Here is a 92660-nt window from a genome sequence, read left to right as displayed (position 1 = left end):
GGCTTCGGTGCCATCGTCGCTGTCATCGCGCTCATCGCGGCTGCACTGCTGGCAGTCCGACGCAACAACTAACGACTAACCGCCGCAAGCGGTCTCACCGCGAATTCTTTTATCAACACGCTACCGCCCCAGAGCCGCCGCTCTATCTAGCTTGACGACGATGTTGCCACGCGAGTTAGCGACGCGACTCGTCGTGATGCTCGGGGGCCGAACGCTGTGAGAAAGAGTGGTGAGTCGCTGGCGACGGTTCGGGCGTGGACCGCCGTTAGGCTTCTTCAGGCGGGAGCCCCTCGTCGTTCAACACCGCGCCGTCCTCGTCGACGGTGACGACGCCGCGGTTGTTCACCGCGTACGGGTCGAGGTTGATTTCCTCCATGAACCCCTTGTAGAGGCGCTCGACCGTCTCGCCGTCTTTCTGCCGGTCGGAGGCCCGGTCACAGAGTTCGATGAGGTCTTCGGGCACATCGTTCTCGTGGACAATCCAGTGGTTAATCAGGTCGGAGAGCCGCCGGATTGGCGAGGTGAAGTGGCCGTAGATGTCGAAGTTGAGCGCGTGGTGGCCGCCGAACGGGTCGTTCATGTACTTCGCGCGGGGCATCACCTTCAGCACGGCTCGCTGAATCTTGGACAGCATCCGGTCGGGGGCGGTTTCGAGTGCGCCGTTGACCGCCTTCCGTGGGTCGTCCCACTTGTCGGAGGGGATGGAGACGCCGTTGAGTTCCTGAATCTCGCGGAGCGCGTCGTTCCACTGGTCCGGCGTGGGCTGGGGGTGGACCCGGTACATCGCCTCGACGCCCCGGTTCCACATCAGTTCGTGTGTCACGGCCTTGTTCGCCTTGAGCATGCACTCCTCGATGATGGTGTGGGCGCGGTCACGGCTCGGGTTCAGGACGAGCGAGCCGTCCTCCTTGCGCTGTTCGTGCATCCGGTCGGCGAGTTCGAACGCGAGCGTGTTCTCCTCGTGCAGCGGCGTGTCGGGATTTTCGAGGCGAGTCTCACACTGGCTGTACGTGAGCCGCTCGTCGCTCCGGATGACGGATTTGTAGATGTCGATGTTCTCGAACGAGAGCGTCTCGGCGTCGAGTTCCATCTCCACCGTGTGCGCGAGGCGGTCCTCGTTGGGGACGAGCGAACACACCGTCTCCGCGAGCGTCGGCGGCAGCATGTGGATGGTGTAGGAAGGGAGATACACCGTGTTCCCTCGCTTGACGGCCTCCTCCCACATCGCGGAGTCGGGGTGGACGTAGTGGGTCACGTCGGCGATGTGGACCCAGAGCCGGTAGGCGTCGTCTTCGGCGCGGACGCTGATGGCGTCGTCGAAGTCCTGTGCGTCGATGGGGTCGGTCGTCCACGCGGTCAGGTCCCGGAGGTCCTCGCGGTGGTCGAGTTCGTCCTCGATTTCCTGTTGGACGCCCTCGGTGCGTGCCTCGGCTTCGCGAAGCACTTCGCGCGGGAACTCGTCGCGGATTTCGAACTCCTCGAACAGTTCCTCGCGTTTCTCCTGCAACTGGCGCGCCTCGGCGGGCGAAATCTCGACTGGACCTTGCCCTTCGGCGGTCCCCGCTTCCGCTTGGGCGTCAGAATCGTTCGTCATGCCCCGGACTAAACGTGAAGGGTAGTTAGACGTGTCGGGCGCGGTATCTGCGAATCAGGATTCGGGCTCTTCGGCGGAGCCGTAGCGCTCCTCGACGGCGCCGTAGTAGCGTTCGAGAAACGCCTGCTGTGAGAGGGCTTCGTCCCCAATGTCGACGAGCAGTGATTCGAGTTCGTCGCGTGGCTGGTGACAGAGATTCCGATAGCACTCCTTACAGAGGTGTTCGAACTCCTTGCCGTGTCGGCTCCAGCGGTCGCCTTCCTTGTCGTACTCGCGGGCTTCGGACCGGAGCAGCGACGCCCCGCACGCGATACAGACGACCGTTTTTCTGTCGCCACCACTGTCCGACCCGGAGCGCCACATAGCCGATGTCAGGCACCACGACCACTTAGCGTTTGTTACGCGTCCGACGCCCGGCGGACGCGGGCGATAATCAGTATTATCCCGAGCGGGGTCCTCGGCTCTCGCATGGAGGTCAAATCCCGCCATCACCTGCGGAGCGACGAGATACGGGACCTGGAGACGAGCCTCGAGTCGAAACTCGGCGTCGACGTCGACGGCGACTCCTACGAGCGCGTCGACCTCGTCGGCACCGACTTCGACCTCGTACTCGTCGACGGCGAGCCACACGTCTTTTTCGTCGACGGCGACCCCTTCCTCACCGTTCGCGGTGCGAACGCCTTCCCGCCGGAGCGCCGCGTCGTCACCGTCGACGCCGGCGCCGTGCAGTTCGTCAGCGACGGGGCCGACGTGATGCGCCCCGGCATCGTCGAGGCCGACGACGTCATCGACCCCGACGACCTCGTCATCATCGTCGAGGAGACTCACGGCAAGGCGCTCGCGGTCGGCCGCGCGCTCGAACCCGGTGCCGACATGGTCGGCGACTCGGGCAAGGTCGTCGAATCCGTCCACCACGTCGGCGACGACCTCTACGAGTTCTCGGTCTGACCGTACGTCTCTAGCGCGGCTTCGTAGCCCTGCTTGGCCTGTCGATACGTCTCGCGCAGGTCGGCAATCGGTCGCTCGCTCGCGTCGACGCGCAGGTCGTGATACAGCGGGTCGTGCTCGCCACGGACGACGACGGCCGCGCTCCCGACCGGCAGGTCACGGCCGTCGCCACCCGCCCGCTCGCCCGCCGCGAGCGCCGTGAGGAGGCGTCGCACGAGCGGCGTGTCGCGTTCGTTCGTCGTGTACCCCCGTTCGAGCGCGTCGAGAACCTCGTCGTCGGCCATCGCCGTCCCGCCGACGGTGTAGTCGTCGCCAACGCGGGCCGCCGCGTGCGCTTGACAGTCCGGCCCCGTATGTGTCGCCGCCGCGTCGACACCGACGCCGTGAATCTGCCGGCGAGCCGACCCGTCCTCCGTCGCGAGCGAGTCGAGCACCGAGTCCAGCCGCCGGCCCTCGGCGAGAGCGCCGAGACACTCTTGACCGAGTGCGGCGTCGGCGACGCCCGCGACGGCGACGGCGCCGTGGTCGTCGACGTGGGGGGTGACGCCGCCGACGGCGGGCACGCGGGCCGCGGTGGCGGCGCCGAATCGCCAGCCGTCGTCGGCTCGCTCCCGGACGCAGATGCTGTAGGTCACGGTCCTGCGAGGGGTGGCGGCGGTGAAAAGCCTCCCGCCACGGTGGCCCGTGTCTGACGCAAGAACTAATGAGCCGGTGGTTCCTGTACGTACTATGGGCATCATGAGCAAAATCCTCGGCGGTGGGGGCACCCACAGCACCGAGGACTACGTCGAACTGAATCTCGACGACTTCGACACGGCCCGCGGCGAAGCGGGGATTCAGGTCCGACTCGCAGAGATTAGTGAACAGCGCGACGCAATTCCGATTAAAGACGCCATCTACGACGGCGACGTCGTCATCGCGGACATCACGCGCATGAGTCCGAGCGACAGCGTGGTCGACCGCATCCTCGAAGACCTGCGGCAGGTGGCGCGCGAAGTCGACGGCGACGTCGTGGTGAAAGGCGAAGACGAGATTATCATCGCGCCGACGGGCGTGACCATCGACCGCGAAAAGCTCTCCTGACGACCCCCGGAACCGACAGGGTTTCGGCGGTCCGGCCCCCAACTCGCGGTAGATGAGCAAGGACTACATCGAGGTTCGCGGGGCCGAGGAACACAACCTCAAGGACCTCGACGTCCGCATCCCCCGCGAAGCGTTTAGCGTCGTTACCGGACTCTCTGGCTCCGGCAAGTCGTCGCTCGCCTTCGACACGGTGTATGCCGAAGGCCAGCGCCGCTACATCGAATCCCTCTCGGCCTACGCCCGCAATTTCCTCGGGCAGATGGACAAGCCGAAAGTCGAGAGCGTCGAGGGCCTCTCGCCCGCCATCTCCATCGACCAGAAAAACGCCGCCAACAACCCTCGGTCGACGGTCGGGACCGTCACCGAACTCCACGACTATCTCCGCCTGCTGTACGCCCGCGTCGGCACGCCCCACTGTCCCGAGTGCGGGCGCGAGGTGGGCGAGCAGAGCGCGAGTCAGATGGTCACTCGCCTCCTCGAACTCCCCGAGGGGACGCGAGCGAAGCTCTGTGCGCCGGTCGTCCGCGACCAGAAAGGCGCCTTCGAGGACCGCTTCGACGACTTGGTGAGCGAGGGGTACAGCCGCGTCGAAGTTGACGGCGAACCCTACGACCTCACCGTCGACCGCCCCGAACTGGACGAAAACTACGACCACACTGTCGACGTGGTGGTCGACCGGGTGAAAATCACCACAGACGCTCGGTCCCGCATCACCGACTCCGTGGAGACGGCGCTCACCGAGGCCGGCGGCGTGTTGAAAGTCGTCCTCCCCGATCCGCCCGAGGGCGTCGAACTCGGCGGCTCGACCGCTCGCTCGACGGGCGATTTGGCCGTCCCCGACGACGCCGACGAAACGGAGACGACCGACCGCTTCGTCGTCGAGTTCTCGGAAGACCTCGCCTGCACGCACTGCGGCATCGACATCCCCGAACTCGAGACGCGGAGTTTCTCCTTCAACAGCCCGCACGGCGCCTGCCCCGAGTGTGAGGGCATCGGCAACGCGAAGGAGGTCGACCCCGAACTCGTCGTCCAAGACGAGAGCAAGCCGCTGAAAAACGTCTTCGAGCCGTGGAGTTACGACCGCTCCTACTATCGCCGGCAACTCGACTCGCTGGCGCGGCACTTCGACGTCTCGGTCGACACGCCGTTCGAGGAGTTGGACGACGAAGTGCAGGACGCCTTCCTCTTTGGCACCGACGAGGAGGTGCTTTTCAAGTGGACGACCAAGAACGGCGTTCGACGGAAAGAACAGCCCTTCGAGGGCGTGGTCGGCAACCTCGAACGCCGGCACGTGGAGACGGATTCGGAGAACACCCGCGAGCACATCGAGGAGTTCATGGCCGTCACTACCTGCCCCGCCTGCGACGGGACGCGCCTCAAGCCCGCCTCGCGGGCGGTCCTCGTCGACGGCACGCCAATCACGGCGGTCAACCAGTTGAGCATCGCCGACGCTCTCGACCACTTCGAGGCGATGGAGGCGACGCTCACCGACCGCGAGCGAACCATCGCCGAGGAGATTCTGAAAGAGATTCGCGCCCGTCTCGGCTTCATGCAAGAGGTCGGACTGGAGTATCTCACCCTCGACCGGGAGGCGGCGACGCTTTCCGGCGGTGAGTCCCAGCGCATCCGCCTCGCGACCCAAGTCGGGTCGGGACTGGTCGGCGTCCTCTACGTCCTCGACGAACCCTCTATCGGCCTGCATCAGCGCGACAACGACCGCCTCCTCGACACGCTCGAAGGGCTTCGTGACCTCGGCAACACCCTCCTCGTCGTCGAACACGACGAGGAGACGATGCGCCGCGCGGACAACATCATCGACATGGGTCCCGGTCCGGGCAAGCGCGGCGGCGAAGTCGTCGCACAGGGCGATTTCGACGAGGTGGTCGAAGCCGAGGACTCGGTCACCGCCGACTACCTCGCCGGCCGGCGCGAGATTCCGGTGCCCGAGGAGCGCCGTGACCCGGACGACGGTGCGCTGACGATTCGCGGCGCTCGCCAGCACAACCTCGACGACGTGGACGTCTCGATTCCCTTCGGCGAGTTCGTCGCCATCACCGGCGTCTCCGGCTCCGGCAAGTCGACGCTCATGCACGACGTCCTCTACAAGGGACTGGCGCGGGAGATGAACGACAACACGTCGGTCGACCCCGGCGACCACGACGCCATCGAGGGCCACGAGGAGATAGAGACGGTCCGTCTGATAGACCAGTCACCCATCGGGCGGACGCCCCGGTCGAATCCCGCCACCTACACCGGCGTTTTCGACTACATTCGCGAACTCTTCGCGGAGACGAAACTCGCGAACCAGCGCGGCTACGACAAGGGCCGGTTCTCGTTCAACGTCAAGGGCGGCCGCTGTGAGGAGTGTGGCGGGCAGGGGACGGTCAAAATCGAGATGAACTTCCTCTCGGACGTCCACGTGCCCTGCGAGGAGTGTCAGGGCGCCCGCTACAACGACGAAACCCTCGACGTGACCTACAAGGGCGCGACCATCGCCGACGTGTTGAACATGGAAGTCGACGAGGCGGCGGACTTTTTCTCGGCCAACTCCGGCATCCGCCGACGACTCGAACTCCTGCAGGACGTCGGCCTCGGCTACATGCAACTCGGCCAGCCGTCGACGACGCTCTCGGGCGGCGAAGCCCAGCGCGTCAAACTCGCGGAGGAACTCGGGAAGAAAGACTCCGGCGAGACGCTCTACCTGCTCGACGAGCCGACGACCGGACTCCACTCCGAGGACGAGCGAAAGCTGATAGAGGTCCTGCACCGCCTCGCCGACGCCGGCAACACCGTCGTCGTCATCGAACACGAACTCGACTTGGTGAAAAACGCCGACCACGTCATCGACCTCGGCCCCGAGGGTGGCGAGGGCGGCGGCGAAGTGGTGGCGACGGGCACCCCCGAGTCGGTCGCCCGGACCGACGACTCTCACACCGGCCGTTACCTGCGCGACCTGCTTCCGGCGGTCGACCTCGCTGGCCCCCGGTCGGACCGCCGCAAGCCTGCGAAGGCGTCGAGCGACGACTGACCGTCGCTCCGTCTCCGTCGCAGTCAAAACCCCCGCGGACAAACGGGCATGTGATGGACGACGAACCACTCTCGCCGCCGGTCTCGTCCGGTCGGCGCGGCCGAGTCGCATGAACGTTCGCCTCCGCGGCATCTACACCACGGCCCTCACCCAGCGGGTGCTCGACGCGGGCCACGACGTGGTCGCCGCCTCGGACCCGATTCGCGAGCGCTTCGACGCCGACTTCGGGCACGACCCCCACGACGTCGCCGTCGACACGACGTCCGACCGGCAGGGCGTGGGCGTGACCGGCGACCCCGACGCTGTTTCCCGACTCGTCGACCACCTCGACGTCTCCCGTGACACCTTCGTCTGGTCGTCGCCCGCCCCCCGCGACGCCGTCTTCGACGCCCGCGTCACCGAGACGCTCGGGAGCGGCGCAGTCTGCGATTTGGGCGACTCAGAGGGCTTTCTCCCCTTCGGCAGTGTCGACGCCCACGTCGAGGTGGGCGATACCCTCCGCGTCCAAGTGACCGAGCCAGCGCCCCCGTGGATAGACCGCCGGCCCGTCCTCGACGGCGATATCCGGGTCCGGGCCGGCCCGGCGACGCTCGTCCGCGGCGAGTCGGGCGTCACCGTCGACACCTACGACGACGAAGCGGGGCGCGAACTCGCGGGCATGACCGACCTCCTCGGCATCGAGCCACCGGACGGCTGGGGACTGCGGTGGGAAGATGCCGCCACCGACGCCGACATGGGCGCGTTGCAGACGGCGCTCGAACGCGCCGTCGACCGGGCCGACGCCGTCTCGCTGGACGACGCCGTCGACGCCCCGCGCTCGCTCGCCACTCCCCTCGCGACCACGTGGCTCTGGTTCGGGCGCGAAGGCCGGTTCGAACTCGACGCCGACCGCCGCGCAGTGACGACGACGATGACCGGCCACCATCGCATCAAGGCCGCCTCGTCGGACGCGAGCCGAGCCGTCGACTTCGTCGAGGCACTCGATTCGGGCGACGGCGATGACTTCCCGTTCGAGGCCGTCACCGACACCTTCGGTCCCGTGGCCGGCGACCACGTCCGCCTCGCACACGGCAAGCCCGACGGCCGACTGATTATCCTCGGGCGCGCCGAAGTGACCGAGCGCGACCCCGAGGGCTCGCTCACGCTCCGGCGGGAGATGACGCCCGGCGGCTCCTACGACGCCCTCGACGCCCGCCGCGAACGGGGCGACGTCGCGATAACCACCGTCCGCGAGGGCCGGTGGTGGTACCCCACTGTCTACCGCGATGACGAGGGAAATCGAAAGGGCACCTACGTCAACGTCTGTACGCCCGTCGAGTGTTTCCCCGACGCTGTCCGCTACGTCGACCTTCACGTCGACGTGGTGAAAGAGCGGGACGGGACGGTCCGCCGCGTCGACGACGACGAACTCGACGCCGCCGTCGACGCCGGGCACGTCTCCGAGGCGCTCGCGGAGCGGGCACGCGCCGTCGCGTCGAGTCTCGAAGACGCGCTGTGACTACTCATCGGTGATTGCACTCGCGAGCGCCCCTCTGACGACTGCGTCGCCGTCGGCGTCGACGGCACGAATCTCCGGCACCCCCGTCGCGACGTGGTCGGGCAGACGCTCGCGGATGGGGTCGAGTACCTGCGCCGGGTTGTTGCGCGCGACGCCGCCCCCGACGGCTATCGTCCGCGGGGCGAAGGCGTGGACAAGCGTCGCCACGCCGAGGGCGTTCCACCGCCCCACGCGCTCGATTACGCGCGTCGCGAAGTCGTCGCCGGCCGCCGCCGCCTCGAACACCGCTTCTGCGTCGGCATTGGCGAGCGCCAGCGACGTGTCTTCGCCGTCGTACAGGTCGCGGGCGTAGTCGGGGATGGCCGACCCCGCGCAGTAGGCTTCCCAGTGACCCGCACACCCACAGCCACAGGCCCGCCCGCCGGGGTCGACGGTCACGTGTCCCATCTCGGCGGCGTTGCCCTTCCACCCCTCGCAGACGTGGCCGTCGACGATGGCGCCCGCGCCGATTCCGGTCGAGAGCGTGAGATAGACTAAGTCGTCGCCCCCGTCGCCGAACAGTCGCTCGCCGATGGCGCCGGCGACGGCGTCGTTGTGGAGGGTGACGCGCCCGGTCGACAGGAGGGTGCGAAGCGGGTCGACGAGGGGGATGCGCTTGACGCCCGGCACGTTCGGCGGGTCGACCACCGCGCCCTCGTCGGCGTCCAGCGGCCCCATGCTGCCTACGCCGGCGGCGACGACGGCGTCCGGTGCGACCCCCGCGTCCGTACACGCCGCTCGCACCGCATCGAGGACGGCCTCGGTGATGGCGACCCCCGTCGCATCCGGCGTGGCACGCTGGGCGCGCCCGGCCACCTCGCCGGCCCGATTCCCGACCACCGCGCGGATGTCCGTCGCCCCGATGTCGACGCCGAGATAGGCCGTCATCTACGCCACCTCCCGCGCGACACAGCGCGGTGTGCCGGCTCCGTCCATGGCCCGGGGGTTCGGCCGCCCCGCCCAAATCGCTACCGACCACTCTTTGCGCTCGCCCGTCCATACCCCGATATGCTCACGACCGACCTCTCTGACTACGTGGCGCTGGTGACTGGCAGTTCGAAAGGCGTCGGGCGCGAGTTCGCGCTTTCGATGGCCGAAGCCGGCGCGTCCGTCGCGGTCCACTACTACTCCAGCGACGAGGAGGCACGGGCGACGGCCGCCGTCGCGCGCGAGGAGAGCGGGGAAGCGATGGCCGTCCAAGCCGACGTGACCGACCCCGACGACGTGGACGAGATGTTCGACGCCGTCGAGTCGACGCTGGGAAGTGTCGACCTCCTCGTCAACAACGTCGGCGACTTCGCCCCCAGACACTGGGAGGATATCTCCTTCGAGACGTGGAACCGTGTGATGGATACGAACCTGACGGGCACGTATCTCTGCTCGAAGCGGGCGTTGCCGGCGATGCGCGCGGCCGGGTTCGGCCGCATCGTCAACGTCGGCTACGCGGGCGCGGAGAAGGCGCTCGTCTACCCGAAGAACTTCCCGTATCTCGTCGCGAAGACGGGCGTCATCATGTTCACGCGGATGCTCGCGAACGACACGCGCGACAATGGCATCACCGTCAACTGCATCTCGCCGTACGTCGTCGAGACGTCAGACGAGTTCCCCGCCGAGGCGCCGCGGGGCCGGTGGGCCTCCCTCGAAGACCTGCGGCAGGTGCTCTTTTTCTTCCTCGACTCCGACAGCGGCTACGTGAGCGGCGAGAACGTAGAGGTCGACGGCGGGTGGATTCCGGAGGCGCTCTAGGCGTTGGGCACGTCGTCCGGGTCGTCCTCGACGGAGCGTTTCATCGAGTCACGGCGGGATTTGGCGTCGCGACCCGTCACTTCGAGCAGGAAGTCGTTTTTCGCGTTGACCGCGTCCTCGGCGGCGTCGGCGTGGCCCTCCTTGATGACCTCCGCGGCCGGTCGCTCCTCGAAGTGGACGGCGAGTTTGTCCTTCTTGCCGCTGTACTCCGACGCACCCGCGACGATACGCTCGAAGACCGGGTTGTCCGGGTCGCCGACGACGTAGAGGTCGTTCCCCTTGAACTCCTCCGTGCCCGTCACCGGGCCGAAGTAGCCCTCGATGGTCGCCTTGAGGTCCGGCGCGTTCTCCTCCAAGGTTTCCCCGCGACGCATCTTGTACTCCTTCATGGACCCTGATTCGGAAGGCGATGGTTTACCAGTTTCGTCCTCGGTGGGGCCGGGTCAGCGCTCGCGCTCGCCGATGTACCCCTTGTGGCAGTCGGGGCAGATGTCGCCCGCGCGCATCGACGACCCGCCGGCGACGCGAGAGTAGCCACAGTTCGGGCAGAAAAACTCCGTCTCGCCGCCGTCGTCGTCGTCGACGCGCTCGACGCCCTCCGCGGTGACGAACTGCTTGCTTCCGGTGCCGTTTGCCGTCTCGGCGGTCATGGCCGTCCCGCTCGCGTCCGCCTCGTCGCTCGTCGATTTCTCCTCGGGTGTCAGCCCGCCCCCGAACTCGACGTCCATCGAGGCGCCGTCGCTCGCTTCGGCGTCGAACCCCTCGTCCTCGCCTTCGGGGTCCGGCCACCCCTCGCCGGTGACGACGGTGGCGCCGTCGTCGACGTCCGGTTCGGGCTCCGGTTCGGGCTCTGACTCGGGCGCCTCGCCTTGCTCGTCGGCCCCTTCCGTGTCGGCGTCGGGCCACTCGCCGCGGCCCCGTTCGCCCGCGTCCTCCTCCTCGTCGTCATCGTCGAGGATGATGCCCGTGTCGACGTCTTCCGAGGGCGTCTCGTCGGCGGGCGTGTCGTCCGTTGTCGGGGCGTCCGCGGGCTCCGTCGTCGCCGACGGCTCGGCCTCCGTGCTCTCTCCTGTCGACTCCGTGGTCGGCGTCGACGCCGTATCCTCCTCCCCGAGGTCCGGCGTCACACTCCCGTCGCCGCCAAGTCCCGTCGTCACCGTCTCGTCCGACGGGTTTCGGACCGGGCGCACTTCCTTGTTCTCGCTGACGACGCGGCGCTCCCCACACCGGTCACACGTCTCGACGGTCCGGTACGTCACGACTACCTCGTTGCCGCGTTCCTCCCGTTCGCGCTCCACCTCTCGGTTCGCGTATTCGTGTCCCAGCAGGCACCTGAGTCCCATTGCGTAGAGGTAGCGGGAGCCTCCACCAAAAGCGTCCGTCAGACGTACGTCTGACCCCGGCGGGCGGTACTGGTAAACCGCCCGCGGCCGTTACCCCCATCCATGAAGGCCAAACGGGAGTTCCGCGACCGCGAGGACGTGGAAGTCGCCGTTCTCGACGCACTTGTCGACCGGGGGAGCGACGGCATGACGGTGTTCGAACTCCGCGCGGCCGTCGACGGCGATATCGACGACCTCGAAGACGCGCTCGCCGAACTCAAAGACGACTCGCTCATCTCCGTCGAAACGGAGGACGAGAAAACCGTCGTCCTCCCCGACGACCGCGTGGTCCCCGACCCCGCCGAGGCGCCCGACGACACATCCCTCCTCGACGCGCTTCGAGACCGATTCGGGTTCTGACCGCTCCGCCAACCGCGCCACTTTTTCGGCCGGCCCGTCTATCTCTCGCCGATGCAACAGGGTCGTCACGCCGACTACGGTGCCGAGTTCGAGACGCGGGGCGACCGGACGGTCGTCGCCCACTACGGCCGCCCCGACCGGACCCACCTCGCGGTCCGCAACGGCGTCGGCGTCATCGAGATGGGCTACGGCGTCGTCGTCGTCGAGGGGTCTGACGCTGTCGACTTCGTCGACAACACCGTCTCCAACGCGGTCCCCCCGTCCGACGGCGCGGGCTGTTACGCCCTCCTTCTCGACCCACAGGGTGGCATCGAGACGGACCTGTACGTCTACAACGCGGGCGAGCGTCTCCTCTGTTTCACGCCGCCGGACCGCGCCGCCTCCCTCGCCGACGACTGGGCCGAGAACGTGTTCATTCAGGACGTGACCGTCCGCGACGCCACCGACGACTTCTCCGTCTTCGGCGTCCACGGCCCATCGGCGACGGAGACGGTGGCGACGCTTCTCGCGTCCGCGTCGGTGCCCGAGACGCCGCTCCAGTTCGTCCGCGGCTCCATGGCCGACGCCGGCGTCACCGTCGCCGCGACGGACGACCCGACCGGCGAGACGGGCTACGAGGTCATCTGTCACGCCGCCGACGCCGACGACGTGTGGGACTCGCTTCTCACTCGTGGCACTCCGACGACGCCCCTCGGCTACCGGGCGTGGAACACCCTGACGCTCGAAGCCGGGACGCCGCTGTTCGAGACGGAACTCGACGGCCGGATTCCGAACGTCGCGGGCGTCCGCAACGCCCTCGATTTCGACAAGGGGTGTTACGTCGGGCAGGAAGTCGTCTCCCGCGTCGAGAATCAGGGCCGTCCCAGCAAGCGCCTCGTCGGCCTCGAACTCGACACGGTTCCCGAATCGGGCGCGGACGTGCTTGCCGACGACGACGCCGTCGGCGAAGTGACACGCGCCGCCCACAGCCCCTCGCTCGACCGGCCCATCGCGCTCGCGTACGTCGACAGCGCGACGCTCGACGACGACCCAGCGCTTCGGGTCGACGGCGATGCCACGATTGCCGCGCTCCCCTTCGTCGAAGGGAGCGGCGACTCGGCGCGCCGCCCGCGCTACTGACGGCGCTCGTCGGCGTCGGCGCCGCCGCCCACCAGCGCTCGCAGGTGGTCAAGTGAGAAGAAAGAGGACGGCCGGTCCATGTGAACGCCGATTTCGCCGTCGAGCGCCCACAGTCCAAGTCGCTGTATCGGCTCGGGCAAGGAGTACGCCTTCCGAATCAGGTGGCCCAGTCGAATCTCTCGCGAGAGGTCCGACCGCCACGCGCGTTCGTACGCCGCGAGCGTCGACGGGTCGTGTGGGTCGATGGCGTCGATGGCGTGGTCGGCGGCGGTCATCCCGTAGAGAATCCCGCCGCCGGTGAAGGGTTTGGTCTGGCCGGCGGCGTCGCCGACGAGAAAGACTCGGTCGCTGGTGACGCTTTCGGGCGGGCCGATGGGGATGGCGCCCGAACAGCGGTGGGTCGTCTCGGCGCCGTAGGCTTCGGTCAACCGCTCGAATCGCTCGGTGACGTCGGTGCCCGGCGGCGCCGCGAGGCCGTACTCGACGCCCGCGTCGCCGCGGGGGATGCGCCACGCGAAAAACCGCGGCACCGTCAGGTGGACGTCGACGAAGTCGCCGTGGTCGGGGGCCTCGTCGAACGCGAGGACGCCGTGCAGTTGTTCGCCCGGGTCGGGGAGAGAGACGGACCGCCGCACCCGCGAGACGGGGCCGTCACAGCCAGCGACCAGTCGCGATTCGAACTCGACCGTCTCGCCCTCGGTTCGCGCCGTCACCGTCACGCCGTCGGCGTGTTCCTCGATTTCGGTGACGGTGTGGCCCTCGCGAACGTCGGCGCCCGCCGCTCGCGCCGCGTCCGCGAGCGTCCGGTCGAGCGCCACGCGGTCGATGACGTTCGACACCTCCTGTGACTTGTAGAAGGGGTAGGCCCGGGAGTCCGGCCCGCCGAGTCGGAAGTTCGCGCCGTACACCCGGTTCTGGAGGAGGTCGGCTTTCGCGTCGTCGGGGACGTAGTCCCAGACGTCGGTGCTGACGTGGCCAGAGCAGGCGAGCGGCGTGCCGACGGTGCCTTTCTCCAGCGCGAGGACGTCGTACCCGGCGTCGGCGGCGCGGCGCGCGAGGCGGGCGCCCGCCGGACCGACCCCGACCACGACGAAGTCGTACATACCTCCCGTTGGGCCGCGCCGAGACAAATACTCGGCGGTCCGGGGTGGGGCGCTGTTGGGATGGCCTAACCCCGGGCGGCATCGCCGGCCAAGAACTTAACCGCTCGCGGGTGGGTGTTCTCCTCATGTCGCGTAGACGGGACCCGGTCGAGGAACGCGCCGACGAGGGTGTCGACCTCTACGACGTCGCCACGTGGGAACGCCGCGGCGTCCTCGACACCGTGGCCGCGGGCATCTACCGCGTGCTGGTGGCGTCGACGCGGCTCTTCGTCATCGGGCTCGCCCTCCTCATTCTCGTCGCTATCGGCGGGTTGAGTGCGATTACCGACCCGCAAATCGGCGCGCTGACCCTGCTCTCTGCGCTCCCGGCGCTCGCGCTCACGATTTACGTCCGCCAGAGCGACGTCACTCACGCCGAACCCCTCTCGCTTCTCGTCGCCACCTTCCTCCTCGGCGTCCTGACCGCGAACTTCGCCGCGGTGCTCAACTCCTACACCAAGCCGCTGTTCTCCGGCCTCGGGTTTCTCGGCACTGTCCTCTTTTTCTTCCTCATCGTCGGCCCCGTCGAGGAGACGGTGAAACTCCTCGCCGTCCGGCTGTACGCCTACGGCACCGACAGTTTCGAGGCCGTCGTCGACGGCGCGGTGTACGGCGCCGTCGCCGGCCTCGGCTTCGCCACCATCGAGAACGCCCTCTACATCACGCAGGGCCTCGACGCACCGACGGCGGGGGCGCTCGGCCTCATCGGCGCCGGCGGCGGCATCACCGCCGTTCGCGCGCTCGCCGGCCCCGGTCACGTCATCTACTCCGCGTTCGCCGGTTACTATCTCGGCCTCGCGAAGTTCAACCCGAACAGCCGCGGCCCAATCATCATCAAGGGCCTCTTGATTGCCGCGTTCATCCACGCCACCTACAACGCCACCGTCGGCATCGGGACGGGCCTCATCGGCCTCGCGACCGGCCTTCCGCAACTTCCCTCTTTCCTCGTCTACGTCCTCATCTACGACGGCTTCTTCGGGGCCATCCTCTTCCGGAAGATTCGGCGATACAGTCACACCTACCGCTCGGTCCATGAGAGCGAGACGGCAGAGGAATCCGCGTTCGACGTCGAAACCGACGAGTTCGAGTCCTGATTCACACCAGCCGTTCCACGTACTTCGCCACCACGTCCACCTCGACGTGCAGCGGGTCGCCCGGCGACTTCTCCGACAGCGTCGTCAGGTCGTACGTGGTCGGGATGATGGCGACCGAAATCTCGCCGTCCGAGCGGTCGGCGACGGTGAGGCTGATGCCGTCGAGCGCGATGGAGCCTTTCGAGACGACGTAGCGCGCTACGTCGTCGGGGAGCGAGACGGTGACCGTCCACTCGTCGCCGACGCGCTCGACCGACTCGACGGTCGCGACGCCGTCGACGTGGCCCTGCACGATGTGGCCGTCGAAGCGCCCGTCGGCCGGCATGGCGCGTTCGAGATTGACGGCATCGCCCACCGACACCTCGCCGAGATACGTCTTCGCCACCGTCTCGCTCGCGAGAAACACCTCGAACCAGTCGTCGCCGAACGCCTCGACCGTGAGACAGACGCCGCTGACGCTGATGGACTGTCCGTGTTCGACCGTCTCGAAGTCGTGACCGAGGCGGAGCCGTCGCCCCTCGTCGCCGTCGTCGACTGCGAGCACCTCGCTCGTCGTCTCGACGATACCCGTGAACATACGTCTCGTTCGCCGACGGGAGAGTAAGGGGTTGCGGTCCGACCCGCCGCCGAGCGACGGGCCTTTCCTCTCTCGTCGTCTACGGCCACCGATGCGACTCGGCATCTTCGAGACGATTGGGCTCGCGGCGTCGCTCGTGTTCGCCATCCCGCTCGCGCTGTTCAGCATCGAGACGGCGCTCGCCGGCCAGCGGGCACTCGGTGCCGGCCTCCTCGTCGTCGCAGTCCTGATGGTCGTTCTCCCCCGACGGCTCACGACGCCGACCGACCTGCCCGGCGCCGTCGCCGAGCGCGTAATCGGCCGCGCGGTCAAAGAGCCGGACGACGACGAGTCCTGATTACGGCGATAGCGACGTGGGCACCGACTCCAGCCGTCGACAGCCGCCCTCGGTGACGACGTAGCGTGCGCTGATTCTGACGTGGCGGCCCGGGGTTTCGGGGTCGTGTGCCGCCGGGTCGAGGACGAACTCGTCGCCGACCGACAGGTCTCCGTCCAGACACCGAACCACCGCGCCGTCGCCCGGGGCCAGTCCGTACGCGCCCAGTTCGGCGATGGCTTCGCTCACGAGGCGGTCCACCGGAACGCCGGGTTCCGCGATTCGGCCGACGGCGTCGTGAGCCATCTCGACGGCGACGGCCGCGCGGCGCTCCCACCCGCCCGTGCCGTCGACGACGAACGTCCGCGCCAGCGGCGCCCGCTCGCCGTCGGCACGGGGGGCGACGGCGACGACGAGTGGCTCACCGACTTCGGGCGTCGCTGGCGACACTGTCGTCGCATGGTCGGGGTCGGCTCCCGACGCCTCGATGGCGTCGTCGGCGACGCGTTCGAGCGTCGTCGCGTCGAGTCCGTCGACGCCGTCAGCCGCGAGACGGGTCGCGACGGCGTCGATACCGGCCTCGGCGGCGGCCATCGCCCGCGTCGTCACGGCTCCGGCTCGGGCGCCGGCGACGACTGGGCCTCCTCCAGCATCTCCTCGACGTCCTCGTCGCGGAGTTCGTTGTGCAGGACGACGCTAATCGGGAGCGTCGGCGCCCCGCTGATGAGGTTTTCGAGCAGGACCAGCCGTTCGCGCGCTCGGCTCATGCCGACGTAGAACACGCGGCGCTCGTTGTCGGTGAGGATGGGCACCGGGCTGGTGTGGGCGGTGAACTCCTCCACCCCGCTGACATCGGTCGGGTCGTCGACGCTCGCGGCCATCTGCTCGACCACCTTCTCCGTGAGGTCGGTACAGACGAACACGTGGTCGGCCTCGCGACCCTTCGCGGAGTGGATGGTGCCAACGCGGACGCGGTTCGGGTCCATTCCCCGGTAGTCGTTCTCGAAGTAGGCCTCGATTGCGTTGCGCTGGAAACTCGTCACTTTCCGGAGCATGTCGCCCGCAGACGCCGTATCGGGCATGAAGGGGATGTGGTCGTGGACCACGGACGGGTCGACCGAGATGTCGGCGACGTCGTCGGTGTCCGCGTTCTCCTCCAGTTCGTCGAGGGTGTCGTAGAAGTCGTCCCGCTCGTTCGTGCCGAACGCCGAGTCCTGTAGCATGTCGGCGAGGCGGCGCGCCTCCAGCCCGGTTATCTGGTCGCCGGCTTCGAGTTTCTCGATGGCGCGGACGTACTGGGTGAGGCGGTCGGTCCACATCCGCTGGTCGGTCATCACCGAGAACGGGATGCCCTTCGGGAGGAACTCGTCGATGAACTGGAACATCTGATAGCGCGCCCGGAAGAGAATCATCAGCGTCTCGTCGGTGGTGTCGACCGTGTGCTGGACGTTCCGCACCACTTCGAACATCGAGGGACTCTGAATCCCCTCGACGACGCCGCCCTCTTTCCGCGGGTTCAGGTCCTTCTCCTGCCGTTTGTCGATGTGCTGAATCTCGCGGTTGACGACGTTGAGGATGCGCGAGGGCAGGCGATAGGAGTTGGGCAACACCTTGTCCTCGTGGACCGTCGCGTCGAGGAGGATGTTGGGGTCGGCGCCCTGCCACGCGTACACGACTTGGTCGTCGTCGCCGGCGATGAGGACGCCCTCCATGTGCTCTTTCCACTCCTCGTACACGTCGTACTGCAGGGTAGTGATGTCCTGAAACTCGTCGATGACGAGGTAGTCGACGTGGGGAACCAGCGACCGCTGGGCGACGCGTTCGAGCATGTCCGCGAAGCCGACCAGCCCGTGTTCGCCCTTGTACGAGCGCCACGCGCGAATGACCTCGGGAACGTCGATTCGGTCGTCGTCCGTCGGCCACGTCGGGGTGTACTTGTTCCCCTCTTGGGCGTTCGGGTCGATATCCGGCGGGAGCCGAACCACTTCTTCGTCCCACTGGAAGGGGACGTCATACCAGTCGGCGACGTCACGCTGGGTGCGCTGGAGCCACTGACTGGTCGCGATAATCTTGTTACCGAGCGTCGTCGACCGGGCCGTGCGTCGGCCCGCGCCGCCGTGTTCGTCTTCGAATTCGACGCCGTACTCCTCGCAGAACTCCTCCTTGTCGCTCTCGCCGACGACATCGCCCCGCGAGAGGTCGAGCAGTTCGTACGCCTTGGCGTGCATCGTACAGACGTTGCCCTGTAGCGCGCGGGGCGTCGTGTCGAGTCGCTCGGCGAGGCGTTCGCGAACCTCGGCGGCCGCGGCACGAGTGTAGGAGACGACCAACACGTCGCGGATGCTCACGTCGTCGTCTTCCAGTAACTCGTCTACGCGGTCGAGGAGGGCAGTGGTCTTCCCGCTCCCGGGGCCACCGAAGAGACGGGTGACCGTGGCGTCGTCGCTCATCGTGGCAATACACGCCCCGAGATGGTATAAACGGCGTGGCTCGGGGAACTACGAAGCGGGGTCCCAGCCGCAGACCGAGCAGTCGGCCGCGGTTTCGTCGTGCAGCGCCCCACAGTCCGGGCACTGCAGCTTGTTATACGACCGCTCCCAGCGTACCGGTGTGGTCTCGTGGCCGTTGTCCGCGAGGAACTGGTCGAACAGTTCGTCGTCGTGTTCGCTGGGTCCGGCTGCCATACATGCCATGGTACGACATACCACTACTTAGTCGTACTGGTTAGTGTAACGTTCACACACCACTCACAGCCCGTACAGGTCGCCGAACTTCGCCTGCGCGTACTCGACGAAGGCGTCGGCGGCCACCGGTTCGCCCGTCGCCCGCCGAACGAGTTCGTCCGTCTCGTAGCGCTTGCCGTGGCGGTGGATGCGGTCGGTCAGCCACTCGTGGAGCGGGTCGAACTCGCTCCGTCGGACGTGGTCGTCGAGGTCCTCGATGTCTCTCGTGGCCGCGTCGAACAACTGCGCGGCGACGACACTCCCCAGCGAGTAGGTGGGGAAGTAGCCGAAGTTGCCGTGTGCCCAGTGGATGTCCTGCAGACAGCCCTCGGCGTCCGTCTCGGGGCGCACCCCCAGATACGACGCCATCTTGTCGTTCCAGACGGTGGGTACGTCGGCCACGTCCAAGTCGCCCCGAATCAGGTCGCGCTCGATTTCGAATCGGGCGACGATGTGGAGATGGTAGGTGAGTTCGTCCGCCTCGACCCGAATGAGGTTCGAGGGGTCGACTGCGTTGACCGCCTCGTAGGCCTCGCGGGCGCTCACATCGCCGACGGCGGGGAAGGCGTCACACACGTCGGACACGAACCCCTCCCAGAACGCCGTCGACCGCCCGACGTGATTCTCCCACAGCCGCGATTGTGACTCGTGAATCGACAGGTCGCGCGCCTCGCCCAGCGGCGTTCCGTACGCCTCGTCCGGCAGGCCGAGGGTGTAGGTTGCGTGGCCGAACTCGTGAATCGTCGACAGCAGGGCGCCGATTGGGTCGGCCTCGTCGTATCGCGTGGTGACCCGCGCGTCGAACGGCGTCCCCGTCGAGAAGGGGTGGGGCGCCGTGTCGAGTCGTCCCCGCTCCCACGGGTAGCCGAGGCGGTCCAGCGCCGTCCGCATCAGTGCTTCCTGCTGGTCGGTGTCGAAGGGTGCGTGGGCGGTGAACGCGTCGGTCGCGAGGTCGGCCTCCGAGGCGCGAATCTCCGCGACTAGCGGCACCACCGCATCGCGGAGCGTCGTCAGTACGTCTTCGGCGTGGGCGAGGGGCAGACACGGCTCGAACTCCTCGAACAGCACCGCGTAGGGGTCGCGCTCGGGGTCGACGTAGTCGGCGTACCGCCGCTTCAGGCCGACCAGTTCGTCGAGATGCGGCGCGAACGCCTCGAAGTCGTCGTCGGCTTTCGCCTCGCGCCACGCGGTCAGCGCCTCCGACGACGCGGCCGAAATCCGTTCGACCAGTTCGGTCGGCACCCGAACCGCTCGGTCGTGTTCCCGCCGCACCTCGCGGACGACCGCTCGCTGGTCGTCGTCGAGCGTCTCGACCGACAGTTCGTCCAACAGCCGGCCGAGTTCGTCGTCGGTGAGCAGGTCGTGATGGACGGCCGACAGCGTCGAGAGTTGGCGCGACCGGGCGGGCGCCCCGCCCTCGGGCATCATCACCTGCTGGTCCCAAGAGAGCACTTCCCGCGCGGACGAGACGTTCGTCAGCCGCCCGACGTGGGTCAGAAGGTCGTCGTACGCGGTCGTGGTGTCGCTCATGTCCACCCGTCGCGCCGGACGGTACTAAACCTCGCGCCGACAGTCAGTGCTACCACGGAGTGGTAACACCTATACGGGCGAGGCATCGACCGGGTGGCATGGATACGAACGACACGGCCCGGTCCACCTCGGATTCGGGTCTCGGCACGCGACTCGGCGGCTATCTCTCCGGGATGGGGCCGTCGTGGGTCGCCAGCGCCATCGCCGCCGGACCGGCCACGATAGCCAGCCTCGTCACCGCCGGCGCGCTCTTTGGCTACCAACTGCTCTGGGTGGTCGTCCTCTCGGCCGGCGCGGGGGCGCTCACCCAGTATCTCGCGATGCGCCTCGGCCTCCTGACCGAGCAGGGTATCGTCGCCGTCGTCGAGGACCACCTCGGCGAGTGGTGGGCGTGGCTGCTCGTCGCCGACGCCGTCATCGCCGCCGGCGTCGCCCAACTGGTCATCATGAAAACCGTCGCCACCGTCTCGTCGACGGTCACGGGCATCGACGCGCGCATCTGGGGCGTCGTGTGGGCGCTCGTCCTCGCCGTCGGCCTCGCGGGCGGCGGCTATCGCTTCCTCGAAGTCGGCGCGAAACTCCTCGTCGCGCTCGTCGTCGTCGCGTTCGTCGCCAGCCTGTTCGTCGTGCCCATCGACGCCGGAGCCGCCGTCGCTGGCCTCGTCCCGAGCGTTCCCTCGGGTGGCGCGCTCGTCGCCGCGGGCATCCTCGGCGGCGCCGTCCACATCACGCTCATCACGATGCACTCCTACACGATGCGCTCGCGTGGCTGGACGCGCGACGACTACGACCTCGCGTCGGTCGACATCGGCGCGTCGATGCTCGTCGCCTTCGGTGTCTACAGCCTCGCCATCTTCCTCGTCACCGCGAGCGTCCTCACCTCCGCCGACCTCTCCACCGTCGGCGCCGCGCAGGCGCTCGGCCCGCTGGTCGGCCCCAGCGCGAAGTGGCTGTTCCTGCTCGGCCTCTGGGGCGCCGCCGTCTCCACCCTCGGCGGTAACACCATCGTCCCGCCCTTCCTCCTCGCCGACAAACTCGGCTGGGGGACGACCATCGACGACTCGCGCTACCGCGGCTTGCTCGTCGTCGTCGCGCTCCTCTCGGCCCCCGGCGCCTTCATCGGCGGCGCGGTCCTCGGCCAACTCGTCCTCGTCCTCGCGCTCGGCACCGTCGGCACGCCTTTCGCCATCGCAATCGTCCTCTACCTGCTGAACTCGGAGGCCGTCCCCGACCGCAACTCGACGCTCGCGAACGTCGGCGGCGTCGCGCTCCTGCTGGTGACCGGAACCCTCGCCGCCAACTTCGTCCGCTCGCAGGTGACCGGCGGCGTCAGTACCCTCTCGGGCCTCGTCCTCGCGTTCGCCGTCGCGCTCGGCCTCGCGATGGTCGTCTTGCTCGGGAAGTTCGTCCGGGAAGAGGTCGTGTGACCGACGTTCCGCTGTCGGGGACGACGCTCGTCGTCGGCCCCTCGAACGCCGGCAAGACGCGCCTGACCGCGCGCACGCTGACGCGCTGGGTCGACCGCCACGGCCCCGACGGCGTCGTCGTCTTCGATTTCGCACCCGAACTCGAACGCGACGGGCAGGTGCTCGGCGGGCGCCTCGACCGCTTCGTCACGCCGCCCGCCGACGCGTGGCAGGGCGTCCTCGACGCCCACGCGCCCCGAGCGACCGCAGACTCCGACGACGCGGCGCTCGCTCTCGCCGACGACAACGCCCGCCGGGCGGCGCGCCTGTTCGACGCCGCGCCCTCCGACCCCCGGGCGGTGTTCGTCAACGACGCCACCATCCCCTTCCAGCATCCCGACGCCGACCCCGACCGCCTGCTCGACTACTGCGAGGGGGCCGACGTCGCCGTTCTCAACGCGCTGGAGGCCGACGCCCTCGACGGCGACGACCCCGTCTCGCAGGTCGAACGGCGGACGCTCACGGCCTTCCGCCGGCGCGTCGACCGGGTGCTCGAACTCGACGGCGAGTGACCCGGCCACCAGACGTATCCCCGGCAGGCCCCGAGAGACGGATATGCTATCGAGACAGCGACGACACACACGGGAGGCACGCCCATGAGACGACGAACCTTCGTCGCGACGGCGGCCGGATTCGGAACCACGGCGCTCGCCGGCTGTTCCGGTGGCGGTGACGGGGGCGGCGGTGATGGCGGTGACGGTAGCGGCGGCAGTGACGGTAGCGGTGGAGAGACGGACGACAGCGAGAGCGGTGCGCTCGGGACGTTCCAACTCCTCATCAGCGACCAGCCGGCGGCCATCGGCGACTTCGACTCGCTGGACGTGACCCTCTCCTCCGCCCGCGTCTTCCGGGCCGACGAGGACGAAGAAGTCACCTCGGCGGCGGTCACCGGAACGGAATCGACGCCGGACGACGACGAGTCCGGCGGGTTCGTCGAGTTCGACCTCGACGACGTCACGGTCGACCTGACGCAGGTGGTGGGCGACCGGGCCGTCTCGGTACTCGAGAGCGAACTCGAAGCGGGCCGGTACTCCGGCATCGAACTCCGCGTGGCGAGTGCGGAAGGCGTCGTCGACGGCGAGGACGTCGACGTGATGGTGCCGAGCAACCGTCTGCGCATCGTCCGGCCCTTCGAAGTCGCGCCGGACGCGGAACTCGACTTCGTCTTCGACATCAACGTCGTCAAGAAGGGACAGAGCGGCGAGTACAACCTCCTGCCCGTCATCGGGAAAAGCGGCGTCGCGGGAGAGGACGTCGACGTCGAGGAGGTCGAGGAGGACGACTCGGACGACTCTGATACCCCGGACGCCACCGAGACGGCGACGCCGGAGACGCCGGACGGAAACGAGACGGCGACCTGAGGCCGGCGACGCCTACGCCCGGTCGCCGGGGACCGATTCGGCGACGCGGCGGTAGATGCGCTCACACCGCTTTAGTACCTCGACGCTGACGCTTTCTTCGGCCGTATGCGCCTCGCCCGGTTCGGCGGCGCCACAGACCACACAGGTCGTCCCCGCCGCCGCCAGCCACCCCGCGTCAGTCGCGTGGGGCTTGGCGACGTGTTCGGGCGCGCCCGACTGCGCCTCGCGAGCCGCGTCGAGGACCGTCTCCGCGAAGTCCGCGTCGTCACAGGCCATCGGGGGGAGGTCTTGGTCGACCACCCACTCGACGCCGGGCACCTCGGCGCGCGCCAAGTCGGCCCGCTCGCCCGGCACCGTTCGCTCGTCGACGGTCACCGAACACCGCTCGGGAATGACGTTCCACGCCGTCCCGCCCTCGATTTCGGTGACGGCGACGCTCCCCGTCAGTGTTCGCCCCAGCACCGTCGTCTCCGGGGCGTCGAGAGTGCGGACGATATCGACGGCGTCGCAGGCGCGGTACACCGCGTTCTCGCCCGCCTCCGGTTCGCTCGCGTGCGCGCTCTCGCCGGTGGCGACGAGCGTGCTTCCCCGCCGGCCCTTGTGCGCGACGGCGACATCCGTGACGCCGGGCGCGGAGTAGCCCGTCGACCCCTCGCCGACGACGGCGTAGTCGGGGGCAAACCCGGCGTCGATGGCGGCGCGCGCCCCCACGCCGCCCTGCTCCTCCCCGGCGAACGAAGCGAAGACGAGTTCGGTAGACGGGTCGGCGTCGCGGAAGGCTAGCATCGCGGCCGCGAGACTCCCCTTCATGTCGGCGGTGCCGCGGCCGTGGAGGCGGCCGTTGCGCTCCCTGACGACGTAGCCGTCGTCCGCCACCTGTTCGTCTGCGGGGGCGACGACGTCGTGGTGGCCGACCAGCGCTAGCGACTCCCGGCCGTCGCCGCGGCGGGCAATCACGCCCGAGTCGTCGTGTCGGACCGTCGCCGCCGTCTCCTCGCGGAGCCAGTCAGCAATCGCCTCGCCCGCCGCGCGCTCGTCGTCGTGGCTCGGAATCGAGACCAGTCGGCGCGTCAGGTCCAGTACCTCGCTCATGGCCAGTCTGAGGGGGCGCCGCTTGAATACCCTTTTCCGTGTCGCCCCCCGAATTCGTGTATGAACATCGTACCGGACACGAGCGCGGTCATCGACGGCCGCGTGTCCGAACGCGTCGAATCCGAGGCCTACGAGGGGGCGACGATTGTCGTTCCCGAGGCCGTCGTCGGCGAACTCGAGTGGCAAGCCAACGAGGGCCACGACACGGGCTGGGACGGCATCGAAGAACTCCAGCGACTCGTGGAACTGGCCGAGGACGGAACCATCAGCGTCGAATATCACGGAAGCCGCCCCAACGCGGGGCAGAAACGCGACGCCGACGAGGGCGAAATCGACGCCATCGTCCGCGACGTGGCCGCCGAACTCGACGCCACCCTCCTGACGAGCGACGTGGTGCAGGCCGAGGTGAGTCGCGCGAAAGGCCTCGCCGTCGAGTACGTCGAACCCCGCGGGCGCGACGCCGAGGGACTCCAAATCGAGTCCTTCTTCGACGACACGACGATGAGCGTCCACCTCCGCACGGGGTCGAAGCCGAAGGCCAAACGCGGCGAAATCGGCGACATGCACTATCAGGTCATCCGCGACGAAGTGACCACCGAAGCCGAGATGAAGGAGTTCGCCCACGACATCGCGGAGACGGCCCGCGCCAGCCCCGACGGCTTCGTCGAACTCGACGAACCGGGCATGACCATCGTCCAGTATCGCTCCTACCGCATCGCCGTCGCCCGTCCGCCGTTCTCTGACGGCTTCGAAATCACCGCCGTCCGGCCAATCGTCAAGACGGACCTCGAGGACTACGAGTTCGCCGACGACCTGAAAGACCGGCTACTCGAACGCCAGCGCGGTGTCCTCATCTCCGGTGCGCCCGGCGCCGGGAAGTCCACCTTCGCACAGGCCGTCGCGGAGTTCCTCGCGGACCACGACAACGCGGTCAAGACGATGGAGAAGCCCCGCGACCTGCAGGTCGGCCCCGACATCACTCAGTACACGGCTCTCGGGGGCGACATGGCCAAGACGGCCGACTCCCTGCTTCTCGTCCGTCCCGACTACACCATCTACGACGAGGTGCGCAAAACCGAGGACTTCGAAGTCTTCGCGGACATGCGCCTCGCGGGCGTCGGCATGGTCGGCGTGGTTCACGCCACCCGCGCCATCGACGCCCTCCAGCGACTCGTCGGCCGGGTCGAACTCGGCATGATTCCGCAGGTGGTCGACACCGTCGTCTACATCGAGGACGGCCGCGTCGACACCGTCTACGACGTGACGACGGAGGTGAAGGTCCCCGAGGGGCTGACCGCGGAGGACCTCGCCCGCCCGGTCATCCAGATTTCCGACTTCGAAACCGGCACGCCCGCCTACGAAATCTACACCTTCAACCGACAGGTTGTCACCGTCCCCCTCGACGAGGGCGGCTCGTCCGAGACGGGCGTCTCCCGACTGGCGCGCAAGGAAGTCGAGCGCGAGATTCGCTCCATCGCCCGCGGCCATGTCGAAGTCGAACTGAAGGGTCAGAACGAGGCCGTCGTCTACGTTGAGGAGGACGACATCTCCTACGTCATCGGGAAGGGTGGCGGCCGAATCAGCGACGTCGAGGACCGCCTCGGCATCAGCATCGACGTGCGGACGCTGAGCGAGCGCCCGAACGGCGGTGCCAGCGGCGCCAGCGGCGGTCAGAGCGGTAGCAGCGGCGGTGGCGGCGGTGCCCAAGGCACCGTCGTCACGCCGGAAGTCACCTCACGACACGTCGTCGTCGACGTCGGCAGCGGGGCCGAAGTCGGCGAGACGGTCGAAGTTCGGGCCGACGGCGAGTATCTGTTCACCGCGACGGTGGGTCGCGGCGGCGAGATTCAGGTGTCGCGCGGCAGCGCCATCGCGGACGAACTCGAACGCGCTATCGACGAGAAAAAGCAGATTCGCGTCGTTTCGACTTAGTCACACTCGACGCAGGCCGCCTCGGCGTCGGCATCGGCGTCCTTGGCCAGTGCCGTTTCGTTGAGCTGGTAGAGATTCTGTCGTGCGTCGGCGAAGTAGACGTCCTCGTCCACGACGCCGATATCCTCGAGTCGTTCGAGCGCGTACCGGACCGTTCGAGCCGACAGCATCGACTCTTCGACGATCCCCTTCTGGGTCAACGAGCCGTTGTATTCGAGGACCTTGAAGACCAGTTTCGCGCTCGGCGGAAGGTCGTCTAGACCCTCCTCGTCAGTTCCAGCCATCATCCACAATCAGTAGGGCCACGGGCTTAAATGTTCACAGACCCGCGCATCGTCGTTCACGATTGTCAGGGAAGTACCACCCTCGCCGCACCGATGCCACGAATAGTGCCACAACACCCACGATTAATGACGGACGACAGCACTCGCTAGAGTATGACACGGCAACTCGACCCACTGTTCGACCCGTCGTCGCTGGCCATCGTCGGTGCCAGCCCCGATTCGTGGTACTCCTCACGAATCACCGACAACCTGCTCTCCTATGGCTACGACGGCGACGTCTACCTCGTCAACCCGAATCGCGAGGAGGCGTGGGAACGGCCCTGTTACGACACGGTGTCCGACTTGCCCGAGGTGGTCGACCTCGTCGTCGTCGTCGTCCCCCGCGAACACGTCGTCGACGTAGTACGTGAGTCGGGTGAGGTCGGTGTCCCCGCCGCCTTGGTCATCACGACCGGGTTCAGCGAGGCCGACGAGCGCGGTGCGGAACTGGAGGCGGACCTCGAAGCCACCGCCGCGGACTACGACATCAGCGTCGCGGGGCCGAACTGCATCGGCCTCGCCAACGCACAGGCCGGGACGGTGTTGACCGGGCTCTGCTCTCGCAAACCTGAACCCGGAAACATCGGCCTCGCCAGCCAGTCGGGCGCCCTCTCCTTTGCGACTTTCTACGAGAACGCCGCCGACGAGGACACCCACTTCTCTCATGTCGTCTCGACGGGCAACGAGGTGGACCAGAGCCTCGCCGACTACGTGGAGTACATGGCCGCCGACCCCGACGTCGACGTCATCTGCACCTACATCGAGGGCGTGACCGAGCCGCGACGCTTCATCGAGGTGGCGCGGGAGGCGGTGGCGACGGGCACGCCCGTACTGGCGGTGAAAGTCGGGAGTTCGGACGTGGCGCAGGCGGCCGCCGAGTCCCACACCGGGTCGCTGACGGGCAACGACGCCGTCTGGGACGCCGCCTTCGGGCAGGCGGGCATCGAGCGCGTGCCCGACATCCCCGACCTGACGACGCGAGCGCAGGCCCACGCGGCCTTCGACCCGCCGGACTCCCGACGGGTGTGTGTCGCCTCGACGAGCGGCGGCCTCGCCACCCTGCTCGCCGATTTGGCCGAGGAGCGGGGCCTCGACCTCCCGCAACTGGCCGAGGACACCGAGGACTCGCTTCTCGAAATGGACGACCTGCTCACCTTCGGCGAACTCCGCAACCCGGTCGACATTCGCGCGGCCGGCGCCGAGGTGCTGACCGAGGTGGCCGACGTCCTGTTTTCGGACGACAACTTCGACGCCTACGTCTTCGGCATCGGGCTCTCGATGGTCGACGAGGACGCCGACGCCATCGCCGACCGCTTGCTCGAACTCGGCGAGATGACGGACGACCCCGTCATCTTCCTGTGGACGGGCCGGAAGGAGCCGGACGAACTCGAGGACCCCCAGCCCTACGAGCGCGTCCGCGCCGAGTATCCCCTCTACTACGAGCCGACGAAATCTATCGACGCCTTGGCGTCGCTCGTCAACTTCGACGAGGCGCGGGACCGGCTGGTCGGGCGCCCGCCCTTCGAACTCGACGGCGCCTCCGACTCCGACCTCCCGAGCGACAGCACGCTCACGTGGGAGCGGGCGACGACCCTGCTGGAGGATTACGGCCTCGACCTGCCGACCACTCGCTCGGCCGGGTCGAGCGAGGAGGCCGCCCGCTACACCGGCCAAATCGGGGCGCCCGTGGTGATGAAGGTGGACTCGCCCGACATCGCCCACCGCAATCAGGTCGGCGCGGTCCGGGTCGGCGTCGACTCCCCCGCCGCGGCCCAGCGTGCCTACGAGGAAATCGTCGCGAACGTCTTCGAACACGACTCCGAGGCGACCATCGAGGGCGTCCTCGTGCAGGAGATGGTCGAGAGTGGCGTCGAGGCGCTCGTCGGCGCGTCCCAAGACCCCAACCTCGGCCCGGTCGTCACCGTCGGCTCCGGCGGGACACAGGTCGAGGCACTTCAGGACACCACGCACTTGATAGCGCCCTTCGGCAAGGGCGACGCCTACGGCGCGCTCAAACGGACCGACATCCCCGCGCGCTTCGAACACGAGTTCGGCCCCGAGGCGTCGCTCGACAGTCTCGCCAATCTCATCACGAAGGTCGGAAATCTCGTCGCCACCCACCGCGACATCGCGGAACTCGACCTCAACCCGGTGATGGTGCGCCCGGAGCGAAGCGTCTGTGTCGACGCGTACGTCCGCACCGACTGACGCCCCGGGTATCGAACCCCTTTTCATGCCCGCTGCCGGAAGGACGTGTATGGCTACGGAAACGCAAACCGGCCTCACGGGGCACGTCCGCGGGGTGACCGTCACCACGCTGGCCTGCCTCGGCGGCGTCGCGGCGGCGCTCGCTGCCGCCGTCATCGTCGGAACCAGCGCGGCGGCCGCCACGAACACGCAGGCGGTCCTGCCCGCGGTGGCCGCTGTCGCCATTCAGTACCCCCTTCTGAAGGCGATAGGCGTCGACACTGGCGAGTTCGGCGCGAAGGACCACCTCTACATCGGGTTCATGACGTTCACGCTCTGGTTCATCACCTACGCAATCCTCCTCACCACCGGCGCCTCCCTGTAATCATGGCTGACGACAGTATCGCGGTCGTCGACCTCGACCGGTGTCAACCCGACCGCTGCAACTACGAGTGTGCGAACTTCTGCCCGCCGAACCGGACCGGCGAGGAGTGTATCGTCACGCTCGAAGAGCGCCACGACGACCCCGACCTCTACGAGGGGGGTCCCGAACAGATTAGCATCTCCGAGGAACTCTGTCTGGGCGAGACCTGTGGCATCTGCGTCGAAAAATGTCCCTTCGACGCCATCGAAATCATCAACCTCCCCTCGGAACTCAACGACGACCCCGTTCACCGCTACGGCGAGAACGCCTTCTCGCTCTACGGCCTGCCCGTTCCCGAGTCCGGCACGGTAACGGGACTGCTCGGCCCGAACGGCATCGGGAAGTCGACGGCCGTCCACGCCCTCGCGGGCGAGATGGTCCCCAACCTCGGGCAGTACGAAGACGAACCCGACTGGGAGCGAGTGCTCGACCAGTACCGCGGGACGGCGCTCCAGAACTACCTCGAACGCCTGATGGACGACGACATCAGCGTCGCCCGCAAGCCCCAGTACATCGACCGCATCCCGGACCGATTCGACGGCAAGACCCGAACCCTGCTGGAACAGACCGACGAGCGAGACGCCGTCGACGACCTGATAGACCGGCTCTCGATTCGGCCGGTCATCGACCAGCCAATCGACACGCTCTCCGGCGGCGAACTCCAGCGGGTCGCGCTCGCGGCGACGCTCGCCCGCGACGCCGACTTCTACTTCCTCGACGAAATCACGCCCTACCTCGACATCGGCCAGCGCGTGACCGCCGCGCGCCTCATCCGCGAACTCGCCGAGGACGAGGACCGCTCGATGCTCGTGGTCGAACACGACCTTGCCGTGCTGGATTTGCTCGCCGACCGCCTCCACGTCGCCTACGGCGAACCCGGCGCGTACGGCGTCATCACCGACCCCAAATCCGTCCGCAACGGCATCAACGAGTATCTGCAGGGCTATCTCGACAACGAGAACATGCGCATCCGCCCGAACGAAATCACGTTCGAGGAGCACGCACCCCGGGAGTCGGTGTCGGGGACGCCGCTGGTGGAGTACCCCGACCTCTCGAAGTCCTACGGCGAGGGCGAGTTCTCGCTCGACGTCGAGGGCGGCACCATCTACGAGAGCGAGGTGCTCGGCGTGGTCGGCCCGAACGGCATCGGGAAGTCGACGCTCGCGAAACTGTTCGCGGGGTCGCTCGAACCCGACGAGGGCGAACTCGACTTCCAACTCGACATCGCCTACAAGCCGCAGTACGTCGAAGTCGACCAGCCGATGCGGGTCGACACCTTCCTCTCCTCGATTACCGACGACTTCGGCACCTCGTTCTGGAACACGGAAATCGCCAAGCCGCTCCAACTCGAGCGCATCATGGAACAGCAGTTGACGGACCTCTCGGGCGGGGAGCGCCAGCGCGTCGCCATCGCGGCCTGTCTCTCTGAAGAGGCCGACCTCTATCTCCTCGACGAGCCGTCGGCCCACCTCGACGTCGAACAGCGAGTGCAGGCCACCTCCGCCATCCGCCGCTACGCCGAGAACCACGACGCCACGGCGATGGTCATCGACCACGACATCTACATGATTGACCTGCTGGCCGACCGGCTGATGGTGTTCGACGGCGAACCCGCCGCCCACGGCCACGCTTCCACCCCGCAGGACATGCGCTCGGGCATGAACGACTTCCTCGCGGACCTCGACATCACCTTCCGCCGCGACGAGCGAACGGGCCGCCCCCGCATCAACAAGCCCGAGAGCCAACTCGACCGCGAGCAGAAACGGCAGGGCGAGTACTACTACGCGCCCTGATTGTCCGCTCGCCGCACACGACCGCTGTACGCTTATGTCGCTCCCTACCAACGTAGCACTATGAGCGACACCACCGACGCCGACGACCCCACCCGCCCCCGATTCCGCGGCTGTGTCGTCTGTTACACCGCCGAGATGGTCGCCTACGGCGTCCGAGCGGCGCGCCAGCGAGCGAAAAGTTAACGCGTTCGGCCCCGGCAGGACGACCATGACCGAGGCCGCCGACCTCCTGTTGACGAACGCGGAGGTCCACACGCTCGCCCGCCCCGACGAAACACACGAGGCGGTCGCCGTCCGCGACGGCCGCGTCGTCCGCGTCGGCGACGCCTACGAACTCGACTTTCTCGCCGGCGTCGACACGCGGACAGTCGACTGCGAGGGCGGAGTCATCCTGCCCGGCTTTATCGACGCCCACACCCACCTCGACGTACTCGGCCGCCGCCTCGTCGAGGCCGACCTCTCCGGAGCCGAGAGCCGCGTCGACGCCCTCGATGCGTTGCAGGCGCGCGCCGCCGACGTTCCCCCCGGCGACCCCGTTATCGGCATCGGCTACGACGAACACGCGTGGGACGAAACGGGGTATCTCACTCGCGAGGACCTAGACACTATCGACGCCGAGGGGCCGGTCGTCGCCGTTCGCGAGGACCTCCACGTCGTCTCGCTGGACTCGACGGCGCTCGACCGGTTCGACGTGGCCGCCGAGGAGGGCGTCGCCGTCGAAACCGACGCGACGGCGGTCCTCGATGCGCTCGCACCCGATGCCGACGAGATGGCGACGCTCCTTCGCGCGGCCCAGCGCCACGCCGTCGCCCGCGGCGTCACCGGCGTTCACGACATGGTTCGACGGCCGGCGGCCGCCCGCGCCTACCGCGATTTGGCCCGCGACGGCGACCTGTCGCTCCGGGTGCGGCTCAACTACTGGGCGGACCACCTCGACGCCCTGCGCGAGGCGGGACTGGGGACCAATCACGGCTCGGGGCTGGTCCGGGTCGGCGCGCTCAAGACGTTCACCGACGGGAGCCTCGGCGCGCGGACGGCACGCCTCAGCGAGGGCTACGCCGACGCGCCGGGAGAGCGCGGGGAGTGGGTCGTCGACCCCGACGCGTTCCGGTCGCTGTTCGAGGCGGCGACGGATTCCGGGTTTCAGGTGGCCGCCCACGCCATCGGCGACGCGGCCGTCGACGCCGTCGCCGAGACGTTCGCGGCGGGCGACCCCAGCGCGCGACACCGTATCGAACACGCCGAACTCGCGAGCGACGCGGCCATCGACCGGTTGGCCGACGCCGGCGCCGTCGCGTCCGTCCAGCCCAACTTCCATCGCTGGGCGGGCGAGACGGGGTTGTACGCCGACCGGCTAGGCGAGCGCCGGACCGAGACGAACCGCCTCCGCCGACTGGCCGACGCGGGCGTCCGCCTCGCGTTCGGGAGCGACGGTATGCCGCTGAACCCGCTCTACGGCGTCCACCACGCTGTCAACGCGCCCACCGACGCGCAGGGACTCGACGTGACCGAGGCGCTCCGGGCGTACACGCTCGGCGGGGCGTACGCCGGCTTCGACGAGGACCGACTGGGGACGGTCGAACCGGGCAAGTGCGCGGACCTGGTCGTCCTCGACGGGTCGCCGTGGGACCGCCCGGACGACATCGCGAGCATCGACGTCGCGCTGACCGTCGTCGACGGCCGCGTGGTGTACGAGGCGGACGCCGCCGACGATAATCACTAAGTCCGCCCCCCGCCGACACCCTCCATGACCGCCTTCTTCGACCGCCTGCGTGAGCGCATCGACAGCGTCGACAGCGTCGTCTCCGTCGGCCTCGACGCCGACCCCGACCGGATTCCGGATTTCCTCGCCGACCGCGACCTGCCGCGGTGGGCGTTCAACCGCCGCATCATCGACGCGACGCACGAACACGCCGCCTGCTACAAGCCCAACGCCGCGTTCTACGAGGATGCCGACGGGTGGCGGGCGCTCCGCGAGACGATTGCCTACGCCCACGGGAAAGACGTCCCCGTCCTTCTGGACGCCAAACGCGCCGACATCGGCAACACCTCCCGGCAGTACGCCAGCCTCCTCGACACCGTCGACGCCATCACGGTGAACCCCTACATGGGTCGGGACTCGCTCGACCCCTTCCTCTCCCGTGAGGAGGCGGGCGTGTTCGTCCTCTGTCGCACCTCGAACCCCGGCGGGGCCGACCTGCAGGACCTCGAACTCGCCTCGGGCGAACCCCTCTACCGGCGGGTGGCGGCGCTCGCCGACCTGTGGAACGAACACGGGAACGTCGGCCTCGTCGTCGGCGCGACGGCGCCCGAGGAACTCGAAACGCTTCGGGCGGAGGTGCCGGACATTCCGTTCCTCGTTCCCGGTGTGGGGGCACAGGGCGGCGACGCCGAGGCAGCGGTGGAGTACGGCCTCGCCGACGGCGTCGGCCTCGTCAACTCCTCGCGGGGCATCATCTTCGCCGGCGAGGGGAACCCCGACGACGAAGGGGCGTACTTCGGGGCGGCGGGACAGGCGGCCCGGCAGTTACAGCGCCGACTCAACCAGTTCCGCTAACGCATCCCCGAGGCGCAGTCGACACACAGTCCCGACTGGCGGTCGTAGTGGGCCGAACAGACGGCGGCGCCGCAGGTGTCACACGTCTGGGTCGCCGTCGCGGACTCACAGATTTGACAGAGCGACGTGACGCTCATGCGGGCACGTTCGGCTTCCCATAGTTTCAGGCTGTGGGCGCCGCGAGGTGACTGGCGGGCGCACACCCCTCTGAATTCCCGAGACGCTTACAGTCGTGGCTCTCCCACGTGGGAGCGTGGACAGGGACCGACTCGTTCTCGGACTCGCGGCGGTGTTCGCCGGCCTGACGGTCGTTCTCGTAGCGGCGGCGTTCGTCTACCAGCCGTTCCTGCTGTTTCTCGCGCTCCCCTTCGCGGCGACGACGTATCTGATGTGGCAACACGCGACGGGGAGAATCGAGGCCCGTGCCCGGCGACAGGCGCGGACGCGCGGGCCGCGACGCGAGTCACGGCGACGGACCGCCGGCGACGGCCTCGGCGGGTCGAGACGCCGAACCGCCCCGGGCGGGACTCGGACTCGCGGCACGGGAGAGTCGCCGAGTCGGCGCGACGCCTACGACGTCCTCGGACTCGATGCGGACGCGAGCGACGAGGCGATTCGACGCGCCTACCGGGAGCGGGTGAAGGAGGTTCATCCCGACACCGACGGCGGCGACGAGGAGGCGTTCAAGCGAGTGAACCGCGCCTACGAACGTCTCCAGTCCTAATGTGACAACTAGACACACACGACGGAAAGGGTTTTGTCGTGTGATTGCTTACCGCGGCACATGACCGCCGAACGGGCCGCGCTGGAAGCGGCCCTGGAACACGGCGAGGAGGAGGGCGGCCCAGTCGAGTTCAAGGAACGCCTCTCGCGCGAGGTGCATCTCGCCGACGGTCGGATGGAGAGTCTCGCGGCGCAGTTGCGCCATCGCGTTCTCTCCGGCGACGGCGAAGCCACCTACGTCGTCGGCGTCACCGACGACGGCCACATCGCCGGCATCCCCCCCACCGAATTCTCCGAATCGATGGACGTCCTGTCGTTGCTGGCCGAGGAGGCCGGCGCACACATCGAAGACGTCGAGACGTGGGGCGTCGGCGGGGCAGACGGCGAGGGACTCGTCGGCGTCGCGACGGTTCGGGAAGGCGCCATCCTCGACACCGACGATTCGCACATCGTCGTCGGCACGGCGGGCCACGTCGACCACGGTAAGAGCACGCTCGTCGGGTCGCTCGTCACCGGGCAGGCCGACGACGGACAGGGCGAGACGCGGTCGTATCTCGACGTCCAACCCCACGAGGTAGAGCGCGGCCTCTCGGCGGACCTCTCCTATGCGGTGTACGGCTTCGATGACGACGGCCCGGTGCGGATGGACAACCCGCACCGGAAGTCGGACCGCGCCCGCGTGGTCGAGGAGGCGGACCGACTGGTGTCGTTCGTCGACACCGTGGGCCACGAACCGTGGCTTCGGACGACCATCCGCGGACTGGTCGGCCAGAAACTCGACTACGGGCTGTTGACCGTCGCCGCCGACGACGGCCCGACGAAGACGACGCGCGAACATCTCGGCATCCTGCTCGCGACGGAACTGCCGACGATGGTCACCATCACCAAGACGGACCTCGTGAGCGACGACCGGGTCGCGGAAGTCGAACGCGAGGTGGAGCGACTCCTGCGCGACGTCGAGCAGACGCCGCTTCTCGTCGAGCGCCACGGCGTCGGGGCCGCGGCCGAGGAAATCGGCGACGTGGTGCCGGTGCTGCGGACCAGCGCCGTCTCCGGCACGGGACTCGACACGCTCGACCACCTGTTCGAGCGCCTGCCCAAAACCAACGGCGACGACGGCGACTTCCGGATGTACATCGACCGCACCTACTCGGTCACCGGCGTCGGCGCCGTCGCTTCGGGGACGGTCAACTCCGGCAGCGTCGAGGCGGGCGACGACCTCCTCCTCGGGCCGATGCCCGACGGCGCCTTCCGCGAGGTGGAGGTCCGCTCCATCGAGATGCACTATCACCGCGTCGACCGGGCGGAGGCGGGTCGCATCGTCGGCATCGCGCTCAAGGGCGTCGCCGAACGCGACATCGAACGCGGGATGGTCTTGGTGCCCGCCGACGCCGACCCCACGCCCGTCCGCGAGTTCGAGGCGGAGGTGATGGTACTCAACCACCCCACGCGCATCGGGACTGGCTACGAACCCGTCGTCCATCTCGAAACGATAAGCGAGGCGGCCGTCTTCCGCCCCGAGGGCGGGCATCTCCTCCCCGGCGACCGGGGGACTGCGTCGGTCGAGTTCAAGTTCCGCCCCTACCTCGTCGAGGAGGGGCAACGCTTCGTCTTCCGCGAAGGTCGGAGCAAGGGCGTCGGCACCGTCACCGACGTCTCCTGACGGTCCGAGGTCGGCCCGTCGCTCGCGGTGCTAGTCCGCGTCGCTGCTCGATTCCTGTATAATCTCGCGCTCGGACCGTGACGGCGGGGTGTGGCTCGCCCGCTCCGCCGCGCTGCGGTCGAGCCAGTGGCAGGCGGCCTCGTGGTCGGAATCGTCGCCGTCGACGGACTGGAGCGACGGCGCTTCGCCGGCACAGCGCCCGTCGATGAACTCCGGACAGCGCGGGTGGAACCGACAGCCGCTGGGCGGGTTCGTCGCGCTCGGTGGCTCGCCGCGGAGTGGCTCGCTATCGCCGCGCTTTCCGCTCCCGACCTGTGGAATCGCATCGAGGAGCGACCGCGTGTACGGGTGCTGTGGGTTTTCGAAGATGTCTGTGGTCGGCCCGCGCTCGACGATTTCGCCGGCGTACATGACCGCAATCCGGTCACACACCTGTCGGACGACGTTGAGGTCGTGCGAGATGAACAGATACGAGAGGTCGAAGTCTCGCTGGAGCCGGTTGATGAGATTCAGAATCTGCGCCTGAAGCGTCACGTCGAGCGCCGACACCGGTTCGTCGAAGATGACGAGGTCGGGTTCGGTGACGAGGGCGCGACAGAGGCCGACTCGCTGGCGCTGGCCGCCGGAGAGTTCGTGCGGGTAGGCGCCCATCTGTGATGCCGAGAGGCCCACCTCCTCGAACAGGTCGGCGACGCGTTCCCACTTTTCCGGCCCCGAGGCGATGTCGTGGACCGTCAGCGGGCGCGCGACGCTCTCTCCGACCGTCTTGCGGGGGTTGAGCGCCGACATCGGGTCCTGAAAGACGTACTGTACCCGTCGGCGTATCGGGCGAAGCTGTCGCCCCGAGTACGTCTCGATGTGTTCGTTGTCGAAGACGATGCTCCCGTCGGTCGGTTCGTACAGCCGGGAGACGGTCCGACCGAGCGTGCTCTTGCCCGACCCGGACTCGCCGACGATACCGACCGTCTCGCCGGCGCGGACGGTCAGGTCGACGCCGTCGACGGCGCGGACGGACCGGTTCTCCCCGAACAGACGGTCGAGTAGCCCCTCCTCCAGCGGGAAGTGTTTCTTGACGTTCGTGGCTTTCAGGAGTTCGGGCGGGCGGTTCTGGCTGTCGGTCGTGGTGTCGCTCGTGCTCATCCGTCGGTCACCTCGGTCGCAGTGGTCCGGTCAGTCGCCTCGTCGACTGTCGCCTCGCCGTCCATCTCTATCGTCGCGTCCCACGACACGTCGCCGGGGTCGTCACCCTCCGTGTAGAGGTGACAGTGCGTGACGTGGCCGTCTTCGACGACGTGCTCCGGAAGCGGTTCGGAACACGCGTCGAACGCGGCCGGACATCTGTCGCGGAAGGGACAGCCGGTGGGGCGGTCCGCCGGCTCCGGCGCCGAGCCCGGAATCGTCGTCAGTTCGCCCTCGGTCGGCGCCCGTTCGGGGATACTCCGGAGCAGTCCCTTGGTGTAGGGATGGGCCGGGCTCTCGAACAGTTGGTCGGTCTGACCGTACTCCATCACCGACCCCGAGTACATGACGGTCACGCTGTCACACGTCTCGGAGACGACGCCGAGGTCGTGAGTGATGAGGAGCATCGCCACGTCGAACTCGTCACAGAGCCGCCGGAGTTCGTCGAGGATGCTGGCCTCGACGGTCACGTCCAGCGCCGTCGTCGGCTCGTCGGCGACGATTAGGGAGGGGTCGCCACCGAGCGCCGACGCAATCATCACGCGCTGCCGCTGGCCCCCGCTCAGTTGATGGGGGTACGACGTCGCTACGTCTTCGGGGTCGGCTATCCCGACGGTTTCGAGCAGTTCGACCGCGCGGCGCCACGACGGCGCGGACTCGCTCGTTCCGGTGACGTACTTGCGCCGGAGTTCGCTCAGGAGACTCGCGGACTCGTCGACGTCGCCGTGGTGTCTGACTACCTCGGCAATCTGCTCGCCGACGGTCATCACGGGGTTGAGCGCGGACAGCGAGTCCTGAAACACCATCGCGATGTCGTCACCGCGGACCGACCGCATCTCCGCCTCCGACTTCGCGTAGAGGTCCTCCCCGCGGTAGTCGAAGCGCTCCGCGGACACCTCCGCGTCGTCGAGAAGGCGCATAATCGAGCGCGCGGTGACGCTCTTTCCCGACCCGGACTCGCCGACGAGGCCGTGAATTTCGCCCGCCTCGACCTGCAGGTCGACGCTGTCGACGGCGGGGACGTCCGTACCGCCCTCGACGGGGAAGGTGACCGCGAGGTCCTCAATATCGAGGAGCGTCACGGTGACCCCCCCTCGCCACGCACGTCGAAGGCGTCACGCAGTGCGTCGCCGAACAGGTTGATTCCGAGGACGGTCACGACGATGGCGATGCCGGGGATAATCGAAATCCACCACGCCTGTCCGATGAGGCTCCGTCCCTGTCCGAGGAGCGCGCCCCACGTCGGTGTGGTCGGCTTGACGCCGATGCCGAGAAAGGAGAGCGTACTCTCGGCGAGCATCGCCCGCGCGACGAGGACGGTAAACTGGACGATGAGGGGCGCCACCGCGTTGGGAAGCACCTCCTCGACCATGATTCGCGTGTCGGTCAGGCCGACGTTTTTGGCCGCGAGGACGAACTCCTCTTCGCGTATCGAGAGCACTTCACCGCGCGCGAGGCGGGCGAAGTCGTCGATGTACGCGAAGGCGATGGCGGCGATGACGTTCCAGACGCCCTGACCGAACACGGCAACGAGCATGATTGCGATGAGGAGCCACGGGAACGCCCAGAGGACGTCCACGAAGCGCATGAGCGCGTCGTCGACCCATCCGCCGAAGTAGCCGGCGACGACGCCGAGTGTGACGCCGAAGACGGCGCCGATAGTCACGGCGCCGAGGCTCACGCCGAGGCTGATGCGGGCGCCGTACATCATCCGCGAGAGCAGGTCACGACCGAAGGAATCGGTTCCGAGCGGATGGGCGCTCGTCAGCGATGGCGGTTGCATGAGTCCGAACTCTTGGGCCATCGGGTCGTACGGTGCTAGCTCCGGGGCGAAGACTGCCGCGAGGACGAACAGGACGACGGTCGTCAGCCCGAAGGTGGCCTTGTAGTCGCCCGAGAGCGTCTCGCGAAGGCGGTCGAACCGGTCGACGCGAACTCCGAAGACCGTCTTCTCGTCGCCGTAGCCGCCGTAGTCGGCGCCCATCAGGCCTCACCTCCGTAGCGAATCTTGGGGTTGATGGACATGTACAGCAGGTCGACGAAGAGGTTCATGAACACGAAGATGACCGAGATGACGATAACCGACCCCTGAACGATGGGGAAGTCTTGGCGCTCGATGGAGCGAATCAGTAGCCGGCCGAAGCCCTGAATGCCGAACACCATCTCGACGGCGACGATGCCGCCGAGGAGGAGGGCAAACAGGATGCCGGCGACGGTCACGACGGGCAAGAGTGCGTTCTGCAGCCCGTGTTTGAGCAGGATGAGCCGCGGCGACAACCCCTTCGCGCGGGCGGTCTGCATGTAGTCCTCGCTCAGGACCTCCAGCATCGACGACCGGGTCATGCGGGTTATGATTCCCGCGTACGGCAGGCCGACCGCCGCCGCGGGCAGGACGACATGGGCGAACCACGGCACCACGCCCTCGCTAATCGAGGCGTAGCCGTAGGACGGAATCGAGGGGATGACCGTTCCCACGGTGAGCAGGAGGACGATGCCAATCCAGAACGACGGCATACTGATGCCGAGGAATGCGACGCTGGTCGCGACGTAGTCCTCCCACTGGTTTCGCCGGGTGGCGCTGATGATGCCCGCCGGAATCGCGATGACGATGGCGATACTGATGCCGACGAGGCCGATGCTCAGCGTCGGTTCGGCGGCGCCCGCGATGCGGGCAAGCACCGGTTCGCCCGTGTAAATCGACGACCCGAAGTCGCCGCTGGCCAAGTCGGCCATCCAGCGGGCGTACTGGACGTACATCGGCTCGTCGAGGCCGAGTTCGGCGCGCACGGCCGCGATGGCGTCAGCGTCCGCGTCGCCGCCGAGGATGAGGCGCGCCGGGTCGCCGGGGATGGACCGGATGGCCACGAACACCGTCGTCGCGACGACGTAGATGACCAAGATGGCTTGCAGCGTCCGTTTCGCGACGTACCGTTGAACGCCCATCTTACTCGAGTTGCGCGGTGTGGAAGTTGCTCAGTCCTGCTTGGTTGCCGACACCAGTGAGATTCGATACGCTCGCTTTCGGAATCAGCGGGAACGTCGTCATCGCCCACGCGGCGTCTTCGAGGAAGTGCTCCTCGGCCTGACGCAGCAATTCGCTCCGCGCATCCATGTCCGAGGTGCCGTAATCCTGTTCGAGCACCTCGTCGAAATCGGGGTTGTGATAGAGGTTCGCCTGCCAGGCGCCCGCGGAGCCGGATTCGACCGGCGTTTTGAGCTGCTTCCACAGCGTCATCCACGGGTCGATGTCGACGAAGCCGTCGTACATCACCAGCTCGTTCTCGTAGCGGTAGAGGTTGTCCCAGTACGCCGACTCCTGCTGGACGTTGAGTTCGACTTCGATGCCAACCTGTGAGAGCATCTCCTGAACGACGGTCATCCGGCGCTCGTCGCTCGGCGTGCCGAGCAGCGACAGGCTCATGCGTGGTTCGCCGGTGTACCCCGCGTCGTCGAGGAGTTGCTCCGCCGCTTCGGGGTCGTAATACTGCCCGGGCTCCGGCTCTTCCTCGTAGAGCCACGCGATTGCGGGATTGAACACGGAGTGGGCGGGTTCGGCGTATCCGAAGAAGGCGCGTTCGATGAGTGCCTCGCGGTCGATGGCCATGCTGATGGCCTGTCGCACCTGAACGTCCGTCGTCGGGAGGTCCTCGTCCGACCACTTGTCGGTCGGTTCGCCCGCGCCGCTCGCGTACTGTTGCCACTCGACTTCCGCCGGGTCGTTACACAGCGGCGCGATGCAGAACCACGCGCCGGGGTTCGAGCCGACCACGTCGAGCGAACTCATCGATTCGGCCTGTCCGGCGTTCTGTGGCGGGATGCTGTTGGAGTACTGAATCTCTTCGCCACGCATCGCCGTCCACATCGTCGACGGCTCCGGAATCAGGTCGATGCGCACCGAGTCGAGGTAAGGGAGTGCGTTCCCCTCCTCGTCAGTGCCGAAGTAGCCGTCGTGTGCCTCCAGTTGCAGGTACTCGCCGGACTCTCGCTCGGTCAGTTCGAACGCGCCGCTCCCGACCGGCATCCGATTGTACTCGTCGGGGTTCTCCGTTGCACTCGGGGCGTGGACGATGGTGCCGGCTCGCCCCGGCCCTCGCGTCAGGAACGAGATGAACGGCCCGACCGTCTCCGAGAGGCTAATCCGAAGCGTGGTCTCGTCTTCGGCGGTGATGCTGTCGACGGAGGACACCTTGCCCAAATGTGGCGAGTCGTCCAGACTCATCAGCCGCTCGAACGATGCCTTCACCGCCGGTGCATCGAGCGGGTCGCCGTTGTGGAACGTGGCGCCCTCCTTCAGGTCGAACACGTACGTCGAACTGTCGGGGAGCGTCCAGTCGTTGGCTAGGTCGCCGACGATGGCGCCGTCGGACCCAATCTTCACCAGCCCGCTGTAGATGTTCGACGAGACGTATATCTCCTGCCCCTTGTCGATGTAGTGAGGGTCGAGGTACTCGATTTCGTCGATGTTCCAGCCGGCGGCGATAGAGCCACCGCTCGACCCGCTGGCGCTGCTGGAGTCCCCGCTCGACTCGCTGTCGCCGCTGGAGTCGTCAGAGCTAGTCTCCCCACCCGACCCGCTGCTTCCGCTGCCGCCACCGCAACCAGCGAGACCGCTGAGCCCGCCTGCCGCGAGTAGTTTCGTCGCCGTTCGTCGGTCGATTCGTGGTCCCTCGAGGTCTTCTTTGTCGAACATTGGTCCTCTCAGTCGCCCCTTACTGCTACTGTGTCACACGCCGCCCCGAAACTAGACTTGGCCGCTTTCTCACTGTTCTCCGATTTTCCAGACCGATTGCATTCAGTCACGACGATTACTTCTCTATTTGTCCAGATATATATTGTTTTGCCCCACGTTTGTCTAGACAATTATGGGAAAAATGGCCGACCGTATTCGATAGTGCCGCTGTGACTGGGGGCTATCCATTCGGGTCACAAACGCTATACTTCTCTGTCGCGCTGATTGTGCTATGACCGATACGGACGAGCGAATCATGGCTGGCGACGCCGACGAGCAACCCTACGGTGGCACGTGCCCGGCGTGCAAGCGCGACTACCGGCGCGCGCTCACCTTCACCGACGCGTCGGGCGTGCTTCGGGGCGAGATTTCGGGTGACTTCTGTCTCACGCCCGAGTATCTCTTCGTCCACTCGGCACTCACGATTTCGGCGCCCGACGACGAGTTCCCGACTCAGACGGTCGGGGCGATGGGGAATCGAAAAGAAGTTCGCGTCGACTCGGCGGACGTGTCCGACGTGTGGGCCTCCGACGGCGAAGTCCCCGATTCGGAGTGAGTTACCGAATCTCGTCGAGACACACCGCCGTCGACTGGTCGACGGTGACCCACTCCGTCGCGAGGCGACGGGTCTCGGGCGCGAACACAGTCAGTTCCGACGGGTTCGTCGGGTCGTCGTAGAGACACTCGAGTTCGAACTCCGGCGTCTCACCGAGCCCCGACGCCGAGAGTGTGGCGCTCTCCGCGCTCATCAGTTCGTGTGCCCACAGCGGCTGCACAGTCGCTGCCCGCGCGTCTCCTCGACGGGGACGCTCATCCCACATCCAACGCACTGGAACCGCGTGTGAGCGTATTCGGTGTGCGAGGCGACCGTGGCTCCGTTCTCGTGTTCAACCATACATGGTCATATGAACAAGACAGTAAATACTTTTCGGATATACGGTCGTATATTCTTACTATACTCGACCAATCAAAGCCTAAGAATCGAATTAATTCGAAAAAACGTAGTTTATTTTCACTCAGTGTCGATATCTCCGCTATTCGCGTCGCTTCGACTTCGTGAACGGACGTGCGTACAGTTTCGGTCGCCCCGACTGCTTTTCACGCTTCGACCCCCACGCCACGTATGGCGCAACTCGACCCCGGAACGCTGCTTCCCAACGACCGTATGCGACAGCAGGCAGTCGACGGCGACGTGACACAGATTCATCGCGGACAGCGGTACGCCGACGAGGGCGACACCTTCGAGGTCGACGGCACGACCTTCGAAGTCGTCGACGTGACCGAGCGAACGCTCGGCGACATGACCGACGCCGACGCCCGCGCCGAGGGGGCGCGGGACCTCGACCACTACAAGCAGATTCTGGAGCGCGCCCACGACAACTTCGAGTGGGACGACGACTCCGACATCGTCCGCCACCGCTTCGAGCAGCGCTAGAAAGCCCACCTGCCTCACCGCAGGCGTCGGGTATACCCGTCCGAATCCCCTCCCTTCAATCGATGCCTTCCGAGATGGATGCCTACGTCATCGAAGAGTTCGGCGACCCCGACGTGTTCCAGCAGACCACCACCGAGGTTCCCGACCCCGCACCCGACGAGATACGCGTCGAAGTCGTCGCCTCCAGCGTCAACCCCGTCGACTACAAGATTCGACAGGGGTATATCCCCGAGTTCGCACCCGAGTTCCCGGCGACGCTCCACTGCGACGTGGCCGGCGTCGTCGACGCGACTGGCGAGGACGTCGAGGCCTTCGACGAAGGCGACGAGGTGTACGGGATGCCCGGCGGCGCGGGTCGGCAGGGCGCCCTCGCCGACTACGTCGTCGGCCACGCGGGCACGTTCGCCCACGCCCCCGACTCCATTCCGCTCGAAGAGAGCGCTTCGCTCCCCGTCGTCGCCCTGACGGCGTGGGAGATGCTGGCCGACAAGACCACCGTCGACATCGGCGACGACGTGTTGGTGTACGGCGCGACGGGCGGCGTCGGTCACATCGGCGTCCAACTCGCCGACTGGTTCGGCGCCACCGTCACCGCGACTGGCTCCAGCGACGCCAAGCGCTCGCTCGCCGCCGACCTCGGCGCCGACGCCACCGTCGACTACACGCAGACCGCGGTCGAAACCTACGTCGACGAGTACACCGACGGCGCCGGCTTCGACGTCGTCTTCGACCCCATCGGCGACGCCCACCTCAACACGTCGTTTGAGGCGGTCCGGCCCTACGGAGTCGTCGTCACGACCGAATCGAGCGAGGCAGACGACGTCGACCTCGCGCCCATGCACGCCACCTCACTCACTCTGGGCGTCGTCCTCGTCATCTACCCCGTGCTCGCCGGCGAGGGACAGGACCGCATCGGCGAGGAACTCGACACCATCGCGACGCTGGTCGACCAAGGGTCGGTCACGCCTCACATCGCCGAGCGGTACGCCTTCGAGGACGTGGCCGAAGCTCATCGCCGCGCCGAGGCGGGTGACTTCGTCGGGAAGTTGCTGCTGGTCAACGAGTGACGGTCCCGGCCCCTCATACGGAGGATTCAAGCCCGTCGAACGCCTCCCTTCGCATGGCTTCCGCTTAGGATACGGAGGCACATGCGGACCCGACACCTTATCGGGGTCCGTTTCCGAAGTGCGTAGACTCTTCTGAACGCTTGTTGGCACACCCCACCCGTGAGCACCGCGACTGCGCGGTGACGAAACCAATACCGGCTTGCCCGTCCCCAACGAAACGCCGGTATGAGCGAGCAGTTCCGCGGGGAGGTGCTTTATACCCTCTCTCCGGAGGAGTTAGCAGAGCAAGAGGCCACAGCCGAACTGCAAGCGCTGGCCACCGACCCCTCGCGGTACGTCCTCGTCTGTCGGCGTGGCGGGCGTCCGTCGTGGGTGGAGCGAGTGTGGGCCTTTCTCCGCCGGGACCCAGTCGCGGCCGTCACAATCGTCAGCGACGACGACGTCGCGGTAGGAGAGACGATTTCGGTGCCCGTGACAGAGACGGAGATTTCCGGCGTCTACAGTGCGCAAACGGCGCCGGACATCGAGTAGAACTCCGGAATTGCGTCGGTCGACGACGACCACGCCGCCGGCTGCTAATTCGGCGGCATCGACACTATCCCGGTCGTGAGACGCGTCGAAAGTAAAGTGGGACCGCCGTGATTCGAACACGGGTCCAACGCACCCCATGCGCAGAGGATACCACTACCCCACGGTCCCGCGTTTTCAGCGAAGACCGTGTTCCGGTTAAGCGTGTCGTTTCGCACTCGGGGGATTAGACGAGCACCCGCTCCAAGTCGACGACGACGCCCTCCGATGCCGTCGGGTCGCAGACGAGTCGGCCGAGACACACCGCGGACTCGTCGGGGGTGTAACACGCGACGAGTGCGTCCTCCTCGGCGTCGTCGGCGTCGATGACGCCCGGTGCGTACACCGGCGCGCCCGTCGCCACCTGTTCGGCGGCGCTCGGGGCGATAGTGACGCTCGGCAGGCCGGTCAGGATGCGTTCGGCGGGCGCGACGACGTCCCGAATCGGGGCTTCGTCGCCCTCCTCGGCGAAGACGAGGGCGTCGGCGACGTCGTGGAAGGTGACGAGGTCACGGTCGTCGAAGGGGTCGGTCGCGGTCCGTCTGAGGTCGCCCATGTGTGCCCCGGTGCCGAGTGCGAGGCCGATGTCGTGACACAGTTTTCGGATGTACGTGCCGCTCGCACACTCGATTCGGAGCAGGACCTGCCTATCGCGGGTTTCGAGGACGGTCAGGTCGTGGATGCGACGCGTGCGCAGGCGGCGGGCGACGGCGCTCTTGCGCGGCGGCTTCTGATAGATGTCGCCCTCGAACTCGGCGACGACGTCGCCGAGGTCGGCGGGCGGGCGGCCGTGGAGTTCGAGGACGGCGACGTACTCCTTTCGCCCCTCCAGAAAGACGGGCGCGAGTCGGGTGGCGTCGCCGAGCATGATGGGCAGACAGCCCGTCACTTTCGGGTCGAGCGTGCCGGCGTGGGCCGCGCGGTCGACGCCGACGAGGTCACGCATCCAGCCCGCGACTTGGTGGGCGGAGGGGCCGGGCGGTTTGTCGAGGTTGAGCACGCCGAAAGAGAGGCGGTCGTCGAGCGAGCGCGTGCCCGGCGGGTCGCGAAGCGTCACGCCTCGAAACCACCGAGTTCGACGCCCTCGATGGCGTGGCGCCCCTCGTCGTTCTCGGCGTCGTAACGCTCGATGGCGGTCGTGAGAATCGCGAGGACGTCCGGCGCCGTCCACCGCGCCGTGTTCACCACGAGGTCGTAAATCGAGAGGTCGTCGATGGGGATGTCGTAGTACTGGTCGTAGCGTTTTCGCTCGCTCTGCTCGCGCCGGAGTGTCTCCTCGCGGGCGCGCTCGACGGCTTTGCCCTCGCGGTCGGCGATGCGGGCCGCCCGGACGTCGATGGGCGCGTCGAGCCAGAGTCGGAAGTCGGCGTCGGGGGCGAGCCACCCCGCGAGCCGGGATTCGAGGACGACGTCGTCTCTGTCGCGGGCGATTTCGTACAGTCGCCGGTCGAGGTCGTTGTCGATGTGTTCGTCCTCCTCGGCGAGTTCGTTGAACTCGACTGGCGAGTAGCCGCGCTCGGCCGCGAGGTCACGGAAGATGTCGCCACCGCTGATATGCTCCAAATCGAGTGCCTCGGCGAGGCCAGCGGCAGTGGTGCTCTTCCCACTGCCTGCGGGCCCGGACACGGTGAGTAACATACCGCGACTCAAGAGGGCCGGCTAAAAGAGCGTGTTCACTTCGCTCAGCCGGTCGGGCTGATGTCGATGTTCAGGCCCTTGCGGATAATCTGGGTGAAACCCATCGAGCAGAGGAAGTACCAGACAATCCACACCTGAATCGGCCCGAGCGCCTGTGCGGTCCACGCTCGCTCGCCGACCAGCGGGAGGACCAGCGGCTGGAGGTCGAAAATCGGCGTCGCGTTCGCGCCGATGCCGACGCCCCAGTACATCCAGAGGAAGACGGGGATGGTGAGAAACATAATCCACACCATCGGGCGGAACTGCTCTTTGAACATGCCCATCTGGTCGCCCATGGCTTCCATCTGCTCGTCTTGGATGCGGTCGAGCGCCTCGTCGTCGCCGCGCTCTTTGGCCGCCTTGCGCTTTTCCTGAATCTCCTGCATCTGTTCCTGATACTCGCCCATCTTCTCGCTGTCCATCAGGTTCGCTTGCAGGATGGTCGAATAGAGTCCCGTCACGACGGCGAGTACCATCACGACGGCGTAAAACGGGAGCGCCGAGTTCAGTGGACCGAGCGGGACGTTCATCGCCGACCCGATGAGGTTCCGCATCGGGGCCCACGAGTAGCCCGCGAAGAGACCGATACTGACGAGCGCCGCGCCCTTGTCCCACTTCGACCACGAGGACTCGCCGTCGCTCGACCCCGACGACGTGGTTTCGTCGTTTTCGAGGGCCTCACGAGTCGCCTCGGGGTCGTCCAGTCGGAAGCCAGTCTCGCCGTCGATGAGGACGCCGGTTTCGATGAGTCGGCCCCACTGGCCGCTCGAGATGTCGTCGCGGACGTCGACCCACTTGACCTCGCCCTCGTCGTCCGCGCGGTCGAGGACCGTCTCGATGACAGAGGCCATCTCCGCGTCCTCGGAGACGAGAGTTCGCACTTTCTGCTCGGTCCGTGCCATTGCGAGTCAGTTTCCCCCCGACAGTTATGAAGCTTTTACTCTGGGTCCGCTGGTGACGGTCCGAAAACGAGATTCGACCGCGCTCAGGCGGCGTCGGCGACTTCGTCGCGGATGGCCTCGAACACTTCGTCCGGTGTCCCTTCGCCGTCGATTTCGACGAGGACGCCCTCGTCGCGGTAGTGTTCGACGACGGGTTCGGTGTTCTCCTCGTAGACGCGGAGGCGCTCGCGAACGGTGTCTTCCGTGTCGTCGTCGCGCTGAATCAGGTCGCCGCCACACTCGTCACAGACGCCCTCCGTCTCCGGCGGGCTGAACTCGACGTGGTAGTTGGCGCCGCAGTCGTCACACACTCGCCGGCCGGTGAGGCGGTCGACGAGTTCCGACTCGCTCACGTCGAGGAAGACGACGACGTCGAGGTCGGTGATGTCGGAGAGATACTCGGCTTGGTCGAGGTTGCGGGGGTAGCCGTCGAGGACGTAGCCGTCGGCCTCCTGCAGCGCCGTCTTGACGATTTCGTTGACGACTTCGTCGGGGACGAGTTCGCCCGCCTCCATGTACGCGCGGGGCGTGTCGTACTCCGTGTCCATGTGACTGATGTCCATGTCCTTGTTCGCGCGGAGGGCGTCGCCCGTCGTGACGTGTTCGATATCGAACTCGTCGGCAAGACGCTTGCTCTGGGTCCCTTTCCCTGCACCCGGTGCGCCGAGCAGAAGCACGTGTGGCTCGCTCATACGCCTACCTCCCCCTCCGACTATAAATTAGTGTAGAATCCTGCGCGATATTGTCGCCATCCGAACACCCGCTACGCCCGCCTTACGCCAAGTCGTGCAGGTTCTCGACGACCGCTTCGGCGTACTCGCTCGTGGCGAGTTTGGTCCCGCCCTCTATCTGTCGGTGGAGGTCGTAGGTGACCTTGCCCGAGACGATAGTCTCCTCGACGGCGTCCCGAACGAGGTCAGCGGCGTCCTCCCAGCCCAACTGTTCGAGCATGATGCGGCCGGAGAGAATCATCGCCGTTGGGTTGACCTTGTCCTGCCCGGCGTACTTCGGTGCCGAGCCGTGGACGGGTTCGGCGAGACAGCGGCCGTCGCCGAGGTTCGCGCCCGGCGCGATGCCCAGCCCGCCAATCTGTGCCCCGGCGGCGTCGGAGAGATAGTCGCCGTTGAGGTTCGGCATCGCCAGCACGTCGTACTGCTCCGTCCGGGTGAGGAGTTGCTGGAGCATGTTGTCGGCGATGCGGTCCTTGACGACGACCACGTCAGCCGGCGCCTCGCCGTCGTGTTCGTCCCAGAGTTCGTCCTCCGTGATGACGTTCTCGCCGAACTCCTCGGCGGCGACTTCGTAGCCCCAGTCCCGGAACGCCGCCTCGGTGAACTTCATGATGTTGCCCTTGTGGACGAGCGTCACGGAGTCACGGTCGTTTTCGAGGGCGTACTCGATGGCCTGTCGGATGAGGCGCTTGCTCCCGAACTCCGAGATGGGCTTGAGACCGATGCCCACCGGGCCGTCGTGGATGGTGTTGTCGAAGCCCATCTCCTCCTCGACGAACTCGCGAACGCGCTCTACCTCCTCGGTGCCGGCCTCCCACTCGATGCCCGCGTAGACGTCCTCCGTGTTCTCCCGGAAGTTGACCATGTCCATCTTCTCGGGATGGGTGACGGGCGAGGGGACGCCGTCGAGATGGTAGGTCGGTCGCATGTTCGTGTAGAGGTCGAGTTTCTTCCGGAGCGCGACGTTCAGGGACCGGAAGCCGGAGCCGACGGGCGTCGTGAGTGGTCCCTTGATGGCGACGCGGTGTTCGCGAATCGCCTTGACCGTCTCCTCGGGCAGGTTCTCGTCGTAGCGCTCGCGGGCCGACTCGCCGGCGTAGAGCCGCATCCAGCTAATCGAGCGTCCGGTGGCCTCCGCGGCGGCGTCCAGAACGGTCTGTGCCGCGGGGCCGACGTCCGTGCCGATACCGTCGCCGTAGATGATGGGAATAATCGGGTTCGACGGTACGTCGAGTTCGCCGGTCGCCTCGTCGACGGTGATGCGCTCACCGTCGGCAGGTACCTCGACCTTATCGTAGCTCATATCGTCGCTGAATTCAGCCACCAGCGTGAAAGACCTGCCGTTATTCTCGAACTGCGTGTCGCCAATGCCGCAACCTCTTTCCCCGGCTCACGTCAAGAGCGTCCATGAGCGTAGGACCCCTCGACGAGGAAACCGTCGAGAAGTATCGCCAGGCTGGCGAGGCGCTGCGGACCGTCCTCGACGAGGCAGCCGAGATGGTCGAACCGGGCGTGACCCACCTCGAAGTGGCCGAACACGCCGAGACGCGCATCGACGAACTCGCGGACGGCCCGGCCTTCCCCGTCAACATCAGCGTGGACGAGGAGGCCAGTCACTCGACGCCCGCCCGCGACGACGACACCGAGTTCGGCGAGGAGATGGTCTGTCTCGATGTCGGCGTCCACGTCGACGGCTACATCGCCGACGCTGCGACGACGGTCGACCTCTCGGGCAACCCGGAGATGGTCGAGGCCGCCGAGGAGGCTCTCGACGTGGCCATCGATGCCGTCGAACCCGGCGCCGACACCGGCACCATCGGCGGCGAAATCGAGGACGTCATCCGCGGCTACGGCTACACGCCCGTCCTCAACCTCTCCGGGCACGGCGTCGAACAGTGGGACGCCCACACCGGGCCGAACATCCCCAACCGCGGCATCGAACACGGCGCCGAACTCGAAGTCGGCGACGTCGTCGCCATCGAACCCTTCGCCACCGACGGCCGCGGCAAGGTGAGCGAGGGGAACAAGGAGGAAATCTACGGGCTGGAGCGAGAGCGCTCCGTCCGCAACCGACAGGCCCGCGAAGTGCTCGACGTCGTCACCTCGGAGTACCGAACCCTTCCCTTCGCGGCCCGGTGGCTCGACGTCTCACGCGCCGAGATGGCGCTCCGACGCCTCAAACAGCAGGACGTCATCCACGGCTATCCCGTGTTGAAAGAGGAAGAGGGGTGTCTGGTCAGTCAGGCCGAACACACCCTCATCGTCACCGAAGACGGGTGTGAGGTCACGACGGCCTAGGCGTCGTTCATCCGCTGTATCGACTCCGCTTCACAGACGTCACAGACTGCAACCCGATAGGGTTCCCGCGAGAACGCCGCGTTCGACGACGCGGGGTTCTCCGTTCGGATTTCCACCCGAACCGCGTGTCTGGTTTCTCGGCCGCAGTCGGGACATAGTTCGAGGTTGGCGTTTGGGTCGGGTTGCTTCGCCTTCATCACATCCCCCTGTCTCGGTGCCGTTTGCATAAGCCCGGCAGTCGATTAACCCGGATTAAGCGGGTTTAATCCGGGATTAGTCGGGTTCTCAGCCGTGAGAACGTAGCCGCGTCAGACGCGAGTCAGACGCTACGGCGCCGAGCCGACAGTATAAATCCGTGGCTACCGCCGTTGCCCTCATGGAGCAACTGTTCGCCCCGTGGCGCATCGAGTGGGTAACTCGCGACGGCGACGACGACATCGAGGGGTGTCCGTTCTGTGTCCTCCCCGACCGCGACGACGACCGGGCGAGTCGCATCGTCGCGCGCAGCGACCACGCCTTCGTCATCCTGAACAACTACCCCTACAACCCCGGCCACGCGATGGTCATCCCGTACGCCCACGAGCGCCGATACGGTGCGCTGGACGACGCGACCCTCCTCGACCACGCCCGCCTCAAACAGCGGACCTTCGACGCGATGGACCGCGCGTTCGACCCCGACGGCTACAACGTCGGCCTCAATCTCGGCGGCAGCGCCGCCGGTGGCTCCATCGACGACCACCTCCACACGCACGTCGTTCCTCGCTGGGACGGCGACACCAACTTCATGCCCGTCGTCAGCGACACGACGGTCATCGTCGAAGCCGTCGACGAGACGTTCGACCGCCTCCGAGACGCCTTCGCCGCCCAGTCCGACGCGACGATTCCCGGCGACGACCGCGCCGTCCACCTCTCGTTAGACTGAGTCGAAACCTGCCTTTGACGCGCCTAATGGCACTCCTTATGTGGGTCTGGGCGTTTTGTCGAGGCATGAGCGCGGACCGCGATTCGTTCCTCAAGGCGTCGTGGGTCAACGTCGCCTCGAACGTCCTCAAAATCATCGTCGAGGGCGTCCTCGGCGTCGCGTCGGGGAGCCTCGCGCTCATGGCCGACGCCGCTCACTCCGTCGCCGACCTCCTCGCGAGCGCCGTCGTCCTCGTCTGGGGGCGGTTCGTCTACGACGACGCCGACGCCTCCCACCCTCACGGCCACGACCGATTCGAACCCCTCTCTGCGCTGTTCGTGGGCGGCGTCCTCGTCATTCTCGGACTGAAACTCCTCTACGACGCCGGCCACGCACTTCTCACGGGGCCGACGGCGGAGTACAGCGGTATCCTCGTGGCCGGTCTCGTCTTCGCGCTCGTCGTCCGCTACGGCTGTTACTGGTACACCGTCGCCGTCAACCGGACGGTCGACTCGCCGAGTCTGCGCGCTCTCGCCGCCGATAGCAAGAACGACATCTACACGACGCTCGCGGCCTTCGCTGGCGTCGTCGGCATGGCCCTCGGCTACCCGATTCTCGACCCGGTCGCCGGGGGCGTGGTGAGCCTGCTCGTCATCTACCAAGGCATCGACATCTCTCGGGAGAACGTTCGCTACCTCTCGGACAGCGCCCCACCCGCCGAGGAACGGGAGCGAATCGAGCGTGCCATCCGCTCACACCCCGAAGTTCGCGGGATTCACGACTTCGTCGCCTACTACTCCGGACACGTCATCGAAGTCGAGTTCCACGCCGAAGTCGACGGCGACCACACCCTCGCCGAAGCCCACGACATCGAAACCGAACTCCGCCAGCGCGTCCGCGACATCGAACCCGTCTCGGACGTTCACGTCCACCTCGACCCTGCTGGACTGGGCGAGTGGAAAGACGCCGCCGAGCGCTCGTCGGCGTCGACGCCGGCCCGCTAAAGTGCGTCCTGCATCCACTCGTACTGCTCGTGGAGGCCCTGCTCTCCCGCCTCAGTGAGCGCGTACCGGTCGTGGATGCCCTCCGCTCGCTTCGTGAGGTGGCCCTTGCTCGTCAGCGTCTCCAGCGCGCCGTAGAACTTCGACGGGTCGATGCGGCTCCCATATTGCGATTCGAGCGCCGCCTTACACTCCTGTGCCGTCGGCTCCCCCTCGCTCGCGACGACGATGCAGATGTCTCGGCGGAGGCCACTCCGAAGCCACTTGCTCATACTGGCTGTCCGAAGGTGTACATCGTCTCGTGGCCCGTAATCTCCACTTCGAGGAAGTCGCCGGGGGCGACGTCGTGTTCGTCGGCGTGTTGGACGATGACCTGCCGGTAGGCGCCGTCGCGACACTTCACGGAGTCGGCGGTGCCCGGCCGAACCGCGAGCACCTCGCGGCGCTCGCCCACCATCGACTCGTGAACCTCTCCGACCACCTCGCGTTTCAGTTCCGACATCGCCTTCGACCGCTCTTTCTTGACCGTCCCGCCCAGTCCCTTCATGTCCGCGGCGTCGGTCCCCGGCCGCTTCGAGAAGCGCGTGACGTTGATTTTCTCCGGGCGCACTCGCCGGAGGAGGTCCATGCTCTGCTCGTGGTCGGCCTCGGTTTCGGTGGGGAAACCGACGATGAAGTCAGTCGAGAGCGTCCACTCGTCGAGCCGGTCGTCGAACGTCTCGACGACTTCGAGAAACTCCTCGACCTGATGCTGGCGGCGCATATCGCCGAGGACGTCGTTCGACCCCGACTGCACCGGTGCGTGCAGGAAGTTGTAGAGTTCGTCGTTCTCGGCGAAGACGTCGGCGAGTTCGTCGCGGATGCCGTGGACGCCTTTCGGGTTCGCCATGCCGACGCGCACCCGGAAGTCGCCCTCGATGTCGCAGATGCGGTCGAGCAGGACGTGGAGCTTTCGCTCGCCCTCGTCCCAGCCGTAGACGCCGGTGTCCTGTCCGGTGATGCGGATTTCTTTCGCGCCCGCGTGAATCAGCGCCCGCGCCTTCTCGACGTTCTCCTCGACCGGCGGCGAGTCTATCTTCCCCGTCGCGCGCTTGGTGATGCAGTACGAGCAGTCGCTCATACAGCCGCGGGCGATGGGGAGGATGCCGATGGCGCCGTCGAGAATCGGCTCGGTGTCGGGTGTCGTCGTCGGACACTCGCCGTTCATCGCCGCCTCGGGCACCTCGTCCCAGTGGACTACGTCGGCGTCGACGTCCGCCTCGGCGAACTCCTCGCCCTGTGCTAGCGCCATACAGCCCGTGACGACGAGGTCACCGGTTTCGTCCTGCAGTTCCTCGGCCCGCCGGAGCATATTCCGCTCCGTCTTCTCCACGACCGTACAGGTGTTGAGGATGGCAACGTCGGCGTCTTCGGGGCCGTCGGCGGGGTGGTGGCCCCCGTCGCGAAGCCGCTGCTCGATGGCTCGGCTCTCACCTCTGTTTGCCGTACACCCGTACGTCTCGATGTGATAGCGGGCCATTTCGGGTACGCTCGCTTGCGCCCGCGCAGAGAAAAGCCAAACGGTCCGTGATTAGCCCTCGAACCCCTCGACCAACTCGACGCCCGACGACGACCCGATGCGGGTCGCTCCCGCTTCGAGCATCGCCATCGCCGCCTCGGCCGTCCCGATGCCGCCGCTCGCTTTCACGGGCAGATACTCTCCGAGCAAGACGACGTCGCTGACCGTCGCCGGCCCGGCGAACCCCGTCCCCGTCTTGAGATAGTCGGCGTCGGCTTCGACTGCCGCCTCGCCCGCCCGGCGCAGTTCCGCCTCCGTCAACAGCGGCGCCTCGACGATGACTTTCACCGGGACGGGCACCGCCGCGACGAGTTCCGAGAGTTCGTCGACGACCGCCTCGTCGTCACCGGCTTTGAGTCGCCCGACGTTCAACACCACGTCGAGTTCGTCGGCGCCGTCGTCCCACGCCGCCACCGCCTCCTCGCGTTTCGCGACGGAGGAATGCTGACCGTGTGGAAATCCGACGACGGTCATCAGCGTCACCGACGGCGCCGCGTCGGCCACCTCGCGCACGTAACACGGGGGAATGCAGGCGTTCGTGCCGTGTTCGGCCGCTTCCCGAACGACGCGCTCGGCGTCGGCGAGCGTCGTCTCCGGGCCGAGGACGGTGTGGTCGATGCACGCGGCGAAATCGGCTCGGTCCATGTCACTCACTCATACGGTTTATTGTAAGTCAGTACCGGTGGTTCGCCGGACTATCTCGGCGAACCACCGGGGCACAGTTACGATAATCCGTATCACGCCGTCGGAGCGTAAGGCTTTCCCGCCGACTCGCCGCTCATCCTCCATGGCCGTCCTCCCCGAGGGATTCGCGCTCCCGCCCGTCCCCTACCTGCTCGCGCTCGTCGTCGGCCTCGTCGCCGTGGGCGCGCTACTCCGCCGTCGCCGCCCGCCCGTCACCGACGCGACGATTCTCGCGTTTGCGCCGTGGATGGTCCTCGGCTCCGCGCTCCACGTCCTCTACGCGATGGAGTCGCTTCCGGCCGTCGCCCGCCCCTTCGCCGGCACCCCCGCCGTCTACCTCTCCGTCGCCGTCGTCGCCGGGGCGACGTGGCTCGCGGCCGCCGAGCAGTCGACTTCGACCCCCCGTCTCCTCGCCGGTGTCGGCTGTCTCGCGCTCGTCCCGGCCGTCGCCGCCGTCGTCGGCGTCGGCCTCGACCGTGGCTCGCTCCGGCTCCTTCCCTCGTTCGGCATCATCGTCGTCACTGCCGTCGTCGCCGGCGCGACGTGGGCGCTCCTCCGCCGGGTCCGGCCCGGCGTGGTCGACACCGGGCGCCTCGGCGTCCTCGCCGTCGCCGCCCACGCCCTCGACGGCGTCTCGACGGCCATCGGCATCGACCTCCTCGGCTTCGGCGAGCGCACCCCGCTCTCGGCGCTCGTCATCGAGTTCGCGGCGTCGCTCCCCACCGCACCAATCCTCGGGAGCGGGTGGCTGTTCGTCCTCGTGAAACTCGCCGTCGCGAGCGTGGTCGTCGTCGCGCTCACCGAGACGGTCCGGGAGGCGCCGATGGAGGGCCGGCTGATTCTCGGCTTCGTCGCCGCCGTCGGCCTCGGCCCCGGCGCCCACAACGTGTTGCTGTTTGCCGTCGCTTAGACGAACCGCAACCGGTAGTCGTAGTACGTCTCCCCGTACAGCACACGGCCAGTCCCCAAATCGTCCGTGTACGCGTCTTTCTCGATGTTGCCGTCGAGGTACGCGCGAGCGTGCAGTCCCGTCAGCACCGAGCGATACGCCTCTGAGTAGGGGTGGGACTCCTCGTACCCGTCGACGCGGGCCGTCAGGAGGATAGAGCGGGCCTCGTCGGAGAGCGACTCCCGCGACAGGCGGGCGTCGACGAACTGCGCCCGGAGAATCGCCTCCAACCGCTCCGGCGACTCGGCGACTGGCTCCGCCGTCGCCCGGTACACCGGTTCGTGAAACTCCTCGCGCGTCACGCTGAGTTCGTACACCGTCCCGCGGTAGGCGACGTGTGAAGGCGCGTCGTCACCGACCAGTCGGCTCTCGGCCGCTCGCTCCGCGTCGCGATAGACGAACCCGCCGCGCTGGACGAGTCCCCACGGCGCGCCGCCGACGTTACCCCGCGCCCGCGCCGCCATGTGGGCGACGTGGACCGTGCCCCGGTCGGCCTCCGAGAGCGAATCCGCCTGCACCGCCTCGGGTGCGTCGCTCGACTCGGCATCTGCAACTTCTGACAGCCGAAGCACCGGATGCGTGGTCGCCGCCTCGTCGACGACGACGGACCCGAGTCGGTAGTAGGTTCCCTCGTGGCGGACGTACCGCGGGTCGTCCGGTCGCGAGCCGAAGGGCGTCCGATACTGGGTGGTGTAGGACTCGCCCGCGAGCGCCGCCGCGAAGGCGTCGTCGTCGTCCGGGCGCCGCGTCTCTCCGAACTCGACTACGTAGCCCTCGCGCAGAGGCGTCGGTGCTTCGACGAGGGTGAGGCGGAGCTGTGTCGCGTTCGAGGACTCAGTCTCGTCATCGAGCGAATCGAGACAGCCCGCGAGGCCGAGGAGGCCGGCCGTCGCGCCGGCGGTGAGCAGTCGTCGTCGGTGGAGGGGCATGGCTCGGCCGTCGTCGGCCAGCCGGATGTGTGCTTGGATATCTGAAACGGTGTGACTCGTGAGGGCCGCACCCAAGCCCCGTTCAGTCCCACGTGGCCCACGTCAGGAAGGCGAGGCCGAGCGTCTGCAGGACGTGCAGCGTCATCGTCGCCTGCCAGACGATGGTCGGCATCTTGGTGCTGTACCACACCGAGAGGTCCGGGTCGATGAGATAGTAGTAGAGCGTGAGACCGTTCTCCGCGAGGAGAAACACCGAGAACAGCAGTAGGCCGAGGGTGTGTTTCGTCCGCACCGCGAGGTAGTTCCGTCCCCAGACGTAGCCGAGTCCGAGGAGCAAGCACACGTTTATTGCCGTGGCGAGGCGCGCGATGTCGGTCCATACGCTCATCCCCGACCACCGTCCGTCGAAAGTATTCCGTTCGCCGTGGGTGTTGTCGTCATGTTCAGTCCACCTGCTCGATAATCTCCTCGACGAGGTCCCAGTGGTCCTCCGCCTGCGGCGTGGGCAGGTACACCGCGCCGTAGTCGTCGCCGCTGCTCCGTAACACGCCGTTGTCAACCAGCACGTCGAGGTGATGCTGGACAGTTTCGTAATGCAGGTCGAGTTCCTCGGCGAGCTGGTTGGCGTTTCGCGGTCGCTCGTCGAGAACTTGGAGGAGCCGGATACGGTTGACACCGCCTCGGGTTCCGGTGAGTACGTACCAGAGACGGGCCTCCATCGTTCACCAGCAGAGTGACCATCACCGTAAGCCCACCGGTGGTGGGTCCCCGACTCAACAGTCGACGATGAACCCACCCGCCGCGCTCAGGATTTCGTCCATGCTCTTTGCCTCGTCGAACGCCGACGGGAACGGGTCCTTCTCGTTGAGGGTGTTCAGATACGCCGCGTGACGCCCCTCGACGGTGGCGATGGTCGCGCCCGCGGTCAGCAGGTCCGCGTTCTCGACCATCGAAATCGCGCCGTCGTACGCCGAGACGCCGGTGTTTTCGAGCACGCCCGCGACGGCGATGAAGTCGTCGACGTCCTCGACCCCGAAGTCGTAACACGCCTCCGCGGTTGGCTCGCCACCCAAATCCTCGACGACTGCGGTCAGCGTGTCGACGTGAGCACGCTCGTGGTCGCGAATCGACACGAAGTTGGGGCGCACGTCTTTGCGGGTCCGGTAGGCCAGCCCTTGGAGCGCCCGCGCCTCCTCGAAGTCGTTTTCGCCGAACCGTTCCAGCCCGTCGCGGTAGAACGCGTGTTCGAGGTGTTCGAGCGTGAGCGCGTAGTTCAACACGTCGACGTCGCTCGTCTCGTCGTCCTCGGCCTCCTGTGCGAGTGCGGCGTTCGACCCCGCGACCGAGAGTGCAAGCGCTCCCGCGCCTGCCGTCGCCGACCGCTGGAGGAACTGCCGTCTCGACGCCGCCGATTCGCCGCGCAGGTCGTCGACTATCCATTCGAACCATCCCGTCTGACTGGAGTTTTCGTCCGTCATGCACGTGGACCGATGCCCGACACACATATGATGATTTTCCGAGATGTTACCGAAGGGGGACCGAACGCTCACCGAACCTTCACCGAATTTCGGCTCTCCGCCAGCCGGGAACGTTTTTCTCCCCGGCGGGGCGAGTGTCGGTATGGCAGTCCAGCCACACCTTCGGGTCGACGAGGGCGACGTACACGACGTGGCGCTCCTTCCGGGCGACCCGGACCGCGTCCAGCGAATCGCCGACGCCTGCGACGACGGTTCCGTCGTGGAGTTGGCCCACAACCGCGAGTATCGCCTGTGTAACGCCGAGTACGACGGCGTGCCCCTGACTCTCTGTTCGACGGGCGTGGGGTCGCCCTCCGCGGCCATCGCGCTGGAGGAACTCGCCGCCGTCGGCGTCGAGACGGTCATCCGACCGGGGACGACCGGCGCGTTGCAGGCGGACATCGAAATCGGCGACATGGTGGTCGCCACCGCCGCCGCCAAGGAGGAGGGGACGACCAAGCGCTACGAGCGGGTGGAGTATCCGGCCGTCCCCGACCACGGCGTGGTGCAGGCGCTCGTCGCCGCCGCCGAGGCGAACGACGAGGCGATTCACGTCGGCCCCATCGTCACCGACGACGCCTTCTACGCCGAGACGGAGGAGTACGTCGACGACTGGGAGGATGCGGGCTTGCTCGCCGTCGAGATGGAGGCTGCCGCTCTCTTCACTCTCGCTCGCCGGAAGGGACTGCGCGCGGGCGCCATCTGCACCGTCGACGGCAACCTCGTCACGGGCACGCAGAAGGGAAGCGGCGACGCGACGGCAGAGGAACTCCCGCCGAAGGCCCACGACAACGTCGAGCGGATGATAGAACTGGCGCTCGGCGCCGCCGCGACACTCAAGTAGGATGTTCGAGGGGGTGCTCGCCCGCCTCGTCGCCGGTGCCCGGCGCGTGCGGCGATTCGAGCGGCGCGAACTCGCCGCCTTCAGCCGGTGGCTCCAACACACCGGCAACCTCCTCCACCTGACGGTGCTGGTGGCGGTCCCCCTCCTCATCGGCCTCGTGACGCTCATCTCGAACGCCTTCGCCGAACTCTCCTTCCTGCTCTTCCCGCCGCTTGCCTCCGGCGTCTACACGCTCTTTTCGGACCCCGAGGGTCGCTACGCCTCGCCCCGGAAGTTCGTCGTCGGCCTCGTCGTCGGCGCCTGCTGCGGGTGGGCGGCCATCCGTTTCTCGGCGCCATTCGCCGCCAACGCCGCCGTTTCGCCCGCGAGCGCCGCGCTCTCTATCTTCCTCACCGGTGCCGCCACGTGGTTGCTCGACGTGGAGGAGCCTGCGGCGTTCTCGACAGCGCTGCTCGTTCTCGTCACCGACGACGCCTCGCCCGAGGCGTACGTCGCGAGCGTCGCCGTCTTCGGCGGCCTCGTCGCTCTCGTGTTCGCCGTCTGGCGAAACCGTTTCTACGAGCGTCGCGCGCAGTATCTCTACGACACCGCCCGGAGCGACGACCACGTCCTCGTCCCGATGCGGGGCGACCACGACCGCGCGGAGACGACGGCACTGTTCGGCGCGACGCTCGCCGCCGCCCACGACGCCGGCAAGGTGGTGTTGCTGGCGGTGCTCGACCCCGAAGCCGACGACGACGAGGCCACGGCGACGGTGGACCGCCTCGAATCGACGGCCGAGCGCGTGCGGACGCGGGCGGGCGTCCCCTGCGACGTCGTCGTCGCGCGCGGTGCGCCGGTCCCGACGACGCTCGAAACGGCGGCGAACGCGAACTGTGACCTCGTGGTCACGCCGTACGAGGAGGAGACGGGGTTGCTCTCGCCGTACGTCCGGGGGGTCTTCGACAGCCGATACGACACCATCGCCTTCCGCCCGACGACCGGGACGCGTCGCTGGCGGCGGGTTCTCGTCGCCGTCGCCCGACCGGGCGACACCGCTCACGCCATGCTCGATTTCGGGGCGCGACTCGTCGGCCGGGGCGGCAGTCTGAGCGTCTGTACCTGTATCGACGCGGAGGTAGAGCGCCGGAACGCGGAGAAACGGCTGGCCGACCTCGCCGAGACGGTCCCGGTCGACGTCGAGACGCGCGTGGCCCGCAGTCGAATCACGGACTTCATCGGCGCCAACGCGGGCGCGTACGACCTGTTGGTCGTCGGCTCATCCGGCGACCGCTCGCGCGCCTCTCGGTTCGTCTCGCCGCCCACGTTCGAGCGCCTGCGCGACGTGGACTGCGACGTGGCGGTGGTCGACCGAGGCCAGCCCTAGATTTCGTCGAGTAGGCGGTCCGCCACGGCCTCCGTGTCGACGTCTCGTCCGCCGAGTGCCGACTCGGCCAGCAGGTGACTGCCGATGCTCGCGGGGCTGATGACCGTGTCGGCGCCCGCCCGCCGGAGTTTGTCGACGTTCTCCCGTTGGGTCGCCGCTGCGACGATGTGGACGTCGGGCGCGAGTTGGCGGGCGGTCAACACCGCGAGCGCGTCGGCGCCGTCGTCGTTCGTTGCGGTGACGACGGCCCGCGCCTCCTCGACGTGGACGCGCCGGAGCGTCGACTCGTCGCTACTGTCGCCGACGAGCGTGTCGACGCCGCGCTCGCTGAGCCGCCGCGAGAGGTCTTCGTCCGGGACGACGACGAGAAACTGGGATTTGCCGCTCAGTTCTTGGACCAGCGCTTCGGTCAGGTCACCGTACCCGAGCACGAGCACGTGGTCGTCGAGCAGGTCGAGTTCTGATTGTGTCATTTTACCGAGTGCTTTGACGAGTCGGGCTTCGATAGCCGGGGTGAGCAGGACACCGAGCGCGATGGCGAAACTCGCGGTGCCGACGACGAGCGCCGAGATGGCGAACAGTCGCGCCACCGCCGTCTGCGGCGTGATGTCGCCGTAGCCGACGGTGCTGGACGTAACGATGGCGAAGTAGAGGGCGTCGACGAGCGTGTTGATTCCCCCAAACTGCTCGCGAAGGGCGTACGCGCCGGTGGTGATGTACACCTGTGAGCCGCCGAGCGCGAGGAAGGCGGCAATCTGGGACGCCGAGAAGTCGACCGTTCGGTCGAAACGACGGCGGTTCAGGGCCACCGCGGGCAGCGCCAACACCGACAGCACCACCAGCGGAATCGACGTCTCGCTCGCTTGGATGAGTCCCTGCCCCGCCGAGACGACGAGCAACCCGAGCGTCGAGTACCACGCGGCGCGCAACCCCCGACGCAGGCCGAGGGCGCTCCCGAGCAGGAGAAACCCGGTGAGCGTGCCCGTGAACCCAGCAGTCGCGCGGGCGACTGGCGGCACGAACGAGACGAGCGGGCGTCCCACCGGCGACCCCATGTGGACGATACCCGTCACCATGGAGAGCGCGCCGGCGAGGAGCGTTAGCCCCACCGCCGCCCGGACGCCGAGGAGTTTGTCGCCTCGACTCGCAGCCATGGCCTACGCTCTCGCGCACGGAGTGATAAAGGGCACGTCGTGGCCCCGCCCTTTCGGACAGCAATCCTATTAGGCGTCCGCGTGCAGGCCTTCCCATGGCTTCCTTCCCGGTCGAGGTGCTGCTCGGACTCTATCTCGGGATTCTGACCGGCATCGTCCCCGCGCTGGTCGCCTGGGGGTTCGGGTTCGCCTTCAAGTACATCACGGGTGTCACCGTCCCCGCGCTCGGTGTCGTCGTCCTCGCCGTCGCCATCGCCGGCATCAACGGCGGGCTGATGGCGCTCAACGACCCCACGTTCACGCAGTCGGCGAATCAGGTTCGGCTCAGCGTCGCCGTCATCTTCGTGTTGATGCTCTCGCTGTACGCCCACAGCGTCGGCGACAAGATGGGCGCTGAGTTCCCCCGCCGACTCTCGCTTCGCAAACTCACCAATCGCACGCTCTCCTCCGACGTCGTCGAACTCGTCGGCGGACGCGGTCAGGTCGAGATTCGTATCTCCGGCGACGTGGGCGACATGGAGGGCTACCCCGCCGTCCCCGCCGACCTCCGGAGCGAGATGCAGGAGTGGTCGGCGACCTTTCCCGCCGACGTGCCGCTGGTCGAACTGGAGTCGCGGGTGGCCGACCGCCTCCGGACGGAGTTCGACCTCGCGGACGTGTCGGTATCACTCGACGAGCGTGCGAGTGCGACGGTGAACGCCGCGCCGCCGCTGGGCGGCCTCTCGAAGCGCATCCCGTCGGGCAAGCGCGGCGTCTCGCTCCGCGCCCTTCTGCCGACCGGCACCGCCCGCGGCGACGAGGTGACGCTCGCGACGCCCGACCGAACTTACGAGGGGACCGTCGTCAGCCTCCGCAGTGACCGCGCTCGCGACGCGACGCGCGGCGCCGAAACCGACGGCGGCACCGACCTGCCCGCACCGCCGCTCGCCCCCCCGCTCCCCGTCGCCGACGGCGGCGACGGGCGCGTCACCGTCGCCGTCGACGCCAGTCAGTCGTCGTCGCTCCTCGGCACCACCGTCGACCGTCTCGCCGTGAAGTCCCGGGGCACCCGCCGCGAGTACGAACTCCTCTCGCTCCTCCGGCGGGCGGGCCACCGGATTCGCAAAGTGACGATTCGGGAGGGGTCGCCCCTCGCGGGGACGACCATCGGTGCCGCCGCTGTCCGCGACAGTCACGGCGTGACCGTCCTCGCTGTCAGACACGACGGCCGCTGGCAGTTCGCCCCCCGTGGCTCACAGGAACTCGTCGCGGGCGACGACCTGTTCGTCGTCGGCACCTACGACGCAGTCACGACGTTCCGGGAGGTGGTCGCGTGACCCTCCTGCAGGTGGCTGCGCCGGCCGTCGACTCGACGCTGCTCCGCGCGCTCGCCGAACTCCTCGCGTTCGGCGTCGGCGCCGCCGTCGTCGGGGGGACCGCGGCACTCGTGTATCGCTGGTACACCAAGGTCCGACTGCCGCTGTGGCTGTCGGTGCTGTTCGGGCTCTCGGGCGTCGCGCTCACGCTCAACACCGTCGGCATCTTCTCCGACCTGCTTCGCGGACAGACTGGCATCTTCGACACCACTCGTATCCTGTACAACGTCGCGGCGCTTGGCCTCGGCGCCGTCGGCGCGCCCGCGGGCCGTCTCGTCGGTGACCGCATCGCCACCGACTTCTTCGCCGTGGCCGGGGTGCGCGAACTCGACGTCGAGGTGAGTCGGCTCGTCCGCTCGGTGGGCCGAATCACCGACGTGACCCTGCCCGAAGACGTCGACGACATCGGCGACATGGAGGGGTACGACCCCGTCTCCGAGTCGACGAAGGAGGCCCTCGCCGGCAAGACGCTCATCTTCCCCCGACGCCTGACCGTCGTCGAACTTCAGGAGCGACTCGGCACCCGACTGCGAGACGACTACGGCGTCGGCCACGTCGACGTCGAACTGACCGCCGACGGCACGGTCGAATATCTCGCCCTCGGCAGTCGAGCGACGGGCATCGGGCCGACGCTCGCACCGGGCACCGTCGCCGTCGCGGTGCGGGCCGACCCCGCCAACGCCGCCAGCCCCGGTGACCGCGTGCAGGTGTGGCAGACGGGGTCCGAGACGGAGCGGCTCCTGACCGCCGAACTCCGCGCCCACGTCGACGACGTGGCGACCCTCGCCGTCGACGAACAGGACGCGACGCGACTCGACGCCGCCGAGACGTATCGGCTGGTGACGCTGCCCGCCGAGCCACAGGCCGAACGCGAGTTCGCATCCCTGCTTCGCGCCGCCGAGGAGACGATGTACGTCCTGACGGTCGGCGAGGGAAGTGACCTCGTCGGGACGGCCGTCGAAGCGCTCGACGCCACCGTCGTCGCGGTCAAGAGCGCCGACGGCGGCATCGACGACTTGCCTCACGACCGGACGCTCGCTGCGGGCGACTCCGTGTACGTCGTCTGCACCCCCGAGACGTACCGGCGTCTTGACGCCCGAGGCCGCCCCCCGGACTCGGCAGAGACGCAATCCTCTTGACTGCCGGGGCGCGAGACGTACCCATGCAGTGGAAGTTGTTCGCGGACCTCGCGGAAGTGGCGGGCGACCGGGAGATTCGCGTCGACGCTGAACCGGGTGCGACGGTCGGCGACGCTCTCGACGAACTGCTCGATACGCATCCGGCCCTCCGTGACCGCGTTCTCGACGACGACGGCGACGTCGCCGACCACATCAACGTCCTTCGAAACGGCGAGAACGTCCGCGCTGGCGGCGGATTGGAGACGACACTCGAAGCGGGCGACGAACTCGCGCTGTTCCCGCCGGTCAGCGGCGGGCGCGCGTAAGAATTAGTCGGGCCGGGGTCGCGCGACGAACAGCGTCTGGACGACCGAGAAGGGGTCGTACACCGACTGGTGGCACTGGCAGTAGACGCCGTTCGGGTTTCCGAATCGCGCGGCGTCTTCCGTCTGCTTGTAGCCGGGGACACAGCAGAAGTGCGTACACTTGTTGAGCCACGCGATGAAGCCCTCGGCGGTGCTCGCTTGTAGCCACTCGTCGTCTTGGGCGGCCTCCTCGATGCGGGGACTTCGGAGCAACTGGATGGGGATGGGGTTCTCGGACTCCTCCGAGCGCCACGTTCCCGTCGCGGGCTTGCCGACGCCGGCGTCGCCGATACCGTTGCCCCACTCGGTGTAGTCGTCGAAGTCGTCGACGTGGAAGCGGTCACCCTCCTCCTTGTTGTTCGACTGCCAGTCGTAGGCCGGGGCGGCACCCGACCGGAAGTAGTTCTCGCTCTCGTACCCCGGCTGGATACCCTGATTCCCTTCGAGCCCACAGTATTGGAACCACTCCGAGGAGTAGGTCGAGCCACCGAGGTCCATTTCGGCGACCTGAACCTCGATGCCACCCTGCATGGTGGTTTCGACGTCGGGCCAGATACCCCGGATGTACCCCTCAGAATCGATTTCGAGCGGAATCTGTGGCATTCCGCGCGGCGCCGGCCCGCCCGTGTTCTCGATGGCCCACGCCTGCGTGGACCCCCCGCCGGACCCCGGCGAGGCGGTCGCGCTGTTGACGGTGACCGTCCCGAGGGCGCCCACGCCGGCGAGCGCCGAGCCACCGACGACCCCCTTTACGAACCGCCGTCGGCCGCTCTCCTCGGGATACTTGTCATCCGCGCTCATGCCCGACCCTTAGTGTGGGCCGTAAAAAGCGTGACGAAGTGCCAAACGCTCAGTTCCAAGGCGCCTCGGGGAAGTCGACGATGCGCTCCTCGCGGTCGATGCCGTCGATACGCGTGATGTCCTCGTCGTCGAGGTCGAGGTCCCGGGCCGCGTAGTTGGCGCGGATGTGTGCCGGCGTCCCGGATTTGGGAATCGGCGTTGCGCCCTTCGCCATCACCCACGCGAGCGACACCTGTGCGGGCGTGGCGTCGTGTTTCTCGGCGACCCGCTGGATTTCGGGTACTTCGGCCACGTCGTTGCGCGCGATGGGCGCGTACGCCACCAGTTCGTAGTCGTGGCGCTCGGCGTGAGCCCGGAGTTCGTCCTGCTGGAGCAGGGGATGCATCTCGACCTGATGGGTGGCGGGCGGTTCGCCGAGGTGGTCGATAGCTTCGTCCATCTGTGTGGGCGTGAAGTTGCTGAGGCCGATGTGGCGGGTCAGCCCCGTCTCACGCGCCTCCAGCAGTGCTGGGAGCGTCTCCTCGGGGTCGTAGGTGTCGAGCGGCCAGTGGACGTACAGCAAATCGAGCGTGTCGACACCGAGCAAGTCGACGCGCTCGCGCGCGCTCGCGAGGAACTCGTCGCCGCCGAGTCGGTCGCGCCACACCTTCGACGCGAGGACGATGTCCTCGCGGTCGACGTCGCTCGCGGCGATTCCTTCACCGACCGGTCGCTCGTTCTCGTAGTATTCGGCGGTGTCGACGTGCCGATACCCCATTTCGAGCGCCGTCCGGACGGCCTCGATACAGTCGTCGGGGTCGGTCAACTCGTAGGTGCCGAAGCCGGGCGCTGGCAGGTCCATACGGCGACGAGGGCGGCCACGGTGTCGTATGCTACGCTTCCGGCACGACGGGCCGGTTCGTTCGGCGCGCCGAATGCCCACGCCCCACACGCCCACCGGGCAGGCGAAACGATTTTGATGCGCGCTCGCGCAGGGTCATTATGCCGACGGAACCCGACACAGGGTACGACCCGGAACTGGGTCGGAAGTTCATTTTCGTGACCGGCGGGGTGATGTCCGGGCTCGGCAAGGGGATTACGGCCGCGAGCACCGGCCGCCTCCTGTCGAATGCGGGCTTCGACGTGACCGCCGTCAAGATAGACCCCTACCTCAACGTGGACGCGGGGACGATGAACCCCTATCAGCACGGCGAGGTGTACGTCCTGAAAGACGGGGGCGAGGTCGACCTCGACCTCGGCAACTACGAGCGTTTCCTCGGGACGGACATGACCTCCGACCACAACGTCACCACGGGGAAGACGTACAAACACGTCATCGAGAAGGAGCGGGCGGGCGACTATCTGGGCAACACCGTCCAGATTATCCCCCACATCACCGACGACATCAAGCGTCGCATCCGCGAGGCCGCGGAGGGGACCGACGTCTGCATCGTCGAGGTCGGTGGCACCGTGGGCGACATCGAGGGGATGCCCTATCTCGAAGCCCTCCGTCAGTTCTCCCACGAGGAAGACGAGGAGGACGTCCTCTTCACTCACGTCACGCTCGTCCCCTACTCGAAAAACGGGGAACAGAAGACCAAACCGACCCAGCATAGCGTGAAGGAACTGCGCTCTATCGGGCTCCAGCCCGACGTGTTGGTCGGGCGCTCCGAGGACCGACTCGACCCGAAGACGCGGGAGAAAATCGCGCTGTTCTGTGACGTGCCGACCGACGCCGTCTTCTCGAATCCCGACGTCGAGGACATCTACCACGTCCCGCTGATGGTCGAGGAGGAGGGTCTCGACGAGTACGTGATGGAGCGACTCGACATCGCGGACGAGGCGCTGCCGGAGGACGAACGCGACAGCCGCTGGCGCGAACTCGTCACCCGCGAGCGGACCGGCGAAATCGACGTGGCGCTCGTCGGCAAGTACGCCCTCGAAGACGCCTATATGTCGATTCACGAGGCGCTGAAACACGCCGGCATCCACGAACAGGTCGAGGTGAACGTCCTCTGGGTGGACGCCGACGAGATGCGTGACCACCACACCGAGCGGCTTCGCGACGCCGACGCGATTGTCGTCCCCGGCGGCTTCGGCTCCCGTGGCTCCGAGGGGAAAATCGAGGCCGTCCGCTACGCCCGCGAGAACGACGTTCCCTTCCTCGGCCTCTGTCTCGGCTTCCAGATGGCCGTCATCGAGTACGCCCGGAACGTCCTCGGTCTGGAGGGCGCTCACTCCGCCGAAATCGACGAGGATACGCCCTACCCCGTCATCGACCTCCTCCCCGAGCAGTACGACCTCGAAGACCTCGGCGGGACGATGCGCCTCGGCGCACACACGACGGACATCCAGCCCGACACGCTGGCACACGCGGTTTACGAGGCCGACTCCTGTACCGAGCGCCACCGCCACCGCTACGAGGTCAACCCCGAGTACATCGACGACCTCGAAGCCGGTGAACTCACGTTCTCCGGGCGCGCAGGGAACCGTATGGAGATTGTCGAACTCGACGACCACCCCTATTTCCTCGGGACGCAGTTCCACCCCGAGTTCCGGTCCCGACCCGACCGCGCGAGTCCGCCCTTCGTCGGACTCGTCGAAGCGACACTCGACCAGATAACTGACGACGAACGGGAGGTGCAAGCCTGATGGTCGACGTCGATAGCTTCATCGACGAGGCCACCGCGGAAATCGCCGAGGAAGTCGGCGACGCCAACGCCATCATCGCGCTGTCGGGCGGCGTCGACTCCTCGGTCGCCGCCGCACTCGCCTACCGCGCCATCGGCGACCAACTCACGCCCGTCTACGTCGACACCGGGCTGATGCGGAAAGGCGAGACCGAGCAGATTCGCGACACCTTCGCGTTCATGGACAGCCTGCGCGTCGTCGACGCCCAAGAGCGCTTCCTCGACGCCCTCGAAGGCGTGACCGACCCCGAGGAGAAACGTCACGTCATCGGCGAGGGCTTCATCCGCGAGTTCGAACGCGCCGCTCGCGACACCGACGCCGACTACCTCGTGCAGGGGACCATCTACCCCGACCGCATCGAGAGCGAGGGCAACATCAAATCCCACCACAACGTCGGCGGCCTGCCCGAGGTCATCGACTTCGACGGCATCGTCGAACCCGTCCGCGACCTCTACAAGGACGAGGTGCGCGAGGTGGCGCGGGCGCTCGACCTCGAAGAAGTCGTCTCCGAGCGGATGCCGTTCCCCGGCCCCGGCCTCGCCGTCCGCATCATCGGTGAAGTGACCGCCGAGAAGTTGGAAGTCGCTCGCGAGTCGTGTCACGTCGTCGAGGAGGAGGTGGCCGAACACGACCCGTGGCAGGCCTTCGCCGCCGTCATCGGCAAGGCGACGGGCGTCAAAGGCGACAACCGCGTCCACGGCTGGGTCGTCTCCGTCCGCTCGGTCGAGAGCCGCGACGGCATGACCGCGCGCGCACAGGACCTCCCGTGGGAGACGCTCCAGCGCATCCAGAGCCGCATCACGGGCGAGAACGACAACGTCGCCCGCGTCGTCTACGACGTCACACACAAACCACCCGCGACCATCGAGTACGAGTAGTGACCCGAGCCATCATCGCCGGCCCCGACCACGCCAACCTCGCCGCCGCCCTCGAAACCGAGGGCATCGACGTCGCGCGCGTCGAGGGTATCCTCACCGCGGCCACGCTGTCCGAGGCCGGCATCGACGACGCCGACCTGTTCGTCCTCACCGACCTCGACGAGGCGACGTCCATCCCCGTGGTCAAAGAGCGCAACCCCGACGTTCGGGTCGTCGTCTACAGTCACGACTCGCTGCCCAACTTCGCCCGCGGCCAGACCGACCTCGCGATGGACCCCGACCTGTTCGGCGTCGACATGGTCGCCGAAGAACTGGCCTGAGTAGCGTTTTCCGAGCCGTATCTGTTAAGGCGTCGGCAGTCGATTTCCCTCCATGACACTCGACCGACTGGAGACGCTCGACCCCGACCCCGAGGAGGTCCTCACCGCCGAACTGGTCGTCAGCGACGACGTGTTGGTGAAGGCGTTCGCGCTCGGTCCCGGCGCCGAACTCCACCCCCACGAACACGGCGACTCGACGAACGTCTTTCACGTTCTGGACGGGGAAGTCACGGTGATTCAGGGCGACGACGAGGAAGCCATCGAGGCGCCGGGCGTCGTCCACCACGACCGCGGCGTGGCCCACGGCGCGCGAAACGACACCGACGAGGTGGTCGTCTTCACCGCGAGCCTCTGTCCGATGCCCTGAATGACCCGCGTCACGGCCTTCGCGCGCCTCCACTTCGGCTTCTGTAACCTGAGCCTCGCTCACGAGCGGCTCTACGGGAGCCTCGGCGTCGGCCTCGACCGCCCGACCGTCAGCGTCGCCGCGACGCCGGCCGACGAGGTGACCTGCGACCACCCGGCCGTTCGGGAGTTCGCCGAGCGAGCCGTCGACTTGCTCGACGTGGCCGGCGCCGACCTGACCGTCGAGGGTGAGTTCCCCCGGCACGTCGGCCTCGGAAGCGGGACGCAGTTCGCCCTCGCGACCCTCGAAGCGGTGGCGCGGGCCCACGACCGCACGGTCGACGTCCGGGCGCTCGCTCCCGAACTGGGTCGCGGGGGCCGTTCCGGCGTCGGCGTCGCTACCTTCGAGAACGGCGGGTTCGTCCTCGACGCCGGCCACCCGACCGCCCGGTTCACGACGGACCGCCCCGACGTGGGCGCGTGGTCGGTCCCACCCGTCGCTGCCCGTCACTCGATTCCCGACGACTGGCGCTTTCTCATCGTCGTCCCCGACTCGCCGGTGGGGCCGAGCGGCGACGCCGAGGACCGGAGTATGCGGACCGTCGTCGAATCCGCGCAGCCGTCGCCGAGCGACCGCCTCGCCGGCGTCGTCGCCCGACGCGTCCTCCCCGCCATCACCGAGGGGTCGGCCGAGCGGTTCGGCCCCGCGGTGGCAGAGGTCGGCCGCCTGAACGGGACGTGGTACGCGGACGAACAGGGAGGGGTGTATCGCCCGCCGGCGGGCGAACTCGTCGCGGCGCTCGACGACGCGCCCGCCGTCTACGGTGCGGGGCAGTCCTCGTGGGGGCCGGTCGTCTACGGCGTCACCGACGCCGACCACGCGGCGGACGCACGCGAGGCGGGTCACGCTGCCCTCGATGCTGCGGGCGTCGACGGCCGGGTGCTGGTCGCCGAGGGGCGCAACCGCGGCGCGCGAATCGACGCCGAGCGCCGCAACCAATAACTCACGGACGCACCTACCTCGCCCATGGACCGGATTCCCTTCGGCATCGCTCGCCTCGACTCCATCATCGGCGGTGGCGCTCCGCCGGGGAGCGTCGTGCTGTTGAGCGGCGAGGCGGGGGCGGGCGCTCGGGAGTTCGTCCACACCAGCGCCGCGATGAACGGTCTCTACTACGGCGATTCGGAGATGTTCGACCTCCACTACGGCGACTTGGAGGCGTCCGCGTCGCCGCCGGACGAGATACATTACATCTCGTTCACCGCCGACAGCGACGACCTCGAACGCGAGATGTCCTACACGATGAACGAGGAGTTGATTCGGTCGGCGTCGGACCACGTCCACTTTCGCGACCTCTCACCCGAATACTTCCAACTGAGCCCGATTCCGCGGGAGTGGTACGCGGGCAAGACGCGGACGGTGAACGACCTCGCGACGGAGGAGCGTAGCGATACGGCGCCCGAGGCCCTCGCCGACTATCTGAGTGCGAACGCGGCGGGCAACCTCGTCGTCATCGACTCCGTCACCGACCTCGTCGCCGCCGTCAGCGACGACATGGAGTGGAGCGATATCGCCTTGCTGATGAAGGGAATTCAGAAGGCGGCGTACGACTGGGGCGGCCTCATCCTCCTCCTCGTGCAAGAGGAGACGCTGGCGTCGACGGAACTCGGGCACCTGATGGACGCCGCCTCGGGCACCCTGCAGTTCGGGTGGGAAACCGGTGGCTCGAAGCGCGCGCGGACGATGTTCGTCAAGGAATTTCGCGGCGTCCTCTCCCGCATCGAGGCGGAGAACATCATCCGCTTCGAGACGGAAGTTCACGACGGCGGGTTCGACGTGAGCGGCGTCCGGAAGATTCGGTGAGAGGAAGATATTGGTATAACCGGTAGAGTTTGGGTCACCTCGAAAGCCCCGACTCGCTGGAGTCGGGGGACTCGCTGCGCGCGCTCGCTTCGCTCGCGTGCTTGCGTCGTCCACCTTCCTCCAGCGAGTCGCCCCTTTCAGTCCCACCCACATCGGCTGACTGACCGGCCGCCACAGGGTGGGACTGAAAGGGGCCGGCGTCTCGGCGTACCCAGACGACGCAAGCACCGCAACGTAGTGAGGAGCGCAGCGAGTCTCGGGAGCCGAGACGCCGGGGGCTTTCGAGGTGTCTTCAGTGCGAACGCGCTACGCTGAACGGTATCGTGAGCGGCCGGCCAATACTTATGCCGTGGGGACCCAAGCCACTACTGAATGGCACGGGAACAGTCCGAGGCACTCCCGCCCGAACTGCGGGAGTGGGTCGAACAGCGGGCGGCGGAGCGCGACACCGACCCAGCGACCGTTCTCGCCCGCGCGGTGTCGATTTACCGCGCGCTCGACGCCGAAGCCGAGGACCACCACGAGACGCATCTCGACGCACTCGATTCGGAACTGGAGTCGCTCGACGAGCGCGTTTCGGCCGTCGAAACCGACGTCGACGACAAAATCGAGGACGTCCGCGAGCGCATCGTGCAGGTCAAACGCGAGACGGACGCGAAGGCGTCTCGCGACCACGACCACCCGGCGCTCGAAGACCGTATCGACACCGCCGCCCGCGCCGCCGCCGAAACCAAGGAGGCCATCGAGACGCTCTCGAAGCGTCTCGACAAGGGCTTCGAGAACTACGAGGAGATTCTGGAGTATCTGACCGACACGACCGACGACTTGGACGAGAAGGCAAACGCGCTCGCGAGCGCCATCGTCGACGTCCGGGCGGAACTCCAGCGCATCTCCGCCGCCGAACACGACCGGCAGGCGGTCGACGACCTGCAGACGGCGGCGAACCGCCACGGCGCGCGGACCGCCGCCTGCGGCGACTGTGGTGCGACCGTCGACCTCGGCCTCCTCTCGCGGCCGCGCTGTCCCCACTGCGAGGCGACGTTCGTCGACTTCGAGCCCGCCTCGGGCTTTTTCAGTAGCGCGACGCTGACCACCGGCGACCATCTCGCACTCGAAGGTGGCGACGTCGACGTTCCGGACCGCCCCGCGGACCTGTTCGACGCCGGAGGGCCGAGCGATGGCTGACGAGAGCGACGCAGACGCGGATAGCGCGCCGCTCGATGACCTCGCGAGCGAGGTGCGTGCCCGCCGCGAGCAACGGGAGGCGGCGGAGGGGGTCGACGCCGACGCGCCGCCGGACGACGACCTCTTCGAACCGGTCGACGTCGACCAGATAGACGAGGACGCCGTCTGGGAGGCCTTCGCGGAGGGCGAGATGGCTCCTGAGGCGGAGGTCGGTCTCGGCTCGACAGTCGAGGCGGCCGCCCCGGACGAACACGTCGTCTCCAAGCGCGAGTTCTGTCAGCGCTGCCCGCATTTCTCCGCCCCGCCCGATGTCGCCTGCACCCACGAGGGGACGACCATCGTCGAGGTGGTCGATATCGACGACTTCCGGGTCCGTAACTGTCCCATCGTCGAGGACGAGGACGCCGCCACGCCCGACTGACTCACGTCGGGGGACCTTTGTGGGTCGACCCGCTACCGCGAGGACATGCAGTTCTGTGACGACTGCGGGTCGATGATGGTCACCCGTGACGGCGAGATGGTCTGTACCGAGTGTGGCGCCACCACCGAGCGCGACGAGGAGCGCGCCGCCCAGTTCGTCTCCACCGAGGCCCAGAGCGACGACGAACTAATCGAAACCGAGGAGGGCGCGAACTTCGAGGGCAAACCCACCGCGACGGACGTGACCTGTGACGAGTGTGGCCACGGGAAGGCGTGGTACACCATCAAACAGACCGGCGCCGCCGACGAACCGCCGACGCGGTTTTTCAAATGTAAGGAGTGTGGCTATCGGTGGCGCGAATACAACTAGCTCTCCGACGAGTGGACCATCGAACCTGACACGTTACGACGGACTGGGGACGTTCCCCAGCGCCACGTAGTGGGCCTCCGCCCCCGAGAACGCGCCGGCCGGAGCGACCTTCAGCGCGTACGACTCCTCCGTCGCCACGTCGAAGGGAACTGCTCGCGTCTGTTCGAGTCCGGGCTGAAGTTGCTCGAAGAGGATACCTTCGGCATCGAATCTGGAGTCTTGGTTGATGTACGTACTCGCTTCCGAATCCGCGTCGAACTCCCGGCCCTGACTGTCGACCAGACGCAGATGGCGAGCGGTGATGTCGATAGACTCGGTGCCGGTGTTTTCCATCCGCAGGATGACGACCAGAAAGAGCCCGTCGGCTTCGACGTTGAACGACGATGTCCCGATGGCTCTGGCCAGCGACGCGTTCTCGACGACGTAGCGGATGGATTTCGCGCCGGACCCCACCTCGAACGACTCGCCGACTTCGTGCTGGGTATCGTCCTCGCTAGTTTCGGTTGCCGTCGCCGTCGGCTCCGTCTCGTCGCTCGCGCCACCGCCGTTATCGGGCGTCTCGCTCCCGGAACAACCGGCAACGGCCCCGACTCCGACAGTCGAGACGCCGGCGAGCAGGTCCCGTCGCCCGATTCGCGCTAAATCCGTCATGATTGTCACTCATCGGTTCGGTACATACGTCTTTCTCATGCGCTCTCCGTCCTGATACTCCCGGGGACGGCACGGGTGGAACGAGCCGACTTGCTTCGAGGAACGGCTCGATAGCGGCCGGTTCCTCCACGATAGACAAGGGTTATACTGCTATCACGGCTGAGAGTGGACAATGGCGGACATTCCGATTACTCGGCGGACGATACTTTCTGCGGCGGGGACTGCGGCTGTTGGTGGGCTGGCTGGCTGTTCGTCCGCCGATGATGCCGGTGGCTCCGGCGCCGCCGGCGGCGGTGCAACGTCGACACCGGAGCCGACCCGAGGCGAGATTATCGAGGAGTTCGACCAGCAGTTCACCGTCGGGACGTACGAACAGCCCGACGAACAGGGGTCGATAGCGGACTATCAGTATCGCGGCCGGGGCTCGTTCCCCGTCTACATGACTCACACGGCGCACGTGGAGTACGAAATCGACCTGACCGTGCAGGAGGGGTACGAGACGATTCCGCTGAACGTGTACTTCGTCGACGCGGACAACTACCTGAAACTCCAGCAAAACGAGTCGTTCGACGCCATCGACGAGGGCACCATCGAACCCGTCGAAGAAACCGATTCGGTCACGTTCACCACACCGCCCGGACTGTACTACATGGTGTTCGGAAGTGCCGAAGTCGGCCGCGAGTCGACGTTCAACATCGACTACACCTCCCGCCAGTATCTCAACGCCGGCGCGGCCTGTATCGAGTCGCCGATACACGTCGGGCATCTGAGTCTGGGAGCCGCTGGCTCGCTTTTCAACGTCGAGTCTTGGAACCTGCGCCATCACATCCAGTACGCCGGTGACGCGGATACGACGTACCAACTCGAACTGACGCTGGTGAGCGCCGACAGCGAGGAGACGATTACGCAGACACAGCGGCAGTTCGAGGGCTGTGAGACGAACTTCGTCTACGCCGACGAGGAGACACTCAACGTCGTCGCCGCCGACGAGCGAATCATGGCCAACATCGCAATACTCGACGAGAGCGGCGAGGAGACGCTCGCGGAACAGACACAGGAGATAGCGACCGTCCTCCGATAGCGTCGCCTCGACCGAGTCTCAGAACCGCCCGTCGAACCACTCGGCCACCGCCTCGCCCACCGCCGCTTCCCGTCCGGTGACGCCGTGGCCGGCCGAAAACGTCGTGGTGGTGCCGCCCTCCTCGGCCACCGCCGCGGCGACCCGGTCGGCGTCGACGACGTCGTCCCGAGTGCCGTACCCCACCCACAGCGGCGCGTCGATTTCCGAGACGGCCGCGACGACGTCGGTGCCGTCGTCGAGTCGGGCGACGGGAGCGAGCGCGGCCACGGCGTCCACGCCCTCTGCGGCCGCGAGGGCGACGCCGCCGCCGAAACTGTAGCCGAACAGGCCGACTCGGTCGTAGCGCTCGGCGGCCCAGTCACAGGCGGTGCGGGCGTCGGCGCGCTCGCCCCGGCCTTCCGTCCACGGACCGTAATCGAAGCGGAGGCAATCGGCGTCGAGGGCGTCGCTCACCGCCCGGAGGCGGGCATCGTGGCGGTCACCGCCCTGCCGGGGATGGGGCGGGCACGCGACGACGACGGCGCTCGCGTCCCCGTCACCGTCGAGGCTCGCGCGCACGTCTCGGCCGCCGGGAAGGGCGAGGCGCTCGGTGGGCACGCGCCGGCGTACGAGATGGGGGAATACGGACCTGTCGCTCCCGGCGGGTGAGATTTTAAGCCTCGCGTCCCAAACGTGGAGTTATGGGAATACTCTCGCGGGCCTCCTACGTCGTTCGGTCGAAGCTCAACGCCCTCCTGAACAGAGCCGAGGACCCCACCGAGACGCTCGATTACTCCTACGAGCGGATGCGCGACGAACTCCAGCAGGTCAAACAGGGGATTGCCGACCTGACGACCCAGAAGAAGCGACTGGAGATTCAGAAGCGGCGACTGGAGGAGAACGTCGAGAAACACAACGAGCAGGCGCGCGAGGCGGTGCGGCAGGACCGCGAGGACTTGGCTCGGCGGGCGCTGGAGAAGAAAAAAGAGAAGATGAGCCAAATCGACGAACTCGAAGAGCAGATTGCCGACCTCCAGTCGACGCAGGATGACCTCGTCGAGAAGAAAAACGAGCTGCAACAGCGCATCGAGCAGTTCCGGACCAAAAAAGAGACCATCAAGGCGCGCCACGAGGCGGCGGAGGCGTCGACGCGCGTCTCCGAGGCCATGAGTGGCGTCGGCGACGAGATGAGCGACGTGGCTCGGGCCATCGAACGCGCCGAGGAGCGCACGGACGACATGGAGGCTCGCGCGGCGGCGATGGACGAACTGCAGGAGACGGGCGCCTTCGACGACGCCCTCTCCGACGAGGACGAAATCGACCGCGAGCTAGAGGCCGGTCGGACCCAGACCGAAGTCGACGCGGAACTCGAGACGCTCAAAGCCGAGTTGGGCGAGGGGGAGAGCGAGACGTCGAGCGACGACATCGAGGCCGAACTCGACGAACTCCGCGAGGAGAGCGACGAGGAGTCGGCCTGATGGATGACCTCGTCGCCGCCGTCGAGCGGTCGACCGACCCGGAGACACGCGAGGCGTTCGACCGGCGGGTCCGAGCGCAGGCCGAGCGCATTCGCGACGACATTCGCTCGGGTCGGCTCGACACCGACGAGTTCGCCATCGGGATGGAACTGGAGGCGTACGCCGTCGACGCCGCGGACCGCCTCGCGCCCATCCCCGACTCCGTCTTCGAGCGCGGCGGCTGCGGGAAGGAACTCGGCGTCCACAACCTCGAAGTCAACTCCGCGGCGACAGTTTTCGACGCCGCCGGCGTCGCCGAACAGGCAGACCGCATCGAGTCGAGCGTCGACGCGGCGGCGGCCGCCCTCGGTGACGAGGGTCTCGCCCCCGCCCTCGACGCCATGTGGACGATTCCGCCGGCGGGGGGGACTGACGACTACCTCGGCTCGGTCGAGACGCGAGACGGCGTCGTCGTCGCGCAGAACATGCGCCACCACCCTCGCTACGTCGCCCTCGACAACGAGATTCTGGAGCGAAGCGGCGGCGAGATTACGCTCGACGTGCCCGGCGCCTCCCTCGCCTACCGAACCATCCTCGTCGAATCGCTCGCCACGTCGATTCAGCCACATCTCCAGATTCCGTCGGTCGAGGACTTCCCCGACTACTTCAACGCCGCCCTCCGGACGCTCGGGCCCGTCCTCTCGCTGACGAGCAACTCTCCCTTTCTTCCCGCCGACTGCTACGACGACGACGCAGATATCGTCGACGCGACGCCGCACGAACTCCGGATTCCAGTCTTCGAGGAGAGCATCAACGCCGGCGCGCCGCGCGGCGAGGGGAAGGTCCGGTTCCCCGACGACCTCTCGCACGCGACGGACGTGGTCGACCGCGTCGTCGCCGACGAGACGTACGCGCCCGTCCTCGCCGACGACGAGGGGGGCGAGAACTACCGGGCGACGATTCGGGAGTACGACCACAAGCGCGGCGTCCACTGGCGGTGGGTCCGCGGCGTCGTCGGCGGGCAACCCGTCGGCTCCGCGACGCGAGGCGCGTCGCTTCGCATCGAGTATCGCCCGCTCCCGACCCAGCCGACCGTCCGCGACACCGTCTCGGTTCAGATGCTCGTCGTCGGCCTCCTCCGCGGACTGGTCGCCGCCGACCACCCGCTCACCGACCTGCCGTGGACCGACGCCCGCGACTGCTTCTACGACGCCGTCGACCGGGGGCCGGACGCCGACCTCGCGTGGATTACCGCCGACGGCGAGCGCACGGCAGACCCCGAGGCGGTGTACGACGAACTGTTCCGGTTCGCGCGACGGGGCCTCCGAGACGCGGGCCTCGACGACGAGATTATCGACGCCTATCTCTCTCCGGTCGAGCGCCGACGCGACGGTACCGTCCCGAGCGCGTGGAAGAAAGCGCGGGTTCGGGAGGCTCTTACCGACGGCGCGACGCTCCCCGAGGCTATCGATCGGATGCAGCGCGCGTATCTCGACCGGGCCGGCGGCGAGACGGTCGTCGCCGACTGGTAGCTACGCGGGACGCACGCCCGTCCCCGGTCGCTCGGGGAGTGAGAGGTCCCCGCCCTCGTAGCTTGGCCCGTCGTAGGGGTCCTCGGCGAGCAAGAGCGCGCCGTCGAGGTCGGCGTAGTCCGCGAGGGGCGCGAGATGGCAGGCGGCGGCGAGCGAGGCGGTCGACTCGACCATACAGCCGACCATCACCTCCAGTCCGTGGGCGCGGGCGGCGTGGACCATCCGCACCGCCTCGCGGACGCCGCCACATTTCATGAGCTTCAGGTTCACGATGTCGACCCGGTCGGCCACCCGCGCGACGTCTGGAAGCGTGACACAGGACTCGTCGGCGGCGATGGGGAGGGCGCTTCGCTCGGTGACGCGGCGGAGCCCCTCGTGGTTCTCGGCGGGGACGGGTTGCTCGACGAACTCGACGCCGCAGTCGGCCAGCCACTCGGCGTTTCGAATCGCTTCGGCGGGCGTCCACGCCTCGTTCGCGTCGACGCGAAGCGTCGCGTCGGGGGCGGCGTCCCGGACCGCCTCGACGCGCTCCCGGTCGCGTTCCGTCCCCAGTTTCACCTTGAGGACGTCGTAGCCCGCTTGCACCGCCGCCGCGGCGGCCTCGCCCATCGCCGCTGGGTCGTCGATGGCGACGGTGTAGGAGGTTGGCGGTGCGCGCTCGGCGTCGAGGCCGAGATGGCGGTAGAGCGGGACCCCGAGGCGTCGCGTCGCGAGGTCGTGACACGCGACGCTCACCGCCGCTCGGGCCGCCGGGTTGTCCCGGACGACATCGGCCATCTCGCGCTCGATTCGGCCGATGGCGAGCGGGTCGTCGACGGCTTCGACCGCGTCGAGCAGGTCGGGTAGGACCGCACACACCGTGTCGGGCGTCTCGCCGTAGTGTGGGTCGGGCGCTGCGGCGCCGATACCCGTCTGCCCCGCGTCGTCGCGCACGCGGACGACGACGGTTTCGATTGTCGTTTTCGACCCGCGGGAGATGGTGAAGGCGCCGTCGATGGGGAGGCGTTGGCGCTCGAACTCGGTGTGTATCATAGCGCGTCCAGAATCTCGCTAACGCCGAAGCGGACGGGGTCGGTCGCCGGCCTGCCGATGGCGTCGGCGTAGTCGTCGACGGCCGCCTCGGCGGCCGCCTCGGAGTCCTGCGCGCGGGTGTCGAGCGCGCCCGCGACCACCGACGCCGGCGCGACCGACTCGCTTAGGTCCTCGTAGAGGTCGACGTAGGTTTCGACCGGCGGGATGGGAAAGTCCTCGTAGCCGTGGATGGCCTCCCGGCCGGCGCTGTGGGTGAGAACGAGCGAATCCGGCATTGCGCCGTGGAGCAGGCTACAGGTTACCCCCGAGTACGCCGGATGGACGATGGTGCCCTGTCCCTCGACGAAGAGGACGTCGTGGTCCTCGGCGGCGTCGAGAATCATGCGCTCGACGGCGCCCGCGGCGAAGTCGGAGATAACGCGGTCGACGGGGATGCCCCAGCCGGCAATCATGATACCCGTCTGGCCCGTGGGGACGAAGCCGGCGTCGATGCCGCGTTCGCGGGCGGCCGCGACGAGTTCGAGCGTCGTCGTCATCTTGCCCGTCGAGCAGTCGGTGCCGACGGTCAACACCACGTCGGCGTCGGCGTCGCGGGCGCGGCCCTCGCTCACCGTGAGGTCGTCCGGTGGGCGGCGGACGTCGACTAGGTCGACGCCGTGGTCGTCAGCGAGCGCCGCGAACTCCGCGTCGTCAGCGAGGAAGTAGTGCAGGCCGGCGACGACGTCACAGCCGGCTTCGATGGCCGCCCGAACGTCGCCCCGCCACGACTCGTCGAAGCCGCCGCCGATGGGGGCGATGCCGACGAGGAGGGCGTCGGGGTCGGCCACGGCCAGCGCTTCGGTCATGTCGGCGACGATGGGGGCGTCCGAGACGCCGGGCAGGTGGTCGGCGACGGTGTCGCCGGCGTGGTCCCGGTCGAGCACCGCCGCCACGTCGTAGTCCGCGTATCGGAGGACGCCGACGGCGGTCTTCGCCCGGTTCGGGAACCGCTCGTGGGCGAGGACGACCACCTCGTCGTCCGGGTCGAGTGACGTCGACATACCTACGTACTGGCCCGTGTGACGAATTAACTTCCCGGTTGACCCGCGCGCTTTTCCGCGTCTCTACCCTACGCGGGGCATGGCCGTCTACCAACGCCGGACGCGCGTCGCCGCACCCCTCGATGCGGTGTGGGACTTTCACTCGCAGGTGAGCGGGCTGGAGGCGCTGACGCCCGACTGGATGCATCTCCGTGTCGAGTCGGTCGTCGGCCCGGACGGTGACCCCGACCCCGAGGTGTTGGAAGCGGGGTCGCGCATCGAGGCGTCGGTCCGACCCTTCGACGTCGGCCCGCGACAGCGGTGGACCTCGCTCATCACCGACCGGGAGCGCGACGACGCGACCGCCTACTTCCGCGACAGCATGGAGGGCGGGCCGTTCGCGCGCTGGGAGCACACGCACCGCTTTTTCGCCGACGGCGAGGAGACCATCGTCGACGACCGGGTGTCGTACGCCCTCCCGCTCGGTCCCCTCGACGACGCCATCGCTCCGCTCGCGAAGGTGGGACTCGACCCCATGTTCCGGTATCGACACCGGCAGACGCGGAACCTGCTGGAATCGCCTGAACGGTTTTGAGGCCGGCGGCCCAACCCTCGCCCATGGACGTCGTCGATATGGACCACGTCGCGCTCCGCGTCAGCGACGTCGACCGCGCGCTCGAATTCTACCACGACCTGCTCGGACTCCCGGTCCGTGACCGCGACCGGTTCGAGGCGGGCGAGGTGCCCTTCGTCGCCGTCGTCGCCGGCGGCCGCCACCTCCATCTCGTCCCCAGCGACGACCCTATCGACGTCGGCGGCGAACACGTCTGTCTTCTCGTCCGGTCGGACGGGACCGGGACGCGCGCGGAAATCGACGCGCTTCTCGAAGACCTGCGCGAGGCGGGCGTCGAGGTAGAGACCGGCGAACCGCGCGAGCGCTACGGCGCCTACGGCCGGGACTGGGCGGCGTACGTCCGCGACCCCGACGGCCGCCGAGTCGAACTCAAACTTCATTAGCGGGTCTGTGCTGGCTGTTCTCGCCCTCGCCAGCCGAGCCGCCGGGGTTACTGAAGAATAATTCTCTTCGAAGATCGATATAGGAAAATATTCAGCATCATTTACGTATCTGGAGATATACGATTGCTCCAATGATGCGTTCGGTACGCGATTGGCTGTGGGTAGTCGGGTTTGCAATACTGATTACGTTCTCGATTCCGTGGTTCCTCTGGGGGTCGTCGCGGGTGGTCGCCGGCCTGCCCGTCTGGCTCTGGTGGCACGTTGGGTGGATGGTCGTCGCCTCGCTCACCTTCGCCCTGTTCGCCCGCACGGACTGGGACCGGCTGATGGGCGTCGACGGCGTCGGGGGTGATTCATGACGCTCCAACCGCTCGGCATCGTCGTCGCCTACCTCCTGTTGACCCTCGGCATCGGGGCCATCGCCTACCGTGTCGGCGACAACGACGCCGAGGACTTCTATCTCGCCAGCCGGACGCTCGGAACGCTCGTCCTCCTTTTCACCACCTTCGCGACCCTGCTGTCGGCGTTTACCTTCTTCGGCGGGCCGAACCTCGCGTACAGTGCCGGCCCCGAGTGGATTCTCGTGATGGGCGTGATGGACGGCGTCCTCTTTGCCATCCTCTGGTATCTCATCGGCTACCGGCAGTGGCTCATCGGCCGCGCCAACGACTACGTCACGCTCGGCGAGATGCTCGGCGACCGCTTTGCCTCGCCGCTTCTCCGGGCGTTGGTCGCCGGCGTCAGCCTCCTCTGGCTGTTTCCCTACGTCATGCTCCAGCAGATGGGCGCCGGCGAGGCGCTCCGCGGCCTGACCGCCGGCGCCGTCCCCTACTGGGGCGGCGCGGCGCTCATCACCCTGTTCATGATAGTGTACGTGATGCTCTCGGGGCTTCGGGGCGTCGCGTGGACCGACACGGTGCAGGGGCTGTTCATGCTCTCTGTCCTCTGGGTCGCGGTGGTCTGGGTCGTCAGCGCTCTCGGCGGTGTCGGCGCCGCCACCGAGGGGATGATTGCGGCCAACCCCGACTTCGCCGCGCTCGGCGGCGGGATTTACACCCCGCAGTTCATCATCTCCAGCGCCGTCACCATCGCCTTCGGCGTCACCATGTTCCCCCAGATTAACCAGCGATTCTTCGTCGCGAAGTCGGCGACGGTGCTGAAGCGGTCGTTCGCGCTCTGGCCCGTCCTCGTCCTCCTGCTGTTCGTCCCCGCATTCTTGCTGGGGGCGTGGGCCGCCGGCCTCCCCATCGAGGTGCCCGAGGGCGCGAACGTCCTCTCGGTTCTCCTCGCGGAGTACACACCGACGTGGTTCGCGGCGCTCGTCGTCGCCGGCGCCATGGCCGCGATGATGTCTTCCTCCGACTCGATGCTTCTCTCGGGGTCGTCGTATTTCACCCGTGACCTCTACCGCCCGCTCGTCGACCCCGACGTGACCGAGGCCCGCGAGGCGTGGATAGCGCGCATCGGCGTCGCCGTCTTCGCCACGCTCTCTTTCCTCGCTAGCCTCACCCGCCCCGGCACGCTCATCGAAGTCGGCGACACCGCGTTCTCCGGGTTCGCCCTACTCGCCCCGCCCGTCATGATTGCGCTCTACTGGGAGGCGACGACCCGCGACGGGATGCTCGCCGGCATCGCCGTGCCGCAGGTGCTCTATCTTCTCCACGTGCTGATTCCGGCCGTCACCGTCAGCGTCGGCGGCACGACCGTCGCCCTCCTCGCCCGGTCCTACGGCGGCTGGGACGTCGCCCTCGCGTTCATGGCACTCGGGGCTGTCCTCACCGTTGGCGTCTCCGTCGCCTCCTCGCCAACCTTCGGCGAGGACGCCTCTCGGTTCGCCGTCGACTGACCCGTCTCCGGAACACCTACCTGTACCCCACGGTATCACTCCCCTATGAGCGAGATTCTCGACGAGGAGACGACCGCGAAAATCATCAAGAACATCCGCGCGAACGACCAGCCCAGCCCGCACTTTCAGGCCACGATGATAAACTTCGTCTGGTCGCTCCACCAGAGCGACGGCGGCCTCGACGAAATCGACCTCGACGAGGAGGAGATGCACGAGATGCTGAATCAACTCCCGACCAACCCCGAACTCGAACTCTCCTACATGGAGTAGCCGGTGCTTCCGGTCGATTGGAACGAAAGCCGGGATTTTTCAGTGCGACCGGTGGAAATCCAGCTATGTCTACCGGTTCGCACGGGGCCGAGATGACCGACGAACAGATTGCCGAGTTCCTCTCTCGGCAGGGCCACGGCGTACTCTCCTTCGGCGGCGACCGACCCTACAGTCTCCCCATCTCCTTCGGCTACGACGTCGCCGACAACCGCTGTATCTTCCAGTTGGTCCACGACGGCGACAGCGAGAAACGCGCCCGCCTCGGCGAATCGACGCCGGTCTCCCTCGTCGCCTACGACTGGCACACGCCCCACGACTGGCAGAGCGTCGTCGTCACCGGGCGGCTCCGTCCCATCGACGACGATTCACCCGAGGCCATCGCCGCCGCGGACGTCTTCGCCGAACACGCCTCTGCCATCGGCTTGAGCGTCTTCTCGAAACCGCTCGACGAACTCGAAACGCGTTGGTCGTCGCTCTCTATCGACGAGATGTCCGGCTACCGCTCGCCGCGTCTCGACGCCTGACCCCGCTACTCGCGATACTCCGGGCCCCACGGATTGCCACACCGCGGGCAGTAACTGGGCGCGGCGGCGACGTCGTCGTATCGCTTCGCCCGACCACAGCTATCACACGACAGCGTTCGCGCCATCCCTTTCTGAGACGTGTTGGATGACTGTTAGTCCTTCGGGCCTCGGACCGGATGCTATCGGACCCAAACCACTACGTTCCGAGGGGACGAGAGCCGCCGTATGGACGTTGCCGTCGTGCAGGGCGACATTACGGACCAGCGAGCGGATGCCGTGGTGAACGCCGCGAACACCGACCTCCAGATGGGCGGCGGCGTCGCGGGCGCGCTCCGCGACGCGGCGGGGGAAGCCATCCAGCGCGAGGCGTCTCGAAAATCCCCTATCGGACTGGGCGAAGCCGTCGAAACCGGCGGCTACGACCTCAACGCCGAGTACGTCGTCCACGCCGCGACGATGGAACTCGGCGGCGGCGCGAGCGAAGCCACCATCCGAAACGCGACGCGGAACGCACTCGCCAGAGCCGACGCCCTCGACTGCGAGTCGATAGTCCTGCCGGCGCTCGGCTGTGGGATTGCCGGCGTCGACCTCGACGAGGGAGCGCACTACATCTTCGAGGAGATACTCGATTTCGACCCCGAGTCCCTGACCGACGTTCGGGTCATCGGCTACGGTGACGACGCCGTCCGGACGCTGCGACGGGTCGCCGACGACGTGCGCGAGCGCGGTGGTCAGTAGTGCTCGATGACTACTGGGAACCGACCAAGCGAATCCTGATTCTACTGTCGTTTATCAGCGGGATTTCTTTCGGGCTATTTCTGATTCTCACACCCGTTCTCGGTGGCTTGACCCCGTTCGACGGACTCGAATGGACTGGCGTCGGTATTCTCTGGATTCTCTCGACGTTCTGGGAGTTCTCTCGGATGTGACTGGCGGCGCTATCGACTGTGATTCGGGAGGTGAGAAAGTCGACTGGCTCTAATACGTCTCGATGTCGACCCCGAACGCTTCGAAGTCGTCGACGTTCCGCGTGAGAACGGGCTCGCCTTCCACTTCGCCGGTAGCTCCGATAGCGGCATCGCCTTTGTTTTTCTTCAGTTTTGAGGTGTTTCCCTCCCCGATCCGTCTCCCGGCGAGTCGGGAGATTTCGTCAGTCATCGGAACGAAGGGGTGCGGTTGTAGCACCTCTCGCACCTTCCGTTCCTCGTCGTCGGTCATCTCCGCTCCGACGCCGATGTAGAGTTCCAGTACCGCCATCGCGGGTATCTTGACCGGGATACCCCCTGCTTCGAGTTCGCGGAGCTTCTGCCGAGCACCAGCGTCCCGCTTCATCAGGTCGATGAGGAAGTCAGTGTCGGCTATCATTCGAACTGGTCGAGCACTTCGTCGACTTCGCGGGCGTCGGCCTCGTTGGCCTCCTCGATTGCAGCTTCCATCCGCTCGACCCGGTCCTCTTCGTCGAGCACGTCCCCCAGTTCGGCAAGCGAGCGGCCACCCATCAGCCGCTCGACGGCCTCCGAAAACGTCTCGTCATCCCGCTTGTTCTCCCGAAGACGTTCGTAGACGTCGTCGTCCAAGCGGATGGTTTTGGTTCCCATGTATACGAAGTATACTTCGAGCTACTTAGAGGAAGGGTTTACCCGAACCCCGCCCGATAGTCCTCGTCGTCGTAGGTGACGATGATACGGTCGGTTTCTTGGGAGTACCGAGCAATTGGTCGGTCGTCAGTTCCCTTCCCGAGTTCGGTCGCGAAGTCGATGTGTTCGACATCGTGGCCGTAGCTTTCGAGACGGTGGAGGACCTCGTGCTCGACGTTCTCGTCGAGAATCAGCCGATACGCCATCCGGTTACTCCTCGGGCGGCGTCAGCGTCGACCGACGCTTGGCTTCCTCGACCGCCCGCTCGTGGCGCTCCTCGACCTGCTCCATCTCCTCGGGATTGTTGTGGAAGTAGGCCAGCGCCTCGTACACGTCCGCGACATCGAGGCCGTGACGGTCCGTGACCGTCTCCGGGCGAAGCCCGCGCTCCTCGACGCGCTCGTGGACGTACCGGACGGTAATCCGACTCCCCTCGATATGGGGCTCATCGTGGACCGACGACTCATCGCTCGACACAATCCGGTACGCCCGTCCTCGGTTACAGGCCCGTTCGTTCGTCCGACGTCAAGACCTCCAAAAGAAAGACTACTGGGACGATGCGACAGCAGACGATGCGACCCTCGAAGAACGACTCATAGCAGGCCTTCGGTGGAGTCGAGCGAAGATAGCACGAGCGACCCTCCTGTACGGTGAGAGTCCGTGGCGAGTGATTGTGTGGAGTCTCGGTATCATTCTCTCCTTCGCACTCCTGTATCCGCTTGGTGGATGGATGAAACCGGCGGACGGTGACCCGATTACCTACGCACAGATTGCATCCAATCCTGTCGAGATTCTCAACTCGGTCTACTACTCGACCTTGACCTACACGGCGCTCGGCTTTGGTGACTTCCAGCCCGTTGGCTTTGGCCGACTGTTGACCACTGTCGAGACCGGGCTTGGAGCAGTAATGCTTGCCCTGCTCGTATTCATTCTCGGTCGAAGGGCAGCGAGATAACACGGGAGTGTGTAGGACCAACCCAGAGAATTAACTCGGTTCCAATTGACACATCCGCTATGGTCCAAGATGACTACTGGGAGGACAAAGAGTGGGAAGATAGACAGTGGAGAGATTCGGTTCTGCAGTTTGGGTTACCTGTCGTAATCTATTCTGACAAGGGCAGTACCACTGAAACCGAGGTACTGCTTGCAGATGAGGTGATGCGAATTGACGACGAAGTTGCCGTACAGGTGGGAGACACCGTTGAGTACAAAGATGATGGACGGACCTATCGAATCGAAGAAGAACTTCCACGACCCGACTCAGGATACGCAGCGTACAAAGTGTCTTCAGCGTAGTCTATCGTTGTGACTACCTCACCTGTGCTATTCCGCTGTCTTCTACCCCTCCATACAACCCTATGACAATCGGGCGAGTGCCGCGAAGTTGTTTCCGAGATACGAGTTACACTCGGTGACGACTCTCACAGATCACCGAGCGCATATGTCTATTTGCAGAGCAGGGGTGTTTTCGGAGTCGGAATGTCCTCCTTCTGTGAGGCGAGTTCGTCGTGCTGTATAAAAGAAAACACACCTCTCAAGGTTCACACGTTCGACTGAAGGCAGTACGCGCTATCGGGCCGAAAGTCCCTAGATTCCCCGACACGTTCGGCTATATGCGAACGCACGACGCCGGTCACCTGTTCAACCCAAACACGCCGAGATGGAATCGCACGATTGCGCGGCTCCGCTCGGATCTGAATCGTTCGGCGGGGAAGTCCGCCCTCCCCCATTTTGAACTCGCGGAGACCGTCCGGGCGTGCGGCTCGCTCCGCTCGCCGGTCCGGGCTGTGACTCGTCCGTTCAAATCGGGTCGGTTGGATTGTCACTGCTCACTTCGTTCGCAGGAAAAGTCCGCCCTCCCCGATTTGAAACGCGCGAGACTCCCGCTGGTCGTCTCGCTGTTCCCCGCTCGCTGCGCTCGCGGGGACGGAGGGCAAGCCGATGCTCTGTCGACTCCACATCGACTTCAAGAAAAGTCCGCCCTCCCCGATTTGAACGGGGGGCAAGCCGATCTACAGTCGGCTGCTCTACCAGTCTGAGCTAAGGGCGGGCACATGAACGTAATCGGCAGACTGGACTTAAGCATTCTCATTCGTCCGGGCAATCCGAACCCTTTCGTCGGCCCCCCGCCATCGACGCGGCATGGACGAGGAGCGACAGGCCACCTTCGGGCCGGACGGCGAACTGGAGACGGAGGCGCCGGAGGCGACCGGCACCAACGACTTCGGCGAGGAGACGGGTGCCGACGAGACGGACGGCGGGTTCAACCGCTACGCCGTCGTCAGCCTCCTCCAGAAGGCAATCCGCCGCGGCGACGAGGAGGTGTCGGCGTGGTGTGCGTGGGAACTCGCCCGCTCCGGATTCGGGTGGAACCTCTGGGACCGACTCAACACGTTCGTCGTCGAGGACCTCAAAGCCGACGCGCAGGTGGCCCTACTCGTCGGCCGCTACGAGGAGTTGGCTGAGGATTGGGATATGGACTCCCGACGGGGGCAGATGGCCGCCGTGCAGGCGGCGCTCGTCGTCGCCCGCGCCCGCGCCGCCCGCGAGGGCGCCAACGCGGTCAACGCCTTCCACGCCATCGCGAAGCGACGCGCCGAGGCGAAGCAGGCGGGCGACGACCCGGCACACACCTTCCCCGTCACCGCCGAGGACCTCTCCGCCGGCGGCGAGTACGACGTCGCGCTCGACGGTCACACGGGCGAGGGCGCGCGACTGAATCGGAGTTCGCCCTTCTTCCGCGTCCACGGCGCGCGCGTCGGGCCGGAGGGCGAAACCGAGCCCAGCGCCCGGTGGAAACGCCTCTATCTGGCGCTGGACGAGTACGACTACACCGAGGCGGAAATCGCTCACGCGCTCGACGCCGTCGACGCCGACGACCCGTGGGCCGAACCCGACTTCGACGACTCTCCTTAGTCCCAGAGCGCGTACATGTCGTCCCGGATGGGCTCGGTGTATCGCTCGCCGCCGATATCGACGCCGGCGTCGCCGGCTTCGACGCGGCCGATGACGGTGGCATCGACGCCCGCCTCGTCGAGTGCGTCGAGCGCCGACGCAGTCTCGTCCTCGGCGACCGTCGCCAGCAAGGCCCCCGAACCCAGAACCCGAAGCGGGTCGACGCCGACGGCCGCACACACCGCGCGCGTCTCCGGGCGGACGTGTATCGCCTCTCGGTCGACATCCAGCGTCGCCTCGGCGGCCAGCGCCATCTCGATGAGTCCCTCCAGAACCCCGCCCTCGGTTGGGTCGTGCATCGCGGTTGCGACGGGGGCGAGCGCGGCCGCCTCGGGGAGTACGCTGAGGTCGTCGAACGCCGCCGTCGCTCGCTCCACGTCGTCGTCGGGGAGGTCGAGTCGGTCGCGGAAGTCCGTCGCGATGACGCCCGTCGCCTCGATGCCCGCGCCCTTCGTGAGGAGGATTCGGTCACCGGGCGTCGCGCCGCCGGTCGAGACGTAGCGGTCGGCGACGCCGAAGCAAGTGAGCGAGCAGAGCGGGCGGTCGAGCCCCGCGACGACTTCGGTGTGGCCGCCCGCGATACTCAGGCCGAGGCGGTCGGCTTCCGTATCGAGTTGGTCGGTGATGGTGTCGAGAACGGCCGTGTCGGCGTCGGGCAGGAGGAGGGTGCTGAGGAGAAACTCGGGTCGGCCGCCCGAGGCGGCCACGTCGTTCGAGGCGACGTCGACGGCGAGTTGGCCGATGCGCTCCGCCGCGAGCGAGATGGGGTCGGTGCTGACGACGAGCGTTTGTTCGCCCACTCGGACCGCCGCCGCGTCCTCGCCGAACGCGGGGCCGGCGAGCAGGTTCGAACTCGGGGCGCCGGTCCGCGCGAGGACGAACTCCGACAACACCGCCGGGTCGAGTTTGCCGGTCATGGCGCCCGCTATGTCGCCCCCGCTCATGTGCCTTCCCGTCGATTATCCCGACCCTACAAGCCCCCGCGGCCGGTATGGCTGGCTATGCTCCTGACACCCGGTCCCACGGCGCTCCCGCCGTCGGTCAGGGAGGCGATGAGCGAGGAACTGATTAATCCCGACGTCGACCCGGAGTTCGCCGAGCGATACGACGCCCTCCTCGACAAACTGGGTCAGGCGTTCGACACCGACGACGAGATGGTCGTCATGGGCGGCGAGGGCATCCTCGGACTGGAGGCGGCCATCGCCTCTACCGTTTCCCCCGGCGACCACGTGGTCTGTCTCTCGAACGGGCCGTACGGCGACGGCTTCGCCGACTTCGTGGAGAGCTACGGCGGCGAAGCGACCGTCGTCGGCGCCGACTACGACGACGCACTTCCCATCGACGAGTTGGAGCGAACGCTCGCCGACACCGACGCCGACCTCGCGACGATGGTCCACTGCGAGACGCCGACGGGAACGCTCAACGACCTCGGCCCCGCGCTCGACCTGTTCGAGGCCCACGACGTCCTGACCGTCGTCGACGCCGTCTCGTCGCTCGGGGGAACGCCCGTCCCCACCGACCGCATCGACATCGCGCTCGGCGCGTCACAGAAGTGTTTCAGCGCGCCGCCCGGACTCGCCGTCTGTTCCGTGAGCGACGCGGCGTGGGAGCGCATCGAGGCTCGCGACCCCGACTCGCTGTACACCAATCTCCTCCCGTGGCACGAGGCCGAGCAACCCTACCCCTACACTCATCTGACGACGCTCGTGGTTGCACTCGACCGAGCGCTGGATTTGATTCTCGACGAAGGCCTCGACGCCGTCTACGACCGCCACCGCGAGGCGGCCGAGCGCTGTCGAGCACGAGGGCGCGAGTTGGGACTCGACCTCTATCCCGCTCCCGAACGAAGTTCGCCGACCGTCACCGCGTTCTCGGTGCCGGGGCAGGCGACCGAGTTACAGGCTCGCCTCCGAGAGGACCACGACGTGACGCTCGCGACTGGGCTTGGTGACCTCGCGGACGACGTGCTCCGGGTCGGGCACATGGGGTACAACGCCGACGTCGGGCGAGTCGAGCGAGCGATGGACGCGCTGGCCGACGCTCTCTAATCCGTTCCCTGCTCGGTCACGCGAATGCCTTTCTCCGCGAGGTGGCGCATCTGTCGCTGGGCGAAATCCTCCTCTCGCGTCCCGCGCGTCGCCAAGACGTACACGGTCGCGCTCCCGGTGGGGCGCATCGTCCGCCCGGCGCGCTGGGCGCCCTGCCGACGCGACCCGCCGAGGCCCGAGGCGACGATGGCGAGTTCGGCGTTCGGCAGGTCGATGCCCTCGTCGCCGACGCGGGAAACGACGAGCGTTCGGCGCTCGCCTTCGCGGAACTCGCGGAACAGGCGGTCCCGCTCGTGATGCGGTGTCTCTCCGCTGATGAAGGGGACGTCGAGGGCGTTCGAGATATCCCGTCCTTGGTCGAGCCAGTCGACGAAGACCAGCGCCTTCGCCGTCGGATGATCGGCGAGGAGATGCCGGATTTCGTCGACCTTCGCGGGGTTTTCGGCGGCGATGCGATGTTTCTTGCGCGGGTCCGCGCTCGCGTACGCGTTCCGTTCCTCGTCGTTCGCCCACGGGAGATACCGAATCTCGACTTCGGGCTCTTGGACGTAGCCCGCGTCGAAGAGTGCGTCCCAGTCGGTGCCGATTGGCGGGCCGACCAACGTGTAGATGTCCGTCTCTCGGTCGTCTTCGCGGACGGGCGTCGCCGAGAGACCGAGTCGGTGCTTGCTCTGGAGGTCCGCGCTCCGGCGATACACCTCGCTCGGAATGTGATGTACTTCGTCGTAGATTATCAGCCCCCACTCGCGCCGGTCGAAGAGCGCGCGGTGGCGGTCCATCCCCGCGACCTGATAGGTGGCGATGGTCACGGGTTCGATGTCTTTCTGGCCGCCGTGGTACTCACCGATTTGCTCGGGCGAGAGCGTGGTGTGTTCGAGGAGTTCCGTCCGCCACTGTCCCGCGAGTTCGCGGCTGGGGACGAGAATCAGCGTCTCCCCGCCCACGGCAGTCAGCGTACCGATGGCGGCGACAGTCTTTCCACTCCCCGAGGGGCCGACGAATACACCGGCTCGCTGGTCGAGAAAGCGGTCGACCCAATCCTGCTGGTAGTCCCGGAGCGTGGTCGTCAACTCGATGTCGAGGGGGTCGCCGGTTTCGAGGGTTCGGTCGTCGACGACGGGGTAGCCCGCCTCGTAGAGGATGCGCTTGATTGCCGCCTCGCTCCCCTCGACCACCCAGCTCTCGGTGTCGCTGATGGGGGCGTGGAGATGCTCCTCGTCGAGTTTCTGTCGGGCGACGTTGCCCATCAGGCTCTCGCTCGCCGCCTCCAGCACCGTGTAGCCGTCCTCGTGGGTGGTGAGCGTGAACTGGCGCGCGCGAGTCCACTGGCGCTCTATCCACTCCTCCAGATGCGGCGAGCGGCGCGGGAGGACCGACCGAAGCGTCTGGAGGAGGTCACCCAGTTCCTCGAACGGCGCGGCCCAGATGTCCTCCTGTCTGATGCGATAGAGATAGCCCTTGGTGCCGGAGGTGTCGACCAGATGCGCCACCTGCGAGAGTTTCGCGCGCGTGAACTGGCTCGGCTGGTCGACGACGAGTTCGCGGCGTTCGGGAAAGAGGACGACGCGCTCACGGTCGGCGAGCCGTCCCCACTCGGTCGGATACCAGACGACGGGGTCGGACTCGACATCGAGGCGCTCTACCGCGTCCTCGGCGACCAGTTCGTCCAGAGCGTCGCTGGCGGCGGCCTGCGAACAGCCGACTCGGCGGGCAATCTGTTGGGCGGTCGCGACGGGGCGACCTTCGTCCTGTAGTGCATCGAGAAACGATTCCAAGGTGACGGCCTCCGCGCTGCCGTCGACGGACTCGTCGGTCATCGACTGTCGTACGTCCCGAACGGAGAAACGCGTTCCGACCTAGCCGAGCAGACCGAGGTCGTCGATGCGCTCGACGATGACGCTGACTGCCTCGGCGGCGTCGGCGGTCCGCTTCCCGCCCGTGATGACGATTTTGCCGCTGCCGAACAGCAGAATGACGACGTCCGGGTCGTCCATGCGGTAGACGAGGCCGGGGAACTGTTCGGGTTCGTACTCCACGTCCTCCAGACCGAGGCCGATGGCGAGGGCGTTGAGGTTGAGCGTGTGGCCGAGGTCCGCGCTGGAGACGATGTTCTGGACCGTGATTTCGGGGTCCTCCTCGACCGGGATGTTGAGGTCACGGAGCTTCTGGAAGATGATTCCGAGCGCTTCGTGGACGTCGTCAATGCTCTTTGCGCCCGTGCACACTATCTTTCCGGACCGGAAGATAAGCGCCGCCGCCTTCGGCTCCTGCGTCCGATAGACCAACCCGGGGAAGTTGTCGGGGTTGAAATCGGCTCCGGGGAGGTCCTCCGCGAGCGCTTCGAGGTCGAGTTCCTGTCCGATGCCGGTCGACGCCACCACGTTCTGAATCTCTATCGAATCTGCCGGGTCACTCATCGTATAAGCCCATTTGGTGGCCCCATCCTTATAAACCACCCCGGAGACGGGCCGCCGGCCGTCTCTCGCGGTCGGAACGTGGCGTATTTCACCCCCTCGTGAGCACCGTTCACACGACAGGCATCACCACGCAAATATCAACCCGTCTGCCGATTTCAGCGTAAACCAACGGGGTTAAGTATTCACCTCCATTCGAATGGAATGCGAAGCGCGGTGAGGGCGGACGGCGCTCTCACCCACCGGACCACACGCTCGATTCGGCGACCCACCACGGCTC

The 92660-nt window shown here is 67.1% G+C and carries 107 protein-coding genes and 2 tRNA genes; 59 read left to right on the top strand and 50 right to left on the bottom strand.

Going from position 1 to position 92660, the window contains the following annotated elements:
- Positions 1-72 (top strand): PGF-CTERM sorting domain-containing protein (locus ACQUSQ_RS14605; protein WP_435069178.1); only part of this gene is annotated, 72 nt, incomplete at its 5' end.
- A 193-nt stretch (positions 73-265) separates the two neighbouring features.
- Here the strand turns inward: ACQUSQ_RS14605 and ACQUSQ_RS14600 are convergent.
- Both ACQUSQ_RS14600 and ACQUSQ_RS14595 read right to left on the bottom strand, forming a co-directional pair.
- Positions 266-1594: a ribonuclease catalytic domain-containing protein gene (locus ACQUSQ_RS14600; RefSeq protein WP_435070242.1), complete on the bottom strand. Its 1329-nt coding sequence runs from the start codon at positions 1592-1594 to the stop codon at positions 266-268.
- Between the two features lie 54 nt (positions 1595-1648).
- A complete protein-coding gene (locus ACQUSQ_RS14595; protein WP_435070240.1) occupies positions 1649-1957 on the bottom strand; it encodes a DUF7562 family protein in 309 nt (102 codons plus the stop codon).
- 105 nt (positions 1958-2062) lie between these two features.
- Here ACQUSQ_RS14595 and ACQUSQ_RS14590 point away from each other — a divergent pair, with 105 nt between their 5' ends.
- Positions 2063-2542, top strand: coding sequence for an RNA-binding protein (locus ACQUSQ_RS14590; RefSeq protein WP_435070239.1), 480 nt, complete (start codon positions 2063-2065; stop codon positions 2540-2542).
- Here ACQUSQ_RS14590 and ACQUSQ_RS14585 read toward each other — a convergent pair.
- Positions 2524-3177 carry a DUF1028 domain-containing protein gene (locus tag ACQUSQ_RS14585; RefSeq protein WP_435070237.1) on the bottom strand — a complete coding sequence of 218 codons (654 nt, stop codon included), beginning with the start codon at positions 3175-3177 and terminating at the stop codon, positions 2524-2526. The two genes, ACQUSQ_RS14590 and ACQUSQ_RS14585, sit on opposite strands and share 19 nt — an antisense overlap.
- A gap of 94 nt (positions 3178-3271) precedes the next feature.
- On the opposite strand from ACQUSQ_RS14585, the gene ACQUSQ_RS14580 reads away from it, so the two are divergent.
- The 3 genes from ACQUSQ_RS14580 (at position 3272) to ACQUSQ_RS14570 (ending at position 8151) form a co-directional block, all read left to right on the top strand.
- A complete protein-coding gene (locus tag ACQUSQ_RS14580; protein WP_435070235.1) occupies positions 3272-3625 on the top strand; it encodes a cell division protein SepF in 354 nt (117 codons plus the stop codon).
- A 52-nt stretch (positions 3626-3677) separates the two neighbouring features.
- On the top strand, positions 3678-6653 hold the full coding sequence (gene uvrA / locus ACQUSQ_RS14575) for an excinuclease ABC subunit UvrA (RefSeq protein WP_435070234.1): 2976 nt from the start codon (positions 3678-3680) through the stop codon (positions 6651-6653).
- Positions 6654-6762: 109 nt separating this feature from the next.
- Positions 6763-8151: a DUF402 domain-containing protein gene (locus tag ACQUSQ_RS14570; protein ID WP_435070232.1), complete on the top strand. Its 1389-nt coding sequence runs from the start codon at positions 6763-6765 to the stop codon at positions 8149-8151.
- Here the strand turns inward: ACQUSQ_RS14570 and ACQUSQ_RS14565 are convergent, their stop codons facing one another.
- Positions 8152-9078, bottom strand: coding sequence for an ROK family protein (locus ACQUSQ_RS14565; protein WP_435070230.1), 927 nt, complete (start codon positions 9076-9078; stop codon positions 8152-8154).
- A gap of 120 nt (positions 9079-9198) precedes the next feature.
- Here ACQUSQ_RS14565 and ACQUSQ_RS14560 point away from each other — a divergent pair, with 120 nt between their 5' ends.
- Positions 9199-9936, top strand: a complete 738-nt coding sequence (locus ACQUSQ_RS14560; RefSeq protein WP_435070228.1) for an SDR family NAD(P)-dependent oxidoreductase — start codon at positions 9199-9201, stop codon at positions 9934-9936.
- Here ACQUSQ_RS14560 and ACQUSQ_RS14555 read toward each other — a convergent pair.
- Together ACQUSQ_RS14555 and ACQUSQ_RS14550 are read right to left on the bottom strand one after the other, a co-directional pair.
- Complete coding sequence (locus ACQUSQ_RS14555; protein ID WP_435070226.1) at positions 9933-10325, bottom strand: DUF5611 family protein; 393 nt, start codon at positions 10323-10325, stop codon at positions 9933-9935. The two genes, ACQUSQ_RS14560 and ACQUSQ_RS14555, sit on opposite strands and share 4 nt — an antisense overlap.
- A 54-nt stretch (positions 10326-10379) precedes the next feature.
- A complete protein-coding gene (locus ACQUSQ_RS14550) occupies positions 10380-11279 on the bottom strand; it encodes a DUF7093 family protein (RefSeq protein WP_435070224.1) in 900 nt (299 codons plus the stop codon).
- A gap of 102 nt (positions 11280-11381) precedes the next feature.
- Between ACQUSQ_RS14550 and ACQUSQ_RS14545 the strand changes: the two genes are divergently transcribed.
- Both ACQUSQ_RS14545 and ACQUSQ_RS14540 read left to right on the top strand, forming a co-directional pair.
- Positions 11382-11678 carry a DUF6432 family protein gene (locus ACQUSQ_RS14545; RefSeq protein ID WP_435070222.1) on the top strand — a complete coding sequence of 99 codons (297 nt, stop codon included), beginning with the start codon at positions 11382-11384 and terminating at the stop codon, positions 11676-11678.
- A 51-nt stretch (positions 11679-11729) separates the two neighbouring features.
- Positions 11730-12797 (top strand): aminomethyltransferase family protein, encoded by a 1068-nt coding sequence (locus tag ACQUSQ_RS14540; protein WP_435070219.1) that lies wholly within the window; start codon positions 11730-11732, stop codon positions 12795-12797.
- Here the strand turns inward: ACQUSQ_RS14540 and ACQUSQ_RS14535 are convergent.
- Positions 12791-13900 (bottom strand): geranylgeranyl reductase family protein, encoded by a 1110-nt coding sequence (locus tag ACQUSQ_RS14535; protein WP_435070218.1) that lies wholly within the window; start codon positions 13898-13900, stop codon positions 12791-12793. The genes ACQUSQ_RS14540 and ACQUSQ_RS14535 overlap by 7 nt on opposite strands.
- Before the next feature lie 125 nt (positions 13901-14025).
- Between ACQUSQ_RS14535 and ACQUSQ_RS14530 the strand changes: the two genes are divergently transcribed.
- On the top strand, positions 14026-15033 hold the full coding sequence (locus ACQUSQ_RS14530) for a PrsW family intramembrane metalloprotease (RefSeq protein WP_435070216.1): 1008 nt from the start codon (positions 14026-14028) through the stop codon (positions 15031-15033).
- A 1-nt stretch (position 15034) separates the two neighbouring features.
- On the opposite strand, the gene ACQUSQ_RS14525 is transcribed toward ACQUSQ_RS14530, so the two are convergent.
- Positions 15035-15610 carry a riboflavin synthase gene (locus ACQUSQ_RS14525; protein ID WP_435070214.1) on the bottom strand — a complete coding sequence of 192 codons (576 nt, stop codon included), beginning with the start codon at positions 15608-15610 and terminating at the stop codon, positions 15035-15037.
- Between the two features lie 91 nt (positions 15611-15701).
- Here ACQUSQ_RS14525 and ACQUSQ_RS14520 point away from each other — a divergent pair, with 91 nt between their 5' ends.
- On the top strand, positions 15702-15947 hold the full coding sequence (locus ACQUSQ_RS14520; RefSeq protein WP_435070212.1) for a DUF7533 family protein: 246 nt from the start codon (positions 15702-15704) through the stop codon (positions 15945-15947).
- Here the strand turns inward: ACQUSQ_RS14520 and ACQUSQ_RS14515 are convergent, their stop codons facing one another.
- The 4 genes from ACQUSQ_RS14515 to ACQUSQ_RS14500 all read right to left on the bottom strand — a co-directional run bounded on the left by ACQUSQ_RS14515 (position 15948) and on the right by ACQUSQ_RS14500 (position 20179).
- Complete coding sequence (locus tag ACQUSQ_RS14515) at positions 15948-16535, bottom strand: M24 family metallopeptidase (RefSeq protein ID WP_435070210.1); 588 nt, start codon at positions 16533-16535, stop codon at positions 15948-15950.
- On the bottom strand, positions 16532-18376 hold the full coding sequence (locus ACQUSQ_RS14510) for a UvrD-helicase domain-containing protein (protein WP_435070209.1): 1845 nt from the start codon (positions 18374-18376) through the stop codon (positions 16532-16534). Before ACQUSQ_RS14510 ends, ACQUSQ_RS14515 begins: the two co-directional genes overlap by 4 nt.
- Positions 18377-18424: 48 nt before the next feature.
- The gene (locus tag ACQUSQ_RS14505) at positions 18425-18610 is read right to left on the bottom strand and encodes an HVO_0416 family zinc finger protein (protein WP_435070207.1); all 186 of its coding nucleotides are present in this window, start codon (positions 18608-18610) and stop codon (positions 18425-18427) included.
- 63 nt (positions 18611-18673) lie between these two features.
- Entirely contained in the window at positions 18674-20179 is a 1506-nt protein-coding gene (locus tag ACQUSQ_RS14500) for a carboxypeptidase M32 (protein ID WP_435070206.1), read from the bottom strand.
- A gap of 98 nt (positions 20180-20277) precedes the next feature.
- Between ACQUSQ_RS14500 and ACQUSQ_RS14495 the strand changes: the two genes are divergently transcribed.
- From ACQUSQ_RS14495 to ACQUSQ_RS14485, 3 genes are all read left to right on the top strand, one after another.
- Positions 20278-21606: an NRAMP family divalent metal transporter gene (locus ACQUSQ_RS14495; protein ID WP_435070203.1), complete on the top strand. Its 1329-nt coding sequence runs from the start codon at positions 20278-20280 to the stop codon at positions 21604-21606.
- Positions 21603-22157, top strand: a complete 555-nt coding sequence (locus tag ACQUSQ_RS14490) for a hypothetical protein (protein WP_435070201.1) — start codon at positions 21603-21605, stop codon at positions 22155-22157. The genes ACQUSQ_RS14495 and ACQUSQ_RS14490 overlap by 4 nt, the downstream gene beginning before the upstream one ends.
- Before the next feature lie 84 nt (positions 22158-22241).
- The gene (locus tag ACQUSQ_RS14485; protein ID WP_435070199.1) at positions 22242-23006 is read left to right on the top strand and encodes a DUF4382 domain-containing protein; all 765 of its coding nucleotides are present in this window, start codon (positions 22242-22244) and stop codon (positions 23004-23006) included.
- Between the two features lie 12 nt (positions 23007-23018).
- On the opposite strand, the gene ACQUSQ_RS14480 is transcribed toward ACQUSQ_RS14485, so the two are convergent.
- On the bottom strand, positions 23019-24098 hold the full coding sequence (locus ACQUSQ_RS14480) for a M20 family metallopeptidase (protein WP_435070197.1): 1080 nt from the start codon (positions 24096-24098) through the stop codon (positions 23019-23021).
- A gap of 60 nt (positions 24099-24158) precedes the next feature.
- Here ACQUSQ_RS14480 and ACQUSQ_RS14475 point away from each other — a divergent pair, with 60 nt between their 5' ends.
- A complete protein-coding gene (locus ACQUSQ_RS14475; RefSeq protein ID WP_435070195.1) occupies positions 24159-26030 on the top strand; it encodes a PINc/VapC family ATPase in 1872 nt (623 codons plus the stop codon).
- Here the strand turns inward: ACQUSQ_RS14475 and ACQUSQ_RS14470 are convergent.
- Positions 26027-26314, bottom strand: a complete 288-nt coding sequence (locus tag ACQUSQ_RS14470; RefSeq protein ID WP_435070193.1) for a winged helix-turn-helix transcriptional regulator — start codon at positions 26312-26314, stop codon at positions 26027-26029. The genes ACQUSQ_RS14475 and ACQUSQ_RS14470 overlap by 4 nt on opposite strands.
- Before the next feature lie 153 nt (positions 26315-26467).
- On the opposite strand from ACQUSQ_RS14470, the gene ACQUSQ_RS14465 reads away from it, so the two are divergent.
- The 6 genes from ACQUSQ_RS14465 to pyrF are packed head-to-tail and all read left to right on the top strand — an operon-like array spanning position 26468 to position 33314.
- Entirely contained in the window at positions 26468-28561 is a 2094-nt protein-coding gene (locus ACQUSQ_RS14465) for an acetate--CoA ligase family protein (RefSeq protein ID WP_435070191.1), read from the top strand.
- A 49-nt stretch (positions 28562-28610) separates the two neighbouring features.
- Positions 28611-28925 carry a hypothetical protein gene (locus tag ACQUSQ_RS14460; protein ID WP_435070189.1) on the top strand — a complete coding sequence of 105 codons (315 nt, stop codon included), beginning with the start codon at positions 28611-28613 and terminating at the stop codon, positions 28923-28925.
- 2 nt (positions 28926-28927) lie between these two features.
- A complete protein-coding gene (locus ACQUSQ_RS14455) occupies positions 28928-30757 on the top strand; it encodes a ribosome biogenesis/translation initiation ATPase RLI (protein ID WP_435070187.1) in 1830 nt (609 codons plus the stop codon).
- A gap of 60 nt (positions 30758-30817) precedes the next feature.
- Positions 30818-30940 carry a hypothetical protein gene (locus ACQUSQ_RS14450; protein ID WP_435070185.1) on the top strand — a complete coding sequence of 41 codons (123 nt, stop codon included), beginning with the start codon at positions 30818-30820 and terminating at the stop codon, positions 30938-30940.
- A gap of 25 nt (positions 30941-30965) precedes the next feature.
- Complete coding sequence (locus ACQUSQ_RS14445; protein WP_435070183.1) at positions 30966-32480, top strand: amidohydrolase; 1515 nt, start codon at positions 30966-30968, stop codon at positions 32478-32480.
- Positions 32481-32504: 24 nt separating this feature from the next.
- On the top strand, positions 32505-33314 hold the full coding sequence (gene pyrF, locus ACQUSQ_RS14440; protein WP_435070181.1) for an orotidine-5'-phosphate decarboxylase: 810 nt from the start codon (positions 32505-32507) through the stop codon (positions 33312-33314).
- Here pyrF and ACQUSQ_RS14435 read toward each other — a convergent pair.
- Complete coding sequence (locus ACQUSQ_RS14435; RefSeq protein WP_435070179.1) at positions 33311-33451, bottom strand: hypothetical protein; 141 nt, start codon at positions 33449-33451, stop codon at positions 33311-33313. The genes pyrF and ACQUSQ_RS14435 overlap by 4 nt on opposite strands.
- A 116-nt stretch (positions 33452-33567) precedes the next feature.
- On the opposite strand from ACQUSQ_RS14435, the gene ACQUSQ_RS14430 reads away from it, so the two are divergent.
- Together ACQUSQ_RS14430 and ACQUSQ_RS14425 are read left to right on the top strand one after the other, a co-directional pair.
- Positions 33568-34038 (top strand): J domain-containing protein, encoded by a 471-nt coding sequence (locus ACQUSQ_RS14430; protein ID WP_435070177.1) that lies wholly within the window; start codon positions 33568-33570, stop codon positions 34036-34038.
- Positions 34039-34098: 60 nt separating this feature from the next.
- Positions 34099-35700, top strand: coding sequence for a GTPBP1 family GTP-binding protein (locus ACQUSQ_RS14425; protein WP_435070175.1), 1602 nt, complete (start codon positions 34099-34101; stop codon positions 35698-35700).
- Positions 35701-35730: 30 nt separating this feature from the next.
- Here ACQUSQ_RS14425 and ACQUSQ_RS14420 read toward each other — a convergent pair whose 3' ends face one another.
- Genes ACQUSQ_RS14420 through ACQUSQ_RS14400 form a run of 5 tightly spaced genes read right to left on the bottom strand, consistent with a single transcriptional unit; the run spans position 35731 to position 41569 of the window.
- Positions 35731-36840 (bottom strand): ABC transporter ATP-binding protein, encoded by a 1110-nt coding sequence (locus ACQUSQ_RS14420; protein ID WP_435070173.1) that lies wholly within the window; start codon positions 36838-36840, stop codon positions 35731-35733.
- Entirely contained in the window at positions 36837-37961 is a 1125-nt protein-coding gene (locus ACQUSQ_RS14415) for an ABC transporter ATP-binding protein (protein WP_435070171.1), read from the bottom strand. Before ACQUSQ_RS14415 ends, ACQUSQ_RS14420 begins: the two co-directional genes overlap by 4 nt.
- Entirely contained in the window at positions 37958-38863 is a 906-nt protein-coding gene (locus ACQUSQ_RS14410) for an ABC transporter permease (RefSeq protein ID WP_435070168.1), read from the bottom strand. The genes ACQUSQ_RS14415 and ACQUSQ_RS14410 overlap by 4 nt, the downstream gene beginning before the upstream one ends.
- Complete coding sequence (locus tag ACQUSQ_RS14405) at positions 38863-39822, bottom strand: ABC transporter permease (RefSeq protein ID WP_435070166.1); 960 nt, start codon at positions 39820-39822, stop codon at positions 38863-38865. The genes ACQUSQ_RS14410 and ACQUSQ_RS14405 overlap by 1 nt, the downstream gene beginning before the upstream one ends.
- Position 39823: 1 nt before the next feature.
- Complete coding sequence (locus ACQUSQ_RS14400; RefSeq protein WP_435070164.1) at positions 39824-41569, bottom strand: ABC transporter substrate-binding protein; 1746 nt, start codon at positions 41567-41569, stop codon at positions 39824-39826.
- Between the two features lie 271 nt (positions 41570-41840).
- Here ACQUSQ_RS14400 and ACQUSQ_RS14395 point away from each other — a divergent pair, with 271 nt between their 5' ends.
- Positions 41841-42164, top strand: coding sequence for a hypothetical protein (locus ACQUSQ_RS14395; RefSeq protein WP_435070162.1), 324 nt, complete (start codon positions 41841-41843; stop codon positions 42162-42164).
- Between the two features lies 1 nt (position 42165).
- Here the strand turns inward: ACQUSQ_RS14395 and ACQUSQ_RS14390 are convergent, their stop codons facing one another.
- The gene (locus tag ACQUSQ_RS14390; RefSeq protein ID WP_435070160.1) at positions 42166-42357 is read right to left on the bottom strand and encodes a DUF7511 domain-containing protein; all 192 of its coding nucleotides are present in this window, start codon (positions 42355-42357) and stop codon (positions 42166-42168) included.
- A 374-nt stretch (positions 42358-42731) separates the two neighbouring features.
- On the opposite strand from ACQUSQ_RS14390, the gene ACQUSQ_RS14385 reads away from it, so the two are divergent.
- The 3 genes from ACQUSQ_RS14385 (at position 42732) to ACQUSQ_RS14375 (ending at position 44641) form a co-directional block, all read left to right on the top strand.
- Positions 42732-43043: an ASCH domain-containing protein gene (locus ACQUSQ_RS14385; RefSeq protein WP_435070158.1), complete on the top strand. Its 312-nt coding sequence runs from the start codon at positions 42732-42734 to the stop codon at positions 43041-43043.
- A 62-nt stretch (positions 43044-43105) separates the two neighbouring features.
- The gene (locus ACQUSQ_RS14380; protein ID WP_435070156.1) at positions 43106-44110 is read left to right on the top strand and encodes a zinc-binding dehydrogenase; all 1005 of its coding nucleotides are present in this window, start codon (positions 43106-43108) and stop codon (positions 44108-44110) included.
- 225 nt (positions 44111-44335) lie between these two features.
- Positions 44336-44641, top strand: coding sequence for a DUF7526 family protein (locus tag ACQUSQ_RS14375; RefSeq protein WP_435070154.1), 306 nt, complete (start codon positions 44336-44338; stop codon positions 44639-44641).
- Positions 44642-44738: 97 nt separating this feature from the next.
- Here the strand turns inward: ACQUSQ_RS14375 and ACQUSQ_RS14370 are convergent.
- The 6 genes from ACQUSQ_RS14370 to icd all read right to left on the bottom strand — a co-directional run bounded on the left by ACQUSQ_RS14370 (position 44739) and on the right by icd (position 49329).
- A tRNA-Pro gene (locus ACQUSQ_RS14370) sits at positions 44739-44809 on the bottom strand.
- Positions 44810-44864: 55 nt separating this feature from the next.
- Positions 44865-45734: an RNA-guided pseudouridylation complex pseudouridine synthase subunit Cbf5 gene (locus ACQUSQ_RS14365; protein ID WP_435070152.1), complete on the bottom strand. Its 870-nt coding sequence runs from the start codon at positions 45732-45734 to the stop codon at positions 44865-44867.
- Positions 45731-46315, bottom strand: coding sequence for a (d)CMP kinase (cmk, locus tag ACQUSQ_RS14360; RefSeq protein ID WP_435070150.1), 585 nt, complete (start codon positions 46313-46315; stop codon positions 45731-45733). Before cmk ends, ACQUSQ_RS14365 begins: the two co-directional genes overlap by 4 nt.
- Positions 46316-46359: 44 nt before the next feature.
- The gene (locus tag ACQUSQ_RS14355; RefSeq protein ID WP_435070149.1) at positions 46360-47256 is read right to left on the bottom strand and encodes a DUF106 domain-containing protein; all 897 of its coding nucleotides are present in this window, start codon (positions 47254-47256) and stop codon (positions 46360-46362) included.
- An 83-nt stretch (positions 47257-47339) separates the two neighbouring features.
- On the bottom strand, positions 47340-47987 hold the full coding sequence (locus ACQUSQ_RS14350) for an adenylate kinase (protein WP_435070147.1): 648 nt from the start codon (positions 47985-47987) through the stop codon (positions 47340-47342).
- 82 nt (positions 47988-48069) lie between these two features.
- Positions 48070-49329 carry an isocitrate dehydrogenase (NADP(+)) gene (gene icd / locus ACQUSQ_RS14345; RefSeq protein WP_435070145.1) on the bottom strand — a complete coding sequence of 420 codons (1260 nt, stop codon included), beginning with the start codon at positions 49327-49329 and terminating at the stop codon, positions 48070-48072.
- A gap of 104 nt (positions 49330-49433) precedes the next feature.
- Between icd and map the strand changes: the two genes are divergently transcribed.
- Positions 49434-50324 carry a type II methionyl aminopeptidase gene (gene map / locus ACQUSQ_RS14340; protein ID WP_435070144.1) on the top strand — a complete coding sequence of 297 codons (891 nt, stop codon included), beginning with the start codon at positions 49434-49436 and terminating at the stop codon, positions 50322-50324.
- Here the strand turns inward: map and ACQUSQ_RS14335 are convergent.
- Complete coding sequence (locus tag ACQUSQ_RS14335; protein WP_435070142.1) at positions 50321-50521, bottom strand: hypothetical protein; 201 nt, start codon at positions 50519-50521, stop codon at positions 50321-50323. The two genes, map and ACQUSQ_RS14335, sit on opposite strands and share 4 nt — an antisense overlap.
- 179 nt (positions 50522-50700) lie before the next feature.
- Between ACQUSQ_RS14335 and ACQUSQ_RS14330 the strand changes: the two genes are divergently transcribed.
- Both ACQUSQ_RS14330 and ACQUSQ_RS14325 read left to right on the top strand, forming a co-directional pair.
- The gene (locus ACQUSQ_RS14330) at positions 50701-51246 is read left to right on the top strand and encodes an HIT family protein (RefSeq protein WP_435070141.1); all 546 of its coding nucleotides are present in this window, start codon (positions 50701-50703) and stop codon (positions 51244-51246) included.
- A gap of 65 nt (positions 51247-51311) precedes the next feature.
- Entirely contained in the window at positions 51312-52229 is a 918-nt protein-coding gene (locus ACQUSQ_RS14325; protein WP_435070139.1) for a cation diffusion facilitator family transporter, read from the top strand.
- On the opposite strand, the gene ACQUSQ_RS14320 is transcribed toward ACQUSQ_RS14325, so the two are convergent.
- From ACQUSQ_RS14320 to deoC, 3 genes are read right to left on the bottom strand one after another with little or no spacing between them, the layout of a single operon-like run.
- Complete coding sequence (locus ACQUSQ_RS14320) at positions 52226-52498, bottom strand: PadR family transcriptional regulator (protein WP_435070137.1); 273 nt, start codon at positions 52496-52498, stop codon at positions 52226-52228. The genes ACQUSQ_RS14325 and ACQUSQ_RS14320 overlap by 4 nt on opposite strands.
- The gene (locus tag ACQUSQ_RS14315; protein WP_435070135.1) at positions 52495-53745 is read right to left on the bottom strand and encodes a tRNA (N(6)-L-threonylcarbamoyladenosine(37)-C(2))-methylthiotransferase; all 1251 of its coding nucleotides are present in this window, start codon (positions 53743-53745) and stop codon (positions 52495-52497) included. Before ACQUSQ_RS14315 ends, ACQUSQ_RS14320 begins: the two co-directional genes overlap by 4 nt.
- Positions 53746-53796: 51 nt before the next feature.
- Complete coding sequence (gene deoC / locus ACQUSQ_RS14310) at positions 53797-54429, bottom strand: deoxyribose-phosphate aldolase (protein WP_435070133.1); 633 nt, start codon at positions 54427-54429, stop codon at positions 53797-53799.
- A 142-nt stretch (positions 54430-54571) separates the two neighbouring features.
- On the opposite strand from deoC, the gene ACQUSQ_RS14305 reads away from it, so the two are divergent.
- Positions 54572-55378, top strand: coding sequence for a DUF63 family protein (locus ACQUSQ_RS14305; RefSeq protein WP_435070131.1), 807 nt, complete (start codon positions 54572-54574; stop codon positions 55376-55378).
- On the opposite strand, the gene ACQUSQ_RS14300 is transcribed toward ACQUSQ_RS14305, so the two are convergent.
- From ACQUSQ_RS14300 to ACQUSQ_RS14285, 4 genes are all read right to left on the bottom strand, one after another.
- Positions 55375-56346, bottom strand: a complete 972-nt coding sequence (locus ACQUSQ_RS14300; RefSeq protein WP_435070128.1) for a hypothetical protein — start codon at positions 56344-56346, stop codon at positions 55375-55377. The genes ACQUSQ_RS14305 and ACQUSQ_RS14300 overlap by 4 nt on opposite strands.
- A gap of 82 nt (positions 56347-56428) precedes the next feature.
- A complete protein-coding gene (locus tag ACQUSQ_RS14295) occupies positions 56429-56734 on the bottom strand; it encodes a hypothetical protein (RefSeq protein ID WP_435070127.1) in 306 nt (101 codons plus the stop codon).
- Positions 56735-56789: 55 nt separating this feature from the next.
- Entirely contained in the window at positions 56790-57065 is a 276-nt protein-coding gene (locus tag ACQUSQ_RS14290) for an ArsR/SmtB family transcription factor (protein WP_435070125.1), read from the bottom strand.
- Between the two features lie 54 nt (positions 57066-57119).
- On the bottom strand, positions 57120-57824 hold the full coding sequence (locus ACQUSQ_RS14285) for a ferritin-like domain-containing protein (protein WP_435070122.1): 705 nt from the start codon (positions 57822-57824) through the stop codon (positions 57120-57122).
- Positions 57825-57966: 142 nt separating this feature from the next.
- Here ACQUSQ_RS14285 and ACQUSQ_RS14280 point away from each other — a divergent pair, with 142 nt between their 5' ends.
- The gene (locus ACQUSQ_RS14280; RefSeq protein WP_435070119.1) at positions 57967-58707 is read left to right on the top strand and encodes a nucleoside phosphorylase; all 741 of its coding nucleotides are present in this window, start codon (positions 57967-57969) and stop codon (positions 58705-58707) included.
- A gap of 1 nt (position 58708) precedes the next feature.
- Entirely contained in the window at positions 58709-60073 is a 1365-nt protein-coding gene (locus tag ACQUSQ_RS14275) for a universal stress protein (protein ID WP_435070117.1), read from the top strand.
- Here ACQUSQ_RS14275 and ACQUSQ_RS14270 read toward each other — a convergent pair.
- A complete protein-coding gene (locus ACQUSQ_RS14270) occupies positions 60070-61227 on the bottom strand; it encodes an NAD-binding protein (protein ID WP_435070115.1) in 1158 nt (385 codons plus the stop codon). The genes ACQUSQ_RS14275 and ACQUSQ_RS14270 overlap by 4 nt on opposite strands.
- A gap of 95 nt (positions 61228-61322) precedes the next feature.
- Between ACQUSQ_RS14270 and ACQUSQ_RS14265 the strand changes: the two genes are divergently transcribed.
- From ACQUSQ_RS14265 to ACQUSQ_RS14255, 3 genes are read left to right on the top strand one after another with little or no spacing between them, the layout of a single operon-like run.
- Positions 61323-62543 (top strand): potassium channel family protein, encoded by a 1221-nt coding sequence (locus ACQUSQ_RS14265; protein WP_435070113.1) that lies wholly within the window; start codon positions 61323-61325, stop codon positions 62541-62543.
- A complete protein-coding gene (locus tag ACQUSQ_RS14260; protein WP_435070111.1) occupies positions 62540-63721 on the top strand; it encodes a potassium transporter TrkA in 1182 nt (393 codons plus the stop codon). The genes ACQUSQ_RS14265 and ACQUSQ_RS14260 overlap by 4 nt, the downstream gene beginning before the upstream one ends.
- A gap of 23 nt (positions 63722-63744) precedes the next feature.
- Positions 63745-64026, top strand: coding sequence for a ubiquitin-like small modifier protein 1 (locus tag ACQUSQ_RS14255; RefSeq protein ID WP_435070109.1), 282 nt, complete (start codon positions 63745-63747; stop codon positions 64024-64026).
- A gap of 3 nt (positions 64027-64029) precedes the next feature.
- Here ACQUSQ_RS14255 and ACQUSQ_RS14250 read toward each other — a convergent pair whose 3' ends face one another.
- Together ACQUSQ_RS14250 and ACQUSQ_RS14245 are read right to left on the bottom strand one after the other, a co-directional pair.
- Positions 64030-64866, bottom strand: a complete 837-nt coding sequence (locus tag ACQUSQ_RS14250; RefSeq protein WP_435070107.1) for a ubiquinol-cytochrome c reductase iron-sulfur subunit — start codon at positions 64864-64866, stop codon at positions 64030-64032.
- A 49-nt stretch (positions 64867-64915) separates the two neighbouring features.
- Positions 64916-65707 carry an aldo/keto reductase gene (locus ACQUSQ_RS14245; RefSeq protein ID WP_435070105.1) on the bottom strand — a complete coding sequence of 264 codons (792 nt, stop codon included), beginning with the start codon at positions 65705-65707 and terminating at the stop codon, positions 64916-64918.
- A gap of 140 nt (positions 65708-65847) precedes the next feature.
- Here ACQUSQ_RS14245 and pyrG point away from each other — a divergent pair, with 140 nt between their 5' ends.
- The 9 genes from pyrG to ACQUSQ_RS14200 all read left to right on the top strand — a co-directional run bounded on the left by pyrG (position 65848) and on the right by ACQUSQ_RS14200 (position 72918).
- Positions 65848-67497 (top strand): glutamine hydrolyzing CTP synthase, encoded by a 1650-nt coding sequence (pyrG, locus tag ACQUSQ_RS14240; protein WP_435070103.1) that lies wholly within the window; start codon positions 65848-65850, stop codon positions 67495-67497.
- Positions 67497-68414, top strand: coding sequence for a glutamine-hydrolyzing GMP synthase (gene guaA / locus ACQUSQ_RS14235; RefSeq protein WP_435070100.1), 918 nt, complete (start codon positions 67497-67499; stop codon positions 68412-68414). The genes pyrG and guaA overlap by 1 nt, the downstream gene beginning before the upstream one ends.
- Entirely contained in the window at positions 68414-68734 is a 321-nt protein-coding gene (locus ACQUSQ_RS14230; RefSeq protein ID WP_435070098.1) for a DUF7126 family protein, read from the top strand. Before guaA ends, ACQUSQ_RS14230 begins: the two co-directional genes overlap by 1 nt.
- Before the next feature lie 52 nt (positions 68735-68786).
- On the top strand, positions 68787-69101 hold the full coding sequence (locus ACQUSQ_RS14225) for a cupin domain-containing protein (RefSeq protein ID WP_435070096.1): 315 nt from the start codon (positions 68787-68789) through the stop codon (positions 69099-69101).
- Positions 69102-70082 carry a beta-ribofuranosylaminobenzene 5'-phosphate synthase family protein gene (locus tag ACQUSQ_RS14220; protein WP_435070095.1) on the top strand — a complete coding sequence of 327 codons (981 nt, stop codon included), beginning with the start codon at positions 69102-69104 and terminating at the stop codon, positions 70080-70082.
- A gap of 24 nt (positions 70083-70106) precedes the next feature.
- Positions 70107-70943 (top strand): RAD55 family ATPase, encoded by an 837-nt coding sequence (locus ACQUSQ_RS14215; protein WP_435070094.1) that lies wholly within the window; start codon positions 70107-70109, stop codon positions 70941-70943.
- A gap of 372 nt (positions 70944-71315) precedes the next feature.
- On the top strand, positions 71316-72128 hold the full coding sequence (locus tag ACQUSQ_RS14210; protein ID WP_435070093.1) for a CopG family transcriptional regulator: 813 nt from the start codon (positions 71316-71318) through the stop codon (positions 72126-72128).
- A complete protein-coding gene (locus ACQUSQ_RS14205; RefSeq protein ID WP_435070091.1) occupies positions 72121-72549 on the top strand; it encodes a hypothetical protein in 429 nt (142 codons plus the stop codon). The genes ACQUSQ_RS14210 and ACQUSQ_RS14205 overlap by 8 nt, the downstream gene beginning before the upstream one ends.
- A gap of 45 nt (positions 72550-72594) precedes the next feature.
- A complete protein-coding gene (locus ACQUSQ_RS14200; protein ID WP_435070089.1) occupies positions 72595-72918 on the top strand; it encodes a transcription factor S in 324 nt (107 codons plus the stop codon).
- Between the two features lie 33 nt (positions 72919-72951).
- Here the strand turns inward: ACQUSQ_RS14200 and ACQUSQ_RS14195 are convergent, their stop codons facing one another.
- A complete protein-coding gene (locus ACQUSQ_RS14195) occupies positions 72952-73569 on the bottom strand; it encodes a DUF4352 domain-containing protein (protein WP_435070088.1) in 618 nt (205 codons plus the stop codon).
- A gap of 172 nt (positions 73570-73741) precedes the next feature.
- Here ACQUSQ_RS14195 and ACQUSQ_RS14190 point away from each other — a divergent pair, with 172 nt between their 5' ends.
- Positions 73742-74650, top strand: coding sequence for a hypothetical protein (locus ACQUSQ_RS14190; protein WP_435070087.1), 909 nt, complete (start codon positions 73742-73744; stop codon positions 74648-74650).
- Positions 74651-74668: 18 nt separating this feature from the next.
- On the opposite strand, the gene ACQUSQ_RS14185 is transcribed toward ACQUSQ_RS14190, so the two are convergent.
- Positions 74669-75247: a dienelactone hydrolase family protein gene (locus ACQUSQ_RS14185; RefSeq protein ID WP_435070085.1), complete on the bottom strand. Its 579-nt coding sequence runs from the start codon at positions 75245-75247 to the stop codon at positions 74669-74671.
- An 83-nt stretch (positions 75248-75330) separates the two neighbouring features.
- On the opposite strand from ACQUSQ_RS14185, the gene ACQUSQ_RS14180 reads away from it, so the two are divergent.
- Together ACQUSQ_RS14180 and ACQUSQ_RS14175 are read left to right on the top strand one after the other, a co-directional pair.
- On the top strand, positions 75331-76107 hold the full coding sequence (locus ACQUSQ_RS14180) for a PspA/IM30 family protein (protein WP_435070084.1): 777 nt from the start codon (positions 75331-75333) through the stop codon (positions 76105-76107).
- Entirely contained in the window at positions 76107-77618 is a 1512-nt protein-coding gene (locus ACQUSQ_RS14175; protein WP_435070082.1) for a hypothetical protein, read from the top strand. Before ACQUSQ_RS14180 ends, ACQUSQ_RS14175 begins: the two co-directional genes overlap by 1 nt.
- Here the strand turns inward: ACQUSQ_RS14175 and ACQUSQ_RS14170 are convergent, their stop codons facing one another.
- Positions 77619-78650 (bottom strand): dipeptide epimerase, encoded by a 1032-nt coding sequence (locus tag ACQUSQ_RS14170; RefSeq protein WP_435070080.1) that lies wholly within the window; start codon positions 78648-78650, stop codon positions 77619-77621.
- Positions 78647-79690, bottom strand: a complete 1044-nt coding sequence (locus ACQUSQ_RS14165) for a DUF1611 domain-containing protein (protein WP_435070078.1) — start codon at positions 79688-79690, stop codon at positions 78647-78649. The genes ACQUSQ_RS14170 and ACQUSQ_RS14165 overlap by 4 nt, the downstream gene beginning before the upstream one ends.
- A 79-nt stretch (positions 79691-79769) precedes the next feature.
- Between ACQUSQ_RS14165 and ACQUSQ_RS14160 the strand changes: the two genes are divergently transcribed.
- From ACQUSQ_RS14160 to ACQUSQ_RS14125, 8 genes are all read left to right on the top strand, one after another.
- Entirely contained in the window at positions 79770-80264 is a 495-nt protein-coding gene (locus ACQUSQ_RS14160) for an SRPBCC family protein (RefSeq protein WP_435070077.1), read from the top strand.
- Between the two features lie 23 nt (positions 80265-80287).
- The gene (locus ACQUSQ_RS14155; RefSeq protein WP_435070076.1) at positions 80288-80686 is read left to right on the top strand and encodes a VOC family protein; all 399 of its coding nucleotides are present in this window, start codon (positions 80288-80290) and stop codon (positions 80684-80686) included.
- Between the two features lie 131 nt (positions 80687-80817).
- On the top strand, positions 80818-81045 hold the full coding sequence (locus ACQUSQ_RS14150; protein WP_435070074.1) for a DUF3311 domain-containing protein: 228 nt from the start codon (positions 80818-80820) through the stop codon (positions 81043-81045).
- Positions 81042-82532, top strand: coding sequence for a sodium:solute symporter family protein (locus ACQUSQ_RS14145; RefSeq protein ID WP_435070072.1), 1491 nt, complete (start codon positions 81042-81044; stop codon positions 82530-82532). The genes ACQUSQ_RS14150 and ACQUSQ_RS14145 overlap by 4 nt, the downstream gene beginning before the upstream one ends.
- Positions 82533-82577: 45 nt before the next feature.
- Positions 82578-82802: a hypothetical protein gene (locus tag ACQUSQ_RS14140; RefSeq protein WP_435070070.1), complete on the top strand. Its 225-nt coding sequence runs from the start codon at positions 82578-82580 to the stop codon at positions 82800-82802.
- A 65-nt stretch (positions 82803-82867) separates the two neighbouring features.
- Positions 82868-83326, top strand: coding sequence for a pyridoxamine 5'-phosphate oxidase family protein (locus tag ACQUSQ_RS14135; protein WP_435070069.1), 459 nt, complete (start codon positions 82868-82870; stop codon positions 83324-83326).
- Between the two features lie 225 nt (positions 83327-83551).
- Positions 83552-84064 (top strand): macro domain-containing protein, encoded by a 513-nt coding sequence (locus ACQUSQ_RS14130; protein ID WP_435070067.1) that lies wholly within the window; start codon positions 83552-83554, stop codon positions 84062-84064.
- Positions 84064-84255 (top strand): hypothetical protein, encoded by a 192-nt coding sequence (locus ACQUSQ_RS14125; protein WP_435070065.1) that lies wholly within the window; start codon positions 84064-84066, stop codon positions 84253-84255. Before ACQUSQ_RS14130 ends, ACQUSQ_RS14125 begins: the two co-directional genes overlap by 1 nt.
- 49 nt (positions 84256-84304) lie before the next feature.
- On the opposite strand, the gene ACQUSQ_RS14120 is transcribed toward ACQUSQ_RS14125, so the two are convergent.
- From ACQUSQ_RS14120 to ACQUSQ_RS14105, 4 genes are read right to left on the bottom strand one after another with little or no spacing between them, the layout of a single operon-like run.
- Positions 84305-84691, bottom strand: a complete 387-nt coding sequence (locus ACQUSQ_RS14120; protein WP_435070063.1) for a PIN domain-containing protein — start codon at positions 84689-84691, stop codon at positions 84305-84307.
- Positions 84688-84924: a DUF7557 family protein gene (locus ACQUSQ_RS14115; RefSeq protein ID WP_435070061.1), complete on the bottom strand. Its 237-nt coding sequence runs from the start codon at positions 84922-84924 to the stop codon at positions 84688-84690. Before ACQUSQ_RS14115 ends, ACQUSQ_RS14120 begins: the two co-directional genes overlap by 4 nt.
- 38 nt (positions 84925-84962) lie before the next feature.
- A complete protein-coding gene (locus ACQUSQ_RS14110) occupies positions 84963-85169 on the bottom strand; it encodes a DUF5615 family PIN-like protein (protein WP_435070059.1) in 207 nt (68 codons plus the stop codon).
- Between the two features lie 4 nt (positions 85170-85173).
- Positions 85174-85440 carry a DUF433 domain-containing protein gene (locus ACQUSQ_RS14105; protein ID WP_435070057.1) on the bottom strand — a complete coding sequence of 89 codons (267 nt, stop codon included), beginning with the start codon at positions 85438-85440 and terminating at the stop codon, positions 85174-85176.
- Between the two features lie 253 nt (positions 85441-85693).
- On the opposite strand from ACQUSQ_RS14105, the gene ACQUSQ_RS14100 reads away from it, so the two are divergent.
- Together ACQUSQ_RS14100 and ACQUSQ_RS14095 are read left to right on the top strand one after the other, a co-directional pair.
- A complete protein-coding gene (locus tag ACQUSQ_RS14100) occupies positions 85694-85918 on the top strand; it encodes an ion channel (protein ID WP_435070055.1) in 225 nt (74 codons plus the stop codon).
- Positions 85919-85977: 59 nt separating this feature from the next.
- Positions 85978-86259 carry a hypothetical protein gene (locus ACQUSQ_RS14095; protein WP_435070054.1) on the top strand — a complete coding sequence of 94 codons (282 nt, stop codon included), beginning with the start codon at positions 85978-85980 and terminating at the stop codon, positions 86257-86259.
- Positions 86260-86939: 680 nt separating this feature from the next.
- Here ACQUSQ_RS14095 and ACQUSQ_RS14090 read toward each other — a convergent pair.
- Positions 86940-87013 (bottom strand) — tRNA-Tyr (locus tag ACQUSQ_RS14090).
- A 92-nt stretch (positions 87014-87105) separates the two neighbouring features.
- On the opposite strand from ACQUSQ_RS14090, the gene ACQUSQ_RS14085 reads away from it, so the two are divergent.
- Positions 87106-87879 carry a hypothetical protein gene (locus ACQUSQ_RS14085; RefSeq protein ID WP_435070052.1) on the top strand — a complete coding sequence of 258 codons (774 nt, stop codon included), beginning with the start codon at positions 87106-87108 and terminating at the stop codon, positions 87877-87879.
- Here ACQUSQ_RS14085 and ACQUSQ_RS14080 read toward each other — a convergent pair.
- Entirely contained in the window at positions 87876-88862 is a 987-nt protein-coding gene (locus ACQUSQ_RS14080; protein WP_435070051.1) for an AIR synthase family protein, read from the bottom strand. The two genes, ACQUSQ_RS14085 and ACQUSQ_RS14080, sit on opposite strands and share 4 nt — an antisense overlap.
- Before the next feature lie 57 nt (positions 88863-88919).
- On the opposite strand from ACQUSQ_RS14080, the gene ACQUSQ_RS14075 reads away from it, so the two are divergent.
- Positions 88920-89966, top strand: coding sequence for a pyridoxal-phosphate-dependent aminotransferase family protein (locus ACQUSQ_RS14075; RefSeq protein WP_435070050.1), 1047 nt, complete (start codon positions 88920-88922; stop codon positions 89964-89966).
- Here ACQUSQ_RS14075 and ACQUSQ_RS14070 read toward each other — a convergent pair.
- Complete coding sequence (locus ACQUSQ_RS14070; RefSeq protein ID WP_435070049.1) at positions 89963-91783, bottom strand: DEAD/DEAH box helicase; 1821 nt, start codon at positions 91781-91783, stop codon at positions 89963-89965. The genes ACQUSQ_RS14075 and ACQUSQ_RS14070 overlap by 4 nt on opposite strands.
- Before the next feature lie 39 nt (positions 91784-91822).
- Positions 91823-92383 (bottom strand): TATA-box-binding protein, encoded by a 561-nt coding sequence (locus tag ACQUSQ_RS14065; protein WP_435070047.1) that lies wholly within the window; start codon positions 92381-92383, stop codon positions 91823-91825.
- Between the last annotated feature and the right edge of the window lie 277 nt (positions 92384-92660).

Origin of the sequence: Haloplanus sp. C73 (assembly GCF_051195115.1) — an archaeon.
Taxonomy (GTDB): Archaea; Halobacteriota; Halobacteria; order Halobacteriales; family Haloferacaceae; genus Haloplanus.
This window is presented reverse-complemented; position numbering and strand designations above follow the sequence as displayed.

Coding starts and splice junctions, on each gene's coding strand:
- ACQUSQ_RS14445 (WP_435070183.1), top strand. CDS start 30,966: ATGACCGAGGCCGCCGACCTCCTGTTGACGAACGCGGAGGTCCACACG.
- ACQUSQ_RS14135 (WP_435070069.1), top strand. CDS start 82,868: ATGTCTACCGGTTCGCACGGGGCCGAGATGACCGACGAACAGATTGCC.
- ACQUSQ_RS14110 (WP_435070059.1), bottom strand. CDS start 85,169: ATGGCGTATCGGCTGATTCTCGACGAGAACGTCGAGCACGAGGTCCTC.
- ACQUSQ_RS14590 (WP_435070239.1), top strand. CDS start 2,063: ATGGAGGTCAAATCCCGCCATCACCTGCGGAGCGACGAGATACGGGAC.
- ACQUSQ_RS14395 (WP_435070162.1), top strand. CDS start 41,841: ATGACCGATACGGACGAGCGAATCATGGCTGGCGACGCCGACGAGCAA.
- ACQUSQ_RS14165 (WP_435070078.1), bottom strand. CDS start 79,690: ATGTCGACGTCACTCGACCCGGACGACGAGGTGGTCGTCCTCGCCCAC.
- ACQUSQ_RS14275 (WP_435070117.1), top strand. CDS start 58,709: ATGTTCGAGGGGGTGCTCGCCCGCCTCGTCGCCGGTGCCCGGCGCGTG.
- ACQUSQ_RS14465 (WP_435070191.1), top strand. CDS start 26,468: ATGACACGGCAACTCGACCCACTGTTCGACCCGTCGTCGCTGGCCATC.
- ACQUSQ_RS14350 (WP_435070147.1), bottom strand. CDS start 47,987: ATGAGCGAGCCACACGTGCTTCTGCTCGGCGCACCGGGTGCAGGGAAA.
- ACQUSQ_RS14500 (WP_435070206.1), bottom strand. CDS start 20,179: ATGAGCGACACCACGACCGCGTACGACGACCTTCTGACCCACGTCGGG.
- ACQUSQ_RS14405 (WP_435070166.1), bottom strand. CDS start 39,822: ATGGGCGTTCAACGGTACGTCGCGAAACGGACGCTGCAAGCCATCTTG.
- ACQUSQ_RS14450 (WP_435070185.1), top strand. CDS start 30,818: ATGAGCGACACCACCGACGCCGACGACCCCACCCGCCCCCGATTCCGC.
- ACQUSQ_RS14535 (WP_435070218.1), bottom strand. CDS start 13,900: ATGTACGACTTCGTCGTGGTCGGGGTCGGTCCGGCGGGCGCCCGCCTC.
- ACQUSQ_RS14385 (WP_435070158.1), top strand. CDS start 42,732: ATGGCGCAACTCGACCCCGGAACGCTGCTTCCCAACGACCGTATGCGA.
- pyrF (WP_435070181.1), top strand. CDS start 32,505: ATGACCGCCTTCTTCGACCGCCTGCGTGAGCGCATCGACAGCGTCGAC.
- deoC (WP_435070133.1), bottom strand. CDS start 54,429: ATGGACCGAGCCGATTTCGCCGCGTGCATCGACCACACCGTCCTCGGC.
- guaA (WP_435070100.1), top strand. CDS start 67,497: ATGGTCGACGTCGATAGCTTCATCGACGAGGCCACCGCGGAAATCGCC.
- ACQUSQ_RS14320 (WP_435070137.1), bottom strand. CDS start 52,498: ATGAGCAAGTGGCTTCGGAGTGGCCTCCGCCGAGACATCTGCATCGTC.
- ACQUSQ_RS14220 (WP_435070095.1), top strand. CDS start 69,102: ATGACCCGCGTCACGGCCTTCGCGCGCCTCCACTTCGGCTTCTGTAAC.
- ACQUSQ_RS14245 (WP_435070105.1), bottom strand. CDS start 65,707: ATGGACCTGCCAGCGCCCGGCTTCGGCACCTACGAGTTGACCGACCCC.
- ACQUSQ_RS14475 (WP_435070195.1), top strand. CDS start 24,159: ATGAACATCGTACCGGACACGAGCGCGGTCATCGACGGCCGCGTGTCC.
- ACQUSQ_RS14160 (WP_435070077.1), top strand. CDS start 79,770: ATGGCCGTCTACCAACGCCGGACGCGCGTCGCCGCACCCCTCGATGCG.
- ACQUSQ_RS14175 (WP_435070082.1), top strand. CDS start 76,107: ATGGATGACCTCGTCGCCGCCGTCGAGCGGTCGACCGACCCGGAGACA.
- ACQUSQ_RS14075 (WP_435070050.1), top strand. CDS start 88,920: ATGCTCCTGACACCCGGTCCCACGGCGCTCCCGCCGTCGGTCAGGGAG.
- ACQUSQ_RS14270 (WP_435070115.1), bottom strand. CDS start 61,227: ATGGCTGCGAGTCGAGGCGACAAACTCCTCGGCGTCCGGGCGGCGGTG.
- ACQUSQ_RS14560 (WP_435070228.1), top strand. CDS start 9,199: ATGCTCACGACCGACCTCTCTGACTACGTGGCGCTGGTGACTGGCAGT.
- ACQUSQ_RS14410 (WP_435070168.1), bottom strand. CDS start 38,863: ATGGGCGCCGACTACGGCGGCTACGGCGACGAGAAGACGGTCTTCGGA.
- ACQUSQ_RS14460 (WP_435070189.1), top strand. CDS start 28,611: ATGGCTACGGAAACGCAAACCGGCCTCACGGGGCACGTCCGCGGGGTG.
- ACQUSQ_RS14265 (WP_435070113.1), top strand. CDS start 61,323: ATGGCTTCCTTCCCGGTCGAGGTGCTGCTCGGACTCTATCTCGGGATT.
- ACQUSQ_RS14085 (WP_435070052.1), top strand. CDS start 87,106: ATGGACGAGGAGCGACAGGCCACCTTCGGGCCGGACGGCGAACTGGAG.
- ACQUSQ_RS14570 (WP_435070232.1), top strand. CDS start 6,763: ATGAACGTTCGCCTCCGCGGCATCTACACCACGGCCCTCACCCAGCGG.
- ACQUSQ_RS14325 (WP_435070139.1), top strand. CDS start 51,312: ATGAGCGCGGACCGCGATTCGTTCCTCAAGGCGTCGTGGGTCAACGTC.
- ACQUSQ_RS14565 (WP_435070230.1), bottom strand. CDS start 9,078: ATGACGGCCTATCTCGGCGTCGACATCGGGGCGACGGACATCCGCGCG.
- ACQUSQ_RS14070 (WP_435070049.1), bottom strand. CDS start 91,783: ATGACCGACGAGTCCGTCGACGGCAGCGCGGAGGCCGTCACCTTGGAA.
- ACQUSQ_RS14330 (WP_435070141.1), top strand. CDS start 50,701: ATGGAGCAACTGTTCGCCCCGTGGCGCATCGAGTGGGTAACTCGCGAC.
- uvrA (WP_435070234.1), top strand. CDS start 3,678: ATGAGCAAGGACTACATCGAGGTTCGCGGGGCCGAGGAACACAACCTC.
- ACQUSQ_RS14170 (WP_435070080.1), bottom strand. CDS start 78,650: ATGATACACACCGAGTTCGAGCGCCAACGCCTCCCCATCGACGGCGCC.
- icd (WP_435070145.1), bottom strand. CDS start 49,329: ATGAGCTACGATAAGGTCGAGGTACCTGCCGACGGTGAGCGCATCACC.
- ACQUSQ_RS14080 (WP_435070051.1), bottom strand. CDS start 88,862: ATGAGCGGGGGCGACATAGCGGGCGCCATGACCGGCAAACTCGACCCG.
- ACQUSQ_RS14555 (WP_435070226.1), bottom strand. CDS start 10,325: ATGAAGGAGTACAAGATGCGTCGCGGGGAAACCTTGGAGGAGAACGCG.
- ACQUSQ_RS14255 (WP_435070109.1), top strand. CDS start 63,745: ATGCAGTGGAAGTTGTTCGCGGACCTCGCGGAAGTGGCGGGCGACCGG.
- ACQUSQ_RS14100 (WP_435070055.1), top strand. CDS start 85,694: ATGAAACCGGCGGACGGTGACCCGATTACCTACGCACAGATTGCATCC.
- ACQUSQ_RS14225 (WP_435070096.1), top strand. CDS start 68,787: ATGACACTCGACCGACTGGAGACGCTCGACCCCGACCCCGAGGAGGTC.
- ACQUSQ_RS14290 (WP_435070125.1), bottom strand. CDS start 57,065: ATGGAGGCCCGTCTCTGGTACGTACTCACCGGAACCCGAGGCGGTGTC.
- ACQUSQ_RS14300 (WP_435070128.1), bottom strand. CDS start 56,346: ATGCCCCTCCACCGACGACGACTGCTCACCGCCGGCGCGACGGCCGGC.
- ACQUSQ_RS14485 (WP_435070199.1), top strand. CDS start 22,242: ATGAGACGACGAACCTTCGTCGCGACGGCGGCCGGATTCGGAACCACG.
- ACQUSQ_RS14520 (WP_435070212.1), top strand. CDS start 15,702: ATGCGACTCGGCATCTTCGAGACGATTGGGCTCGCGGCGTCGCTCGTG.
- ACQUSQ_RS14495 (WP_435070203.1), top strand. CDS start 20,278: ATGGATACGAACGACACGGCCCGGTCCACCTCGGATTCGGGTCTCGGC.
- ACQUSQ_RS14150 (WP_435070074.1), top strand. CDS start 80,818: ATGATGCGTTCGGTACGCGATTGGCTGTGGGTAGTCGGGTTTGCAATA.
- cmk (WP_435070150.1), bottom strand. CDS start 46,315: ATGTTACTCACCGTGTCCGGGCCCGCAGGCAGTGGGAAGAGCACCACT.
- ACQUSQ_RS14595 (WP_435070240.1), bottom strand. CDS start 1,957: ATGTGGCGCTCCGGGTCGGACAGTGGTGGCGACAGAAAAACGGTCGTC.
- ACQUSQ_RS14425 (WP_435070175.1), top strand. CDS start 34,099: ATGACCGCCGAACGGGCCGCGCTGGAAGCGGCCCTGGAACACGGCGAG.
- ACQUSQ_RS14400 (WP_435070164.1), bottom strand. CDS start 41,569: ATGTTCGACAAAGAAGACCTCGAGGGACCACGAATCGACCGACGAACG.
- ACQUSQ_RS14155 (WP_435070076.1), top strand. CDS start 80,288: ATGGACGTCGTCGATATGGACCACGTCGCGCTCCGCGTCAGCGACGTC.
- ACQUSQ_RS14600 (WP_435070242.1), bottom strand. CDS start 1,594: ATGACGAACGATTCTGACGCCCAAGCGGAAGCGGGGACCGCCGAAGGG.
- ACQUSQ_RS14140 (WP_435070070.1), top strand. CDS start 82,578: ATGAGCGAGATTCTCGACGAGGAGACGACCGCGAAAATCATCAAGAAC.
- ACQUSQ_RS14065 (WP_435070047.1), bottom strand. CDS start 92,383: ATGAGTGACCCGGCAGATTCGATAGAGATTCAGAACGTGGTGGCGTCG.
- ACQUSQ_RS14470 (WP_435070193.1), bottom strand. CDS start 26,314: ATGGCTGGAACTGACGAGGAGGGTCTAGACGACCTTCCGCCGAGCGCG.
- ACQUSQ_RS14215 (WP_435070094.1), top strand. CDS start 70,107: ATGGACCGGATTCCCTTCGGCATCGCTCGCCTCGACTCCATCATCGGC.
- ACQUSQ_RS14200 (WP_435070089.1), top strand. CDS start 72,595: ATGCAGTTCTGTGACGACTGCGGGTCGATGATGGTCACCCGTGACGGC.
- ACQUSQ_RS14130 (WP_435070067.1), top strand. CDS start 83,552: ATGGACGTTGCCGTCGTGCAGGGCGACATTACGGACCAGCGAGCGGAT.
- ACQUSQ_RS14550 (WP_435070224.1), bottom strand. CDS start 11,279: ATGGGACTCAGGTGCCTGCTGGGACACGAATACGCGAACCGAGAGGTG.
- ACQUSQ_RS14540 (WP_435070219.1), top strand. CDS start 11,730: ATGCAACAGGGTCGTCACGCCGACTACGGTGCCGAGTTCGAGACGCGG.
- ACQUSQ_RS14205 (WP_435070091.1), top strand. CDS start 72,121: ATGGCTGACGAGAGCGACGCAGACGCGGATAGCGCGCCGCTCGATGAC.
- ACQUSQ_RS14180 (WP_435070084.1), top strand. CDS start 75,331: ATGGGAATACTCTCGCGGGCCTCCTACGTCGTTCGGTCGAAGCTCAAC.
- ACQUSQ_RS14380 (WP_435070156.1), top strand. CDS start 43,106: ATGCCTTCCGAGATGGATGCCTACGTCATCGAAGAGTTCGGCGACCCC.
- ACQUSQ_RS14285 (WP_435070122.1), bottom strand. CDS start 57,824: ATGACGGACGAAAACTCCAGTCAGACGGGATGGTTCGAATGGATAGTC.
- ACQUSQ_RS14510 (WP_435070209.1), bottom strand. CDS start 18,376: ATGAGCGACGACGCCACGGTCACCCGTCTCTTCGGTGGCCCCGGGAGC.
- ACQUSQ_RS14480 (WP_435070197.1), bottom strand. CDS start 24,098: ATGAGCGAGGTACTGGACCTGACGCGCCGACTGGTCTCGATTCCGAGC.
- ACQUSQ_RS14530 (WP_435070216.1), top strand. CDS start 14,026: ATGTCGCGTAGACGGGACCCGGTCGAGGAACGCGCCGACGAGGGTGTC.
- ACQUSQ_RS14120 (WP_435070063.1), bottom strand. CDS start 84,691: ATGATAGCCGACACTGACTTCCTCATCGACCTGATGAAGCGGGACGCT.
- ACQUSQ_RS14250 (WP_435070107.1), bottom strand. CDS start 64,866: ATGAGCGCGGATGACAAGTATCCCGAGGAGAGCGGCCGACGGCGGTTC.
- ACQUSQ_RS14145 (WP_435070072.1), top strand. CDS start 81,042: ATGACGCTCCAACCGCTCGGCATCGTCGTCGCCTACCTCCTGTTGACC.
- ACQUSQ_RS14390 (WP_435070160.1), bottom strand. CDS start 42,357: ATGAGCGCGGAGAGCGCCACACTCTCGGCGTCGGGGCTCGGTGAGACG.
- ACQUSQ_RS14375 (WP_435070154.1), top strand. CDS start 44,336: ATGAGCGAGCAGTTCCGCGGGGAGGTGCTTTATACCCTCTCTCCGGAG.
- ACQUSQ_RS14280 (WP_435070119.1), top strand. CDS start 57,967: ATGGCAGTCCAGCCACACCTTCGGGTCGACGAGGGCGACGTACACGAC.
- ACQUSQ_RS14195 (WP_435070088.1), bottom strand. CDS start 73,569: ATGACGGATTTAGCGCGAATCGGGCGACGGGACCTGCTCGCCGGCGTC.
- ACQUSQ_RS14505 (WP_435070207.1), bottom strand. CDS start 18,610: ATGGCAGCCGGACCCAGCGAACACGACGACGAACTGTTCGACCAGTTC.
- pyrG (WP_435070103.1), top strand. CDS start 65,848: ATGCCGACGGAACCCGACACAGGGTACGACCCGGAACTGGGTCGGAAG.
- ACQUSQ_RS14115 (WP_435070061.1), bottom strand. CDS start 84,924: ATGGGAACCAAAACCATCCGCTTGGACGACGACGTCTACGAACGTCTT.
- ACQUSQ_RS14335 (WP_435070142.1), bottom strand. CDS start 50,521: ATGAAGGCGAAGCAACCCGACCCAAACGCCAACCTCGAACTATGTCCC.
- ACQUSQ_RS14580 (WP_435070235.1), top strand. CDS start 3,272: ATGGGCATCATGAGCAAAATCCTCGGCGGTGGGGGCACCCACAGCACC.
- ACQUSQ_RS14355 (WP_435070149.1), bottom strand. CDS start 47,256: ATGGCACGGACCGAGCAGAAAGTGCGAACTCTCGTCTCCGAGGACGCG.
- ACQUSQ_RS14095 (WP_435070054.1), top strand. CDS start 85,978: ATGGTCCAAGATGACTACTGGGAGGACAAAGAGTGGGAAGATAGACAG.
- ACQUSQ_RS14305 (WP_435070131.1), top strand. CDS start 54,572: ATGGCCGTCCTCCCCGAGGGATTCGCGCTCCCGCCCGTCCCCTACCTG.
- ACQUSQ_RS14455 (WP_435070187.1), top strand. CDS start 28,928: ATGGCTGACGACAGTATCGCGGTCGTCGACCTCGACCGGTGTCAACCC.
- ACQUSQ_RS14435 (WP_435070179.1), bottom strand. CDS start 33,451: ATGAGCGTCACGTCGCTCTGTCAAATCTGTGAGTCCGCGACGGCGACC.
- ACQUSQ_RS14210 (WP_435070093.1), top strand. CDS start 71,316: ATGGCACGGGAACAGTCCGAGGCACTCCCGCCCGAACTGCGGGAGTGG.
- ACQUSQ_RS14295 (WP_435070127.1), bottom strand. CDS start 56,734: ATGAGCGTATGGACCGACATCGCGCGCCTCGCCACGGCAATAAACGTG.
- ACQUSQ_RS14420 (WP_435070173.1), bottom strand. CDS start 36,840: ATGAGCACGAGCGACACCACGACCGACAGCCAGAACCGCCCGCCCGAA.
- map (WP_435070144.1), top strand. CDS start 49,434: ATGAGCGTAGGACCCCTCGACGAGGAAACCGTCGAGAAGTATCGCCAG.
- ACQUSQ_RS14315 (WP_435070135.1), bottom strand. CDS start 53,745: ATGGCCCGCTATCACATCGAGACGTACGGGTGTACGGCAAACAGAGGT.
- ACQUSQ_RS14190 (WP_435070087.1), top strand. CDS start 73,742: ATGGCGGACATTCCGATTACTCGGCGGACGATACTTTCTGCGGCGGGG.
- ACQUSQ_RS14525 (WP_435070214.1), bottom strand. CDS start 15,610: ATGTTCACGGGTATCGTCGAGACGACGAGCGAGGTGCTCGCAGTCGAC.
- ACQUSQ_RS14545 (WP_435070222.1), top strand. CDS start 11,382: ATGAAGGCCAAACGGGAGTTCCGCGACCGCGAGGACGTGGAAGTCGCC.